Source organism: Mycobacterium kyogaense (assembly GCF_003254575.1).
Classification (GTDB): domain Bacteria; phylum Actinomycetota; class Actinomycetes; order Mycobacteriales; family Mycobacteriaceae; genus Mycobacterium; species Mycobacterium kyogaense.
Genome location: NZ_QJUA01000022.1, coordinates 1 through 91,095, shown reverse-complemented (window position 1 = coordinate 91,095; position 91,095 = coordinate 1). Strand labels below are relative to the sequence as shown.

General features: G+C 66.3%; 59 protein-coding genes and 1 pseudogene. 29 read left to right on the top strand and 31 right to left on the bottom strand.

What is annotated here, in order from left to right; genetic code table 11:
- From DMB80_RS16160 to DMB80_RS16145, 4 genes are all read right to left on the bottom strand, one after another.
- Window positions 1-19,403, bottom strand: a 19,403-nt coding sequence (locus DMB80_RS16160; protein ID WP_111510779.1) for a non-ribosomal peptide synthetase, incomplete at its 3' end; no start/stop codon positions are given.
- A 42-nt stretch (window positions 19,404-19,445) separates the two neighbouring features.
- Window positions 19,446-21,230, bottom strand: a complete 1,785-nt coding sequence (locus tag DMB80_RS16155) for an ABC transporter ATP-binding protein (RefSeq protein WP_111510778.1) — start codon at window positions 21,228-21,230, stop codon at window positions 19,446-19,448.
- Window positions 21,227-22,927 carry an ABC transporter ATP-binding protein gene (locus tag DMB80_RS16150; RefSeq protein ID WP_111510777.1) on the bottom strand — a complete coding sequence of 567 codons (1,701 nt, stop codon included), beginning with the start codon at window positions 22,925-22,927 and terminating at the stop codon, window positions 21,227-21,229. The genes DMB80_RS16155 and DMB80_RS16150 overlap by 4 nt, the downstream gene beginning before the upstream one ends.
- Window positions 22,924-23,163, bottom strand: coding sequence for an MbtH family protein (locus DMB80_RS16145; RefSeq protein ID WP_111510776.1), 240 nt, complete (start codon window positions 23,161-23,163; stop codon window positions 22,924-22,926). Before DMB80_RS16145 ends, DMB80_RS16150 begins: the two co-directional genes overlap by 4 nt.
- Window positions 23,164-23,304: 141 nt before the next feature.
- Between DMB80_RS16145 and DMB80_RS16140 the strand changes: the two genes are divergently transcribed.
- On the top strand, window positions 23,305-24,249 hold the full coding sequence (locus DMB80_RS16140) for a methionyl-tRNA formyltransferase (RefSeq protein ID WP_162938557.1): 945 nt from the start codon (window positions 23,305-23,307) through the stop codon (window positions 24,247-24,249).
- Here DMB80_RS16140 and DMB80_RS16135 read toward each other — a convergent pair.
- Genes DMB80_RS16135 through DMB80_RS16120 form a run of 4 tightly spaced genes read right to left on the bottom strand, consistent with a single transcriptional unit; the run spans window position 24,233 to window position 27,970 of the window.
- Window positions 24,233-25,039, bottom strand: a complete 807-nt coding sequence (locus DMB80_RS16135) for an ABC transporter ATP-binding protein (RefSeq protein WP_111510775.1) — start codon at window positions 25,037-25,039, stop codon at window positions 24,233-24,235. The two genes, DMB80_RS16140 and DMB80_RS16135, sit on opposite strands and share 17 nt — an antisense overlap.
- Window positions 25,040-25,042: 3 nt before the next feature.
- Complete coding sequence (locus DMB80_RS16130) at window positions 25,043-26,095, bottom strand: FecCD family ABC transporter permease (protein ID WP_111510774.1); 1,053 nt, start codon at window positions 26,093-26,095, stop codon at window positions 25,043-25,045.
- Window positions 26,092-27,153 (bottom strand): iron chelate uptake ABC transporter family permease subunit, encoded by a 1,062-nt coding sequence (locus tag DMB80_RS16125; RefSeq protein WP_111510773.1) that lies wholly within the window; start codon window positions 27,151-27,153, stop codon window positions 26,092-26,094. The genes DMB80_RS16130 and DMB80_RS16125 overlap by 4 nt, the downstream gene beginning before the upstream one ends.
- A gap of 4 nt (window positions 27,154-27,157) precedes the next feature.
- Window positions 27,158-27,970 (bottom strand): siderophore-interacting protein, encoded by an 813-nt coding sequence (locus DMB80_RS16120; protein ID WP_111510772.1) that lies wholly within the window; start codon window positions 27,968-27,970, stop codon window positions 27,158-27,160.
- Window positions 27,971-28,163: 193 nt separating this feature from the next.
- Between DMB80_RS16120 and DMB80_RS16115 the strand changes: the two genes are divergently transcribed.
- A complete protein-coding gene (locus DMB80_RS16115) occupies window positions 28,164-29,381 on the top strand; it encodes an ankyrin repeat domain-containing protein (RefSeq protein ID WP_111510771.1) in 1,218 nt (405 codons plus the stop codon).
- On the opposite strand, the gene DMB80_RS16110 is transcribed toward DMB80_RS16115, so the two are convergent.
- The 3 genes from DMB80_RS16110 to DMB80_RS16100 are packed head-to-tail and all read right to left on the bottom strand — an operon-like array spanning window position 29,359 to window position 32,863.
- Window positions 29,359-30,339, bottom strand: a complete 981-nt coding sequence (locus tag DMB80_RS16110) for an SIS domain-containing protein (RefSeq protein ID WP_111510770.1) — start codon at window positions 30,337-30,339, stop codon at window positions 29,359-29,361. The genes DMB80_RS16115 and DMB80_RS16110 overlap by 23 nt on opposite strands.
- Window positions 30,336-31,541: a glucosamine kinase gene (locus DMB80_RS16105; RefSeq protein ID WP_111510769.1), complete on the bottom strand. Its 1,206-nt coding sequence runs from the start codon at window positions 31,539-31,541 to the stop codon at window positions 30,336-30,338. The genes DMB80_RS16110 and DMB80_RS16105 overlap by 4 nt, the downstream gene beginning before the upstream one ends.
- Entirely contained in the window at window positions 31,538-32,863 is a 1,326-nt protein-coding gene (locus DMB80_RS16100; RefSeq protein WP_111510768.1) for a glycosyltransferase, read from the bottom strand. The genes DMB80_RS16105 and DMB80_RS16100 overlap by 4 nt, the downstream gene beginning before the upstream one ends.
- Window positions 32,864-33,033: 170 nt before the next feature.
- On the opposite strand from DMB80_RS16100, the gene DMB80_RS16095 reads away from it, so the two are divergent.
- Together DMB80_RS16095 and DMB80_RS16090 are read left to right on the top strand one after the other, a co-directional pair.
- On the top strand, window positions 33,034-33,858 hold the full coding sequence (locus tag DMB80_RS16095) for an alpha/beta fold hydrolase (RefSeq protein WP_111510767.1): 825 nt from the start codon (window positions 33,034-33,036) through the stop codon (window positions 33,856-33,858).
- Window positions 33,859-33,889: 31 nt separating this feature from the next.
- Window positions 33,890-34,606: an alpha/beta hydrolase gene (locus DMB80_RS16090; RefSeq protein WP_240431221.1), complete on the top strand. Its 717-nt coding sequence runs from the start codon at window positions 33,890-33,892 to the stop codon at window positions 34,604-34,606.
- Between the two features lie 4 nt (window positions 34,607-34,610).
- Here the strand turns inward: DMB80_RS16090 and DMB80_RS16085 are convergent, their stop codons facing one another.
- Genes DMB80_RS16085 through DMB80_RS16075 form a run of 3 tightly spaced genes read right to left on the bottom strand, consistent with a single transcriptional unit; the run spans window position 34,611 to window position 36,406 of the window.
- Window positions 34,611-35,435, bottom strand: a complete 825-nt coding sequence (locus tag DMB80_RS16085) for a PHP domain-containing protein (RefSeq protein WP_111510765.1) — start codon at window positions 35,433-35,435, stop codon at window positions 34,611-34,613.
- Window positions 35,435-35,854, bottom strand: coding sequence for a nuclear transport factor 2 family protein (locus tag DMB80_RS16080; protein ID WP_111510764.1), 420 nt, complete (start codon window positions 35,852-35,854; stop codon window positions 35,435-35,437). The genes DMB80_RS16085 and DMB80_RS16080 overlap by 1 nt, the downstream gene beginning before the upstream one ends.
- 39 nt (window positions 35,855-35,893) lie before the next feature.
- Complete coding sequence (locus tag DMB80_RS16075; RefSeq protein WP_162938556.1) at window positions 35,894-36,406, bottom strand: GAF domain-containing protein; 513 nt, start codon at window positions 36,404-36,406, stop codon at window positions 35,894-35,896.
- 200 nt (window positions 36,407-36,606) lie between these two features.
- On the opposite strand from DMB80_RS16075, the gene DMB80_RS16070 reads away from it, so the two are divergent.
- The 3 genes from DMB80_RS16070 (at window position 36,607) to DMB80_RS16060 (ending at window position 38,340) form a co-directional block, all read left to right on the top strand.
- Window positions 36,607-37,518: a manganese catalase gene (locus DMB80_RS16070; RefSeq protein WP_111510762.1), complete on the top strand. Its 912-nt coding sequence runs from the start codon at window positions 36,607-36,609 to the stop codon at window positions 37,516-37,518.
- Window positions 37,519-37,613: 95 nt separating this feature from the next.
- Window positions 37,614-38,003, top strand: a complete 390-nt coding sequence (locus tag DMB80_RS16065) for a hypothetical protein (protein WP_162938555.1) — start codon at window positions 37,614-37,616, stop codon at window positions 38,001-38,003.
- A gap of 10 nt (window positions 38,004-38,013) precedes the next feature.
- The gene (locus DMB80_RS16060; protein WP_111510761.1) at window positions 38,014-38,340 is read left to right on the top strand and encodes a DUF8129 domain-containing protein; all 327 of its coding nucleotides are present in this window, start codon (window positions 38,014-38,016) and stop codon (window positions 38,338-38,340) included.
- A gap of 95 nt (window positions 38,341-38,435) precedes the next feature.
- Here the strand turns inward: DMB80_RS16060 and DMB80_RS16055 are convergent, their stop codons facing one another.
- Window positions 38,436-40,043: a phytoene desaturase family protein gene (locus tag DMB80_RS16055; RefSeq protein WP_111510760.1), complete on the bottom strand. Its 1,608-nt coding sequence runs from the start codon at window positions 40,041-40,043 to the stop codon at window positions 38,436-38,438.
- The gene (locus DMB80_RS16050; protein ID WP_111510759.1) at window positions 40,033-40,512 is read right to left on the bottom strand and encodes an SRPBCC family protein; all 480 of its coding nucleotides are present in this window, start codon (window positions 40,510-40,512) and stop codon (window positions 40,033-40,035) included. Before DMB80_RS16050 ends, DMB80_RS16055 begins: the two co-directional genes overlap by 11 nt.
- Before the next feature lie 89 nt (window positions 40,513-40,601).
- Between DMB80_RS16050 and DMB80_RS16045 the strand changes: the two genes are divergently transcribed.
- The gene (locus tag DMB80_RS16045) at window positions 40,602-41,429 is read left to right on the top strand and encodes a peptidoglycan recognition protein family protein (protein ID WP_111510758.1); all 828 of its coding nucleotides are present in this window, start codon (window positions 40,602-40,604) and stop codon (window positions 41,427-41,429) included.
- Here the strand turns inward: DMB80_RS16045 and DMB80_RS16040 are convergent.
- Window positions 41,413-43,656 (bottom strand): annotated as a pseudogene (locus tag DMB80_RS16040) (molybdopterin-dependent oxidoreductase). The gene DMB80_RS16045 and the pseudogene DMB80_RS16040 sit on opposite strands and share 17 nt — an antisense overlap.
- Window positions 43,657-43,714: 58 nt before the next feature.
- On the opposite strand from DMB80_RS16040, the gene DMB80_RS16035 reads away from it, so the two are divergent.
- Window positions 43,715-44,317, top strand: a complete 603-nt coding sequence (locus tag DMB80_RS16035) for a TetR/AcrR family transcriptional regulator (protein WP_111510757.1) — start codon at window positions 43,715-43,717, stop codon at window positions 44,315-44,317.
- Here DMB80_RS16035 and DMB80_RS16030 read toward each other — a convergent pair.
- Window positions 44,299-45,288, bottom strand: coding sequence for an NAD-dependent epimerase/dehydratase family protein (locus DMB80_RS16030; protein ID WP_111510756.1), 990 nt, complete (start codon window positions 45,286-45,288; stop codon window positions 44,299-44,301). The two genes, DMB80_RS16035 and DMB80_RS16030, sit on opposite strands and share 19 nt — an antisense overlap.
- Before the next feature lie 161 nt (window positions 45,289-45,449).
- On the opposite strand from DMB80_RS16030, the gene DMB80_RS16025 reads away from it, so the two are divergent.
- A complete protein-coding gene (locus tag DMB80_RS16025) occupies window positions 45,450-47,429 on the top strand; it encodes a DUF7064 domain-containing protein (protein ID WP_111510788.1) in 1,980 nt (659 codons plus the stop codon).
- A 292-nt stretch (window positions 47,430-47,721) separates the two neighbouring features.
- On the opposite strand, the gene DMB80_RS16020 is transcribed toward DMB80_RS16025, so the two are convergent.
- The gene (locus tag DMB80_RS16020; RefSeq protein WP_111510755.1) at window positions 47,722-48,330 is read right to left on the bottom strand and encodes a TetR/AcrR family transcriptional regulator; all 609 of its coding nucleotides are present in this window, start codon (window positions 48,328-48,330) and stop codon (window positions 47,722-47,724) included.
- Between the two features lie 76 nt (window positions 48,331-48,406).
- Between DMB80_RS16020 and DMB80_RS16015 the strand changes: the two genes are divergently transcribed.
- From DMB80_RS16015 to DMB80_RS16005, 3 genes are all read left to right on the top strand, one after another.
- Complete coding sequence (locus DMB80_RS16015; RefSeq protein ID WP_111510787.1) at window positions 48,407-50,206, top strand: ABC transporter ATP-binding protein; 1,800 nt, start codon at window positions 48,407-48,409, stop codon at window positions 50,204-50,206.
- A gap of 101 nt (window positions 50,207-50,307) precedes the next feature.
- Window positions 50,308-50,775 (top strand): hypothetical protein, encoded by a 468-nt coding sequence (locus DMB80_RS16010; protein WP_111510754.1) that lies wholly within the window; start codon window positions 50,308-50,310, stop codon window positions 50,773-50,775.
- 55 nt (window positions 50,776-50,830) lie between these two features.
- Window positions 50,831-51,247 (top strand): DoxX family protein, encoded by a 417-nt coding sequence (locus DMB80_RS16005; RefSeq protein WP_240431220.1) that lies wholly within the window; start codon window positions 50,831-50,833, stop codon window positions 51,245-51,247.
- A gap of 1 nt (window position 51,248) precedes the next feature.
- Here the strand turns inward: DMB80_RS16005 and DMB80_RS16000 are convergent, their stop codons facing one another.
- Entirely contained in the window at window positions 51,249-51,872 is a 624-nt protein-coding gene (locus DMB80_RS16000) for a flavin reductase family protein (protein ID WP_111510752.1), read from the bottom strand.
- Window positions 51,873-52,148: 276 nt separating this feature from the next.
- Window positions 52,149-52,481, bottom strand: coding sequence for an MBL fold metallo-hydrolase (locus tag DMB80_RS15990; protein ID WP_111510751.1), 333 nt, complete (start codon window positions 52,479-52,481; stop codon window positions 52,149-52,151).
- Window positions 52,482-52,705: 224 nt separating this feature from the next.
- Here DMB80_RS15990 and DMB80_RS15985 point away from each other — a divergent pair, with 224 nt between their 5' ends.
- From DMB80_RS15985 to DMB80_RS15970, 4 genes are all read left to right on the top strand, one after another.
- Window positions 52,706-53,002: a hypothetical protein gene (locus DMB80_RS15985; RefSeq protein WP_111510750.1), complete on the top strand. Its 297-nt coding sequence runs from the start codon at window positions 52,706-52,708 to the stop codon at window positions 53,000-53,002.
- 95 nt (window positions 53,003-53,097) lie between these two features.
- Complete coding sequence (locus DMB80_RS15980; RefSeq protein WP_111510786.1) at window positions 53,098-55,629, top strand: excinuclease ABC subunit UvrA; 2,532 nt, start codon at window positions 53,098-53,100, stop codon at window positions 55,627-55,629.
- A gap of 210 nt (window positions 55,630-55,839) precedes the next feature.
- Window positions 55,840-56,292 (top strand): DUF1931 family protein, encoded by a 453-nt coding sequence (locus DMB80_RS15975; protein WP_111510749.1) that lies wholly within the window; start codon window positions 55,840-55,842, stop codon window positions 56,290-56,292.
- Between the two features lie 122 nt (window positions 56,293-56,414).
- Complete coding sequence (locus DMB80_RS15970) at window positions 56,415-56,789, top strand: DUF2267 domain-containing protein (protein WP_111510748.1); 375 nt, start codon at window positions 56,415-56,417, stop codon at window positions 56,787-56,789.
- Between the two features lie 552 nt (window positions 56,790-57,341).
- On the opposite strand, the gene DMB80_RS15965 is transcribed toward DMB80_RS15970, so the two are convergent.
- From DMB80_RS15965 to DMB80_RS15950, 3 genes are all read right to left on the bottom strand, one after another.
- On the bottom strand, window positions 57,342-60,524 hold the full coding sequence (locus DMB80_RS15965) for a DEAD/DEAH box helicase (protein WP_111510747.1): 3,183 nt from the start codon (window positions 60,522-60,524) through the stop codon (window positions 57,342-57,344).
- The gene (locus DMB80_RS15960; RefSeq protein WP_162938554.1) at window positions 60,514-63,297 is read right to left on the bottom strand and encodes an NACHT domain-containing protein; all 2,784 of its coding nucleotides are present in this window, start codon (window positions 63,295-63,297) and stop codon (window positions 60,514-60,516) included. The genes DMB80_RS15965 and DMB80_RS15960 overlap by 11 nt, the downstream gene beginning before the upstream one ends.
- A gap of 889 nt (window positions 63,298-64,186) precedes the next feature.
- Window positions 64,187-65,605, bottom strand: a complete 1,419-nt coding sequence (locus DMB80_RS15950) for an AbiJ-related protein (protein ID WP_111510744.1) — start codon at window positions 65,603-65,605, stop codon at window positions 64,187-64,189.
- A 432-nt stretch (window positions 65,606-66,037) separates the two neighbouring features.
- Here DMB80_RS15950 and DMB80_RS15945 point away from each other — a divergent pair, with 432 nt between their 5' ends.
- Complete coding sequence (locus DMB80_RS15945) at window positions 66,038-69,445, top strand: DEAD/DEAH box helicase (RefSeq protein ID WP_162938553.1); 3,408 nt, start codon at window positions 66,038-66,040, stop codon at window positions 69,443-69,445.
- A gap of 840 nt (window positions 69,446-70,285) precedes the next feature.
- Entirely contained in the window at window positions 70,286-71,335 is a 1,050-nt protein-coding gene (locus DMB80_RS15935; protein ID WP_162938552.1) for a hypothetical protein, read from the top strand.
- A 247-nt stretch (window positions 71,336-71,582) separates the two neighbouring features.
- Here the strand turns inward: DMB80_RS15935 and DMB80_RS15930 are convergent, their stop codons facing one another.
- The 5 genes from DMB80_RS15930 to DMB80_RS15910 form a co-directional block, all read right to left on the bottom strand.
- Window positions 71,583-71,999: a hypothetical protein gene (locus DMB80_RS15930; protein WP_240431219.1), complete on the bottom strand. Its 417-nt coding sequence runs from the start codon at window positions 71,997-71,999 to the stop codon at window positions 71,583-71,585.
- A 325-nt stretch (window positions 72,000-72,324) separates the two neighbouring features.
- Window positions 72,325-72,495 (bottom strand): type II toxin-antitoxin system Phd/YefM family antitoxin, encoded by a 171-nt coding sequence (locus tag DMB80_RS28930; RefSeq protein ID WP_162938551.1) that lies wholly within the window; start codon window positions 72,493-72,495, stop codon window positions 72,325-72,327.
- Window positions 72,496-73,790: 1,295 nt separating this feature from the next.
- Entirely contained in the window at window positions 73,791-74,711 is a 921-nt protein-coding gene (locus tag DMB80_RS15920) for a TniB family NTP-binding protein (protein WP_276131552.1), read from the bottom strand.
- 81 nt (window positions 74,712-74,792) lie between these two features.
- Window positions 74,793-76,856: a Mu transposase C-terminal domain-containing protein gene (locus tag DMB80_RS15915; protein WP_111510738.1), complete on the bottom strand. Its 2,064-nt coding sequence runs from the start codon at window positions 76,854-76,856 to the stop codon at window positions 74,793-74,795.
- Window positions 76,853-77,635 (bottom strand): TnsA-like heteromeric transposase endonuclease subunit, encoded by a 783-nt coding sequence (locus DMB80_RS15910; RefSeq protein WP_162938550.1) that lies wholly within the window; start codon window positions 77,633-77,635, stop codon window positions 76,853-76,855. The genes DMB80_RS15915 and DMB80_RS15910 overlap by 4 nt, the downstream gene beginning before the upstream one ends.
- Window positions 77,636-78,502: 867 nt before the next feature.
- Between DMB80_RS15910 and DMB80_RS28385 the strand changes: the two genes are divergently transcribed.
- A complete protein-coding gene (locus DMB80_RS28385; protein WP_205538721.1) occupies window positions 78,503-79,561 on the top strand; it encodes a hypothetical protein in 1,059 nt (352 codons plus the stop codon).
- Window positions 79,562-79,592: 31 nt separating this feature from the next.
- Here DMB80_RS28385 and DMB80_RS15900 read toward each other — a convergent pair whose 3' ends face one another.
- Together DMB80_RS15900 and DMB80_RS15895 are read right to left on the bottom strand one after the other, a co-directional pair.
- A complete protein-coding gene (locus tag DMB80_RS15900) occupies window positions 79,593-79,892 on the bottom strand; it encodes a hypothetical protein (protein WP_162938549.1) in 300 nt (99 codons plus the stop codon).
- Window positions 79,893-79,949: 57 nt separating this feature from the next.
- On the bottom strand, window positions 79,950-81,080 hold the full coding sequence (locus DMB80_RS15895) for a tyrosine-type recombinase/integrase (protein WP_111510735.1): 1,131 nt from the start codon (window positions 81,078-81,080) through the stop codon (window positions 79,950-79,952).
- A gap of 532 nt (window positions 81,081-81,612) precedes the next feature.
- Between DMB80_RS15895 and DMB80_RS15890 the strand changes: the two genes are divergently transcribed.
- The 9 genes from DMB80_RS15890 to DMB80_RS15850 form a co-directional block, all read left to right on the top strand.
- Window positions 81,613-82,062, top strand: a complete 450-nt coding sequence (locus DMB80_RS15890) for a VOC family protein (RefSeq protein ID WP_111510734.1) — start codon at window positions 81,613-81,615, stop codon at window positions 82,060-82,062.
- Between the two features lie 110 nt (window positions 82,063-82,172).
- Window positions 82,173-82,742: a P-loop NTPase family protein gene (locus DMB80_RS15885; protein WP_205538720.1), complete on the top strand. Its 570-nt coding sequence runs from the start codon at window positions 82,173-82,175 to the stop codon at window positions 82,740-82,742.
- A 680-nt stretch (window positions 82,743-83,422) separates the two neighbouring features.
- A complete protein-coding gene (locus DMB80_RS15880; protein WP_162938548.1) occupies window positions 83,423-84,061 on the top strand; it encodes a helix-turn-helix domain-containing protein in 639 nt (212 codons plus the stop codon).
- Entirely contained in the window at window positions 84,058-85,710 is a 1,653-nt protein-coding gene (locus DMB80_RS15875; protein WP_111510732.1) for an amidohydrolase, read from the top strand. Before DMB80_RS15880 ends, DMB80_RS15875 begins: the two co-directional genes overlap by 4 nt.
- Window positions 85,707-86,852, top strand: a complete 1,146-nt coding sequence (locus DMB80_RS15870; protein WP_240431218.1) for an ABC transporter ATP-binding protein — start codon at window positions 85,707-85,709, stop codon at window positions 86,850-86,852. The genes DMB80_RS15875 and DMB80_RS15870 overlap by 4 nt, the downstream gene beginning before the upstream one ends.
- Before the next feature lie 43 nt (window positions 86,853-86,895).
- Window positions 86,896-88,041, top strand: coding sequence for a polyamine ABC transporter substrate-binding protein (locus tag DMB80_RS15865; protein WP_111510731.1), 1,146 nt, complete (start codon window positions 86,896-86,898; stop codon window positions 88,039-88,041).
- A complete protein-coding gene (locus DMB80_RS15860) occupies window positions 88,038-88,994 on the top strand; it encodes an ABC transporter permease (RefSeq protein ID WP_205538719.1) in 957 nt (318 codons plus the stop codon). The genes DMB80_RS15865 and DMB80_RS15860 overlap by 4 nt, the downstream gene beginning before the upstream one ends.
- Complete coding sequence (locus DMB80_RS15855) at window positions 88,991-89,881, top strand: ABC transporter permease (RefSeq protein ID WP_205538718.1); 891 nt, start codon at window positions 88,991-88,993, stop codon at window positions 89,879-89,881. The genes DMB80_RS15860 and DMB80_RS15855 overlap by 4 nt, the downstream gene beginning before the upstream one ends.
- Window positions 89,878-91,095, top strand: a 1,218-nt coding sequence (locus DMB80_RS15850) for an NAD(P)/FAD-dependent oxidoreductase (protein WP_205538716.1), incomplete at its 3' end; no start/stop codon positions are given. The genes DMB80_RS15855 and DMB80_RS15850, both read left to right, overlap by 4 nt.

Below are 91,095 nucleotides of genomic sequence, written 5' to 3'. Positions count from 1 at the left end.
GTGCCTGATGGTGTTGTGGGGCGGGGTCGATCGGTGGGTAGGGGGGTTTCGTCGGGGGCGTCGCGCAGGGTGTGGGTCCAGAAGTGGAGGTGCTCGTCGGCGGTGTGGTCGAGCAGTGCGTGGTGCCACAGGGCGTAGTCGGCGTAGTGGACCGGTAGCGGTTTCCAGTGGGGTGGGTGGCCGGAGAGGCGTGCGGTGTAGGCGTGGTGGAGGTCGGTGAGCAGGGGTGCGTCGGACCATTCGTCGGTGGTGATGTGGTGCAGCAAAAGCACGACGGTGGTGGTGTGGTCGGGGTGGCGAATGATGGTGATGCGCAGTGGTGTGTCGTGGGTGAGGTCGAAGCGGTGTGCGGTCACCTGCTCGATCTGCTGGTCGAGGGGTGTGCCGTCGTCGTCGAGGATGTCGATGGGGGCGCTGGTGTCGGGGTCCAGGATGTGTTGGGCGAATCCTGTGTCGTGTTCGGTGAACACGGTGCGCAGCGTTTCGTGGCGGGCCACCACATCGGCCACCGCTGACCGCAACGCTGCGACATCCAGTCCCGCGCCGACCGTCACGATCAGCGGATAGTTGTAGACCGTCCCGGTCTCGGGAAGCCGGTCGACGATCAGCATGCGCTCCTGAGCCGCCGAGACCGGGATGAGTGCCGGCCGCTCGCGCACGACCAGGTCCGGGCGGGTCACCGACGGGGTCGAGGCGTCATCGACGAGGTCGGCCAGTCCTGCCACGGTGGGGTGGTCGAACACATCGCGCAGCGAGAGGTCGACGCCGAAGATCGATCGCACCCGGCTGATCAACCGGATACTCGACAACGAATGCCCGCCCAGGGCAAAGAAATCCGCGTCGACGCCGGTCACCGGGACTCCCAGCACGCCGGCGAAGACGTCACACAGGCTGCTTTCCGTCGGCGTGTCGGGCGCACGTCCGCAGTCGGCGTCGATGTCGACCTCGGGCAGCGCGCGTTTGTCCAGCTTTCCGTTGTCGGTCAGCGGCAGAGCATCCAGCACGGCGATGGCTGCGGGCACCATGTGCGCCGGCAGTGCGGATGTCAGGTGGCGCCGAAGGTCCGCGGGGACATCGGCGCCGCCGGTTGCCACGACGTAGGCCTGCAGCCTGTGTGAACCGGTCGGATCGGGAACGGCGATCACCGCGGCCTGCGTCACTGCGGGGTGATCGTGCAGTGCGGCCTCGATGTCCCCGAGTTCCACCCGGTGGCCACGGATCTTGACCTGGTCGTCGGATCTACCGAAATAGTCGATGTTGCCGTCCGGGCGCCGCCGGACGACGTCGCCGGTGCGGTACATCCGCTCACCGGACCGGAACGGGTTGGCGACGAAGCGCTGGGCCGTCAACCCCGCTCGGCCCCGGTACCCGTGCGCCAACCCGGCTCCGGAGATGTACAGCTCCCCGGTGACCTCGTCGGGCACCGGCCGCAACCAGGCGTCCAGGACGTACACGCGGGTGTTCCAGATCGGTGCGCCGACGGTGGGCGTCGCGCTGTCGTCGGTACCTGCGCCCAACGTGTTGATCGTGTACTCGGTGGGCCCGTACAGGTTGTATCCGTAGGTGGTGTCGCTCTCGCGCAGTCGATTCCACACACTCGATGACACCGCTTCGCCGCCCAGCAACACCAGGGTCGGAGGATGCGGGGGATCGAGGAGACCCTCCTCGAACAACACCGCGGCGTAGGTCGGCGTGACGTTGACGACGTCGATCTGGTGGTCCTGGCAGTAGGCCACCAACGCCACGGCGTCGCGGCGCAATTGCTCGTCGCAGATGTGCACCTCGTGACCTTCGATCAGCCACAACAGCTCTTCCCACGACATGTCGAAGGAGAACGACACGGTGTGCGCGATCCGCATGCGACGGCCACCGGCCCGCTCGATCGCGGGCCCGAAGATCGCCTCTCGGTGGTTGAGGTGCATGTTGGTCACGCCGCGGTGCGCTGTGGAGACACCTTTCGGGATGCCTGTGGAGCCCGACGTGTAGATCAGGTAGGCCGGCGCCTCGAGCGGCGGCGCATAGCCGTCCCATTCCGGCGGTGCGGCCGCAACCGTCGCAGCGACACCGGCATCGTCGAGGACCAGCGTGCGGCTGTCTCCCGACAGCGCGCCGATGCGCTCGGCGACGGCACTGGTGGTGAGCACGCACGCCGGTTGGGCATCGGCGAGCATCACCCGCAGCCGCTCGTCCGGATAGTCCAGTTCCAGCGGTAGGTACGCCGCACCGGCGCGCAACACGGCGAACAGGGCGACCACCGCGTCGATCGAGCGTGGAATGGCCAGCGCCACCGTCGCGCCTTCGCTGACACCGGTGTCGCGCAGGACCCAGGCCAGCCGGTTGATCGACCCCTGCAGGGTGGCGTAGTCGACACGTTGGTTTCCGCACACCAGTGCGGTCATCTCAGGTGAGAGCTGCGCGCGCTCGGCGAGCAGGTCGGTGACCGGCGCCGGTGACAGGGGCCGCTCTGTCGCGGTGTCGGCGGTTGCGAGTTGCCGGTGCTCGTCGGCCAGGGCGAGCGGGATGCTGCCCAGCAGGTCGGCCCCTCGTGCCAGCGCCATGAATTCCAGCACCTGCTGCAGTCGGTCGAGAAGGCGCTGCGCGCGGGCGCGATCGACGACGTCCGGGCGATATTCGAGCTTGACCCACAACCGTCGGCCCGGCGACGCGACCCAGGTCAGGGGATAGTGCGATGCATCCACGGAATCGTGGCCGACGATGCCGTGCTCGGTTTCCAAGTCGGTGAAGGTGTCGTCGTCGAGGAAGTTCTGCAACACGAACAGGCTGTCGAAAAGCGGTGCACCCGAAGGTATTCCGGTGTCATCCGCCAGTGCGCGCTGGATGTCGCCGAGTCCGAGGTACTCATGGTCCATCATGGCCAACCGATCTGACTGCACGGCGCGCGCGGTGTCGTCCAGACGGTGGGCCGGGGAGAGCCGCACCCGGGTGGGAACCGTGTTGAGGAACAAGCCGATGACATCGGCGATCCCGTCGATCTCTGTGGGCCTGCCGGCCACGGTCGATCCGAAGACCACGTCTGAGCCGGCTGTTTCGTAGCCGATCACCATCGCCAACGCGGTGCTGATGATCGCGTTGAGAGTGACACCGCACTCCCGGGCTCGTGCTCGCAGCGCGCTGGTCTGATCGGGCGAGAGCAGGAATTCCAGGCGCAGCGCAAGTGTCGGTTCGGTGCCGACCGCCGACGGTACGAGCAGCGTCGGACTCGCGAGCCCGGCCAGAGCTTCGGCCCAGCAGCGCGTGGATTCCGCGCGGTCGCGATCGGCGAGCCAGGTGAGGTAGTCGGTGAAGTCCGCGGTCGGCGCAGGAAGATCGACCGGTTCACCCTGGCGGGCAGCGGAATACGCGGTGAACAGCTCGCCCAGCAGCTGTTCGCGCGACCAGCCGTCGAGAAGCAGGAAGTGGTAGCTGAAAATCAGCCGGTCGCACCGCCCGGTGCGCACCACGGTGAAGCGTGCGAGCGGCGGCGACGCCAGGTCGAAGGTTCGCTCCCGGTCGGCGCGGGTGACGCGGTCGAGCTCCGCCTCGATCGCCCCCGCGTCGGCGAGGCCGGTGAGATCCACAGTCTTGACGATCACCGGCGGCTCGACGGCGATCGCGGCGACCGGTTCCGGTGTGCCGTCCGCCCAGAACGCCGATCGCAGAACGGGATTGCGTGCCATCACCACGGTGTAGGCGCTCTGCAGCGCTGCGACGTCGACAGGTTCGCTCATGTCGAACACGTTCTGCACGATGTACACGGCGGCCGGTGAGTATCGCGCCTGGAAGTACACACCCTGCTGCAGCGGTGAGAGCGGCCAGATCGTCTCGACCGGGACGGGTACGGCGGCCAGCACCGCATCGATCTGGCCCTGGTCGAGGGTGACCAGGGGGAGATCCGACGGGGTCATGCTGCGGTCGGCGGTTCCGGCCGCCGTCGCGAGTTCCTGCAGGACATTCACCCAGTGGCCGGCGATGTCGGTGGCGTCGGGTTCGGAGAATTCTCCGTCGGCATAGGTGAACACCGCGCGCAACCGCGGGCCGTCCGCGGTGTCGTCGCAGGCGGCGTTGACCTCCAACAGGTACGGCGTACCGAGGTCGGGGTCGGGGTCGGTGCGCAGCGGTTCCGGCGCCGGCTGCCAGTCCGCGTCCCCGGCAGACCACCGCCCGAGATAGTTGAACAGCAGCTGCGGTGCCGGCAGCCGGCCGAGCGCCCCGGCGGTTCGTGGATTGCAGTAGCGCAACAGCCCGAACCCGATCCCGCCGTCAGCGCCGGCCCGCACGGCTTCCTTGACTGCACGCAGCGCCGTCACCAGATCGGCGTCGTCGCAGGGCAGTCGTACCGGGGAGATGGCGGTGAACCACCCGACGGTGCGGGACAGGTCGACGTCCTCGCCCCACCGGTCACGTCCGTGCCGTTCGATGTCGACGACCAGTGGGGCGTCAGCGGCCCGGCCGGCGCCGCGGCGCCACCGGTTCACCGCGATGCTCAGAGCGGTCAGCAGTGTCTCGGTGACGTCGGCGTTGGCCAGCGCGGGGACCGTGGTGAGCAGCGCCGCGGTGTCGGCCACGTCGAGGATCACTTCGTGGTCGCGCGTCGCACCCACGGTCAGCCCCACCGTGAGCGCATCCGGGTCGAGTTCCCCGCCGGGTGCCAACGTGGCAGACCAGTGCTCGAACTCCGCGAGCCGGGAGGCCCGCTGCGCCTCCTCGTTCACCGCGCGCGCGTATTCGCGGTACGAGGTCGGAACCGGTTGCAGCACAGCTGAACCGGCACCGCGTTCGATCTGGCGGCACGCGTCGGCGAGATCCTCGATCAGGATGTGCCAGGACACCGCGTCGACCGCGAGGTGGTGGATCACCAGGATCAGCCGACCCTGCGCCTCGGGGCCACGGTCGAACCAGACCGCCTGCAGCACCTCCTGCGATTCGGGGTCCAACCGGCCCGCCGCGGCGTCCGACTCGACGGCAATCGCCTCGGCCAGCTCGTCGTCGGTCAGGTCGGCTGCGTCGATGCGGGTGAGCGGCGCCGCCCCGGCGGTGACGGTTTCCAATGTCCACAGCGTCGGCACCGGACGCAGGAGGCGCATCCGGAGCGCGTCGTGGCGCTCGACGACGGCCCGCACCGCTGATTCGAGGACGTCGACGGTGAGTCCCGGCGGCGTGCGCAGTATCTCGCTCTGGTTGAACCGTGTGATGGTGCCGCCGAGTTCGGCCTGGCGCGAGACGATCGGCGGTAGAGGAACTTCGCCGGCGGCGGCGGCCGCGTCGACGACTGTCGTGGACACCGCATCCGCATCGGCCACGTCGGCGAGTGCGGCAGGCGTGCGAGCGGTGAACACCTGCTGCGGTGTGATCCGCAGCCCGGCGCGCCGGGCGAGGTTGACGAGCTGGATGGCCACGATGCTGTCGCCGCCCATCGTGAAGAAGTCGTCGTCCACCTCGACGGGGACGTGCAGGATCTGGCTGCACAGTTCTGCGATCCGTGCGGCGGCACCGCCCGGCTCCGGATCGGCGATCGCGGTGGCGCGGTAGGGCGCAGGCAGCGCGGCCCGGTCGAGCTTGCCGTTGACCGTCAAGGGTAGTTCCTCCAGTAGCACAAAGGTCGCCGGCACCATGTAGGCCGGGATACGTTCTGTCAGTGCATGTTTGATGTCCGCGGTGGCAGGGGGCCGGCTGGTGACCAGGTATCCGACCAGCGTGACGCGTCCAGCGTCGTCGGTGTGCGCCGCGGCGGCGGCGTTGCGGACGTCGGGCAGGGCCGCCAACGCCGCTTCGACCTCACCGAGTTCGATGCGATAACCGCGGACCTTGACCTGGTGATCGGAACGGCCGACATAGATCAGATCCCCGGTGGCGGTCCACATCGCGGTGTCTCCGCTGCGGTAGAGCCGGCGTCCACCCGCGTCGTTCGGGTCGGCGACGAATCGGCCGGCGGTCAGCCCGGGCTTGCCGATGTAGCCGCGGGCGACCTGGCCACCCGAGACATAGATCTCGCCCACGACACCCACGGGTACGGGCCGCAGCCGCTCGTCGAGCACGTGCACGGTGAGACCGGGCAGCGCGCCCCCGATCACGCCTCGCTCGCCGGCGTCCCGCGAAGACAGCGGGCGGTGGGAGACGTGCACGCAGGTTTCGGTGATGCCGTACATGTTGACCAGCTGTGGGCCGGCAGGTCCGCGGTCGAGCCAGCCGTCGAGTCGCGACGCATCGAGCGCCTCCCCGCCGAAGATCACATAGCGCAGCGACAGCTCGGGACGCAGTCGGGCATCGGCGTCGACGAGCGGGTAGAACGCCGACGGTGTCTGGTTCAGCACGGTCACCCGCTGTGCGGCCAGCAGTCGCAGGAATCGTTCGGGGTCCCGCGCGTCGGCGCCGCCGACGAGCACCAGGCGCGCACCGTGCAGCAGTGCCCCCCACATCTCCCAGACGGAGAAGTCGAACGCCGCGGAGTGGAACATCGTCCAGGTGTCGTCGGCGGTGAAGGAGAAACGTTGTGCCGCAGCGGCGAACAGAGCCGCGACGTTGCGGTGGCTGACCGCCACCCCCTTGGGCACCCCGGTCGATCCGGAGGTGTAGATCACGTAGGCCGTGTGGTCGGCCAGCGCGGGTTGCGCGCTCGTGCCATGCGGAGATGCGTCGTTCTCGGCGTCGGCGAGCGCGACGACGGGCACGTCGACGTCGGGCAGCCGATGCTGCCGATCGGCCAACACGCACACTGGCGCGGCGTCGGTCAGGATGTGGCGTAGCCGTGCCTCCGGGGAGTCCGGATCCAGCGGAACGTAGGCGCCGCCGGCCTTGACCACACCCACGATCGCGACGATCAGATCGAGCGAGCGGGGCAACGCCACCGCCACACGTGATTCGGGGCGTACACCCATGGCTCTGAGGGCGTCCGCGACCCTGGTCGCCCGTGCGTCCAATTGGGTGTAGGTCAGCGAGCCATCGTCGCCGGTGACGGCGACGGCCTCACCGTGCCGCGCGACCACATCGGAAAATGCCTGTGCGAGAGTCTTTTCTGTCGATGCGACCGGTATGACCGCTGCGTCGCCCGCGACCCCGAAGTCCAGCGCGCCGATCGTGGTGTCGGAGTCGGTGGCCAACGCGGTGAGGATGTGCTCGAGATGCTCGGCGTAGCGGTCGGCCTGTCGGCGGTCGACCACCGTGGCGTCGTAGGAGATCTCGATGACGAGTTCATCGCCCAGGTAGGCGATGACGGACACCGGATAGTGCGGGGCGTCGGTGCCGACGAAGCCGTCGAAGGACAGAAGGTCCGGACGCCGCTCCGAGGACGTGGTGGGGAAGTTCTCGACGACGACGAGGGTGTCGAACAGTTCGCGAGTCCCGGCGAGACGGGAGAGCTCGGTCAGGCCGAGGTGGTGGGCGTCCAGCACACCGCTCTGTCGGTCCTGCAGTTCGGTCAGCGCCGCGCCGAGCGTGGTGTCGTGCTGCCAGGACATCGCGACGGGGATGGTGTTGATCAGTAACCCGACCACGCTCTCGACGCCGGGCAGGTCGCCGTCGCGCCCCGATACAGTGGACCCGAACACCACCTCGCGGCGGTCGAGCAGGCGGCCCAGCAGGATTCCCCAGGCGCCGTGCACGATGGCCGACATCGTCAGGCCGCGGTCGCGACCGACACCTGTCAGCGCGGAGGTCAGTTCGGTGGACAGTCGCCGGGTACTGCTGCGATGTTCACCGGCCGCCGCTGCGGCGCGGTCACCGTGCAGAAGCGTGGGTGTCGCGTCACGGAGTGCTTCACTCCACACGGCGATCGCCGCGTCGTGGTCGCGGGCGAGTACCGACTCGACGTGATCGCGCAGCGTCGCGGGCACCGGGGCGAGCTCGGCACGGCGACCGACGGCGGCGTTGTACGCGGCCACGATGTCGGTGAAGATGACCGGGTAGGACCAGCCGTCGGCGATGATGTGGTGCATCGTCTGGATCAGCCGGTGATCATCCTGTGCCAGTGACACCAGGGTGTAGCGCACCAGCGGCGGCCGTGACAGATCGAACGGGCGGGCCAGCTCCCGGCGCGCGATCTGGTCCAGATCGGTTGTCTGCGAAGCAGTCTCGAAGCGGATGTCGACCTCGACCTCGGACCAGATCACCTGTGCGAGGCGGCCGTCCTGCAGTTCGGTGAAACTCGCCCGCAGCGCCTGGTGCCGGTCGACCACGCTCTGCACCGCGCGCGTCGCGGCGGCCGAATCGAGCGGTCCGGACAGGGTCGCGATCTGCTGGATGCGATAGGTGTCGGTGAAGGTCTGGGCACCCCCGCCGAACATCGCGTGGAAGTACATGCCCTGCTGCAGGGGGAGGAGCGGGAGAACCTCCTCCACCCTGCCGGTCCGCTCCAGGATGTCCACATCGGCCTGGCTGAGCTGCACCAACGGAAAGTCGGACGGGGTGCGGCCGTTCAGCGCCGCGCAGCGAGCGACCGCCTCCAGCGCCGCGCGCCAGAGGTCGGCCAGCTCGCCGACCGCGTCGGCGTCGAGCAGTTCCTGCGGGAAAGCGAGCGTGATGCCCAGTGTCGGGCCGGCGCTGGACTCCTCGGCGAGCGCAGTGATTTCGAGCGCCACCGCGGGGTTCGCGGGGTCCACACCCTCTCGTAGCGCACCGATGGTCGGCACGGGGTCCCAGTCGCGTCCGGTACCGCCGGCGAACCGGCCCAGGTAGTTGAACAGGATCTGCGGGGTCGCCGCGGTGAGAGCCGGGTCGACGGCGAGGTGCCGCAGCACGCCGTAGCCGATGCCCCGGTCCGGCACCGTCCGCAGTTGCTCCTTGACCCTCTTCACCGCGGCGGCCAGTCGGTCACCGGCAGCCAGCACATCGGCCCAGGGCAGACCGCCCGGATCCAGGCGCACCGGATAGATCGAGGTGAACCAGCCGACGGTGCGGGACAGATCCAGCGGGAGGCCGACGGTGTCGGCTTCGCGGCCGTGTCCTTCGACGTTGACGACAGTCGCCGTCCCGGTCGCGCGGCCGCGGGTGCGGCGCCATTGGTGCAGCGCCATCGCCAGCGTCGCGAGCAACGCGTCGTCGGCTCTGCCGTGGAATGCCGCCGGGATGGCGGACAGGACCGCGGCGCTGGTGTCCGGGGACAACGCGAAAGACCGTGTCGTAACGGTGCTCGCGAGGTCCACGGCCGGATCGAGCGGACGCGCGCCCAGATCGGGGTCGGGCGTCGCGAGGACATCCGCCCAGTACGGCGTCTGATCCGCGAAACGTGCTGAGGCGCGCAGCGCGTCAGACCAGACGCGGAACGGGACTGGTTCGGCCTCGAGGTGCGGATGAGAACCGGAACTCACCTGCGCCCACGCCCGTCGCAGATCGTCGGCGAGGACCCGCCAGGACACGCCGTCGATCACGAGGTGGTGGATGACGATGAGGAGTTGCCCCGGTGCGTGCGGTGCGCTCCACCACACCGCGTGCACCATCACGCCGTCGGCGGGGGACAGCCGGGTTGCGGCCTCCGCCGTCGCCGCCGCGACCGTGTGTTCGTCGAGTTCGGCGGTGGCCCGGGTGAGGATCGAGGCCGCATCAGGCCCACGGTCGGGGATGGTCAGCTGCCAGCCGTCGGCACCGCTGTCGAGTCGGGCCCGCAGCATGCCGTGCGCGTCCAGTAGCGAGGCGAGCATGTCGCGCACGTTCGTTTCGGTGAGCGCCGCCGGCGTCGTCAGCACCATCGCCTGATAGAAGTTCGTCAACGGTGTCTGTGCCGCAGCGGTTTCGGCGAGCATCGGGGTCTGCGCGACATCACCTGTGTCTGCGACGTCGAGTGCACCGAGGGGGTCGACGGCCCGCGGCGCCGATTCGGCGAGTGCGGCCAGCGCCGCGACGGTGCGGCGCCGGAACACATCGCGCGGGGTGATGTGCAGTCCCGCCGAGCGGGCCCGTCCGCACAGCGCGATCGACGAGATGCTGTCACCGCCCAGGGTGAAGAAGTCGTCCTCCGGGCCGATGGCGTCGAGATCCAATACGGCCGAGACGATGTCGAGCAGCTGCGCCTCCCGCTCGGTGCGCGGCGCCCTGGTCTGTGTCCGGGTGGGGGCGACCGGCTCGGGCAGGGCCGACACATCCAGTTTGCCGTTGACCGTGAGAGGCAGCGTGTCGACCACCCCGTAGCGGGTCGGCACCATGTACGCGGGCAGCGTCGAGGAGAGCTGCTCGTGCAGGCGTCCCGCGAGTTCGGTCGCGGTGCTCGGAGCAGAGGTCGGAATCACGTACGCCGCCAGTGACTTCACCGGCGGATCACCGGCGAGGGTACGGACCACGACCGCGCACCGGCTGACATCCGGCAGTGCGGCCAATGCGGCCTCGATCTCACCCGGTTCGATGCGGTAACCGCGGATCTTCACCTGGTCGTCGGCGCGGCCCAGATAATCGAGCAGTCCGCTGTCGGGACGGCGTCGCACCAGGTCGCCGGTGCGGTACATCCGCCCACCGGGGACGAACGGGTCGGCCGGCATCGTGGCAGACGTCAGCGCCGGGCGACGGTGATAGCCACGCGCCAAACCGGTTCCCGCGATGTAGAGCTCGCCGACAGTGCCGTCGGGAACCGGCCGCAGCGCCCGGTCCAGGACATAGGCCCGGGTGTTCCAGATCGGCCTGCCGACAGTCGGGGTCGTGCTCTCGTCGGTTCCGCCGCCCAGGGTGTTGATGGTGTACTCGGTCGGACCGTAGAGGTTGTAACCCGCTGTGGCGGGGTGGTCGCGCAGTGCCGACCAGACATGCTCGCTGACGGCCTCGCCGCCGAGCAGCACCAGTGCCGGGGCGCGCGTGTCGAGCAGCCCGGCATCGAACAGGTGGTGGGCGTAGGTGGGCGTGACATTGACGACGTCCACGGCGTGGTCGCGGCAGTAGGCGACCAGTGCGGGCGCATCGCGGCGCAGATCCTCGTCGCAGATGTGCACCCGGTGCCCGTCGACGAGCCAGAACAGCTCCTCCCACGACATGTCGAAGGAGAACGAGACGGTGTGGGCGACGTCGAGCCGGTCCCTGCCGGCGCGGCGAACGGTCGGGGCGAAGATCGCCTCACGATGGTTGAAGTACATGTTCGTCAGGCCCGCGTACCCGGTGATCACGCCCTTGGGGGTGCCGGTGGACCCCGACGTGTAGATCAGGTAGGCCGGATGCTGCAAACGGTCGGCGCCGGCGGCGAAGTCGCCCAGTTCGGCACTGGTCAGCGGGTCCGTGGCGGTGGCGGCGAGCTCGTCACCGAATGTCTCGGCGTCGACGACGATGACGTCGGCGCCGTGCTCGCGACCGCACTCTGCCAGCTCGTACTGGGACGAGGTGGTGAGCAGCAGGGTGGGCCGGGCGTCGCTGATGATGGTGCGCAGCCTGCTCAGCGGCAGGTCGAGTTCCAGTGGCAGATACGCCGCGCCTGCGCGCAGCACCGCGAACAACGCGACAACCATGTCGATCGACCGCGGAAGCGCCAGCGCGACAAAGGTTTCGGTGCTGGCACCATGCCGGCGCAGCACACGCGCCAGCTGATTGACTCTCTCGTCGAACGCGCGGTAGGTCAGCTCGACGTTGCCGAAGACGAGCGCGACGTCGTCGGGGCGACGGTTGGCCTGCTGCGTCAGCAGTTCGGCGATCGTGACCGGTTCGACGTCCCGCGGCTCGTCATGGTGCGGCGGTGCGGTCGTCACCGGTACTGCGCCGAGCACGGTGGCCGGTGAGTCCGCGAGAGTCTGCAACACCGCCAGCAGACAGGTCACCATCTCCTGGGCGCGCTCGTCGCCGACCACGCGATGCTCGAGTTTGACGGTCAGGCGACGCCCCGGCGTGAGCACCCAGGTCAGCGGGAAATGGGTGGTGTCGTGGTAGTCGACGTCGACGATGCCGTGCGCGGCGTCCAGATCGGCGAAAGTGCCCTCGCCCAGGAAGTTCTGCAGCACGACCAGCGAATCGAACAGGGCGGCACCGGATTGGCCTGCGGCACGCTGGATCTGCCCCAGCCCGAGGTGGTCGTGGGGCATCATCGCCAGCCGCTGCTGCGCGACAGCGCCGACCACGTTGGCCAGTGACGTCGCCGGTGGCAGGTCGACCCGGACCGGCACGGTGTTGAGGAACAGCCCGATCGTCTCGTCGATCCCGGCGAGCTCACCCGGGCGTCCCGCCACCGTGATGCCGACGACGGTGTCGGTGGTGCCGGCATACAGCCCGGTCACGACGGACACCGCCGTCGTGACGACAGCGTTGAGGGTGACCCCGAGCGCCGCGGCGGTATCGCCGAGGCGTGCGGTGGTCGGCTCGTCGACCGCGACGACGATGCGGCCGGGTTCGGTGTCGACGGGCGCCTCGGTGGGCCGGTGTCCGCTCGCCGAGGTGGGTCCGTCGAGCCCGGCGAGCAGGTCGGTCCAGGCGGCGAGCGCGTCGGCCTCGCCGGTGCGTTCGATCCAGCGCAGGTAGTCGGTGACCACGCCCGGCCGCGGCACGAGCGCACCCTGCTGGCCGCCAGAGGCGTAGAGCGCGAACAGCTCTCGCAGAACAAACTCGCGTGACCATCCGTCGAACAGCAGGAAGTGGTAGGTGAGCAGCATCCGGTCGCGGCCCTCGGGGAGCCGGACCACGGTGAGCCGCAGCAGCGGCGGCGCAGCGAGATCGAAGGGTGTGGTCCGGTCGTCGTCGACGACGGCCTGTAGCGCCGCGGCGGCCTCGTCCGCGGGACGATCGGAGAAGTCCAGCACCGTGATCGACGACGGCGGTGCGGTGAGCACCACCTGGACGACCGCGCTGGCGTCGGCGGCCGGGTGGGGCTCGGCGTGCTCGACACTGCGGAACCCGGCACGCAACTGGGGGTGGCGAGCGAGCAGCGCGGTGAACGCGGCCTGCATCGCCGCGGCGTCGACGCGACCGTCGACCGTGAACACGTTCTGGGCGATGTAGGTGGTCGTGGGGGCGTCGCCGAGCGTGCACTGGTAGTAGACGCCGTGTTGGAGCGGTGAGAGTCCCCAGATGTCGTCGAGCGCCTCTGCGGTGGTCAGCCGCTGCAGCGTCGCCGGCGACAGCCGCACCGTCCCGAACTGGGACACCGACTCCTGCTGGACCGTCGGGTCGTCGCCGGCCAGCGCGGCGATCCCGATGGCGGTCCGCCCGCGGAACACGTCCTCGGTGGTGACCGACAAGCCCCGGCGGGCGAGTCTGCTCGTCAGCCGGATCGCGGCGATGCTGTCGCCGCCTGTGGCGAAGAAGTCGGTGTCCGCTCCGATCTGACCCGGCTCGGCGCCGAGGACGGCGGCGATCGTCTCGACGATCACCTGCTGCCGATGGTCGCCTGCGGCGGCCTGCGCGACCGTCCGCGATGGCGCCACCGCTGCCCGGATCGCCGCGGTGTCACGTTTACCGTTGGGCAGCAACGGGATCGACGGTGTGATGGTGATCGTCGCCGGCACCAGGTGGGCGGGCAGCTCACGGCGCAGCGCCCCGCGCAGGTCCTCGGGGCTCGGCGCTCCCGCATCTCCCGAGTCCGCTGGGTCCGCCGGCTCCGCGGGGTCCACCACGACCACTGCGGCCAGGGTGGCGTCGAAGCCGACGACCGCCGCGTCGACCACGCCGGGCTGTCGGATCAGTGCGGTCTCGATCTCGCCGGGTTCGACCCGATGGCCGTTGACCGTCAGCTGGTCGTCCGTGCGACCGGCGAACACCACGGTGCCGTCGGACTGCCAGGCACCCAGGTCGCCGGTGCGGTACATCCGTGCACCACCCGGCGCGGCGACGAACCGAGCCGCGGTCTGTGCCGGCCTGTCCAGGTAGCCGCGGGCCAATTGCGGTCCACTGACGTAGATCTCGCCGATCGCTGCGGTGGGCAGCTCACCCAGGTGCCGATCGAGGATCCGGACGTGGGCGCCGGGGACGGGCGCACCGAGAGTGACTGTGGTGTCTTGCTGTGGCCCGGCGAGGACGTCACCGGTCACCTCGGAGCTGCCATAGGAGTTCACGACCGCCGCACCGCGCTCGCGCAGCGTGGCCAGGTCAGCCGGGGTCAGCGGCGCACCGCTGACGATCCAGCGGCGCACCGTGGCGACGTCGTCGCGGTACTCGTCGGCCAGGGCGGCCGCCAGAGACGGAACAGCGAGCACCTGGTCGACGCCGTGGTCGGCGATCAGGTCAGCCAGGGCTCGCCCGTCGCGGCTGGCGCGGTCGTCGGCGAGCACGGTGCACGCGCCGGCCGCCAATCCGGCGAGCAGCTCGGTGGTGCCGTCGATGAACGACAGCGAGCTCTTGGCCAGCCGGCGGCCCGCCGGCCAGGCGGTCAGTGCCCACCGCAGCCGGTTGGCCAGCGCCCCGTGGGTGCCGATGACCGCCTTGGGTTCCCCGGTGGAGCCCGAGGTGTACAGCACCGACACGGCGTCGTCCGGGCCGACCGGCACGGGCGTGACGTCGCGGTCGGTCGCGGCGCCGACCTCGACCAGCGCGGTCTGCTCGGGCAGCGCGGGCTGGACGACTGTGCGGCCTGCGGCGTCGACCAGCGCGACGCGGGGTCGGGCGTGGCCGAGCATGAAGGCGATTCGCGCTGCGGGGTAGCCGAGGTCGACGGGAAGGTACGCCGCGCCGGTGAGCGTGATCGCCCACAGGCTCGCGACCAGGTCAGTGGATCGCGACATCGCCAGCGCCACCACGTCACCCCGCTGCACGCCTGCATCGAGCAGCTGTGCGGCGATGGCGCCGGCACGCTCGCGCAGCGCACCGAACGTCACCGCCTCGTGTCCGGCGCGTACCGCGATGTCCGTGCGATGCGTATGGGCGGCGGCCTCGAGGATCTCCGTGAGGGTGCCGGCGTCGAATCCGGGTCGCGGGTCGGCGGAATCGGCGATCGGGATGCGGGCACAGAGCACATCGAGATCGGTTGCCAGCGCCGACAGCACGTCGGCGAACACGCCTGCCACGGTGTCGGCGAAGGCGTCGGAGACGTGGTTGCGTGCGTTCGTGATCGTCAGCGACAGCTCGTCGCGCACGGTGACCATGACGGTCAGCGCGTAGTGCGGGGCTTCCACGACCCGGATGTCGCCGAAGCGGAGATCCCCGGCGGAAACGTTCGCAGGACCCAGGTTCTCGATGACGACGAGGGTGTCGAACAGCTCGTCGAGGCCGGCGATGCGATGCGCCTCGGGCAGAGGCAGATGATGGTGGCCGAGCAGATCCGCTTCGCGCCGGCCGAGTCGGGCGGCGACTGTCCGTGCCGGCTCGTCGGGTGACCAGGGGACCCGCACGGTCACGGTGTTGACCAGCAGCCCCACCATCTGCTCGATGCCGTGCACCTCGCCGTCGCGGCCCGACACCACCGAGCCGAACGTGACGTCGGTGCGCCCGGTGAGCCGCCCGACGGCCAGTGCCCACGCCGTGTGCAGCAACGTGCTGACAGTGACGCCGGCAGCCGCGGCTGCGGCCGCCACGGCCCCGCGATCGGCGAGCCTTCGTTCCCGGCGGCCGAATCCCGCTCTGCCATCGACCCCAGCGCCATCGACCCCGGCGCCGTCGACCGCTGCGAGTCGGGTCGGTGCGTCGATGCCAGCCAGAACCGGCGCCCACACGGCACGGTCGGCGACGGTGTCGCGTGTGCCCAGCCACTCGAGGAAATCGCCGAAAGACACCGCTGGCTCTTCGAATTCGCCCACGGTGTAGGCGGTCAGAAGGTCCTGCAGCACCACGGGCACCGACCAGCCGTCGGCCACGAGGTGGTGCACGGTCTGCACCATCGTGGTCCGTTCTCCGTCGCGGCGCACCAGCGTGTACCGACTCAGCGGAGGGCGAGTCAGATCGAAGCCGCGACGCCGGTCGTCGGCCGCGCAGCGCTCGACGACAGCCTCGGCGTCTGCGCCGTCTCCAGCGTCGATCACGCGGAAATCCGGCGCGGGGGCGGGCGCGTGGACTGCGACGGGCGTGCCGTCGGCCACGGTGACGAATGCGGCGGTCAGCGCGAGATGGCGTGCGGTGACCATGTCGGTGGCCCGCTGGAAGCGCTCGACGTCGAGCGGACCGTGGATGTCGACGATCTGCTGCACGATGTAGGGGTCGGCGTGTCGGCGGAACGTCGAATGGAAGTAGATGCCCTGCTGGACGGGGGTCAACGGCAGCACCTCGTGGAGACCGGGATAGCGCTGCTCCACGTCGACGACGTCGCCGTCGCTCAACGAGACCCGGTCGAAGTCGGAAACGCTGTGTCCGCGAACGTCATCGCTGTCGGCGATCAGCTCCAGCAGGCTGATCCACCGGGCGGCCAGAGCAGCCACGTCGGCGGTGGGCAGGAGGTTGCCCGGCCAGCTGAACGTGGCCCGCAGCACCGGTCCGTCCCCGGTGTCGGCCGCTTCGGCGTTGATCTCGAGCAGCCGCGGCAGCGGCATCGCGGGGTCGCGGCCTTCCAGCACCCCGTCGAATGCCCACGGCCGGTCTGTCGCGTCGAAGCGACCGAGATAGTTGAACAGCACCTGCGGCGCGACAGCGAGCTCGGTGTCACCCCGGAGATGGCGTAGCACCCCGTAACTGAGGCCGTGCGAGGGCACGGTGCGCAGTTGATCTTTGATCGAGCGTACGACCGCACCGAGATCGGGGCCGCCGGCCAGCGCTTCGCGCCAATCGATCCCGTTGTCGCGCAGCAACACCGGGTACAGCGTGGTGAACCAGCCCACGATGTCGGAGAGGTCGACGATGGTGGAAAGGTCACCGTCGGCGACCCAGCCGGTCTCGCGGCCGTGCCCTTCCATCTCGATCGTCAGCGCCTCGCTGTCGGTGACTCCGCGGGCGGCGAGCCACTCCCGCAGCGCGAGGTACAGCGCGGCCACCAGCGCGTCGTTGACATGGCCGTGGATGCGCTCGGGCACCGCGGACAGCACCGCGTCGGTGGCGGCGGCCGACAGCGCGACCGTGAGGCTGGACTGGGTGGCCACGGTGTCGCGGTGCGGATCGAGAGAGGCGGCGAGACGGCATGTTTCGGTCATGGCAACATCACGCCAGTACGCGCGATCGTCGTCGAACGCCCCGTGCCCGGCGGCGTCGGCGAGCTGCGTCGCCCAGGAACGGAACGCGGAGCGGGTGGGCGCGAGGGCGAGCCCGGCCCCACAGGACAGTTGCCGGTAGCCTTCGGAGAAGTCGTCGGCCAGGACGCGCAGCGAGATCCCGTCGACGACGACGTGGTGGGCGACGACGACGAGCCGTCCCGTCGCGGTGCCGCCGGTCAGCCACCCGACGGCCACCATGATCCCGGCCGCGGGGTCGAGAAGCGCGACCAGGCGGTCGCGCATCGCCGGAACACCCTCGGACAGAGGCGAGATCAGGAACGGAGTGCGCGGCGGCGCGGCGGGAATGTGCAGCTGCGCAGCGGGCCCCGGTGTGGAGGCCCACAGCACGGGGTGCCGGGCCACCACCGCGTCGACGAGCTGTCGGAGCGTGGGCTCGTCGAGGTCGGGCGGGGTGACCAAGGACATGCCCTGGTAGAACCCGCGCATCCCCGATGTTGCGGACCCGCCGGTGTCGGCCACCTCGTCGAGCCACTGCAGGATCGGCGTCGCGGGCACCGGTCCGGTCGGGTCGACCATCTCCTGGTCGGCAGGCACCGGTGCGGCGTCGACGAGAAGCGGTGCGAGTGCGGCGACCGTCCGGTGGGCGAACATGTCGCGGGGCCGCAGCGAGAAGCCCAGCGCCCGCACGCGACCGACGACACGGATCGCGACGATGCTGTCCCCGCCGAGGCCGAAGAAGTCGTCATCGATGCCGAGATCCGCCTCGTCGAGCTCCAGGGCCTCGGCGAACGCTCGGCACAGCACCTGCTCGCGCGGGTTCCGGGGTGTCCTCCGCCGATGGCCGCCTCGGGGTGCCGGTGGTGCGGGCAACGCCGCGCGATCGGTTTTCCCGTTCGCAGTCAACGGAATCGAGTCGAGCGCGACGAAGTCGGTGGGCACCATGTAGTCGGGGAGCCGGGACGCCGACCAGCGGCGGACCTCGTCGTGGAATGTCGCGTCGTTGACCACACCTGGCGCGGCGAGAAGGTACCCGATGAGCCGGTCCGCGGTGCCCTGTCGGTGCACCGTGACGACGGCCCGCCGGACCTCGGGATGGTCGGCGAGCTGCGCCTCGATCTCCTCGAGTTCGATGCGACGACCGCGGATCTTGACCTGGTTGTCGGCACGCCCGAGGAATTCCAGCGTGCCGTCGTCGGTCCACCGGGCCAGGTCGCCGGTGCGGTACATGCGAGTTCCATTGGCGTCGAACGGGTTCGCGATGAAACGTGACGCGGTCATCGCAGGCGCTTTGACGTATCCGCGGCCCAGCAGGAAGCCCGCGGCATACAGCTCACCGCCGATGCCGGGCGGGACAGGTCGCAACGCGTGGTCCAGCACGTAGAGCTGGGTGTGGGGGTTGGGGAGCCCGATCGAGGTCGCGATCCGCTCGGCCGTGTCGCGATAGATCACGTGGGAGACCCCGATGGTCGCCTCGGCGGGTCCGTACCCGTGATAGAGCGTGGTGTCGAGCTGGCGCCGGAATCGGGCGAACAGACCGGGGGTGAGAACCTCACCGCCGCACCACACGTGACGCAGCGACGTCAGCGCGCCGGCAGCGCCGTCGGCGATGGCGATCCGGTCGAGTTCGAGAAGCGTGTCCAGCATCGAGGACACCAGGTAGACGAACGTGACGCGCTCGGTGGCGATGGTGTCGAGCAGATAGTCCGGATCTTTCTCGGCGTCCGGGGCAGCCACGACGACGCGTCCGCCGCTGATCAGCGGTAGCAGGATCTCGTTGACCGAGATGTCAAAGGACAAGGGTGCTTTGAACAGGGCGGCGTCGTCGCGGTCGAAGCCCAGGATGTGGTCCCGCTGCCAGAGCAGACGTTCGGCGATGGCCTCGTGACGGATCATGGCCCCCTTGGGCGTTCCCGTCGATCCCGAGGTGAAGATCACGTAGGCGAGCGCGCCGGGCGCAATCGTCACCTCCGGCACGGTGGTGGGCTCGGTGTCCAGGCGCCAGTCGTCGAGGTCGACCGCGACGGTGTCGACGGCCCAGTCGCTGTCGTCGGTGGGTGTGACGATCGCGCACCGCACGCCCGCGTCGGCGAGCACCTGACGGCGGCGGTGCACCGGCCACGTGGGGTCGACGGGGACGAACGCGGTGCCGGCCACCATCGAGGCGAGCACGCAGACCACCATCTCTGCCGAACGCGGAAGACCGACGGCGACAACGTCTTCAGCGCCCATGCCGCGAGCGAGCAGGCTGTGCGCCAATTGTGCGGTGCGGGCTTCGAGCTCGCGGTAGGTGAATCGCCGGGGACCGTCGACGACCGCGATGGCATCGGGGGTCCGCCCCCACTGTGCAGTCAGTATCGCGGGCACCGTCGTGCGCCGATCCGGCGTCGAGTGGTTGTTCCACTGGTCGAGCAGATCGACGACGTCCAGCGACTCGGCGGTCACGAGGGGAACCTCTTCTTGTGTCGGTGATGCGGGCGGGATGGTCTAGCTGTGTGCTCGCCAGGCGCGCCAGAGCCGGGCGTAGCGGCCGTCCTGTAGATCGGCACGGTCCAGCAGTTCGGCATGGGTACCGCGCTCGACGATGCGTCCGCCCTCCATCACCAGGATCTGGTCGGCGGTGGCAGCCTGGGAAAGGCGATGCGCGACAACGAGGGTGGTGCGACCCTCGGTGGCGGCCAGTGCGGCTGCGTCGAGCTCGCCGGCGGCGGTGCTGCCGGCTTCGGCGGTGGCTTCGTCGAGTACGACGACGCGCGGGTCGGCCAGCACCAATCGCGCGAGCGCCAGATGCTGCGCCTGCGCTGCGGTCAGGTCGATGCCGTGTTCTCCGACCAGGGTGTCCAATCCGTCGGCGAGACCGGTGACCCAGTCTCGAGCGCCGACTCGCGCCAGGGCGTCGAGAAGGTGGTCGCGGGACGCCTGGGGGGCGGCCAGGCGCAGGTCGTCTCCGACGGTGCCCGAGAACACGTGAACCTCCTGGGTGACCGTGGCCACCCAGTGCCGGAGCCGATCCTCGGCGATGTCGGCGACGCACACTCCACCGATGAGGGTCTGCCCCTGATTCGGCACGAACAGCCCTGCGATGACAGCGGCCAGGGTGCTCTTCCCCGCACCTGTGGTGCCCACCAGCGCGCATCGCGTGCCCGCTGGGATGGAGAGCGAAACATCCTGCAGCACAAGCGGGCCGGACCCGTACCGGAACGACGCGTTGCGCACCTCGACGTCGGCCGAGGCGGGTTCGGCAGTCGGGGGCGGCGGTCCGTCTGTCGGCGCGGGCCGCAGGTCGAGCACGCCGACGAGACGGGCGAGGCACGCGGCGCCGGCCTGGATCTCGTCGAAGTTGTACATCATCATCCCGATCGGGTTGAACAGGCGATGGAACATCAGCGCCGCGGCGGTCGTCTGTCCGACCGTGACGGCGCCGCTGCGGACCAGGAGGAAGCCGACGACCAGGGTCGCGGCCAGACCGATGAACTCGGCCCGGTTGACCCGGCCGACGAACCGGGTGAACAGACCGAAGACCGTGATCTCACAGTCGCGGGCCCGTGCCGACGCGTTCTCGATGCCGCGCAGGTGCTCGGCATGCACCTCGTAGGCGTCGATGGTGCGTGCGCCCTGGATGGACTCGACGGTGGCCTGCGCACGTTCGGCGAGCGCGACGCGCTGTCGCGCGTACAGCGGCGCCGATCGGGGCAGGTACCACAGCAATCCGGCGACATAGGCCGGGATGCACAGCGCGCCGGCGAGTCCCAGCCGCCAGTCGATGCCCGCCATCCCCACCACGGTGACGATGCCGAGGAAGAATGCGTTGAGCATGTCGGGCAGTACCTGGGACACGGCTTTGGCGACCGCTGCGACATCGGCGCCGACGCGCGACAGGAGATCGCCGCGGCCGCTCTCCTCGATCGTCGTCGCCGGCAGATCCAGGGCATGGCGCAGTACGTCCTCGCGGAGGTCCGCGACCGCGGACTCACCGAGACGGGCGATCAGGAACGCCGACAGTCCCGTGCCGAGCCCGCCGATCACCGCGCTCACGCCGATCACCACAGCCAGCCCGACCAGCCCGGCCGAGCGGCCGTCGTCGATGCGATCGACCAGCGAGCCGAGCAGGTAGATCGGCACGGTGGCCGCCGCCGCGGCGGCCAACCCGACCACGAGCGCTGTGGCACTGGCCATTCTGCGGCGGCGCGCTTCGCCGGTTAGCCACCGCCACGTCCGCCTCATCGAGGCGACGGGCAGCACGGGTGGTGTCGTCGACGTGCTGATCGTCATCGCTGCACCAGCTCCCGGTATCCGTCATCGGAGGTGACGAGGTCGTCGTGGGTGCCTTCCCCGCGGACCCGACCGTCGTCGACGACGATCACGCGGTCGGCGGCGGCGAGCAGCGCCGGGCTGCTGGTGAACACGATCGTGGTGCGACCGCGCGCGACCCGCATGCTGCGAATGCCCTCGGCGATCGCTTGTTCGGTGACGGCGTCGACGGCGGTGGTCGGGTCGTGCAACACCAGAACGTGCGGATCGGCGGCCAGTGCGCGGGCCAGCGTCCACCGCTGGCGTTGTCCACCGGACAGACTGGCGCCGCGCTCGATGACCCGGTGCTCGAGTCCGTCGGCGTGCTGTTCGACCACGTCGAGCGCACATGACGCGATCAGCGCTGCGGCGATCGCGTCGGACTCGGCGCCCGACATCGAGAGATTGGATTCCAGGGTGCCGCTGAACAGGTCTCCGCGGTGGGCCTCGACGATCAGGGCCTGACGGCGTCGCCCGTACGGGATGTCACGCAGCGCCAGGCCGCCGATGCGCACGCTCAGGCCGGCGTCGTGGTCGCGGTCGGCCAGTGCCTCCATCAATGTCGTCGCGTCCCGGGGGTCGGCGGTCAGCACCGCCACCATCTCGCCGGGGTGGGCGCAGAACATCAGGTGGCCTGACGCGTCGAGGACATCGAGTGAGGGTGCCGAGGGTGCGGCCGAGGCGTTCGACACCGGGTCGTCAGAGCGACGCGCGGGCGCCGACAGCACGTCGGCGACGCGGTTCGCCGAGGCGCGCGCTTCGGCCACCGAGCTGGGCAGGGTCGCGAGCACGGTGAAGGGCTCGGCGAGGAACTGGGCGAGGCCGATCACGGTGATCAGCTGGCCGAGGGTGAGGTCACCGGCGAGAGCGAAGTACGCGGCTGCCACCGCGACCGCCATCGCGCTGAGCGCGCCCGCGGCGGCGGCCGCCCCGGCGTGGGCGCTCTCCATCCGTGACGCGTGCAGCGTCGCGGCCAGGGAGCGCCGGCTCGCGACCCGGTAACGATCCGCGGCATGGCGCTGCGCGCCGATGCCCTGCAGTGGCCGCTGCCCACTGATGAGGTCGGTGGCCAGCGCGGTGGCGCGACCGATCTGCGACTGCTGCTCCTCGACACGGCGCGCGATGACGGGCGCGGTGAGCTGCAGGCCAATCATGACCACCGGCACGCCGACGAGGACCATGATGCCCAGGGGTGCGTCGATGTGGAGCAGGACCGCACCGCACGCGACGGTGGCCACCGCCGCGCCGACCATCCGGGGGACGTAGTCGAGCAGATAGGCGGTTTCCTCGGCGTCGGTGGAGGAAATCGACAGCAGTTCTCCCGCTTGGTAAGTGGTGACCATGCCGCGGGGGTCGAGAATCCGCCGGCACAACTCGACCCGCAGCAGGTGGCCCTCCTCGGCGATGGCAGCCATCAGCATGCGGGCCCCGAAGCGATAGACGATCGTCAGGACCACGAACAGGGCGGCCAGGGCGCAGATCCAGGTGGCCATGGCGGTGATCGAGCCGGTGGCCACTGCGCGATCGACGATGACGCCGATCAGGATCGGGACGGCGACCTCGCAGAGCTGGTGGGCGGCGATGAGGACAGAGCCGCCGGCGAGCCGGGTGCGCTGTCGTGCGACGGCGCGGCGCAGCACCGCCGTCCCGGACCAGCCGTCACGCGACGGCGTACTCACGCCTGCGCGGATGCGGCGGTGTCCATCTGCTCCCGCAACGATTTCGGCCGCATGTCGGTCCAGTTCTCCTCGACGTAGCGCAATGCGCTGTCGCGGTCGGTGCCGTCGGGTCCGCCGAACACCGTGCGCCACCCGGCCGGCACCTCGGCGAACGTCGGCCAGAGCGAATACTGCTCCTCGTCGTTGATCAACACCACGAATCGGCCGTTCGGATCGTCGAAAGGATTGGTGGACAACGTGTTCTCTCTCTCTGCGAAGATCCCGTGAGCGTCGGTCCCCCCGCGACAGGGTGCGGGAGCGGACCGTGGGGATGCTATCAAAGGTTAGGCTAACCACAGGCGGCTACAGTGGGCCGGCCGGGATACTGGAGGTTCTTCGTGCGCGTGGTCATGTTCGGATACCAGACGTGGGGCCATCGCACCCTGCAGGCGCTGCTGAAGTCGCGTCATGACGTCGATCTGGTGGTGACGCATCCGGCCAGTGAGCATGCCTACGAATCGATTTGGGCCGACTCGGTGGAGGATCTGGCCCGCAGCGAGGGGATCGAGGTGTACCTGGCCAAACGTCCCGACGCCCAGCTGATCGACCGGGTCCGTGCGGTGGCCCCGGACGTGATGGTCGCCAACAACTGGCGGACCAAGCTGCCGCGTGAGCTGTTCGCCGTTCCCCGGTTGGGCACCGTGAACCTGCACGATTCGCTGCTGCCGAAGTTCACCGGCTTCTCGCCGGTCATCTGGTCGCTGATCAGCGGTGCCACGCACACCGGTCTCACCGCGCATTTGATGGACGACGAATTGGACACCGGCGCGGTGCTGGTGCAGCGCGCCGTGGAGATCAGCCCGTCGAGCACCGGCACCAGCCTGGTCTACGACACCCTCGACCTCGTGCCCGACGTCCTCGAGGCCGCGCTCGACGGACTGGAGCACCAGACGCTGGAACCGGTGCCCCAGAACCTCGCCGATCGCACCTTCTTCCACAAGCGATCCGAGCAGGACAGCCTCATCGACTGGCAGTGGCCGGCAGCCGACATCGAGCGCCTCGTCAGGGCACTCTCCGACCCGTATCCCAACGCCTACACCTACTTTCGCGGTGAGCGACTGCGCGTGATCTCGTCGCACGTGTCGCGCTGCATCTACGGCGGCACTCCGGGACGGGTCTTCATCGAGGAGGACGGCGGCATGGTCGTCGTCGCCGGTGCCGATGCCCACCGGGGGCAGTCGCATGGTCTGGTGCTCGATGTGGTGCGAACCGACGACGGCGTGAATCACGCCGCGCTGGACTTCTTCGGTAGGGGCGGGGGATATCTCACCTGCCTGCCGTGAGGTAGGGGGAGGCGCGCGGCACGATGAGTGGCGTGCCGGTCTCGGGATCGTCGATGATCTGACAGGAGAGCCCGTACACGTCGGCGAGCAACTCCGCCGTCACCACCGTGCCCGGTTCGCCGTGCTCGACGATCCGGCCCGCCTTCATGACGACGATCTCGTCGGCGTACCGGCAGGCGTGGTTCAGGTCGTGCAGCACGGCAACCACCGTGTGGCCGTGCGATCTGTTGAGCATCGCGAACAGATCGAGCAACTCCACTTGGTGGGCGATGTCGAGATAGGTCGTCGGTTCGTCCAGGAGCAGGACCGGTGTCTGCTGCGCGAGGACCATCGCGACCCAGACGCGTTGCCGTTGCCCGCCGGACAACTCGTCGACGAGTCGGTCGGCCAGCTCGCTCACCCCGGTCAGGGTCATTGCCTCGGTGACGGCCTTCTCGTCGGCAACGGACCACTGCCGCAACAGTTTCTGGTGGGGGAAGCGACCTCGGGCCACCAGATCGGCGACCGTGATGCCCTCCGGTGCGATCGACGTCTGGGGGAGCAAGCCCAGGCGGCGGGCGACCTCCTTCGTGTGCAGACCGGAGATATCGGCGCCGTCGAGGACGACCCGGCCGGCCCGGGGGCGCAGAAGCCGTGCCAGTCCTCGCAGCAGTGTGGACTTGCCGCAAGCATTGGGGCCGACGATCATCGTGATGCGCCCGTCCGGGATCGCGAGGGTCAGATCGGCGACGATCGCGGTGTCGCCGTACCCCAGCGACAGGAGTTCGGCGCCCAATCGGCTGTCAGTCATGCTTCATCGCTTTCGTGCCTGCGTGGCGAGGAGGTAGATGAGATAGCAGCCGCCCAGTGAGACGGTGACCACGCCCACCGGTAACTCGTTGTCCGAGAACAACTGCTGGGCGATGACGTCACTGACCAACAGCAGCGCCGCACCCATGACTGCGGCGGGCAACAGCGCCACGCCTGGACTGGCCGTCAACCGACGGGCCAGTTGCGGCGCCGCCAGCGCGACGAAGGTGATCGGCCCGGCCGCCGCGCACGCCACGGCGACCAGCCCGACGCCGACGACGAGATACGCGGCCCGCGCCCGGTCGGGTCGCACCCCGAGGGCGCCGGCGGCGTCGTCGCCGAGCTGCAGAACCGGTAGCTGCGGGCCCAGAGCGACGAGCGCCGAGACCAACAGCGCCACACAGACGGTCATCGGAACCACCTGCGTCCACGTCAGCCCGCTCAACGTGCCTTGCTGCCAGACGGCTGCGGTGACCGCGGTGTGGTGATCGAGTTTGATGACGATCCACTGGTTGACGGAATTCAGCACAGCCCCGACCGCGATACCCACGACGATCAACCGATAGCCGGCGACGCCGCGGTGAAACGACAGTGCGTAGACCACCACCGCCGTCACCAGTCCGCCCACCAACGCGCCGGCAGCCACCGCGTAGTAGCCGCTTCCGAGGGTGGCGAGGACGGCGAGTGCGCCGGTGTAGGCGCCGAAGTTGACACCCACGATCTCCGGGCTGCCGAGCGGATTACCCGTGATCGCCTGGAAGATGGCTCCCGACAGCCCGAGTGCCGCACCGACCAACAGCGCCATCAGCATGCGGGGCAGCCGCCATTCGAGAACCACCACGCGGTCGAACGACGTGTTGGAACCGGTCAGCACCGACACCACGTCCAGCGGTGCGACGTGGTACTTGCCCAGACCCACGGCCAGTAGTGCGGTCAGCAGCATCCCGGCCAGCATGAGAGCCACGACGACCACGGCCCGTCGAGAAGTGCGCACCGCGATGCCGCCCACGCGCAGCACATGGCGGCGCCGCCGCACCGGGCTCGTCGTCGCCGTCATGCCCCGACCGCCCGTCGGCGGATCAACCAGATCAGTACGGGCGCCCCGACGAAGGCGGTCACGATGCCGGCCGGCAACTCCGACGGCGCGATCACCTTGCGACCGACGATGTCTGCGGCCAACAGCACCGCCGGTGCGACGACGACGGCATAGGCCAGGATCCAGCGCCAATCGGGTCCGGTGAACCGGCGCACCGCATGTGGCACCATCAAGCCCACGAAACCGATCGGTCCCGCGCCGGCCGTGGCGGCGCCGGCCAGCAGCGTCACCGCGACGAGGCTGAGCACCTGGGTACGAACGACGTTGCCGCCCAGGCTGGTTGCCAGATCGTCTCCGACAGCGGTGACGTTCAGCGAGCGGGAGACGACCAGGCACAGGACCGCGCCGAGGGCGACGAACGGGCTGATCGCTGCAGCGACCTCGAGTGGGCGGCCGTCGAGCGCGCCGGCGTCCCAGAACCGCATGTTGTCGAACGCCCGCGGATAGCGCAGACGGACCGCGAACCCGAGACCGTCCATGACGGCGCCGATCGCGACGCCGGCGAGCAGCACGCGCACCGGCGTCGCGGACGCGCGGCCGGCCATCCCGATCAGGTAGACCAGGAGCATCGCGAACAGGGCACCGGCGAATCCGAACCAGATGTAGGTCCAGATACCCTGCAGGCCGAGCAGTGCGATCGCGGTGACGATGAAAAGCCCTGCGCCCGCGTTGATCCCGAGCACCTCGGTATCGGCCAGCGGATTCCGTCCCACGCCCTGGATGAGGGTGCCGGACAGCCCGAGCGCGACACCGACGACGACGGCCAGCACCGTGCGCGGGATGCGCAGGTCGCGCACGATCCACTCGTCGCCGGTCGCGGAGCCGGCCCCCGAGACGGAGGTGGTCAGCGCCTGCCACACCGTCGACAGGGACACGTGCTGGGTGCCGATCGCGAGGCTCGCCACGCACAACGCGGCCAGCAGCGCGGTCGCGGCGACGAGCCCGACGGTGTTGCGCCGTACCGAGGTTCGGCGCGGGAACGACGGAGGCGCGGGGCGCGCCGGGACATCGACGACCACGCGGCTAGAGCCCGATCCGTTCGCAGATGTCGTCGAATTCTTCGAAGGCGAGCTTCTCGTCTTTTCCCGCCGCCAGCGCACGCTCGTAGACGACCATCGCCTCCTCGCCGGTCTCGGCGAACCGCGCGTCCCAGGCCTCGGAGTCGACCCGCCAATAACCGGTGATGTCATAGCGGTCGCGATGCCATCCCCGCGCGCGCAGGTCTTTGCGTACTGCCCGGGACTCTGCGGCTTCGCCGGCGAACCAGCAGTATCCCGGCCCGGCCGGCATCGAGATGTCACGTACCGCGGCCGCCAGCGCGCTGGGGCACGTGCCGTTGCCGGTGCCGATGAGCGGCAGGACGGAGACATCGTCGCGCCGGGGCAGGTAGTCGAGATCGTCTGCCGCCGGCACCTCGGCGATGACGATCGCCGCTCCACCGGTGGGCATTTCCTCGATGATGCGAGCCGCCGCCGGAAGTCCGGACAGGTCGGTGACCACGAGCTGCCACCGAGTGCCCGTCGGCGGCCGGTACCACGCCCTGGCGTGATCGAGAACGACGCGATGGCCGGGAGCTGCGGTCTTGGCCCACGATGAGCCGGGGCCCTGACGGTGCAGGGCGATGTCGAGAGTCAGTAGGGCACCGTCTCGGTGGCGAACGGAGTAGTTGCGTCCTTCACCGTGAGGGTGGTCTCCCGGGGAGAAGTAGACCCCGACCGCGGAGTCGGCGTCGGGCCTGACATCGAGGGCGTCGGGATCGTCGACGTGCAGCACGACGCGCCGCAGCCGGCTGCTCAGCGTCCGCGTGTCGACGACGGAAGCGTAGGAATGCGACACATAAGTGAGGCTAACCTATGTTTGGCGCCCGGTGGTGATCCGGTGTACGGCAGCGGTAGGCTGACGCCGGGCGCGCAGGACCGCCCGGTGTCCGCCCGAAGAGGCTCAGCCTCCCTGCAGAACGACCAGTTTCGGCCCACCTCTTCTCTGTGCCCGACCTCGCGGACGCCGGGCCTCTCGAGAGGAGGCTGCCATGGCCAGCGCACTGCCCGACAATCCCTCGTTGCCCCGGCTGCGCTCGGACGCCCGCGACCTGCAACGGCGCGCCCGCGCGGGCGATGCTGACGCCGAGGCGTTCATCCGCCGTCACCATCCGCGTCCCGACGTGGTGTTGCCGCATGTGGCGCTGCACGACGCGCAGGTGGCGCTGGCCCGCCGGTACGGATTCCCCGGATGGCCGGACCTCGTCCACTACCTCGAGGCGGCCGGCGCCTTGGGTGTCGATCCCAGCGGCGTCGACGACAGCTCTCTCGATGCGGCTGACAGATTCTGCGCCATGGCGGTGCTGGTGTACACCGGCGACGATGCTCCGCCCCGGTGGGCGCAGGCGGCCGACATTCTCGCAGCGGCGCCCGCGATGCCGGCCCAGCATGTGTGGGCCGCGGCGGCGGCAGCAGACTGCGACGCGGTGCGACGCCACTTGCGCGCCGATGCCGCTGCGGCGCGCGAGGCCGGGGGGCCGTTGCGCTGGACGCCACTGATGTACCTGTGTTACTCCCGACTCCCGGTGGACCGGACCCGCGAGGAGATCCTCGCTGCCGCAACGCTGTTGCTCGATGCAGGCGCGGACCCGAACACCGGCTACCTGTGGCGGGGAATAGCGCCGCCGTTCACCGCGCTCACCGGCGTCTTCGGGGAAGGGGAGCAGGGGCCGCGACGGCAACCGCGTCACCGGTACGCCACCGCGCTCGCCACGCTGCTGCTGGATCGTGGCGCCCATCCTGCTGATCAGCAGGCGTTGTACAACAGGATGTTCCGGCCCGACGACTCGCATCTGGAGGTGCTGTTCGATCACGGCCTGGCCACCTCGGGTCCGAGTCCCTGGGAGCGTCGGCTCGGGGTCGCCATGGAGTCGCGAGAGCAGATGTGGCGCCGCCAGGTGCACTGGGCGGCCGACCACGGCTTCGCCGACAGGCTGGCACTTCTCGAGCGTCACGGCATCGACGTGTCCGGCGTCGAGATAGCCGACCAGCAGTTTCCCGATGATCCGAACGAGCGCGACGAGTCCGGAGCCACACCGCTGCACCACGCCGCCTGGGAGGGGAATCTCGCACTCATCGAGCGGCTACTCGCCGCCGGCGCGGACCCGTCCGCAGTCGACGACCGCTTCGGGACCACGCCGCTGCAGTGGGCGGAGCACGCGTATCAGTCGGAGGCTGTGGCTCTTCTCAGTCAACGGTCTCCTGAGTGATCTGTTGCCACCGACGGCCCGCGACCATCTCGGGCACCAGTACTTCGGTGAGCAGAGCGACGTCGTCGTCAGAGTCGCCCGGGTAGCGGAGCACATACTGTGCGCCGGGGACGTCCCCACCGACCGCGACCACGGTGCTGCCCCGCGCGGTGGTCCACTCGGCCAGCTGCGCCTCCCACGGGGAACCGGCGAAGATCAGCAGCCGGTAGTCGGTGGTCTTGGTGAGGTAGACGTCGACGTGGCTCCAGTCGCCGGTCTCGCACGCCGCGGCGGGCAGACGCGGTCCTTCGCGCACCATCAGGGCGCCCTGCTGGGCCGAGCACAAGCGGTGCGCGGGCGCGGCGAGGTGACTACCCGACGGGCCGAGGAGCAGCTCGGAAACCTCGGGAAGCCAGGAAGATTCGCTGTCCAGGAGGTAGGTGCTCGCGGCGGCGGCACTGTCGATCGTGGCCGCGAGCGCAGTGGTGTCGGTGCCGAGCAGGTGACATTCGAGGGCCATCAGCACGGCCAGGGTGTGCTGATAGCTGCGGCATGCCACTCCACCGCGCTCGACATCGGCCTCGAGCGTGACGACCGCATCGCAGCGCTCGGTGAGTGGGGAGCCCGGTGTGTTCGTCAGCGCCACGGTGGCGGCACCTCCGGGTAGGCGTGTCAAGGCATCCAACGTCTCGGCGGATCCGCCGCTTGCTGACGTCGCGACGACCAGCGTCCGCGGGCCCCAGTCGGGCAACAGTGCCGACGATGCGAGTTCGGCGACCGCAGTGATGCCGCGCGCTCGCAACCGGGCCGCGGCCACCGCGCCCGCATAGTTCGACGAACCCATGCCGATGAACACGACCCGTTCGGTATCGGCGGGGACCACGCGCTCCCACGGGTTCCCTTCCGCCAGCATCGGGGCCAGGCGCGCCAGGACCTCGGGCTTGCGCGTCAGATCGGTCATGAAGGCATCGGGTTTCACAGTCGCTCCTCGTCGTCGAGCAGGGCGGGCAGGGCGGCATCGGGGACATACATCCAGCGTGGAAGATGCTGTGCCGCATAGATCATGTCCCGCATGACCTGCACCAGGCGCAGCGCGCGCAGCGGGCGCGGGTCGAAAAGATCTCCGTGCCCGCCGGCGGTCAGTCGGGTGGTGTAGGCCTGCACGAAGACGCGTCGTGTCGCCGCTTCCACCGCGTGCAGCGCGCCGGGGTCCAGCGTGGTGTATCGACGGGCCACGATGGCGACGTGGGCCAGCGACTGCACCATTCCTGCGACGTCGACGACCGCCGGAATGGGGTACATCCGCTCCGCGGCGGTGAGCACAGGGTTGCCGTCGAAATCGGTGACGAACAGCTTCTCTTCGCTGCGCAGCACCTGGCCGACGTGGAGATCGCCGTGCCCGTCCAGTACCGCCGCGCCCGTCAGTGACGCGAGCAGCGCGAGTTCTTCGGCCACCTGCGCTCGATGTGCTCGCAGCACCTCAGCACTCGCCGATCCGGTTATGGCACAGGCCGTTTCGAGCGTCGCGGTGGCGGCCATGTGCCACCGGTGCGCATCGGCGGAGGTGGCGGTCGATGCGGTGACGGCGAGCGCGGAATGCATGTCGGCGACGAGCACGCCGAGCTGACGTGCGGTCGCCGCAGTCGCGCCGGGCTCGGCGTCACGTGTCGCGGCGGTCATCATCTCCACCGCCCAGGTCCATCCGTCCACCGCACCGGGCAGGTACTCGTCGACGTACGCGGTCACCGTCTCCTCCCCGTCGGGAGCCTGCCAGGTGATCACGCCCCACGGCTGCGGTATTCCCGTGAAGCCGGCGTCCCGCAGTGTGGTGATGCGCTGGGGCGCCGGATGTGGGCCATCCTGCAGATGCACCGCCCACTTCACCACAGCCTGGTCGCCGACGATCACGGACTCGTTCGTCTGGTCCACGTTCATCGCGCGTTCGCCCTCGAGTGTGCGAGCCGCCCACGACCGGACGTGGAAACGTCCGATCTGACGGTCTCCCGGTTGTGCGGCAAGCACTCTCAGCAACGCCGTAGACGCGCCCTCGCCGGGGCGCGCGCGGTGCCAACCGCCACGCCGGGCCATCGGGAGCGCCGAGCGGGCGGACCCGGCAGCCACGATGGCGAGTCGATGCCCGTCCGACAGGTCCAACCAGTCCACCGGCGGCGCAGATGTCATCGAACGGGTGGGTGCGTGCTACCCACCCGTGCCCCCACTCTCTCGATGGCATCCGCGCCGACCCGCAACCCGTCCCGCTGCCGAATCGCGGCGCCGAGCCCGGCGAGGCGCTCCCGCAGCGCCGTGTTGTCGAGAAGGCGCTCCACGGCGTCGGTGAGCTCGTCGTCGGCGAAGCCGTAGGTGTCCAGTCGGACACCCCAGCCGAGTTCGTCTATGCGCTGGGCGTTCTCGTACTGGTCCCAGAACAGGGGAAGCACGATCAGCGGCTTGCCGAAGTGCAGCGTCTCTGTCACGGTGTTGTTCCCGCCGTGTGAGATGACGAGGTCGACCTGGGGGATGACCTTGGTCTGCGGCAGCATCTGCGCACCGACCATGTTGTCGGCCAAAGCTATTCGATCAGCCTGCGGGCCCTTGCTGACGATGTAGCGGTGGCGGGTGGTGCCGAGGACGTCCACGAGCCGCTGCATGAGGGCGACATCAGCACCGCCGAGAGACCCCAGGGACAGGTAGATCAGTGCGCTGTCGGCCGGCCGGTCGGCCACCTCGGCAGGCACCGCGTAGGCCTCGTCGGTTTTGCGGACGCTGGAGTCCATGCGTGTCCAGGTATCACCCAGCGGGCGCAGATCCACGTAGTCGGCTTCGGCCGGATAGACGTACAGGTTGGCCGCGTTGTCGCGTGGCATGAACTCCAGGTCGGGCAGGGCCGCGGCGCCCTGTTCCCGTACCCAGGCGTCGAAGTCGGCCCACATCGGGCGCAGCGTCCTCTCGAATTCCTCACGGTAGGAACGCCATTGCGCGGGATCGCCGCTGGGCAGCCCCGAGAAGGGGGGCGGTACATCGGGGCCGGGAACCTCCAACGGGCTGCACGACACGACCCGGACGAACGGAACGCCCGCGGTGGCCAGCGCCGGGAAGAGCACGACGTTGTCCTCGACGATGACGTCGGGACGGTGCGCGGCGATGATCTCGCGCAATCGTGGTTCGCAGTACCGGGCGCCGTCGATGAGGGCCTGGAACGTGGGCTGGATGAAAGTGGCGAGCTGTTCGATCGTCGGCTTGCGGAACTCGGGCGCAGTCTCGGCGATGAACTGGGTCCAGAAGGCGCCGGCGTCGTCCTCGGCCGCATCAGACGAGGGCTCGGCCAGGTCGACGAGCTCCTCTACGAAGCCGAACGGCGCGATCTTTCCGGCCCACGACGATTCGGCGGCGAAGACGATCCGGTGGCCGCGATCGCGCAGGATCGATGCCAGGCCGATGCACTGATTTGTCGGTCCGTAGGCCGACTCCGGCCAGAACATGATCGTCAACGGGTGCGATGCCATGTCAGAGAAGGTACTCGGGGTGACCGCCGAAGGTGGGTGAGGTGATCCTGCGGTCATAGTTCGCCGTCGTGGTTCCCATAGGAATCGTCAATGACGGGCTCGCAGCGTGCCGAACTCAGAAAGGGTTTAATGCAGAAAGGCCATCGACCACACCGACGAAATGGACGTCAATGCCGATCATCACCACATCCGATGGAGTCGACATCTTCTACAAGGATTGGGGGTCGGGGCAGCCGATCGTGTTCAGTCACGGTTGGCCACTGTCGGCGGACGACTGGGACGCCCAGATGATGTTCTTCCTCGGCCACGGTTGCCGCGTCATCGCACACGACCGCCGTGGGCACGGCCGCTCGAGCCAAGTCGGCGACGGTCACGACATGGACCACTACGCCGACGATCTCGCGGCTGTCGTACAGCATCTCGACCTGCGCGACGCAATCCACGTCGGGCATTCCACCGGCGGTGGCGAAGTGGTGCGCTTCCTGGCCCGCCATGGTCAGGACCGCGCGGCGAAGGCGGCGCTGATCGCCGCGGTCCCGCCGCTGATGGTGCAGACCGAGGCCAACCCCGGCGGGTTGCCCAAGTCGGTGTTCGATGATTTCCAGACGCAGGTCGCGACCAACCGGTCCGCGTTCTACCGGGCAGTGCCCGAAGGCCCGTTCTACGGGTTCAATCGCGATGGAGTGGAACCGATCGAAGCGGTGATCGCCAACTGGTGGCGACAGGGCATGATGGGCGGCGCGATCGCGCACTACGACGGCGTGGTCGCCTTCTCCCAGACCGACTTCACCGAGGATCTGCGGCAGATCACACTGCCCGTACTGGTCATGCACGGCGATGACGACCAGGTGGTGCCCTACGCCGACGCGGGGCCGCTCTCGGCCGAGCTCCTGCCCAACGGAACCCTGAAGACCTACGCGGGGTATCCACACGGTATGCCGACCACCCATGCCGACGTCATCAACGCCGATCTGCTGGACTTCATCCGGTCCTGATCGCGCACGTCCTCGATCCCAGGAGGTTCGGTTGTCCACTCCCACAGTCGTTCTCGTCCACGGCGCATTCGCCGACGCATCGAGCTACTCGCCTGTCACGAGCGCTCTGCTCGCGAGGGGTCTGCCGGTTCTCGCGGTGGCAGTGCCCAACCGCAGCCTGCTCGGTGACGCGGTGTCGGTTCGGGCCGTGATCGAGAGCATCGACGGCCCAGTGCTTCTGGTCGGTCATTCCTACGGTGGTGCGGTCATCACGGTGGCCGGTGACGCCGAGAACGTGGTCGGACTGCTGTATCTGGCGGGCTACGCCCTGGAGGAAGGGGAGAGCCTCGCACAGATGCAGGGCGGCTTCCCGGATTCCGACCTGCCGTCGGCGCTGGTGCAGCGGCCCTTTCCGGCAACGGGGGACAGCTCCGACGGAATCGATGTCACGGTCGACCCGGACCGATTCGCGGCGGTGGTCGGTGCGGACGTCGATCCGAAGCTGATGGCGGTGCTCGCTGTCTCCCAGCGTCCGCTGGCCGCGGTGGCATTCAGCGAGCCCGCGCCGGTGGCCGCGTGGCGGTCACGGCCCACCTGGGCGGTGGTCTGCACATCGGACACCGCGATCAATCCCGACGTGCAACGGTTCGGTTATCAGCGGGCAGGCGCGACGGTCACCGAGATCGACTCCTCCCATCTGGTGATGCTGTCGCGTCCCGACGACGTCGTCGACCTGATCGAGAGCATCGTCGCCGCGCTGACACGCTGACCGGTCAGCGCCGCCAGAAGTCGAAAGGGTCGCGTCCTGGCCGGAATCCGGCTGCCTCCACGATGTCGACCGCGACGTCGAAGCGATTGCCCACGTGCGCGGGTTGATGGGCGTCGCTGCCGAACGACACCGCGTCGCCGCCTTCCTGCCACCACCACCGCACGAGATCGACGGACGCCAAGGGCGACTTGGTGTTGATCTCCAGCGCGCGGCCGGTGCCGGCGAGGGTACGAAAGACGGTCCGGTAGTGCTCTTCGAAATCCTTCTCGCGGTAGGCGCCGACCCGGTCGGCGGGCCAGTAACGGCGCGGATAGTCGCAGTGGGCGAGCACGGTGAACACATCTGAGCGCTCGATCAACGTGACCATGTCGGCGAAGTAACGTCGCACCAGTTCGTGAGGGTCGTGCTCGGCGAACAACCGTCTGGTGATCCCCTCGAGGCGCCCAGCCACCGGGATCCCGTGCAGACTTCCCAGCACCCGATCGAATCGACCGGCGGCGAGGACAGCGGCGACACTGCCGGAAAACCAATGCGGCTCACCAGCTTCGATCCCCGACAGGATCCGCAGATCGGGAAACATCTCGCGGCACCCCGCGATGTCGGCGAGATATCCGTCGATGTCGAGCGGCGCGACGCGGGGTCGGTCACCGACCGCCATCCCCGGGGTCGCGGCGTCGTCATCGCCCCACGCGGTGAAATCCACGTGCTCGGTGAACGCCACCGCGGGCAGGCCCAGCTCGACCGCTCGGCGGCAGGTGGCCTCCATCGTCGAGGTGCCGGCAGTGTCCCAGGACCACCGGGTGTGCACGTGATTGTCGGAGGGCAGCATCAGTCCGTGTGGATCGCGGGATCGGAGTGAGCCTCGGCTGCCTCGCGTTGGATGCGGTCGAACTGTGCACCCATCGCTTCGGCCAGCGCGGTGGCGCCCGAGAGTGGTCGCACCATCACCATCAGATCGTCGATCAGACCGTTCTCGTCGACGTGGAGGAAATCGCAGCCGGTGATCTTCTTGCCGTCGACCGTGGCCTCGAACAGGAGCGCATGATCAGAGCTGGTGGCGTCGCCGATCTCCCTGATGTAGCGGAAGTCGACGAACACCCGCATCACCGCGCGCAGGATCGCTGCGGTGATCGGCTTGCCGGGGTAGGGCTTGAACGCGACTGGGCTGGTGAAGACGACGTCGTCGGCGAGCAGCGCCTCGATGGCGGCCGCGTCGCGTGCCTCTACGGCCTGGCGGAAGGGATGCATACCTTCAGACGGTAGCCAACGCGCGATACGCGACAACGGTCACCCGGTCCCGCTCTGCTCGCTCTGACAATGGTCGATGCCGATTGCGATCGCCTCGGCGAACGCCGCGAGTGCCCCGTCGTGCTCGCGGCGGAAGGTGTTCCTGGTCGTCGAGTACAACAGCACGGTCCCCAGCCGGCGATCCGCAACGCAGAGTGGCGCGGTGACGACCGAGCGCACCCCGCGCCGTCGGGCGTGCGCCATCCACCCGGCCCACGCGGCGCGGGTCACGGAGCTCTGCGCCCGTCGCACACACCGGTGGGCCCACGCGCTGGCGCTGGGGTTGTTCGGGTGCTGGTCGTGAAGTGAGGTGAGGCGCTCGGCGACGTGGTCGCTGCCCGCCGAGGTGATCCGTCGTCCGTCGCTCGCCATCAGGGTGATGCCGCAGCCTGTGGTTCCGGGAATGAGCTGTGCGCCGTCGCGAGCCACCGCCTGCAACAGTGACATCACCGGGGAGATCATCGGCACCACGGTCGGTGCAGGCGTCCGGGGACGCATCAGCGTGGTTCTCATGGGGCCACCTCGGGTCGACATCATCGTCGGTCCGCTACCCGAGCGACTGCCGCGCAAACGTCTGGCATCGGCTGCAGGAATGGCTGCGGGAATTCGGTTTAGCGCCTTCACCACGGGTATCTGGCCCCCACCGCCGGCGCAGCGCCGCCCTCTCGCCGGCAGGCCACGCTCACCCGACCTTTTGATGTGGAGTCGATTCGATGTTCCGACATACCGATTACCTGCAATTCGACGTCAAGCCCGAGAAGCCGGACCCGGTCTACGCACGCAGGCTGCAAGAACTGCTCGGTGGCGCCTTCGGCGAGATGACCGTGACGATGCAGTACCTGATGCAGGGTTGGAACTGCCGCATGAAGGGCAAATACAAAGACCTGATCATGGACGTGGCGACAGAGGAGATCGGCCATGTCGAGATGATCGCGACGATGTGTGCCCGGCTGCTCGAAGGCGCACCGGCCACCGACGCCACCGAGAACGCTCTCGGCGATCCGGTGGTCGCGGCCGTGATGGGTGGAATGGACCCGCAGCAGGCCATCATGTCCGGTGGCGCACCGACGCTGTCGGACAGCCAAGGGTCGCCCTGGAACGGGAAATTCATTGTGGCGTCAGGAAATCTGCTGGCTGACTTCTACGCCAACGTCGCCGCCGAGGCGCAGGGCCGGGTGCAGACCGCGCGGCTGTGGCACATGACGAACGATCCCGGTGTCAAGGCGATGTTGAAGTTCAATCTGGCGCGCGACACCTACCACCAGAACATGTGGCTGGCTGCCATCGAAGAGTTGCAGGCTGACGGTTTGGAGGGCGTCGTGGCACCCAACGACCTGTTCGACGAGGAGTTCGAGGAGCACGCCAGCACCCTGTGGCACCTGTCCGACGGCGCGGACGCCGACAAGGGCCGGTGGGCGCACGGGCCGCTGCCGGACGGCCGTCACACCGGCAAGTTCCTCGCTGATCCGCAACCTCTGGGCGACATGCAGTCCGGTCCGCCACCGGACCCGAAGCTGTACTGCACCTATGACGGGGCGATGGGGGAGCCGCGCACGCCCGCGTTCGGCACGGAGAAGGGTGTGATGGGCAAGCTCAAGGACGCCATCGACCCGGACAAGACGTAGCGCTGACGTGCGCGCCTGGCGCTGAGCTGCAACCGGTTTCGGGAGTGCGCTTCCCGGCTATGGCTGGGGGACACGACAGCGAGAGGAGATCAGTGGTGAGCACTGACGACGCCACAGAGACCACAGCCAACGACCTGGGCGGTAGTGACGATCTGCTCAGCCCGATGGAGGGTACCGATTCCGACGACGTGCGCAACGCCGACGGAGACGAGGTCGTGGACCCGCCTGACGACTGGAGCGGCGTCGACAAGTTCGGTATGTCGGCCGAGGAGCAACGTCAGGGCGAAAGCCTGGACCAGCGCCTCGCCGAGGAGGTGCCTGACGTCGACGAATCAGACATCGATCTGCGCGATGCAGCAGATGGTGTCGGTGGTGATGAGCCATTGCTCGGGAGCGATGCTGCGCCCGTCGAGCCCGGTGAGCACGACGGGCAGATCGACGGGGCCCCGGAAGATGGCGACTCTCTGTTCCCCGTTGTCGAGTAGGAGTGAGCCGATGACCGACCTGCCGTTCCCGGATTTCGATCAGATGCCGTTGGGCGATGTCCGGCATCGTATCCGCGCCTTGGACAAAGATGCGTTGGAAACGTTGCTCACGCACGAAGCAGGCCATGCCGCGCGCGTCCCGGTGCTGGAGATACTGGAGGCTCGAATGCGAGAACTCGATGACGGCGCACAACCGTCGTCGGGCGATCCGGGTAACGCGCCGGCAATCGATGCCACGCCAGGTGGCTCGCCGGTTCAGCTTTCGACCGCCGCCGAGGCGGGCACCCCGCTGCGCCACGGCGTCGCCAACCAAACGCCGAAGCGCGGCCGCCCCTAACCCGCGGAATTGGGGGCACCTCCCGCTTGTGGGGGACGTTCCAGGCTGTGAAATCGGCGATTTCACAGCCGTGGCTTCTCACTGGCGGGTGGGCTTCAGCCGAGCAGGAGCCCGCTCACTGCCCGGTTGAGACGCCGGCGTGGCCAGCCCTTGGCCCCGTCGGCGGCCAGGGCCGCCCGCGCGGCATTGCGGCCGCAGACGCCGTGCACGCCACCACCGGGCGGAGCGCCCGCGCTGCCGAGGAAGACGTTGTCCATCGGCGTGGTCGGCCCGCCCTGCCCGGGAATGGGCCGAAAAACCAACTGCTGGAACAGCTGTGACGTGCCGCCGTTGACCGCCCCGGCATGGAGGTTCTCGTCGCTGTGTTCCAGATCCGATGGCCGCTGGATCACTTTCCCGACGACTCGGTCGGTGAAGCCGGGGGCGTGCCGTTCCAGGACAGCGTCGACGGCCTCGGCCAACTGTTCGGCGCTGCGGTCGTCGCTGCGGCCCCGAGGCAGATGGGTGTAGGCCCAGGAGCTCTCGGTGCCCGCGGGAGATCGGGTGGGATCAGCGGTCGTCATCTGACCGAACAGCATGAACGGCTGGGTCGGCACGGTCGAGGTGTTCAAGTCGGCCATCCAGCGGATGAGACCGTCGTGGTCGGCGCCGAGGTGGACCGTGCCCGCGCCCGCGAGGCTGCGTGATCGCCACGGGATCGGCGCGTCGAGAGCGTAGTTGATCTTCAGAACCGGGGTGTCCCAGACGAAGCGATCCAATTGGCGTTGCGGCCCGAGCGGCAGGACGTCCGCCGGGAGGAGGCGCCGATACAGTTGCGGCGCTGAGGTGTTCGCGATGACGGCGCGACGGCAGCGGATGAAACCACCGTCGACGAGGTTCACCGCGGTCGCGCGATGACCGCGCACGTCGATGCTGTCGACTTCGCGACCGCAGTACACGCGCGCTCCTGCTGACACGGCCCGCCGCACCAGTGCCTCGGTCAGCTGACCCGCGCCGCCGACCGGCACGGGGAACCCGCCGTCCTGGGCCAGCATCAACAGGAGGTATCCCATCACGCCGCTGGCGGGCGCATCGACGGGCACGTCGGCGTGCATCGCGTTGCCCAGCAAGAGCAGCTGGGCCGCCTCGCCGTCGAACAGCTGTCGCGCCATCTCACCCGCGGGCAACAGCAGCAGGTGCAACAGCCGTAGCGCCTCGGCGGTGCCGAGCCGGCGCAGCAGCCCAGCGGGCCCGCGCACCGGCGGAAACGGTGCGAACAACGTGTCCAGAAGCGGCTTCTTGATGCGCTGGTACTGCTCGCAGGCGGCGATCCAGCGGTCCCCGTCTCCACGATGATGCCGTTCGAATTCCGCTGCCGTACGGTCGATGTCGCGATAGAGCACCGGGGCGTCGTCATCGTCGGCGCTGCGTGCGTGGCCCACGACGGCCGGCGCGTGACTCCAGCGCAGGCCGTGATCTTCGAGAGCGAGGTCAGCGAGTGCGGGGGAGGCGACGGACAGCGGATAGAAGGCGCTGTAGAGATCGCTGATGTACCCCGGGGTCAACTCGGCGCTTTTCACGGCGCCGCCGGGCCGGTCCTGCGCCTCGAGGACGATGACGTCCCAACCCGCGTCAGCGAGCATGGCGGCGGCGACGAGCCCGTTGTGTCCTGAGCCGATGACTACGGCGTCGGCGGACTCCGATCGCGAGAGTTCAGCGCTCATCGCGGGTGCGGCGCTCGGCCATCGCAGCCAGCCGCCAGGTGGTTTCTCGGTTCCGGGGGAATGCCGCGGTCAGTGCCACCTGTTTGGGCAGCCAGCTCAGCGGCGGCGATACCGGTACCTCGGCCATCTCGATGCGGCAGCCACCGCCGTCTATATCCGCCAGGCGTAGGGTGATCCGCGCCTTACCGAACGGACGTCCGTTGGCGATCAGCACGAGTTCCCTTTCGGGCTCGCATGATTCGACGACGGTGCTGTCGTTGAGCACGACAGGCCAGATGCCGATGGAGTGGTGGATGGTGCTGCCCGGCGCAGGCCAGTTGGCGTCGACGGCGCGCATGCGGCTGTTACCGACCACCCATTGTGAATACGTCCACCCGTCGGCGATCACCGCCCACACCTCGTGGCGGGATGCCGAGGTGTCACGCGCGACGACCGGCGTGCTCTCGATGTCTTCGGGTTCTGTCGTCACCGAGTCGAACTACCCGCGCCCTCTCCGGCCAAACGTGGGACGTCTGGTTGCATAGGGGCGCTGTCGACAGGGAAGGGGAGGTGCCGCCGATGCCCGCGGTGTGGAGCGGTGATCCGCTGTGGCTCGCCGACGTGTTGCGAGCCGAAGGCCTCGACGTACGCGAGTTGCCTGGCTGGCGCGACCGCGGTCACGGCGATTTCGCCGACATCCGCGGGGTGATGGTGCACCACACGGGGTCCGACGGTGCCACCGCGGAGTCCATCGCACGCGGTAGGCCCGATCTGCCGGGTCCGCTGTCCGCATTGCACATCGCGCGTAGCGGAGCGGTGACAGTCGTGGCGGCGGGCGTCTCCTGGCACGCCGGCGAGGGCTCCTATCCCTGGTTGCCCGTCAACGGTGCGAACCGGCACATGATCGGCATCGAGTGTGCCAACAGCGGCACGAGCCCGTCGGCGCCGCATCGCACGCACTGGCCGGACGCGCAGTACGTCGCCCTGGTACGAAGCTGCGCCGCGATCTGTCGGCGACTGGGTCGATCGGCCGACAGGGTCATCGGGCACAAGGAGTACGCCGGCCGCGCCCAAGGCAAGTGGGATCCCGGCGCCATCGACATGGACATCCTGCGCCGAGACGTCGCCGAGGATCGCGGCGTACCAGAACCGCCCGACGACGAGTATTCAGACATACTGCTGAAGCGTGGATCTCGCGGCCCGCAGGTGGCCGAACTACAGCGGCGTCTGAAGGCGGCCTATGCGAGCTACGCGGGCAACCTCGTGGTCGACGGTGTCTTCGGCCCCGACACCGAGGCGGCTGTCAGGGAATTCCAGCGCCGCACACCCGGTGTGGTGGTCGATGGGATCGTCGGACCTGCGACTGCGCGGGCCCTTCGGCTGCGTAGGGTCAGCGCGCGAGCCTGACCTCCACCGGAATCCCATTGAGGGCGCCGTTACCCGACGGCTCGTCCAAGAAGTCCACGGGTGAGAGCACATTGGTGTTCACGCCGGGGGAGTCGTTGGCCACGCCGAGCCGGGTGCCCGTTTTGCCGTGACCCCAGCCGTGCGGCATCGAGACCACACCGCGTTTGATGTCGTCGGTGAGCTCCGCAGGCGCGTTGATGGTGCCGCCGGTGGAGGTCACGGTGACGATGTCGCCGGCGGCAATGCCTCGCAGATCCGCGTCGTCGCGGTGGATCAGTAGCGTGCAGCGATCGCGGCCCTTCATCAGCGGTGCCACGTTGTGCAACCACGAGTTGTTGGAGCGCAGGTGGCGACGGCTCACCAAAACAAGTTCATCCGGCGCGCGGGTCAGCCGGCGGGCGAGTCGTGGCAGGTCCTCCACCAGGTAGGGGGGTGCCAGCCGGATCTTTCGGTCGCTGGTTCCGAGGACGTCGGGAACGCGGGGCACCATCGGGCCGAAGTTGATCCCGTCCGGGTGTTGTCTCAGCGTCTCCAAGGTGAGCCCGCCGGGATTCTCGCCATAGCGGTCGCCGAACGGGCCCGTGCGCAGGGTGAGGTCCAGGATTCGCTCGGGTCCACCGTGCTCGTACTGCGCCCGCACCGTGGCGCCGTCGAGGCCCTGGGTGAAGCACAGGTAGTCGAAGAAACCGTCGTCGATCGCGCCGACGTCGACGTCCTCGGCCGGTGTGCCGGTGCACAGGCCCGTCAAACGGATCAGGATCTCCCATTCGTCGGGTGCCTGCGGATCCGGTTTGGCGAACACCGGCGGCGAGTAATTGGCGACGCTGTTGACGGCGAAGTGCAGGATGAGATCGTCGTGGTGGGGCTGCTCCAGGGGAGACGGGCCGGGCAGGATCACATCGGCGTGGCGAGTTGTCTCGTTGAGCCACAGGTCGATCGAGATCATCGCGTCGAGCAGCGGGAGAGCGTCGTCGAGGCGATCTCCCGCCGGGGTGGACAGGACGGGATTGCCGGCGACGGTGATCAGCGCCTTGATCTGGCCCTCGCCTGGCGTGGCGATCTCCTCGGCCAGACACGACACCGGAACCTGGCCCAACACCTCCTTGGCGCCGCGCACTCGCGTGCGATAGCGCCCGAATTCGGCGGCACCGTCCTCGAGGCCGGGGATGGGTTGCACCGTCACCGACCAGGCCGCCGCGGTGGGGAACATGGCCCCGCCCGGGATGTCGAAATGTCCGGTGAGGATGTTGACGACGTCGACGAGCCAGCTCGCCAGGCTGCCGAATTCCTGGTTGCAGGTTCCGATTCGGCCGTAGACCACCGCGCGGGGTGTGGTGCCGAGTTGGCGAGCGAGCTCGCGGATGCGGTCGGCGCTGATCCCGGTCACCGCGGCTACCCGCTCGGGGGGCCAGTCGGCCGCGAGGGTTCGCAGCGTATCGACTCCGTCCAGGTGCGGTTCGAGCGCGCCGAGTGTCACCAGATCCTCGGCGAACAACGTGTGCATCACGGCCAGCAGCAGCGCGGCGTCGGTACCCGGGGTGATGGGCAGCCATTCGTCGGCGCGTTCGGCGGTGCGGGTGCGGACGGGGTCGATGACGATCACCGTGCCGCGACGGCGCACCGCCTCGACGAGACCCATGACGTCAGGCGCGGCCAGCAGCGAACCCTGCGACGCGGCGGGGTTGGCGCCCATCACGACCAGGAGGTCGGTGCGCTCGATGTCGGGCACGGGGAAGCTCCACCAGCCGCCGTACATCAGATGCGAGGACAGGTTTTTCGGCCACTGGTCGACCGTGCCGGGCGAGTAGGTCAGTGGCATGCCCGAAAGTCCGAGCAGCACTCCGGCGTAGCGCGCCAGCGAGAACGAATGGGCCAATGGGTTGCCCGTGTAGGCCGTGACGGCCCCGATTCCGTGTTCGGCGATGACAGGTGCGAGCAGTTCGGTGCAGCGCGCGAACGCAGTCGGCCAATCCACCTCGTACCACAGCCCGTCGACCTTGATCATGGGCGCGCGGATCCGGTCGGGATCATCGTGCACCGCGCCCAGCGAGGCACCCTTGGGGCAGATGTGCCCGCGGCTCTAGACATCGTCGCGGTTGGGTCGGACTTCGCTGACACGTCCCTGTGCGACCTGAATCTTCAAGCCGCACATGGCTTCACACAGGGGGCATGTGTAGAGATGAAGTCCGTCCTCGCCGACGCCCGCGAGTTGTCCAGTGTCCGTCATCGAACCCCCTGAGTCGTGACACACTGTATCGACAATTGGCGACAAAGAAGGGGTTTTCGTGAACGGAGCGGCGTCCGGTGCACGGCGACACCATGGGTCACGCCGCGACCCGGCGATCGACGCGTCCGTTCTCGAGGCCGCTCGCGCACTGTTGGTGACGCGCGGTTACGCGGCGACATCCATCGACCTGATCGCGGCAACCGCCAAGGTGAGCCGGCCGGCCATCTACCGCCGCTGGCGCACCAAGGCGCACCTCATTCACGAGGCGGCGTTTCCGGATCTCGGCGCGGCACCCCAAGAGGATGACCTGGCGGCGGAGATCACCCGGCTGTGCCGAGGCGCGCTCGTCATGTATGCCGATCCTGTTGTGCGCGAGGCTGTTCCGGGCTTACTTCAGGATCTGAGGCTGGAGCCGGCGATGCGCAGACTGATCAACGACCGGCTGGAAGCTGCGGCTCGCCGCAACCTCGCCGAACAACTGGTGCGGTCCGAAGCCGCTCGACCCGGCGTCGACGCCGACACGGTCATGGACGTCATCGCCGGAGCGGCCTGGTACGCGGTGTGTGTGCGCAAGGTGACCGCCCTCGACGACGCAGCCGCGAAGCTCGCGGACCTGGTGCTCGGCGGGGTGCTCGACTCCCCTCAGAGCCGCCCGACCTGACGCAGCCCTTCGGCGGTGTCGGCGATCGTCTCGGCCGGATCGCGCCAGTGCAGTCCGAAATCGCGCGTGCTCGGTGCGTCGTCGGAGGCCGGCATCTGTGTGTAGTACTGCATGGCTGCGGAATTGATCGGCGTCTCGAACGGCAGAAACGGTCCGACGACGTCGAAGATGCGGCCCGCGCTGCGCAGCGCGACATCGGGCACCGGGACCACCGCGAGTGTGCGGTTGGTGGCGCGGCCGATCATCTGTGCGAGTTGGTCCACCGAGACCCGCTGACCGCCGGCCATGTAGCGGCGCGGTCCGCGGCCCGGTTCGAGGAGCGCGACGTGCAGGTCGGCCAGGTCGCGCACGTCGATCACGATCCAGCCGGCGCCGCGACCCGGCACGGCGTGCATCTTGGCCGACGCCTCGACCCCTTCGGCCGCCTCGCCGAACTGATCACCTGCGGGCGGACCCAGCACCATGCCGGGGTAGGTGATGTTCACCGGCGCGCCGGCGTCCTGCAGGCCCCGCGCGTACGCCTCGACGGCTGCCTTCGAGCGGCCGTAGCCGTCGCTGCCGCCGACCACCGGGAGGTCGGCGTGCAACACGTCGAGGTCGGGGCGGAACAGTGCCGTGAAGCTCGAGACGTGCACGATCGGATCGATCCCCGCGGCCGCCGCGCCACCGAGGACGTTGCGCGCGCCTTCGAGGTTGGTGTGCAGCATCTCGTCAGCCCGGCTGGGGTCGGTCGAGACCATGGCCGCGCAGTGGATCACGGCGTCGCATCCCTCGAGGGCCGCCGCGGTGCTCTCGCCATCGGCGATGTCACCGAGCACGTGATCGTCGATGTCGACGCCGATCTTTCCCGCGCTGGTGGCCAGCCGGCCTGCGTTGCGCACCAGGAAGCGCACCTGATGCCCGGCATCTTGCGCCGCCTTCGCCGTCCACGCACCGACGAAGCCGGTGCCGCCGGTGATCAATACCTTCATCTGCCCTCCGGTTCCACGACGCGCCCTATACCCGTTTTCGGCCCGCGCGCCCCGGGCGATCATGATCAGGTTGCCACAGCTTCCCGTCATCGAGTTGACGGCCGTCAATTTGTTTGTCGGATGTGCTCTTCGCGACGGCCCCGCTGCTATACGTTGGCCGGGTGTCAACGTCGCAACCGCTCGTGGAAAGCCCTGCCGATCTGACCGTCGACTGGCTCAGCGCCGTCCTCGGGCGTGACGTGTCGAGCTTTTCGGTCGCCCGCATCGGCACCGGGCAGATGAGTGAGTGCTACCGACTGCAGTTGGAGTACGCCGACGGTGAGCACGGGCCGCGGTCGGTGGTCCTGAAGGTCGCCGCCGCCGACCCGAGTAGCCGCCAGACCGGCCTGGCGATGGGGCTCTACGAACGTGAGGTGCGCTTCTACACCGACGTCGCACCGGGCCTGGGCGGCCCGGTCGCATCCTGCCATCACGCGGCCTATGACGGCGCGACGGGCGTGTTCGATCTGCTGCTCGACGACGCCGCTCCGGCAACTGTGGGGGACGAGATCCAGGGTGCCACTGCGGATCAGGCGGAGCTGGCGATGCGACAACTCGGTCTGGTGCACGGTCCGCTGTTGGGTGACGAGGCGCTCGCCGACGCGGCATGGCTCAACCGGGAATCACCCGTGAATCAGGGCCTGATGAGCGCGCTGTACGCGGGCTTCATCGACCGCTATGCCGACCAGGTGGCGCCAGAACATCGCGAGGTCTGCGAGCGCTTCATCGCGGCATTCGATGCGTTCATGGCCGGCGAGGGTGCAAGCGGTCGGCGCGGGCTGGTGCACGGTGACTACCGGCTCGACAACATGCTTTTCGGCGAACCGGGCGCAGATCGGCCGTTGACCGTCGTCGACTGGCAGACGGTGACCTGGGGGCCCGCGTTCACCGACGTCGCCTACTTCCTCGGCTGTGCGCTGCCCGTCGAGGAGCGTCGCGCGCGCTACGACGGGCTGCTCGCCGCATACCACGATGCCCTCGGCACATCCTCCGGCGTCTCGCTGGACGATGTGCGCGAGGGGGTGCGGCGGCAGAGCTTCTTCGGGGTTCTGATGGCCATCGTGTCACCGATGCTGGTGGAACGAACCGCCCGTGGTGACGAGATGTTCATGGCCATGATCGCCCGGCACTGTCAGCACGTGATCGACACCGATGCGCTCTCCCTGCTGCCACCGCCGTCGACGCCGGAACCATTGCAGCCGAATGCATCCGACGAAGACCGGCACACGCCGACAGATGAGCCGTTGTGGAGCGAGAGCTGGTACTTCGACTTCGCCGATGCGGACCAGAACGCAGGTGGCTGGTTCCGGCTCGGCCTCATCCCCAATCAGGGCCACGCCTGGGTCAACGGTCTGCTGTGCGGCCCGGGCCGGCCGACCATCGCCGTGCTCGACTTCGAGGCGCCGCTGCCCAACAGTCACACCCGGGTCGCTGCCGACGGTGCGCAGCTCACGATGGAGATCGCTGAACCGCTGGTCCGCTTTCGTGTTTCGCTCCAGGGCCGCGGACAGGCCCACGACGATCCGGCAGCGCTGCTGCGCGGCGAGGCCGGTCGAACCGTCGATGTCGCCGTGGACCTGGAATGGACCAGCGACGGAACGCCCTTTCAATACCGGGTGTCGCCGCGGTACGAGATCCCGTGCCGGGTATCGGGCACGGTCACCGCCGATGGGCACTCCTACACCATCACCGACGTCGCCGGACAGCGCGACCATTCGTGGGCGTCACGCGACTGGTGGGGGATGGACTGGGTGTGGAGCGCGATCCATCTCGACGACGGCACCCACCTTCACGGAGTGGACATACGCATCCCCGGCGCTCCTGCGTTGTCGGTGGGATATCGGCAGCATGCCGGGGAGGCGTTGGTCGAGCTCACCAAAGTCGAAGCGCGCGAGACGGTCTGGGATGACGAACTCCCTGTCTCTGCGGTGGTGGACTACGACGGGCTGATCGCGACGATCACTCCGGCCGGCCACGCGCCGGTGTTGCTGACCTCTCCCGACGGGAGGCTGAGCCGGTTCCCGCGGTCGTGGGGACCGGTCATGACCGACGACGGCCGCAGCGGTATCGGGTGGATCGAATGGAACCGCAGCCAGGGATGAGCTGATATGCGCGCGCCCTGTCAATCGGCATCGACGCGCCACTGACCGATCGCGAAGATCGGCCACCCGTCGGTGGGGCAACCACGCGAACCCGGGTTGCAAGAGCGTCCCGCTCGCCAACGCGGTGATGGTCGACGTCACCACGGCGGTGGTCATGTCGGCCACTACGCACCGTTCGTGCGCAGCAGGCGTCCCGCGCCCCGATCAAGGCCGGTCCGGTGATGATGAGAAGCGCGGCGGTCACGGTGCAGGACTCAATGCGTGGCCACTTCGCCCGACAAGTCACACGCGCTCAAACGCTGGTCGTCAAACCTCGGGAAGCAATATCGCTGCTGCGCGAACGTTTCTCAGCGATTTTGGCCAGCGCGCGACGGCACTGGTCGCGGGTTTCGGCGCGGGATTGCTTGCCGCGTCGCACGTCGTAATGTGCTGCGGTGAGCAGCGACCAGGTGGCCCCGACCATGAAGGTCGGCGTGAAAAGGGGGTCGATCGTGCCGTCGTCGTGGCCGCGCTGAATGACGGCGATGATGCCTTGATCTGCCTCGCAGTCGAATTCATCGAGGTCGTAGTCCTCGTTTCCGCGCATCCACCAGCCGAGGCTGTCGAGTCGTTCGAGCATCTCGTCGACGATCCGAAGGTAGGCCGCCAAGCCCACGCCGTCCGAAGTGCGAGCTTCCCGAACGGCCTCCTCGTACTGGGACTCGACATACGCCTCTATTCCCTCGATCAGCGCCGCGCGGTCGGGGAAGTAGCGATTGAGAGTGCTTCGCGCGACGCCGGCCGCCGTGGCGATCTCGCCCATCGACGCTGCCACGTTGTCGGTCAGCACCTCGATGGCCGCCGACATCAGCGCCGCTCGGGTGCGGTCGCGAACACGCAGGGGACGTGCGGTCGAGCTCATACCGACAATGATCCCCGTCGGCCGGCCAATCGGACATCATTTGACGAAAATCGGACAACTATGTCCTAATATGTGGATGATCGACACCGGCATCGCTGACGCGCGCGCTCAGTCTCAGCCCACGAGACTGTCGGTGCTGTGGGAGTTCGCGCGCCCTCACCGAGGCAAGCTTGCCGTCGCCCTGTTATTGGGCCTCGGGGTGTCGGCCGCCGAGCTGGCGACCCCACTCGTCACGCGGAGGGTGTTGGACGCAATCGGCAAGAGCGCAGAGGCTTTCACCACTCCGGCACTGCTGCTCGCCGGTGTGATCGTGGTGGGCACCCTCCTGAGCTGGCGGCAATGGGTCCTCCTCGGGACGCTGGCCGAGGACGTCGTGTTCGACGCCAGGCAGGGCATGATCCAGCGGTTCTTGCGGGCGCGCGTGTTACCGCTACAGAAGCGGTCCAACGGCGAGTTGGTGACGAGGGTGACGAGCGACACGGTGCTCCTGCGTGAGGCGACCTCGTCGAGTGCGGTCGGACTCGTCAACGGCGTCATCACCGTGGTCGGAACGCTGGCCCTGATGGTGTACCTCAGCCCGGTGCTGGCCTCGGTCACGGTCGTCACGATCGTGCTGATTGCCGCGTTCTTCGCGGTGCTCATGCCCGCGATCGGTCAGGCGCAGGAGGATGCGCAGCGGTCACTGGGCGACCTCGGCGGTCATCTCGAGACGACACTGCGGGCCGTCAAAACCGTCAAGGTGGCCGGAGCCGAGGATCGGCAATCGAACAGTCTCGTCGAAATCGCCCAACAGTCGAGACGACACAGCTTGCGCGCCGTCCGGCGCGAAGCGTTGACGTGGAGCGTCGCGTTCTCCGGGATTCAGGCCGCCACCCTCGTGATCGTCTGTGGCGGTGCATATCTCGTGGCCACGAACCGGCTCGATATGCCGACACTGGTGGCTTTCCTGCTGTACGCGGTGGGCCTGCTCGGCCCGACGATGGAACTGAGCCACCATCTGACCACGCTGCAGGCAGGTGTCGCCGCCGCGGGTCGGATACGGGACGTCCGGTCGTTGGCGCTCGAGCAGTCGTCTGTCGACGCGCGCGCCACCTCGCAGAGCGGTGATGCGCCGGCGATCGCGCTGGACAGGGTCACTGCCCGCTATACGAGGGGCGGTCCGGTGGTCCTTCGCGACGCGAGTCTCGTGGTACCGCAGCGGGGTCACACGGCCGTCGTCGGCCCATCCGGCGCAGGAAAGACGACGCTGTTCGCGCTCATGCTCGGATTCATCACACCCGAATCCGGCGAGCTGCGGATGGGCGCAACCGCCTACTCGGATCTGGGCGTCGCCTCGGTCCGCTCGCGGCTCGGCTATGTCGAACAGGACAGTCCGTTACTGCCCGGCACCCTTCGCGACAATCTCATCTTCGCGAATCCGCAGGCGTCGCAATCGGATATCGACGATGTCGTGCAGCAGCTGCTCCTCACGGACCTGGTGGACAGTCTCGACAACGGGCTGGACACCGACGTCGCGGCGGTGACCATCTCAGGCGGGCAACGTCAGCGCGTCGCGCTGGCAAGAGCGCTCCTGGCCGAACCCGACGTGCTGCTCCTCGACGAAGTGACCGCTCAGATCGACGGGCTCTCTGAGGCCGCAGTCCATGCTGTCATTCGCGATTACGCGAGTCGGCGGGCAGTCGTCACCATCGCCCATCGCCTGTCGACCGTGATCGACGCCGACAGCATCGTCGTCATGGATCGCGGACACATCGTCGATCGCGGGAGACACCGCGACCTGATCGAGCGCTGCTCTCTGTATCGGCGCCTCGTCGAGTCGCTGCACCTCGACACCGGACACGTGTATGCCGCTAACCAGGACGGAATGACCTCGTGACCGCTGTCCACACCGATCACGCAAACGGTCCCGCCACATCAACCCAGCCCGAACGCAATTCGGTATCGCGGTCGTTGACGTCGAATGATGTCTACGGAGGCGTGATCGGGACGGTCTTCGCCAGTGCCACGCTTGCCGCGATCCCCACCGGGCAGTCCGCCGGTTACTCCGCCGCGTGGGTGGCCGCCAGCGTCGGCATCGCCGCGGTCACCCGCAGCTACGGGCTCCACGTGTCGGCGCACCAGGTCAGCGCGACAACGGGTTTCTGGAAAGACCTGCGCTCGTTCATGATGGCCGGCGTCCCCATGGTCCTCGCATCGGTTCCCACGCTGCTGGTGCTGTGGGCCGCCCACCTGACGGGCTGGCGCGACGACGTCGTGAACGCAGATGGTTCCCTGTCGATCGGCTACACCTCCACCGCACTGCTCGTGAATGCGGCGTTGCTCTTCGGCTGGGGTGTGGTGGCCGGCCGAATCAGCGGTTACTCGCGCTGGGGAGCCTGTGTCGTAGGACTCGGGAACACCGCGCTGGGCGTGGCGGTCATCCTCATCAATCTCGCGATCAAGTGAACGCTGTGCACGTTGCTCTCCAGCCGACCACAACGACAACAGTGAAGGAATCATGGTGACTTTCTCGGCCATCGACCGCGCGCTCGACACCCGGTTGAGCCCCCTCACGTCATACGCGCTCGCGGTCTTCCGCATCGTTTTCGCCTTGCTCCTGATCTGCCACGGCACCACCGCGCTCTTCGGTTGGCCCGCGGGCGAGGCTGCTCAATTCGGCGTCTGGCCTTACTGGTATGCCGGAGTGATCGAACTGGTGTGTGGCGTTCTGATGGCCGTGGGTGCGCTCACCCGGCCGGCGGCATTCCTTGCCTCCGGCACCATGGCCTTCGCCTACTTCATGGGCCACGCCGGTATCAGCTTCTGGCCCGCAGTGAACCAGGGCGAGCCGGCGGTGATGAATTGCTTTGCGTTCCTGCTGCTTGTCTTCACCGGACCGGGCGCGCTCGCCATCGACACGGGCCGCAGCATCCGGTAGATCAGCCGGGGCGGGTCATCTCGAATCGGGCGTCGGCGGGCACGTCGAAGTAGGCTGCCGGTCCGCCGGCGCGCAGGATGGGGCGAGCGGCGGCGGTGTCGTAGACGCCGTCGACCAGGTACTGACGGTCGATGTGGACGGCGACGACCTGACCCAGCACCATCCAGCTGTCGAGCAACCCGCCGGCTCGGTCCTGAAGCTGGATCAATTGCGTCAGTACGCATTCGAAGTTGACCGGGCTTTCCGCGACCCGCGGTGGTGCGACGTCGACGGAGTCCACCGGAGTGAGGCCGCCGAGAGTGAACTCATCGACGTCCGGGTCCGCGCTGGCCGCGGTTTCGTTCATGGCCTCGGCGATCGGCCGGGTGGCGAGATTCCAGACGAACTCGCCGGTGGCCTCGATGTTGGCGACGCTGTCCTTCCATCCGATCGACGCGAAACCGATCACCGGCGGGTGGTAGTTGAAGCCGTTGAAGAAGCTGTAAGGAGCCAGGTTTCGCGTGCCGTCGGCGCTCACGGTGGAGATCCAGCCGATCGGACGCGGCCCGACGATGGCGTTGAACGGGTCGTGGGGGAGCCCCGTGCCGTCGGAGGGCCGATAGAAATGCGCGTCAGACGTGGCCATCGCAGCAGTCAATCACACGATGGCAGTCATCGTGCTGATGGCTGTGACGGGCGGCGGCCGCCGCGATGGACGAATGACTCGATCACCATCGGCTCAGACCGACACCCGCTACGTCGACGGACCGAGCGCACGCTTCGCCTATCGGCGGTGCGGCATGGAGGGCGGGACACCGCTGGTCCTCGCCCTGCGCTTCCGGGGCACGATGGATCACTGGGACCCGGCGTTCCTGGACCGCCTGGCTGCGGAACTCGAGGTGATCATCTTCGACAATGTCGGTCACGGATTGACGAGCGGAGAGGCGATCGCGTCGAGCGCAAGCAGCTCTGCGTCCGGGAATGCCTGCAGGAGCGGGCCGGCTCCGAAGAAGTGGTCACAGTGTCCGTGGGTGACCAGGATGTTCGTCAGAGCCCGCCCACTCGCAATGACCCAGTCGCGCAGCATTTTTCCCTGCTCGATCGTCATCAGTGCATCCACGAGGATCGCGTCGCGTCCGCCGGCGATGAGGGTGGCGGTGGATGCTGGCCAGGTAGCGGGGACTTCCGAGTCCCAGCCGGGACCTGGATCAACAGGCAGGTAGTCGCTGGTGAAAGCCTTCACGGCAAGCGTCATGGCACCACCGTAGGGTCGGCGGTCCCGCACACACCATCAGGAAGATGACTGGACTCGTTCCCAGCCGACCTGCGCCACCTACACACTGATCTACACCTCGATGCGAAAAGAGGGGAGGCGCGGTGCACTCCCTCTCTGTCAGGAGTCGGCCATCGCCGGCGGATGACGTAGATGGCGAGCAATTCTCGTCCCACAGGCCAGTTCAAGGGAGCTAGCGTGAAATCATGCCATCACTCAAAGTGATCCTGCCGGATCAGACCATCGCCGAGGAACTCGAGTCGGACATCCTTTCGACCGTCTACCAGGAACTTCAGCGCTACAACTACGAGGCAGTCGCGGCGGGCGATGCGACGGGTGAGTACACCCCGTTGAATCCCCGCGGGCGCGTCCACCTCGAATCGAAACAGAACACGCGCGTCGTACGGGTAAGCGGTACTGACATCGATACGCACGATCTCTACACCGCTGTGCTGGCGGATCTGGAGCAGCGCCACGTGGGACTGACAGGCGAGATCGACTAGGAGCGCTGCGCGCGACGCAGCGGTGGCGAGGTGTCGCGTGACATAAAGCCGGAAATGATGGGCAGTCATACACAATGGGTGAGATGGACGGCGCTATGGGGACCGGCTTGGATGGGCCGGATCCGTACATCCGTGTCCGCGCATCCCGGGTGCACAACTTGAAAACCGTAGACGTCGCTGCACCACGGGACTCGTTCGTCGCGTTCACCGGCGTGTCCGGCTCGGGCAAGTCGTCGTTGGCATTCGGCACCATCTATGCGGAGGCCCAGCGCCGCTACTTCGAGTCGGTGGCACCCTATGCGCGCCGACTGCTACTCCCTCAGGATGCACCGAAGGTCGACGACATCACAGGACTGCCGCCTGCGGTCGCCCTGCAGCAGCGACGCGGATCGGCGACGTCCCGCTCGACCGTCGGCACCATCACCACGCTGTCGAATCTGCTGCGCATGTTGTACTCCCGCGCAGGGAGCTACCCGCCGGGAGCCACTGAGCGGCTCGACTCCGATGCGTTCTCTCCGAACACCACGATCGGCGCGTGCCCGACATGCCACGGCCTCGGCCGCATCCACGAGGTCACCGAACAGACACTGGTGCCCGACCCGTCGCTGACCGTCCGGGAAGGCGCGGTGGCGGCGTGGCCCGGAGCGTGGCAGGGACAGAATCTGCGCGACATCCTCATCACGCTCGGCTACGACATCGACAAACCGTGGCGCAAACTTCCCAAGCGCCAACGGGAATGGATCTTGTTCACCGAGGAGCAACCCACCGTCGAGATCGATCCGAGCCAGCATCCGGTCACCGCGGACTATTACTACAACGGGACATTCTCCAGCGCGGAGCGTCACGTCCGTCACACGCTTGCCAACTCGCAGAGCGCGGCGATGCGACGGCGGGTTCTGCACTTCGTGCACAGCACTGATTGCCCAGTCTGCGGCGGCTCCGGGCTGCGACCCGAAGCGCTCGCGGTGACGTTCGCCGGCCGCACCATCGCCGAGCTCGCGGCCCTGCCGCTCACGACGCTCACCGACGTTCTCTCGCCGGCGGCGATCAGGACGGAGTTCGCCGCGGCCTACGAATCGACCGAATCGGGTGAATTCACCGAAGTGGCGACCATGATCGCGGCTGATCTGGTGGCGCGGATATCCGTACTCGTCGACCTGGGGCTCGGATACCTGAGCCTCAACCGTCGCACACCTACCGTGTCACCCGGCGAATTGCAGCGCTTGCGCCTGGCTACCCAACTACGGGCCGGATTGTTCGGTGTCCTGTACGTCCTCGACGAGCCGTCGGCAGGGCTGCACCCGGCCGACGCCGAGCCTCTTCTCGACGTGCTGGACCGGCTCCGCCGCGCCGGCAATTCGTTGTTCGTGGTCGAGCACGATATGGATGTGGTGCGCCGCGCCGACTGGATCGTCGATGTCGGACCTGGCGCCGGCGAACTAGGCGGCGAGGTGCTGTACAGCGGACCGGTGGCCGGCCTCGCCGACGTCGCCCCGTCGGTCACCCGGCGTTTTTTGTTCCGCGACGGCCAGGTCGCCCGGCGACCCACGCGCGCACCGGTCGGTGTGATGCGGTTGCGTAACATCACATTTCACAACTTGCGCGGTATCGACGTCGATATTCCTCTGGGTGTGTTCGTCGCGGTCACCGGTGTGTCAGGATCGGGGAAGTCGACACTGGTCTGCAAAGTGCTCGGTGACGTGATGGCCAGGCAACTGGGTAGGCAGATCGAACTCGTCGCCGACGCCGATGACAGCGATGCCGAGCTCCTCGATATCGACATCGATTCGAGTGTGGGGGTGTCCGTCGAAGGTGCCGAGGTGCTCGGCCGCCTCGTCACCGTGGATCAGCGACCCATCGGCCGCACCCCTCGTTCGAACCTCGCGACGTATACCGGCCTCTTCGACGCGGTCCGCAAGGCATTCGCCGATACCCCCGAAGCGCGGCGACGCGGGTGGAGCGCGGGCCGGTTCTCGTTCAACGTCGCCGAAGGCCGCTGCGACACCTGTCGCGGCGAAGGGTTTGTCGCGGTCGAACTGTTGTTCTTGCCCGGCACTTACGCGAGGTGTCCGGCGTGTGGGGGAGCGCGCTATTCCGACGAGACGCTCGAGATCAGGTATCGAGGCAAAACCATTGCCGACGTACTCGCTCAGACTGTTGACGAAGCCGCCGATTTCCTGGCTGACTTGCCCTCTGCGTCAAGGAGTTTGGCAGCGTTGTGCGATGTGGGTCTGGGTTACCTGCGACTCGGACAACCGGCCACAGAACTCTCCGGTGGCGAGGCGCAACGCATCAAACTCGCATCGGAGTTGCAACGGGCCAAGAGGGGTCACACGCTCTATGTGCTCGACGAGCCCACGACGGGGCTGCATCCTGCCGACGTCGAGTTGTTGGAACGTCAGCTGCACGGCCTCGTCGACGCCGGAAACACCGTCGTGGTGGCCGAGCACGACATGTCCGTCGTAGCAAGCGCGGATCACGTCATAGACCTCGGACCCGGTGGCGGCGAGGACGGAGGAAGCGTCGTCGTGGCCGGTGCACCGGCGGTGGTCGCCGCCGATACGGTGAGCCGGACCGCGCCGTACCTTGCCGCGTTCGTGGGTGACGGGTCAGAGCCGCGACGCTGATCGAATCTAAGGATGCGCGGGTAGTTAGGTTGTGGTCGACAGCGCACGGGTAGGTCCGTCGACCTGGTTTCGATGGTTTTCCTCGGCCTGGCGGGTCCAAAGGAGCGGGCCAGATTGCACCTGCTGGTCCGGTTCACTCCCACCGGGATGAGTGCGAATGTAGAACCTCGGCACGCTTTCGCAGCGTGAATTGCGAGATGGAGGTTCTACGTGACACATCCGTCGGGTATTCCGGTGTTCGAGCGCTTCTTTCGTGCCGTCGCGAGCGTCGATATCGACAAGAACGACATCCGTCGCTTCCAGAGTTTCATCGATGAGTTGGTAGACGACTTGGCCATCAGCGGGCGCAACTCGGCGAAAATGAACGAGCGCGACGTCATTGCAGCCCAAGACCTTCCGATAACCAAGGGCCTTCAAGAGCGAATGCGCGAATTCGACAAGCTTGACGAAGCTGAGGAGATCCGAGAGCTGCTTCGCCAGGTGGTGCGACAGCCACCCGCCGATGTCACTTTCGCGGAGGACGCGGAGCAGCTCTTGCCAGAAGTGTTCGGCGGTCTGGCCGTGGCGCTGGCCCGCACGTTACGCCAGGTGGACGCGACGGTGTCGAATCCGTCCAGCGAGCACTGGAACCGAGTGTTCACCATGTTCCGACTTGTCTTCTGACGTTGACAATTCGTCTGCTGGTGTTGACTTCTGGTACGCGAATTCGACCCCGCAGATGGAGGCGCGACAATTGCGAATTCACCATCATGGCAACGGAACACGAAAAATGACAAGGAGAAACAATGCAATACGACGAATTCATCACCCGCGTAGCCATGTCTGCTGACCTGCCAGAGGAGCAAGCAGTAAGTCTGACTCGCGCCACGTTGGCCACTCTGGCGGACCGCATCAGCGGCGGCGAGGCGCAGGACCTCGCAGCTCAGTTGCCGGCGCCCCTGCAGTCGGCTTTGGTCGGTACCCAGGAAAACGCCCAGGCGTTCGGCTTCGAGGAATTCGTTGGGCGTGTGGCCGAGGCGGCTGACACAGACAGAGATGTTGCCGAACGGGGCGTCGACGCCGTGTTCATCACTCTGAGAGAGGCAGTGACGCCTGGGGAGTTCGACGATGTGCTCAGTCAGCTGCCCTCGGACTTCCTGCGGCTGGGTACGCGACCGTAAGAGCATCAGAAGACGCCGGCGGCCGGACCAGTTGAACGTCACAGTGACGAATTGGGCGTGGAGGGCGGGGATCTCGAGGCCGTGGGGCGTCCGCCGGTGTCGGGTAGTTCTAGGTCGATAATCGTCCGGTTAGGCGCGCTGCCGGGTGGTCCCGGGGATCAATGTGCGCGTCGGCGAACGTGCGCCGCCAGGCGCACGGGCGGAGACCTTGGGTTAGCGTTGTCAGATCGTTCTCGAGCAGGTGACGTTGACGTCCGATTGAGCTCAGCTTTCTGGGATTGCTCTGAACGGGGTTTGGATCGGACACTGACTGTCCGATCCGGAACTTCCTGAGAGCGCGGGGGAGCGCTGACCAGCGCGCTCTCATCTCGTTGCGGAGGGGATCAGGCCAGGCAATCCGCGATAACGTGAGAGTGCCGGATAAATTCCAGAACGACTTGAGAGCGCCGGATAAATTCCAGAACGACTTGAGAGCGCCGGAGGGGCGACTTCATCTGATTGTTTCAGGTGGGTTTGGCTTGGAGGGCGCGGCAACGGGGCAGTCCGGATCGGTCAGGTGGAGCAGTAGACGCCGAACGTCCCCTTGGTCACCGCCCTGACGTAGGACTCGGCGCCCGCGAGCAGGCGCATCTGCTCGTTCGTGCTGGCCGCGATGCTTAGGCCTGGTTGGGCGATAATGGTCGCGAATCGGATGAACAGCAGCGGTGCGCGTTCCTGAATGCGCAGGAGCGCTTCTCGATCACCGACTTCGTAGGCGGTTTGTCCTGTTCGCAACGCGTAGTTGCGTGCGCGGCGATCGATGTGGTTGATCAGCGGGATCGCTCCATGGTCTCGCCAGCGGGCCCCGCGGGTGGCCTGACCGCATACCTCGTAGAGGTCGGCGAGCCGGCCGCCGGGGGTGGATTGCGATGAGTATTTGCAGTGCACCAGCGTGACAACCAAATCGCTGCCGTCGATCCGTAGGCCTACCAGATCAGCTGCCTCGCCCGCGCGGTCGTCGTCGATGAGGACATCGAATGCCTGATGCTGCTGCAGGTGTCGAGACATGTAGGCCTGCACGGAGTCTTGGCGCCGGTTGGTACCTTGGGACTCCACCGTGATGTCAACTCCGTCAGCAGCCCACGGCAGCGACGATAGGTTGGCGCGGTCGTAGGGCGGCAGTTCAGTGCGCGGCTCGAGCAAGCGATCATCGCCGGTGATGAGTCGGTCGCCGCTGAGGAACAGGGTCGGCTTGTGGTTGTTGAACCATGTCGACAGCGGGACCGCCGATCCGCGGCTCTCGACCTCGACTTCGGCGTTGACGGCTCGGTAATGCAGACCCGTATCACCCACCACCGCCGTATACGCAACCTCCCACAGAGTCGTCACTACCGAGAACCGGAATGGTCCCTCGCCTGAGTAATCGTCGATGCGGAAGTCGACATCGGTGAGTAGGAATCTCTTGCCGTCGTAGACCGCGTGTTGAGCGGTACCGGTGCCGAGGTAGAGGTTCCACGGCCATTCCACGGCCAGCAGTGGGTGCTGCGGCCGCTTTGTTACCGCCATCGGAATGATCATCTCTCGGAACAAGGAACGCAAATCAACTGATGTATCAAGCAATTTGACGCCTTGGCGCCGACACCAGTCCCGCCACTGAGATAGGCCCGGTGCGGTACGCATCGACCAGAAGCGGCCCGACAGCGCGGCAGCGATAGTCACCCGTTCGCCGTCCTCGAACGCTTTCGCGGCGATATGGGTGTTGGTTTTGTGGTTGCGTTCGGCCTCATTCAGTGCGGTTTCCACATCGCTGCCGACGTGCATGGAGAAGCGCTTGTCGCGGTCGCGTGAATCGAGCAACCCGACATTTGTCGGTATGAGGCGATCGACTCGTGCAAAGACACGGAACGTGTCCATCCCGCGGACCATCGCCGGCTCTTCGGCGAGCACGGCCTGGGCCAACTCGTCGTACTTGCGATCAGTATCGGAGCCGTGGATGAATAGCAAACCGAGACTGTTGTCGAAGTACATCGCGACCAAGTCGTATGACACGGCCTGTAATCCAGGTACGTCACCCCATCTGAGGTCACCGACCGACTCGATCACGAACCACGCGACGTTGTCGGCCGAGCTCACGCTGATGACGCCTTCCAGTATGGATTCACCGTAAACATCCAGCGCTGCATCAGGATTCCACTCGGTCGCGTAGGTCCGGTAGGCCACGGCGCTCATTTTCGGCTCCACCAAACCGACGGGCACCTCCGACGGTGTCGTTGTAAAGGACTGATCGAACTCGCTGACCTTTTCGGCTCTTGCGATCGCGCGGTCGGTGACGTCGCTGAGTACTTTGTCCCAGTCGGGATCTTCCCTCAGCAGTTTCCGCAGTGGCGAGAATTGAGTCGCGGGGTCTCGGGAGACGAATACGCTCGCTGGACCAATAGATGTCGTAGATTGGGTTCTCGCCAGCCGACCGACGAGCTGTATCACCGGCCCGAGGGACCTGCGGTTGTCGTGGAAGGCAGCGATTTTCAGGTTGGGCAGGTCGAATCCCTCGCCGAGCATGTCGACGCAGACGATCAGATGGCATCGGCGATCGGAGAGCGCAGTGAGCGCTTCTGCCTTTCGGCGTGGGCTGAGGCCGTCATGCAGCAGCTGTGGTTCAGCTTCGGGTGCCATCGACTGGTACATGGCGAATATCTCTTCGGCGCGCGCTTTTGTCGCGGCGCGCGCCAGCAAGATGTGCTCGAATCCTGCCTCGCGGTCCCTCGTCAGTCGGGCGATCGCTGCAGCGGCGAGGTCGCGGTCGGGGTCCCCGATAGCGACAATGGAGGCGAATTCGATGCGACTGAAGTAGCCGTCGTTCTGGGCCTCGCGCAGTGGGAACCGCGAAATGACGCGCCCCGGTAATGAACGTCCGTCCGTGCGGAATGGTGTCGCGGTGAACAGCAATACTGGACGTGTATCGAACTGGCGGATGATAGATGTCCACGTCGTCGCGGGCGCATGGTGCGCTTCGTCGACCACAAGGTGGGTGAAGCGGGCCAGCAGCAGGGCACGCGCGTCAGGATCGCCAGCATGTAGGGCATTGGGGGTTGCTACCACCACGTTGCATCGTTGAACGAAGATCGCAGCGTCACCGGGGTCGGTGAATCCGTGCTCGAGTCGGCCGACGCATGGCCGCTGTGCCATCGGCGACACGATGCCTTCGCGCTGGAGAATCCCCAGCGATTCGAACTTCGCTGCGATCTGATTGCGCAGTGCGGTGGAGGGCACGATTACCAACAGTTTGGCCGGGCGGGTGGCCACCATCCACGCGAGCATCGTCTCGGTTTTTCCGGTGCCGGTGGGCATTACGACAGTGGCGGGCTCGTGCAAGCCTGAGGACTGGTATCCGACGATTGAGTGCAAAGCGGCGATCTGTGGACGGCGCAAGCTGCCAGGTTCGTCGTGAGGAGTGAAACCGATTGCTTCCCTGAAAGTCTCAAGCACCGCATCGGGATCCAGGAGCTTGCGATTGCCGCTCCAGCTGACGCGAAACGTTGACCGATTGACGGTCGGAAGGATCGCGACGAGATGCTCTTTAGCGTCACCGCCCGCGCCACGGATGGCCGACCATTGACCGTAACAGCCATGCACACTGATGTCACCAGCGTCCTCGGAGACGGCCAGCTCCCCGCATGCGGGAACGAGCAGCTGACGAATTGTGTTGCCGCCGATGTCGAACTGTTCGGCCCAGACATTGGCTGTACTAATCGCCATGCAAACCCCCCGGCTGCGCAGTCGATCCTAGACTGTACGGCGCAGGGACCAGGAGTAGGTGGGCGACGCTGTCGTGCTCAATGGCTTCGGCCAGCGATGCGCGCAATTTAGACCGCAGAGAGTAACCGTCCTGACAGCCGTCGACGACGATTTCCCTGGCCTGGCGAAGCCAGAGGTCGGCATCGCTTCCGTCGGTACTCCTTCCGGCGATCGTGTGTAGCAGTCGGGGATCATCGTGATCACCAGGTATTAGTCCAGCGGCAATGAGGTTGGCCCGGATTCGCTGTTCGTCTGAGCGATGATCTGAATTCTCGCCGACAGTATTTGAAGGGTGCCGCTCGGTGTACTCAGTCAGCCGGTTGTTCGCCCGAAGTGCGATCGACTCGTAATCGGTGAGGGTCGATAGGTGGCTGAGGAACGCGCGGGTCGCCCCGGGGCTGTGGTCGGCCAGTAACGCCTCGATCTCACGCCACACTGTTTGTTCCAGCAGGGGTAACCGCTGCATGAACGGCGCGAGCGCGTCGCCAAGCAACATAATGTGGCTGCCGATGGGTCCTTTCAGTAGCCGCAGTGCCGCGACGACTAGGTCCTGCTCAAATCGGGGAGCCGTGGCGGCGAATCCATCATCGAGTGCTTCGATCGCCAGAACTGATCCCGGCATGACCAGTCGATTTACCGCGCTGACGTGATCGGCTGCGAGTAGTCGGCTCATGACCGCGTCGCGCAGCTCGCGTCGTTGTGCGAATATCTGGCCGGCGGCCAGCAGCCAGGTATGCCTCCAATGCGCTGATGGGACAAGAACTTCGAGGTTGGTGGCGGCGTCTTCGGTTGCCATCAGACAGCGTGCCGCAAAGAACTCAGCAAGGCTGCGGATTTCGAAAGCGACACCGGCCATCCGGGGAACGAGAAGCACCAAGCGTTGTTGAGCAAGGCGGAGGACCTGCGGGATGAGAGAGTCGGTGTCTGTTTCTGGGTATCCTTCGGCTTGAAGGATGCCGCGCGCCGTCTGCTCGAGATCTGCTAACGGAAGCACCGATTCGGCTGCGCCGGCTTGCTCGGCACGCGCATGAATGGCGAGTCCGCATTGCTCGTGGAGTTGGTCGAACTGCGACCGGTACATTTCGAGGACGTCACCAATGCCCTCCGGCTTATTGCATTCACGTGCATAAATCGTGTCGTAGTAGCTGCTGAATAGCCCGTAGCGGCTTGCCGGTGCTACGCGGCGCTGTTCGAGCAACAGGGTCAAGATCGTCACCTGTAGTGGCGAAGTCATCAACCGCACGGTGTCGACTGTTCGCGTTGCCTCCTGCAGCCGCTGGAGCGTCTGCTCCTTGCGGTCCGGGTTGGTGGCGAATTTGCAGCTCAGTAGTCGCGACGCGTAGTGCATCGCGTCGTCGGTGGTCAGCGGGGATAGGTGCAGTTCTTCGTAGTTGATGTCGCTGTCGAGTTCAAATCCGACGGGCCGAGAGGTGCACACGGTGAGGACGTCGCTGCCGATGGCCGCCATCTCGATGAGGAAGTCTGACACTCGCGACGACACTTCGCGGCGATTCTCTGCCGATGCCACTTCGTCCATCCCATCGAGAACGACCAGAAGGGGCCATGCCGTGATGAGCCGCTTCGCTTCGGCAACGGTGATGGGATCGGAGCTGCGCTCATTGATCACTTCGACGATGTGCTGAAGGAGCGTCAAGGTCCTGGACCTAGTGACCGCGTCGGCGAATTTGCTTAGGACGACTCGGACGGGAAGTCGATGAAGGGTGGGGTGGGGTAGACCCTCATTGTCGAACTCGCTGCGGATCTGATCGGCTTGAGTTGCCACCTGGGGTAGTACTCGCCCGCTTGTAGGCGGGTGATGCACCAACGCCACGCGATACAACTGGCACAGTAATTTTGACAACGTCGACTTTCCGGATCCCGGCCCGCCGAGAACCACGATCCGGTCCCGGCTGGCCGGTCGAAGGGCAGGAGATAACACCTGGTCACCTCGTTCAACCAAGGTCTTCAGTGCTAGCGATGGTGTTTCCTTGCGCGGTGAAAACGATGCTGGGAGGTCCACCGCGATTTCGGCCAAGGGCAGGGGAGTGTTGTTGCTGTCGCCGGACTCACCGAGTTCGACGGCGGTGTCGTTTCTCAGGGTGCGTGATACGTGAGTGATCCAAGCGTGCGCCACCCGTTGGTCGGACTCCGCGACTTGCTCGTACAGGCGGGAGATCACGTCACCGGGCAGAATTAGGTCAGCGTAGGTGGTCCGAATGTCACTGTTTCCATCCAGCAGGCGATTCAAATGGTCGGCATGCCAGACGTGGTAGCCGCGCAAACCGGGGAGCCCGATCTTGCGATGGCTGCCGTCGGGCTTCTTTTCTTTGAGGTCTCTGTAATAGGTGAAAAGAGCGTCAATGCGGTCCAATCCGCCTGAGTGCGCGACCGCGGAGAGGGTGACGTTGGTGACGATGAGTAGGTATTCGGGTTTGCGGCGACGTTTGGACTTGGGATGAACCCAAGCATCCAGTTCGGCGGTGACCTGCTGAAAGAACCAGGACTGATCACTCGCCGTAGCGGCCAGCTGTTCTTTGTACTTGGCTTGAACGACCCCGTAGCCGTCCCAGTCGCCGCTGCCTTCCATGCTCACAGGGCCGTCGAAGGTTGCCTCGCGTCCGCCGTCTGGGCCAGAGCCAAAGATCGTGACACCCGCACCGAGGTTGGCGATCGCCAGCGCTTGAGCGAGGTGCTCGAATCGCTTACTACCCAGGCGGGTGAGGTCGTAGATCACCCCCTGAAAGTACGTGCGCCTCGACACAATGTGTGCGAACAGCGCGCGGTGCGCCTCCTCGCCGGATCCGGCAGACCAAGAGGGCTGCGCGTGTCCGATCGCCAGAACGGTGCCCCGGTGGGGGCGGACGGTGCGGACACAGCTCGATACTGGGGCCGGGCGTCGCGGCACTGGACCCAAGGAACTTCTGCCGGATCGTCCTCGACCTGTGCACGGGCTCAACCTGCAGTTCGGCACGCTCCGACCGAACCGGGGGCCCACGAGGCGAGGCCGCTGCTGGCGAGAAATCACCAGGCCGATGCGGCGGGCGGCCGGTGCGCACGGCGTGGCAGCGGTGATCAATGCAGCGCTGGGGCCACCGCTATCGAGGCGTCGACACAGCTGATGAGCAGTGACAGGCGGGTTGAGATCACGCTGAGACGGATGCGGGTTTGATGGCGGGGCCTCGATACGCTCAGAGGGGGCACGCCGAAGCCGCAACACGTCGAGGAGTTTGGCAGCCCAGTCGGGATTGTGCGGCGGGGGCAGCACGAGTATCTGCAGACCGGCGTAATGGCCGTGACCGGCGACGTCTTTGCAAGCCGCGTCAAGGCAGCTACGCAGTGCGCCGCAGGCTTGGTCGTAGGCTTCGGCGGGCACCTCCAAGGTCACCTCGTATTGGCCGCCGTCGAAGTTGTCGACGAGGTCACTGCGATAGCGCAACAGGGCCACGATTCCGGCGGCCAGGCGTTTACCGCGGGCGGTGAGCAGTCTGGCCGCACTGTGGTGGGGGTCGTAGGTGGTTCCAGGCGGGGGAGGGGATGTTCGACATCGCGTCTTCCTTGAAAGATTTGTAGCGGTCGTGCGTGCTGGGGCCACGATGGCACATCGCTCTGACACGTCGACGTGCTCATTCTTCGGTCCTGGTGACGCCGTGCCGGTCAAAAAGCGTTTGAAAGAAGTCAGTGAGCATCGGCATGGCGCGGACGGGGTCGCGCAAGTCCTCGGCGCCGAAGCGGAACACCTCGTATCCGCTGAGACGCAGATCGCGGTCGGCGCTCATCATGGCCGCATACCGGACGGGGTCGCGGCGGCCGTCCGGGTGAGCGTAATGGTGTGCGCCGTCGACCTCGATGACGATGCGCTCGGGGCCGGCGAGCATTAGGAAGTCCATCCGGAAGCGCAGTAGCGCATCGGCGCCGCGTTGTTGGATGGTCTTGGGGTCCCAGTGCAGCCACACTTCGGGTAGCAGCGCCGGAAGGGCGGGGATAGCTTCGCCGAAGATCTTGTGATAGGCGGTGAAGAGCAGTTGCTGTGGCGGGGATTCCCTCGGGATGGCACGCAGAAGCCGTTGGTAGAGCATGCTTTTGGCTTGCTTCGGGGTGTTTTCGGGCTGCACGTCTTGCCACCAGGCTTGCAGGTCGCGCCACCGAAGTCCGCCCGGTCCGATCGGGCGGTCATAGACAAGGACGTCGTCGGCGCCGGTGAGGATCTCGATGTCGTTGTCGAGGGCGTCGGTGAGCCGCAGGTCGGGCTTGCGTGGGGAGGCGAAGATCAAGTTCTTGGGACGGCGCATCCCTCCGGCTGCGTGCCGGGCCACGGTGAAGACGGGGTAGCCGTCGCGGATATCAGTTTCGGCCAAATGGAGTCCACATTGGCGTAGGGAGGGGTTGATCGTGTCGACGATTGCGCGTTGGTTGGGTTCGTGGAGAACCACGTCGGCTGAGGTGATCGCTTCGAGGAACAGGCCGAAACGACGGTCGGCGGCCTCGAACGCTCCCAGATGCTCGAAGAGGTCCTCGGTCGACCAGTCGCCGCGGTTTCGATAGACGTGTTGATAGATCAGGGCGCGCAGATCGGGTGGACCCCACAGCGCTGGACGGGCTGGGCCGGTCCCGAGCAGGGCGTCGAATGGGTTGGGCGGTTCCAGCGGCCACAGCGATTCCAACATTGTGGTGAAGCGGCGCTCGTCGACGACCAAGTCCTCGAGCTCCAGTGCAGCAGCGATCTCGCGGCGGGTGCGTTTCGGAATTCGTGGCGCGCCCGACGGCGCCCACAGGATGTCTTCGATGGCGACACGCTCGACCGGCCGTGCCGCGACGGTGCTCAGGACTCGGCCGGCCACGCTCAGGAGATCACCGTCAGGCAGTCCTGCCGCAACCGCCTGCACACGTTGGGCGCGGCTGCGCGACGGACCCTGCGTCTGAGGCGGCTCCACCAGGCCGAGCTCGGCGAACCGGATGTCGAGTTCTCGATGAGTGCACGAACATAAGCCTTCGATCAGCGGGATCAGCAATCCACGCAATGCGGTGAAATCGACGTCAGCCATGGCCCTTCATCTCGCAGAACAGACCGACAACTCGGCGTTGCCGCCGCCGTTTCCCGCCAACGCCACGGCCCCGCCCAGCCACGCTGGCCGTCGTCAATGCCGGCGCAGTGAACCGCTGGGTGATGTCTCGCGAGTATGCATCGACCCGCAGCCACCTACCCCGGCGGCGATGCTTCGTCATCGACAACACCCAACGGCGAGAGACTGCGCCAGTGGCTGAGCGTCGGTTGAGCTCGCAGCCAGGTGCGGCCGACCTGACCCATTGATCCGTGAGCCGCCAGTTTGGCGGTGCCCGGGGTGGTGCGGCTTCGTCGCAGCACTGCGGACAAGACCGGCTGGGGATGAACCGCGAAAGAACACAATCGGGGTTGGTTTGCTCAGGATCGAACTACGATGGCCCGTCGTCCAGATCGTTCATGGGGGGAACTTCGCATGACATCACGAACTCCGTTGAAGAAGCTTCGCTACCGCGAACGCTTCCGCCCCTATCAGATGGCGGCCATCACGATGGCACGCCGCTATCGCCAAGACTTCTACGCCGTGCCCGCAGAGGAGATGGCCCTGCTCGGGGCTGCGCTCGTGTGCCATCCAACCGGCACAGGCAAGACCGCGGTGATCGCGGGCCTAGCCCAGTGTGCGCCCGAAGTGGGCAATGTCCTTGTGCTGACGACTCGAGATCCTATTCGCGACCAACTGGTGCGCGAGGTCGGGGCGAACCTGTTCATCAACCCGGAAAAGTTTGATCTCGGACTCGACATACGGTTGCCCAAGATGTGTTACGCCGTTCGAAAGAGTGCGGATCTGAGCTCGATGGGCGCGTTGTACCGCTCCACGCGGACGATCCTCAGCGACGAGCTGGCAACCTTCGTCGAACGTCAATCGGGTCGCCTTGCGCAGCATCCACCCGAGACCGATTTTGGGAAGTTTCTGTCTGAGACCGATTCGGTACTGGTGATGACCGTGCAGATGCTGGTGGAGTTGCAGCGTGGTCGGGGACCGGTTCAGCAATCAGCTTACGCAGCACTGTGTTCCAGCATCGATCTGGTTCTGTTCGACGAAGGACATTATGAGCCGGCGGCTAAGTGGAGCGAGGCCGTGCGCAACCTCGACAAGCCGGTCGTGCTGCTCTCCGCTACCCCATTTCGCAACGACCTTAAAGCATTTCGGATCAGCGCCGGCAATATTCATCTCTTCAAGTTGCATGAGGCGGTCGCCGATGAGGTTATCCGCGACGTGCACGTACAGCGACGTGAGCCGGCGCTGACCGAGGCGCTGTTCTGTGACGACGTCATCGACTACTGCGCAGGGTTGTGGGGTTCTGACACGTCGCGATGGACGCAGCGGATCATCATCCACTGTGACGACATGGCCAGAATCACCCGCCTGGGCGATGCGTTCATCGCCCGCGGATTCTCGGGCAGGGTAGTCGGGATCCATGACCGTTATCCGTCGGGCCCCCCGACCGATGGATGGAAGCGCCGTTCGGTGCCCGCACCCGGGCAGTGTGACGCGGTGATTTGGATTCACCAGTACAAACTGCTGGAAGGAATCGACGACCACCGATTCCAGGTGTTGGCGTTCTTCGACATGCTCGGCAATGTCCGCTCGATCGTCCAACAAATTGGGCGGGTCATTCGAAAGGGTGACAATGACACCGGCCAGGCCTGGGTGCTCGACCATTTCCGCGGCCGAATCGATAAGTACTGGCAGCTGTACAAAGATTTCGACCAGACGGTGACCGCCGAGGATCTCGCCCGCGCCATGTCGAAGGTGCTTGTCACAGACTTCACCAAGGTGCAGCCACCGGTGCTCTACATCGACAAAAAGTTCCGCAGTGTGCTGCAGATCCAAGCCGAGGACGGCGGGCAGCCACCGATGACACCCGAAGAGGTGGCCGACGAAGTGCTCTTCGAGCGTCGGGTCACGCTCCGGCGGGTCACCCGATCCGCCACGTTGGACCAGTTGACAAATCTCGTCGAAGCAGACCTTATCGAAAACGATTTCGAGTTCACCCGCTACGACGTGTCGGCCGTCTCGCCGAACACCGTGGTCTATATCTGCGCGAAGGTCGACAACGTCGGCTTTCTGAACAACCGTTACTTCGCGCTGCCGGTGGTCGAGGCGCGGATGGTGATGCTCTTGCCCACCCGTGGTGTGGTCGCGACGGCAAGTACGGGGTCGGGCAGCGGGACCGATGCGTTGTCCCATCTACCGTCCGTGGGCCCCGGCGAGTTGGAGCGCGTCGTCATGCCAGGCGCCCAGGGCCGCATCTCGCTGATCGGATCGCGCAACACCAATCTCAGTAACCGGGTGGTGCGCCGGCGGACGATCTCGGCGCCGTCGATCGCCGATGTTCCACCGATCCTCGACGAGTACGGCCACGTGGTGTCCACCGTCACCGGCTACAACGGAACGACTCCCCAAATCCTCGACGACATCGACTACCAGGAGATGATCGACGAGAACTTCGACATCACCGTCCGGCCGGCGATGCCGTCGTCTAACGCGACCGGGGTGCATCTGTTGCGCCGCTACGTCGGGCTGAGCACTGGCCGGGTCTCCGAACAAGGTCCGCCACTGCGGGTGCGCGCCTACCGGCGTTGGGTGGAATCCCTTCTACGGCAGATGCGTTCGCAACAACGATATCCCGAGGTCTACGGGCGCTATGCCGCGCCGGCACGCAAGGGCGTCACAAAGTATGCGCCAGCCAACCTGTTGCTGGACTTGACCGAGTTGTCCCGCGACTACGTGCTGCGCAACAGCGATGACGACTATCTGCGCAGCGATGAGCTGTGTGTCGATCGATCAACCACATCGGTGACCGGTTCGGGCGCGACGTCGGGCTTCAAGGTCACCCTCAACGACAGGGTCTATGACCTCGATGTGACATTCCATGCCGCCAAGGGCAGGTACAAAATTGAATCACGGCTTCTTGACGAGGATTTTGTCCCGGTAGGGGACCGCAGGGTGCCGCTGACCAGGGCGCTCAACGAGCGGCAGGCGTTCAACATCATCCCCGACGACCCCGAAGTCATCTACGTGCACGGTGCGTTTTACGCGCCGGGACTGAAGTTCGGGCAGCGCTTCACCGCTGAAGAGTTCTTCGTCGGGTACTGCCTGTATCCCTCGACCCAGTTCGAGGCGAGAATGATGGAAAAAGGTGCGCTGACAGTTGGCAACGGCGACGGCTACGACCCCGCCAGCTTGTTCGGGCTCATTGACAGCTGGGCCCAAACCGGATTCAACACAGACTCACTCGCGCTCGACCAAGGATGGACGCAGCGATACCAGCCAGAGGCAGTGACCTTCACTCCGACGTTGGGTATCTGCGGCGACATGGGCCAGGAAACCGCCGACTTCATCCTCGCCGACGAGGGCGAGAATCGGCGCGTGGTTCTGGTCCACGCCAAGGCGTCAGAGAGCTACAAGAAGTTCTCGGCATCGGCGGTTCAGGAGGTGTGCGCGCAGGCGCAGAAGAACACCGGCCTGTTTTCCACCTATTCACTTCGTGAGCCGAACTTGGCCCAGTGGGATCAACCGCACAACTTCACCGGTAAGGGCAAAATCGCGTTGGCAGTCAACAACCGATTTCGGGTCTCGAAGTGGCCCGACGCGCGGTCGGCATGGGAGGGCGGCTTGTCCCCGCTGCTTCGTAATCCGCTGACCTCCAAAGAAATCTGGCTGGTGTTGGGCAACATGCTCTCGGCCAACGCCCTCTACAACGAGTTGACCAAGCCCGAACCGCGGCGAGAGTCCCTCCAACTCAACCATCTGCTGCAGACCACGATCGCCGCCGCGGCCAGTGTGTCGGCAAAGACCCGGATCTTCTGCGCACCATAAGGGATGGGCGCTGTGTCACGACGAATGCGGCGGAGGACCAAACGGCCCGATCGTGGCCAGTGGTCGCCACGAGTGTGGGAGATCAGGTGAGAGGCGCTACACATCGATAGGACGGTCGATTTCGGTTTATCGTGCGCCTCGCCGCCGGACTGTGTCATGCCCGCGGACCACGATCCGCCCCGTGGGCGTGGGCCAGGCACGGGTTCGCGCCCAGGCAGGTGGTTCCGGATCCAGGGGCGTGGTGCCAGGTCAGGCTGGGGTCCTCCACGTCTTGTCGCTCTTGGGGGTGTCGGGTCCGACGCTGGCGTAGTCGGTCTGTTGGTCGAGGCGGTGCACATACTCTGGAAGTCGATCACTACCGCTGTGCGGGCAGTGAGGTTGGCCAGCTGCTCGAAGCAGGCGCGGGGGAGGTCGTGTCGTCGACTGCGAATCGCCGAACGACCGCCCCCTGCCTCGCGTTACTTCTCAAACAGCTGCCACACGTCTAAGGCAGTGCGCACGACCGCGACGACGAACGCGAGTGCGGGCCAGATAGACGGGCGCGTGTCGCGGGCGGGGTGCTGCGGGTGGTCCATAGCGTTTCTCCTTTCGTGAGAGTTCCTGCAGTTGATGACCCCGGGCCCGAGGTTGGTCGTCGCCACTTGTTCCCGATACGCGGAGACGTTGAGCAACAACAACCAGACAAGCGTGGCTTTGGCCGGCTGTCGAGTACACTCGGTCACGATGGCGCGACGGATTGTCACGCCTATTGGACATTGACCATTTCAGACAACTAAGAGAGTCACATAGGCGTGACAATCCGTTTTCTGCGAAAAGTAAATATTTGCGTACGGTGGTGGTGTGGAATTCACTGATCAGCCCCCCGATCCGAAGCCGCGGCGCGATGTGTTGCAGCAACGGATAAACAGACTGGAGACGCTGCGCGCGGGGCGGTACCCGGTTGACGCCGGGGTACGCGCCAATCTCACGAGGTGGGCCAAAGAGTCGGCTACACAGCTGACTGACATCCCAATCCGGGTCGGGTTCGTACGACGTGTCCCATCTCTCGTCGAAGAGGAGTACGACACGGCAAAGCTGGTCGACCGGCCAAAATCAGCCCTGCCACGTCAGCCACCGCTGGCGGCGTTGGCCTCGCTGACCAAAGGGGTGGGCTTGCCACTAGGACTCACGCTCATGTACCTGGCACAGACCGGTGACGCTTTGGGGAGAGACGCCCGCCTGAAGCTCACGATCGACGGCGACGACGACGCGCTCGGGCTGATCGACCTGATCGCCATTGCGGCCTCTCACAATCCATCGCCGAACGCTGCGTTCGCGAGCAATTCCCGGAACAACCGTAAGCGGCAGATTCGCGATGCCCTCGTCCAGCTGAGCAAGCTCGGACTCGCCGAGGTGCCCCCTGGTGGCAGAAAGGGCGAACCGAGATTTGATGACCAGGTGCATCTCAACCGGGAGAACGGGCCCACCGCGGCCGGCACCAAGCGTTACCAACGGCCGGGCGCGAAAGTCAAGACCCTCGATATCCCGGCCACGTTCTTCACCAACGGATGGGTTCATGCCCTCAGTAAGTCCGAGACCGCGATGTGGTTGATGTTGCGCGATCTGAAGCACCTCGGCAATGCTCCGGTGGACCGCCTAACCGTTCGCGGCCGCGACCGACTCCTCGAGTATGACCTGTCACGAGCGATGTGGGACACGCACGCCACGCTGGAGGCCTACGGGCTCATCGTGGTTCACCGAGATCCAAACCGCCGACGCAACGGCACCACCACCGCCGGTGAAAGAGCGGAACCGCACCGCTTTGAACTACGCGATGAAGGTTTGCACGAAAACGGCCTTTCGACGGTGATCTCGACGCTCACCGAGATTCGTTCCCGCAAAGGCGGTTAACGTGCCGAATTGCTCGACCTCACGCTCGCCTATGACGGTTCCAAGTGCGCCCTCCCGCTGAGGAAGGCAACATGGTGAGCGACTTGTGGGCAGCGAGTTCTCAAACCGAGGACCAAGTCCGGGTTAGCCAACCCCGTCCGAGTCCTTCGAACAGTCGATGTGTTTGGCACGCCTGCTGGTCAGGCGACAGTGCCTCCGTCCACAACCCACCGGTGCTCGAAGGGAATCATCACTGCGGCGCCGACGGTCACCCGCCCGCGAGGGCCTGACCGAACGCGACCGCGAACTCCTTCTGTCGCCCAGACGAAGGGAAGGGGATCCGCATCTGGCTGACCGGAAGGCCGGCGGCCGCCAACGCGGGAGATGCCACGCGGAACACGTCGGCCTTGATCAGGATGATGCGTTCGGGTTCCAGCTCGGCAATCCGGTCAAGGAACGCGGGCACGTAGGGCGACAGGTCGGACCCGTCGACGGGATCGGGCTTGAGGTCGATCAGGAATATGCCGCGGTCGCGCAGCTGCGCCAGCAGGGACGCTTTGTTGGTCCGGGTCGGCTCGACGTGAGGCAGGATTGCCCGCGCGACCGCCCGGAACAGCCAGTCGTGCTGCGCCACGTCGGGAAAGTAGAAGTACCGGTCGTCGGCGTCAGGCGGCGCTTGGGCCACCAGCAGAAGCCGAACCCTGCTGGGCTGGTACTGCTTGGCGGCCGCTGCACGGCGTCGGCGTACCTCGGCAGGACCGATGTCGTCTTGCGGGGTCTGCGGCGGCGACGCCGCAGCGACTGGTCGGCCAATTGCACGCGCGCGGCTGGCCGGACCATGAGTGCGGCACCACTGGCGCCCGGGCTTCGTAGGTGGGTGCAGACCGTCGCGGTAGCAGGGACTGTGGTCGAAGTTCGTTCGGAATGTTGGGTGTTGCATGACTCCAATACTGCTCGTGGTCCTCTTTTGGTAGGCGGGCACTCCTTCGGACGTGAGGACGACGTATACGTCACTGATGCAGATCTTCGTCGGCGAAGCGCCCGGCAGGGACGAGCAAGGCAACCTCGCGTCCCTGCCGGGTGATCACGAAAGTCCGCCCTTGTTCGGCTTCGCTGATGAACCGGCTGAAATGTCGGCGTAGTTCGGTGATGCTGATGCGCGGCAGCGAAGGATCGATCAACGTTCGGCACCAGGATCGGCGACGGCACCGAACATCTCGATCCAACTTTCGAGTTGAGCGGCGGACTCGGTGAGGACGAGCGCGAGAGCCCGCGCGTTTGCAATGGTGAGTCCAGAATCAGGGTGGAACTCGAGGTAGATGTGGGGAACGTCGGCAGCAGTCTCAAAGCTGCCGTCTTCGACCTGAATCGCGCTGATGCGGACTCCAGCCGTGCATCCGGCGGGGAACCGGTCGGGTGTGTAGACGACGCGGGATGCGACGCCTTGGTCCAACTCCCATTCAGTGCAGAGCGATCCGATTGGGGTAGCGGGCTCCTCACAGCTTCGGCTTGACATTGCCACCATCGTCCTTCCTGTACCGCTGGGATTCGCGTGATTGGTTGCTCGGTCCGACTTCGACTTCGTCTGGGGGAGTGTGCAGTTCACCCAACACTGCCTGCCGGAAGGGATCAGACGCGCCACTCGGCGATAGGCCGGGAACGATGTTTTGCAGTCGAACGAGGCCCTCTGCAATGACGGTCGCGGCGGCGGATGTTCGTCCCTCCGCCGCTTTGTGCCGTAGCGAGATAATGACGTCGGTCAGCGCGACCGCATTGGGGTACCAGGTCGCGGCTTGTCGTGGAAGCATGGACGGTGCTTCCTCGGGTACAGCGAGCCGTCGCCTGCGTTGCTGGATATCAGGTGCACGGAAGACAGCCGGCCAGCCTGACCACAGGGAGAAGCAGGTGACGGCGGCGGTAAAGCCGGAGTATGTGGGGCCGCGCCCCCAGCGTCGAATGAGGCGGCGGTGCTGGCGGTGTGCGCGTTCGATGTCGGGACAGAGTCGGACTGAAAATTGTTGCTGAGCATCGCATCTCAGTGCAGAACTTCCTGTCCATTGCTGGTGTATGGCGCAGAGCACCTGTTCATGGCTGGCAAAGACAGTCACTGCTTGGCTTCGGCTTCGAGTTTGCGCGGCGGCGCAGTGTCTGCATGCGGATCGGATCCCCGCCTGCTTCGAGACGTGGCCGACCAGATGCGGCCATCGCTTGATTGCATGCGGAGTTCGGAGTTCCGGAAGCGCCGCTACCAACCCTCGCTCCGTCAAACCGGTGAGCTCGACCAGGTCCGCAACGAAGTGGGGCTGTCGGGCGAGCTGGGACAGCCAGCTGGGTCGCAAGAGGTTCTGCTCCGTCACCCGGCGGAGGTAGCTGTTCAGCGTCTCCGAACACATCGGAGAGACTGGCACGGGAAGTCGTTGACGGCCGCGGCGGACGCCCTCCGGGACTGTCGATGACTGATCGGCACGAAGCGGCATCAGCGGGCCACTCCAGGATCGACGTCGTCGATCGCAATCGAGTCGAGCAGGTCCAACGTGATGGCTTCGGTACCGAAGTCGATGGCGTCCGTGGCTGCATCGATGATCAGATCGCTCAAGGATGCGATTGAGCCGCCGGCGCGGTGGTAGAGGTAGTCCGCATGGCGCTCGAGCATTCCGTGTTCGTGCAGGGGGAGAGGAAGAATGCGTTCGATGGATGCGACGAGCTGCACCCACTCCTTATGGTCGGCGTCGTTCGAGAGTGAGTAGTTGCTCAGGTTGATGGGCCGGGTCCGTTTGCGCCACTGCTCTCCGTTCTCGCCGCTGAACAGGGGAGCGGTCTCCAACGAAATTCCTGCGAAGAGCATTGTTGCATCGAGGTTTTCGGCGAAAGTCTTTATGTTGTCGGCGACTTCGGCTCCTGCGGCACGGTCGGTGTTGAGGCGTTGGACGTCATCGAGGATGACGAACTTGGTGCCGAGGCTCTTCAGCAGTCGCGCCAGGTCCACGAGTCGCTCGTCGGCATTGCTACCTCGCAGCTCGCGTGCACCGACGAAGTCGGCGAGGCGCACCCAGAGTTTGTTCGTCGTTGTAGCCGTAGCGATCGTGGTGTAGACGACGGGCAGGAAGGACAAGTCGTTTTCCCTGCCGCAGGTTCGTCGTATTTCCGCGTCCAGTCGCTTGCCGGCGGCCATCACATCGGTGGTTTTGCCGGTCCTGGGTTCCCCGGATACTCGGATACCGGGTCTGGCTACGAACTTCTTGGCTCGTGATCGGCGAAGCAGTCGTCGTGCGTGGTTGAGGATGCGGGTGAGGTCCCGGGTGGGAAACACGCGTTCCTCGTTCAGGTAGTCGATGCGGCGTTCGTTGTAGGCCGATCGTTCGACGGTGCCGAGAGCCTTGATCTCGTCCGCACTCAACGAGGGTCGCTGCGAGTCCGGGGTGGGCTCGTAGGTGCAGTATTCACGCCACTCTTCGCGGGTTGTCGGTGATGCCAAGGTTCACCACCCTTCCGACAGGCGCATCGGCCGCATGGGCTCGACCATTCCGACCGTAGGCTGAACAACCGGCACGACCGGAGTGTCGTCGCTTCGTCCGGGCGCAACGACCTCAGCAGGAGGGCCGCCGCTGAGCTCTTGTCGCGCGAGGTTGGCGCGCCCGGCCGACGCTTCGGCACGGGAAAGCGGTCGCGGCTTCGGTTCCGATGGGCCGCCGAGCAATTGACGATGAATCTGCTCCGCGCGCCTGAGCACTTCTTTGTCGGTTGGCTTCTTACTCATGTCCCGACGGATCGCTTTGACCATGTCGATTCCGAATGGAATGGTTGCATAGTCGGCCAGAACCCAGCGGCACTCGATCCAGCCATTGTCTTCGACTTTTCGCTGACCCTGCGAGTCGAAGAGTAGGGATTCGTCTCGCACCCAGATCTGCATCAGGTTGGTGGGGTCGTAGCGCACCTCCCACCTGCCATTCTGTTTGGAATTAAACGATTTCGTTCGTCGCATCTGGTGAAAGCGCGGCGAGTCGGAGTTGTACACGAGGTTCTCCAGGTTGACGCCATAGCGGTTGATACGACGAAACTGGTGTGGTTTAAGCGAGATCCAATCGTCGCGTGTCATCGTCCGTACTGGAGTTGGTGCCATCTCCGACATCGCTCGATACATGGCATTGGGAGAGAGCTGCATCCGAGGGGCCGCCGTCAGGTGAAGCCCTGAGTGGGGACGGTTCTGATACACCGTGATGACCCATTCGTCGAGCAGCGCCTGAAGTACAAACAGCGGCCACACAATGTCCTTCTCCGGGTTTCGGCCCCGGTGGCTGACCGAGCGTCCTTTGTATCCCGGGATCCATCGGACAAAGTCGTCTCCGATGGTCTTGAGCAAGCGTTCGATATGAGGCTTGGCGGTGGGCTGGTGCGGAGCAGCGACCCGAGGGTGAACTCCCCGAAGTTCGGTTGCCTTTTCGAAGGCTTTCGAGACGAAGATCTTGCCACGGTCGACCACGACACCTCGCACGTCGATAATGGGCTTGTTTTCGAGTGCCCTGTCGAGATCGATCTGGGGGGATAGCTTGTCCGACAGGTAGCTTCGTGCGACCGTCATATTCTCAATCCATCCTGGCAACATCTGTTGCGGAATACAGGAATTGGCCCAGAGTTCAATAGCATCCACGGTTTTGCAGGCGTTCGGGCGGAGAATTGCCGCGGTGATGCTCAGTGTCGCGACGTCGATGCCGGCAGCCAGATCGATTCGGCATGGTTGACCATCGGGCAGTAAGGCCATTGCGTCAAGTGGTGTTGAGTCGAGCTGCACTTCTTCGCCTGGATACAAGGCGACGATCTTCGAGAACGCTCGGTCGGGGCTGTTCGCGTGACTGCGGCGCGACGTCGCATCGCCCGTGGTGTGCTCACCGCGGTCAAGTGCAGCCAGTAAGGCGTACATCGACGACCTGCACGGCACCGGCACGTTGTCGTCACGAAGGCGACGCTCCGCGATTTCGATGATCTGTTTCTTGGTAGGCGTCGACTTGTCTACGTAGTGCGCTTTCACCATCTCCAGTGTGACGATCACGCGCTCGTGCACCCCGGACAGACGGACATGACCCGGCATGCCGCGCTGATCGATACATCCGAGCAGGCCGGCATTGTTGAAGCGTTGCCACTTACGCCACATAGTAGTCATGGAGACCGGCCGCCCCAGAGTTCGTAGCTCGGATCGTTTATCTGAAAGTCGTTCTTGTACAGTCGCGATCGGGGTACCCGAGGAGGCTTGTCCTTGAGCCGGCTGTTCCATGGCGTGTTTGATGCCGGAGAGGTGCTCATACCAGAACTGGGCATCTCGTCGCTGTTCGTCGGTGGCGAGGTCGAGCAGCCGCTGATCGGCGATACTTGGTCCAGAGGCGTCGGGACCGACGAAGGAATCGTCGCAGAGCAACATCGCTACCGGCAAGGTCAGGTCGCTGCCGTCATCGAGACACTTGAGTCGAAGTGCCAGTCCGTCGCTGTCGCGGATATGCCAGCTCTGGCCACGGAATTCGATGATGTCGCCGATATGCAGTTCGATCACGAGGTGATCACCGTGGTCCAGGTCAGCGGGCGGGCCAGGTCGACGTGAATCTCTCTGTTCCAGATCATGTGGTACGTGCTGCAGATGAGATGGCTTTCGTCGAATTCAGACCTGTCCGAGGCGTTGTCGATCAGCTCGCCGAATTGCACGCCGTTTCGCCCCGATCGATTCACGCAGATCGTGATAGCGGATCGTGCTTCTGCTGACGGTGCAAACCGCGGATGGTGGTAGGCGCATAGCAGCCGTAGGTTGCGTTCTGCAGTCTTGTCGATCGTTGTGAATTCTTCGTACTCCCAGTTCAACTCGCGACATACATCGCGGGTGCGTTGATGCTGGAGCCGATCCTTCTCGCGGAGACGATCTGCCGGCTTGACGTCGACAACGAGAGCCGATCCGTCGCGTCGTCGGATGAAAAAGTCCGGGGCGTGCCGGTGGTGCGTCTGGCCCTTCGGCCACAGCAGCCAGAACGGGTTGGAGCTGACCGCGATTGCGTCACCCCGAAAGTCGACCGTCATCAGGGCAGTCATCTCGAACCGCGACTCAAAGCTGACATGGCCTTGTGAACGCGAGAACCAGTACTTGCCTTGATGGGAACGGCGACCACGGTAGGCCGGGAAACTCCGGATAGGCCTGCATAGCTCAAATGACGTTCGCGAAACCTCAGGTGTGAGACGGGTTCGTACGCGCTGCCCGGTCTTCGGATCTTGATAAAGCACCATCGTGTAGGGCGCGTCATTGACGGGCAACGTCGTTTTCCTGGGGGCTGGCGGCTCGGTCACGCCCGTGTCCGCCAGCCGCTCGGACGTGCAGCTCTCGAAGAGATCGGGGGCCAGGATTCGAAGCGGGGGTTGACATCATGCTGAAAGCGCGCTGAAATGAACATGCCTCCCTCTCAGGGGGTGAGTAAGTTTGAGCGGCGCAGTGCCGCACCGAAGAAGCCGGGATACCAGCTCGGCTTTTTCAGCGTCTGGGGACCATCGAAGCCCCGTTAGCGGAAAACATTTGAGTCGCTTGTGCCGTGCCACCTCCTCGTTGACCTGGACGTTGACTGCTTCCGATGGGCGCACTCATTGAGCCCCGTGCGTTTATGCGGAGACTAAAGAGCTTGCCTCCTCACCGGAATTAGCAACGTCAGTTGAGCACAAAGTGACAGAACCGCACAAGGGTTGCAGCAACTACTACTTCGAGCACGTTTGCCGAGACGAGCGAAACTCTCGGGCAATCTTTCGTGGGCTGATTGTGAACGCCAATGGCTCGTGGAACTGAGGAACATAGAGAAGAGATCTGCCTGTATTCCACTGCTACACAGAAAATTAGGGCGTTTATTGAGGTAGAGGCCGTTTGGCTCACGTCCCAGCGTCAGCGTGTAGTTGGCCGACGCGGGTTCGTATGTTGCCTATAGGCAACACCCGTGAACTCGACCTTCCAGCAAATTGGTGTTCACTAAGGCCCCTGCATGCTGTTAGTATTGGAATCGCCTTGGCACCCCGGAGTTTGCTGATAGATCCGCGGCCAACTGCATCTAGGACGCCACCAATATCGACCGTGACACCAGACTCGCACCGTCACGGTCTCTGAATCTGAGCTGGCTGGTTCGGCCCTGATTTCGCCCGAGGCCTGTCGGTGCGCCGCGCTATCTTGACCCGATGCGCTGGTTTGCCCGTCCTGATAATCGCTCGCTCGAGCTGAGGGTCGCCCCGCGGCTCGCATCGTGGAATAAGGCTGACGATTCGGATCAGATCGGATTGCAGGAGTACCTCGACGATACGGAGGCTTTGATCGCTGGCGCACGGATCAGCGGCGCGTGGGCGCTGCGCCTCGACGTCGGTTTACCGAGTTCACGAGACCTGCTCGATGCCAGCGACCTGGATAATTACGCGTATCCGCTCGCATCGCGCCTGCGCGATGCCGACTTGGTGTCGGTGTGGTGCACGAAGCACCACGGCGAACAGTCGTCTGTGCAGATCTGTGCCGCCAAAGAAGTTCCTGCACCCAACGCCGCCGGCGTGGTCGTCGCGACCACTGCGGCTTCTTCCTCGAGCGTCGCCTACAAGGAGGCAATCCACGCCGCCGTCTCTGGCGCCGCCGTCCTACCGGATGGACCAGTTCGGCTCGAACTATCCTTCGTGGTCGGCCCACGTCGCAATTGGCTGAACCTCTGGAAGCAGACGATCGACGCGCTTGACCCCCTGCTGGGTCGTACCCGGCCAGATCGGGCATGGCATCCCCGCGACGGCAGAATCACCGAACTCGGCCTGCACTGCACCGTGGACCCATTCGCCGGCAACACGGTCGTGGTGGGCATCTACGCATCGGCCGAATCCGCCAGTGTTAGCGAGACTAGCTCGGTCGACGTCCCACATAGTCCAGCTGGGGAGTTCATCGACGTCGTGCCAGCCGATGTACTCGCCGGGGTGGATCACCGCACCCGCGCACACGAGTTCCGGGACGACGACGCTGGCTATCTGGCTTGGCTGGCCGCCAACCCGAAAGGCTTCGTCGTGAACATCGCCCGTAACTACAGCGTGTCTACCGCGCGGGTGCATCACGCCACGTGCCGCACCATCAGCGGTCAGAATCCGCACAACGGACCGTGGACTGGTGCCTACGTCAAGGTGTGCGCCATTCATTCGGCGGACGCCGAAGAGTGGGCCGCAAACACCGTGCGAAAGCCCATCCCGCCGTGCGGGACTTGCCGGCGCTAATACGTGTGATCGCCGCGGGGCGCAAGCGGGCTCATCTGAGCTCGTCGGTCTGGGACGCAGAACGACCCCGTGCGGCCAGTCGCTCGAATTTTGTTGATGCGCTATTGAACTCGGACGCAAGCTGGGCGTAGCCAGCATCCAGGATTTGTTCGTGCATAGCCTCTGCGCCCACCCGAAGCAGAATCCGCAGTACAGCGGCATCCGAGCTGATGTCACCCGAGGCATAGTCATTGTGGTGTGCCCACTGTCGCAGGACCTCGAAAGCTGGCGAGCCCCGATGGAGGAAGGAAGCGAGCATCGCCTCGTCTGCGTCGCGGAGAATCAGGCTCACTCGCTTACTCATTGCGGGGCCTTCCTTCGTCGTTGGGGAACATGGATCGCTTCGTTCTCAGCTCGTCCCATCGTCCTCCCGTTTTTCGGTCAGTAGGGAGTAGAGCTGATTTTGCGCTGCCGCACTACGTGTTTCAATCCCTGCCGCCGTTACGTAACGCTGCGATGTTGTCATCGACTCATGCCCAAGGAGTTTCATCAGTGTGTAGACGCTGACATTCGAGGTCGCGAGCTCAGTTGCATAGGTATGGCGAAGTCCGTGCACCAGGGCGCCGGGTATGGGGCGCGCGTCCGGCCCTGCGCGTTTGAACGCGCGCTTGATACGTGACTGTAGAGTGCCACGCGTCATCCGTTCACCGTCCCGACCGACGAATAGCGGGGCGGAATGTGGCCAGCCCGACAATGGCGTGCTCTTCGGTGACGATGTGCGCTTCTTGCCCTGAGGAAACCGTCCGACACGACTGTCCATATACGTACCGATCACCTCCAGCAGGGCTGCCTCGATGGGGACATTGCGTTCTTTCCCGCCTTTGCCTTTCACATTGATCACTGCGGAGCCGTCGTCGAGCGTACGTATGTCGCCAACATCGACCAGGCGGAGTTCTTCAGCCCGCAGGCCCGCGAGGAGTCCAGTGAGGATGAGCGCGAGATCCCTTTCTTTCCAATCTGTCCGGCGACTATAGGACTCCTGCGTGACGGCAGAGAGCAATGCTTCCACAGCGGTTCGGGGGAGCGCTTTCGGCAGCGGCTTCTTCAACTTTGGTCGTCCAACGAGCTGCATGGGGTTGGCCGCCAATAGTTCGTTGGTATAGAGGAAGGTGCACAACACATTCCAGGTCGACCAGCAGCGTCGGATGGATGTCGCCTCATGGTCGGCTACAAACGCCGCGAACGCAGTACGCATCGAATCGCGAGTTATGTCAGCTGGACTGAGGCGAACCGGCTCACCACCGGTCAGCAGATTGGCAATGGCGACGAAGTCGCGGCGATAAGCCTTCATCGTGTGCGCCGAGGGTTTACTTGCCTGCCGGTGATCCGAGAATTGCTGAAACCACTCAGGGAACTCACCGACGGCCGGCACGACGGCAGCAGCTTCAACAACGCCGTCGGTGACGGAGTAGCCGGGATCGGTCTCATGCGGCACACGTTCAGCCTCGCAGATAAAAAATGGATAATTAACATTATCCATATTATTGAGTGTCGCGTGGCTCCAGCCTGGGGGAATAGAGGCCGCTGCAACACCTGCGTAACGTCACAGTGACGAATCATATGGTTCGCGCTGGACCTAGAAGGCGCGGAGTGTCCGCCGCTGTCAGGTAGTTCTGGACTGTCGGTCGTCCTGTCCGGCGCTGTCAGATGGTCACGGATTCAGACTTAGCACCATCGTTACGCCGGCCGAAGATCCGCAGGTGCGTGGGCAGGGACCTGGGCGGGTGTCACTGTCAGATAGTTCTGGAACGGAGGGCGAAAATTCGGACAGCTACCAGGTTTTCCCGGATTACTCCCAACTAGTTCCGGATCGGACACTGACGTCCGATGCAGGTGGCGCGATCTGGCCTGGCGCCGGGAACTTCTACCGATAAGCCACATTATGTCAACTAACCTACGCCGCGTTCATCCGATGGATCAACGCCTGACCGTTGCCAGCCACCACTACCCGGGAAATGACACCTCGGCGGCCACGGGCGCGGTGGTCACGCGCTGACGCCTAGGCTTCACGCATGGCTTCGGCGCGTGCGGTGGCACATACGGGGATAACGGTCCGTGATCTCGATTCCTCCGTTGGCTTCTGGTGCTCGGTGCTGGGCGCCCAGGTCGAGCGACGGTTCACCTTGAGCGGGGCATTCGCGGCGGCGGTGACCGGCGTGCCACACGCGCGAATCAGAGCTGCGGTCGTGAACCTCGCCGGACATCACCTCGAACTCTTGCAGTATGAGGGTCCGGTCGACCGCGTAACGGTACGTCCGCGCCCCTGCGACGTGGGTTCATGGCATCTTGCGGTGGAGGTGAGCGATATCCACGCCGTTGTCGGCGAATGTGAGCGGCATGGCTGGCATGTTGCGAACAGCGTGCAGACGATGCCCGACGGGCCGCGGCAAGGGACCAGATTCGCTTACCTGCACGATGCCGACGGTGCGACGCTGGAGCTTATCGCCCCGCCATCAGACTGACCGGGCGACCACACACGTCGGCCTCGCCGACGAATGTCGCCTCGTCTCACTTCTGGAGAGTGAAGAGGGCTCAGATCCTCTCGGATTGCGCTGGCGCTACGCTCAGGTACGTGTTGACGGTGGCCCATCCAGTCACCTGGCAACCGCAACGCATCGCTATCGCTGGTGTGACGGGATCTGGCAAGTCGACTCTGGCCCAACGAATTTCGCGCCGACTGGATCTGACCTACATTGAAATCGGCAGCCTGTTCCACAGTCCAAACTGGGAACCGCGACGCGACTTCGTCCGCGACGTGGAGGCGGTCATTTCCGGAGATTCATGGGTGGTCGAGTGGCAGTACTCCGCGGTCCGCACAGAAATCCTCGAACGCGCTGACACGCTTATTTGGCTGGACCTCCCTACGCCGCTGACCCTGCATCAACTCACGCGCCGCACAGTTCACAGACGGTTGCGGAAGGTCGAGCTGTGGAACGGCAAATACGAGGGGCCACTCCTTAATTTCTTCACCGATCCTGATCACATTATGCGCTGGGGTATCCGTACCCGAAACAAGCTCCGCGACCGGATGCCTGCTGTCACCGAGCTGCATCCGAGTCTGCGTGTAGTGAGACTCGGGTCCAGGGGGGACATAGAGTTCTGGGTCAGTCGGCTTCCGACTCATTTCACCTCGTGGTCGTGAGCGAAGCGCTCAGCGGTGTTCCTCCGTGTCGTTTCTAGAAAACTGAGACGCGTCATACACGCCGCTCCCCCGTCGCGAAACCCCAGGCGAGTTCGTCTCATCCAGTCTCGAACTGCTTTCCGCGCGCGAGTCGCTTGCGGGTATACAGCCGACCATAACCGCTAATTCAGATGAGACGGACCCGCGGGATCGCGTCTCGGTCAAGCTGGCGGTTCCTGCGGCGAACCGCCAAGCTGACTGGGAACGGACAACCGAGACGCACACGGAGTCAGCGAGTCCGTCGTCGCGGCCAGTCCAAAGAAAGCGATGCGAGTCATGCGTCGGGGACGCCGCCGGGGGCACACCGACACTGGCCTATGGCCAGACGGTGGCGCTGGGGCGTCGCGATGCTGTTCGGCGCGGACCGGCGTTAACGTGCACGGCGGCGCAGGGGCGCAGGTTCACCATCTCGACGGGCGGCGTCGCCACCGTCGGCTGATGCCGGTCGACGCGAAGTGTGCGTCGAGAGTCGTTGATTCTCAACGACTCCGATCAAACCGACGGATCCGTCACGGCCGCGGGGCGTTTCGTAGAAGTTAATAGTTGGGCCGAAACATGCCGTTCTGTTGCGAGAACCCTGTGAGAGCCCTAGCGTTCCGCGGTAAGCAAAGCGTTAAGTGATTCTTAACGAAAAGAGGTATGTGATTTCTGAGCCCGTGACGGCCACCCCAACAACCGACGCCGCCGTACGCGCCACGCTGGGCATCCGAATGCGCGACGCCCGCGAACGCGCGCGGCTGTCCACCCGCGACTTGGCAGGCCGCGCCGGGGTGAGCGCAGGCTTCATCAGTCAACTGGAGAACGGCAAGTGCGGGGTGTCGGTCAGCGTGCTCAAGCGCATCGCGGCCGCGGTCGGCGTCTCGGTCGCCGACCTGCTCAGCGACGAAGCCCCCGTCTCCCGACCGATCCTCCGGGCCCACGAGCGACCCGTGTTCTCCAGCGAAGGCGGACTGCAGAAGCTGCTCCTGTCGCGGCCGCCGATCCGCCAACTCGAGGTCTACGAGGGCACTTTCGACGTCGGCGGTTCGACGGGCCCGGAGCCCTACGCCCACGACGACGCCCAGGAACTGTTCTACGTGTTGACCGGCCACATGGAGATCTCGATCGGCACCGAGACACACGTCCTGGGCCCTCGCGACAGCGTCGAGTACCTCTCCTCGATTCCCCACCGCGCCGTGAACGTCGGGGCCACCCCGGCCCAGGCCATGTGGATCACCTCCCACCTCACCCCGCCCATCGACGCCAACCCGATCACCCCACCTCGAGGAATGACACCATGACCACACCGCACCGACTCCTGATCACCGGTGGCCACGTCTTCACGCCCGCAGGCATCGTCGAAGAGCCGCTCCTCGTCGAAGACGGTGTCATCACCGCGATCGGCGCAGGCGCGCTCGAAGCGTCCGGCGCTGTGGAGATCGACGCGGCGGGAGGCCTCGTGTCCCCCGGTTTCCAGGACTGTCACATCCACCCGTACCACGCCGGCCTGGACATGATCGCCTGCGACCTCACGCCGTATGACACCGCCGAGGGCTACCTCACCCGCATTGCCGAGTACGCCGCCGACAATCCGGACGTGCCGTGGGTCAGTGGTGGCGGCTGGTCGATGGACTCGTTCCCCGGCGGCCTGCCGACGGCCGCTGCCCTCGACGCCGTCGTCCCCGACCGCCCTGCGTTCTTCCCCAACCGCGACGGACACGGCGCCTGGGTCAACTCCAAGGCCCTGGAGATCGCCGGCATCGACGACTCCACGCCCGACCCCTTCGACGGACGCATCGAACGCGACGCCGACGGCCACGCGATCGGCACCCTGCAAGAGGGAGCCATGGGTCTGGTCGCCCGCCACATCCCCCTGGCGACCCAGGACGACCTCGACGAGGCCCTGAGGGTCGCCCAGCGCCAACTCCTCGAGTGGGGCGTCACCGCCTGGCATGACGCCATCGTCGGCGCCACCAACGACACCCCCGACATCCTCGACTCCTACCTGCGGGTCACCGCATCCGGCGAGCTGAAGGCGCACGTGGTCGGTGCCCTCTGGTGGGACCGCAATCGCGGCCTCGAGCAGATACCCGAGCTCGCCGAGAAGCGCGAACGTGCGCTGGCGGCCGGATTCCAGGCCACCACCGTCAAGATCATGCAAGACGGCGTCGCCGAGAACTTCACCGCCGGGATGCTCGAGCCCTACCTCGACTCGTGTGGCTGCCCCGGCGAAAACACCGGCAAGAGCTTCGTGGATCCGACCACCCTCATCGAAATCGCCACTCAACTCGACGCACTGGGCTTCCAACTGCACTTCCACGCCCTCGGCGACCGAGCCGTCCGCGAATCACTCGACGCCGTCGAAGCGGCCAGGAAGGCCAACGGCGACAAAGACCTTCGGCACACCCTGGCCCACATTCAAGTGGTGCACCCCGACGACGTCCCCCGCTTCGCCGAACTGGGCGTGGTGGCCAACATGCAGCCGCTGTGGGCCCGACACGAACCACAGATGGACGTCCTCACGATCCCCTTCCTCGGCACCCGCCGCGCCGCCTGGCAGTACCCCTTCGGATCGCTGCATCGGGCGGGCGCGCCCCTGGCGTCGGGCAGCGACTGGCCGGTCAGCACGGGCAACCCGATCCACATCATCCACACCGCCGTCAACCGCGCGCCGGTGGGCGCCACGGGGTCCGCGGTGATGCCATTCCTCGGCGAGCAAGCGCTGTCGCTCGCCGACGCGTTGATCGCCCACACTCTCGGTACCGCCTACCTCAACCACGACGAAGGACGTTCGGGCAGCATCGAACTCGGCAAGGCGGGCGACATCGTCATCCTCGACCGCGACATCTTCGCCGCCCCCGTCGCCGAAATCGGTTCGGCCACGGTGGCCTACACGATCATCGGCGGCGACGTCGTCTATGACGCGAGCGCGACGCTGGTGTCGGCGTGAGCACCGTGGACATGACCGCCCCGACCAAGACCGAGCCGAGTTCGGCGGCTGGCTCGGTCGAACTGCGCAATCTGACCAAGACCTACGCCTCGGCCGTCGCGGTCGACGATCTCAGCCTCCACGTGCGCCCCGGAGAATTCCTCAGCCTGCTGGGCCCCAGCGGCTGCGGCAAGACCACCACCCTGCGGATGATCGGCGGATTCGAATTTCCCGACGACGGGTCGATCCAAATCTCCGGACAGAACGTCGAAAACCTTCCGCCGCACAAGCGCCCGGTGAACACAGTCTTCCAGGCCTACGCCCTGTTCCCCCACATGAAGGTCGCCGACAACGTCGCCTACGGACTTCGCCGCTCGGGCGTGCCGAAATCCGAGATGGCCGACCGCGTGAGCCGTGCCCTGGGCATGGTCAGGATGACCGCCTTCGCCGACAGGAAGCCGGCGCAACTGTCCGGCGGCCAGCAGCAGCGCGTCGCGCTGGCCCGGGCACTGGTCAACCGGCCCGCCGTCCTGCTGCTCGACGAACCGATGAGCGCGCTGGATCGCAAGCTCCGCGAGGAGATGCAAGTCGAGCTCAAACTGCTTCAGCACGAGCTGGGCACCACGTTCATCTTCGTCACCCACGATCAGGAGGAGGCGCTGTCGATGAGCGATCGCGTCGCGGTGATGAAGGACGGCCGCGTCGAGCAAATCGGCACCGCCTCAGGGGTATACGACGCACCCGAATCGGCGTTCGTGGCGGGGTTCATCGGTCGTCAGAACTCCTTCGCGGGCACCATCACCTCCTTCGACGGCGACGGCGTGACCGTCCGTACCAACGGCCTCTCGCTGTACTCCTCACGCCCCACCAAGGGCGACGTCCCCGCCGCCAGCGGCGCCGAGGTCAGTGCCGCCGTCCGACCGGAATCGGTGGTGGTGACCGCCGCCGGACCGGAGTCGAGAACGGACACCGCGGTCAACACCGTCGCCGGCACTCTGCTCGGCGTCTCAGAACTCGGCCACAGCCTTCAGCTGGTCGTCCACACCCGCGAGGACGACCAGGTCCTCGCCCGACTGCCCCGTGCCGCCAACCCGCCCACCGAGCTCGGATCGCCCGTGCTGTGCTCCTGGTCGGCGGACGCCGTCCGGATCTTCACCTCGTAACCACCACACCCGTCACCCGACACGCCGATCCGGAGAACTCACCATGAATCAGCCAGACAACGTCCGCGCCCTCGTCCCCCATGCGCTCAAGCGCTCGCTGTCGCGCCGCGCCTTCCTCGGTGGCACCGCCGCACTGGGGGCCGGCGCCTTCCTGGCCGCTTGCTCCAGCTCCTCGGGTGGGGGCGGCAATTCCTCGGACGGTCTGAACATCTACACGTGGGGTGAGTACGACGACCCTGCGGTGCTCACCGACTTCACCGCGGCCAAGGGGCCGAAGATCACCGTGGATTCCTACGGCTCCAACCCCGAGATGATCGCCAAACTCAGTGCGGCCAAGGGCACTACGGGTTACGACATCTGCGTTCCCACCCATTCCTCGGTTCAGCAGATGGCGACGGGCGGGCTGCTCACCGAGCTCGACCACGCCAAGCTGCCCAACATGAAGAACCTCACTCCCAAGGTCGTCAACACCACGTTCGACCCCGGCAACAAGTACAGCGTCTGCAAGGACTGGGGTTCGACGGGTTACGTCTACGACACCACGGTGGTCAAGCGGGATCTGAAGTCCTGGGCCGACTTCCTCGACTGTGCGCAGAAGGAGGCGTCGGGCAGCATGTCGCTGCTGGAGGACCAGGGCGAGGTCGCGTTCACCTACTTCTGGGCCAACGGAATCGACGAGAACACCACCGACCCCGGTCACATCGCGGCCTATCGCTCCTTCATCCTCGACAAGATCGCGCCCCACGTGCAGGCCTTCGAGTCGTCGACCAACGCGTCCATCTCCTCGTCCGCGCGCGCCCTCATCCACTGCTGGAACGGCGACGCCCGCCTCGGCATCCTCGCCAACTCCGAGCCGGAGCGGTACAAGTGGGTCTGGCCGTCGGAGGGTGCGAACCTCTGGCAGGACAACTGGGCGATCGTCAAGGGGGCGCCCCACGAAGACGCCGCCTACGAGTTCATCAACTACGTCCTCGACCCGACTGTGTCGCTCAAAGAACTGACCTACATCGGGTACAACACGGGGATTCAAGGCATCGAGGAGGCCGCCACCAAGGCCGGTATCCAGCGTCCCGACTTGGTCTTCATCAACGACGCGGTGATGAGCAAGCTGGTCTACAGCGAGATGACGTCCGCGGACGGCACCATCATCGGCATCTACGACGAGCTCAAGGCCGCGGCGGGCAAGTGACCGCCCTCGAAGGTGTGACGGCGCCCCCCGGTGTTGCCGACGTGGCGCCTCCCGGTCGCCGGCTGCCCATGCCGAAAGGGCTTGGAGCGCTGCCGATCAGCATCTGGATCCTGCTGTTCTTCATCCTGCCGTTCGGCTTGGTGGTCTGGTACAGCTTCGGCTACAAGCCGGGCATCTACGTCACCCACGCCAACGACGTGCTGTCCCTGGATCGCTACGGCCAGGCCGCCTCGCCGGCCTTCCTCGCCATCTTCGTCCGCACACTCAAGATCGCCGTCACCGGAACGGTGCTCTGCCTGCTCATCGCCTTCCCGATGGCCTACTGGATGGCGGTCAAACTCGCCCCCAAGTGGCGCGGTGTCGTGTTGGCGCTCGTGCTCATCCCCTACTGGACCAACTTCCTGGTGCGCACCATCGGATGGCAGATATCGCTAGCCCCAGAGGGTTTCGTCTCCAAAGTCCTGCAGTGGGCGCACCTGACCGAGGGCTCTCTGCACGTGCTCTACACCTCGGGGGCCGTCCAGCTCGGCGTGGTCTACAACTACCTGCCGCTGATGATTCTGCCGCTCTACGTGGCCCTGGAACGTCTCGATCCGAAGCTGCTCGAGGCGAGCCGCGACCTCGGCGGCACGGCGTGGAGCACGTTCTGGCACGTCACCGTCCCCCTGGCGCTGCCCGGAGTGACCGCCGGAATGATGCTCGTGTTCGTGCCGCTGATGGGCGACTACATCACCCCCACCGTGCTCGGTGGGGCCAGCGGCAGCATGGTCGGACAGATGGTGGCCGCCCAGTTCCAAAGCGCCCAGAACTGGGCGCTCGGCTCTGCGATGGCCGTCCTGCTGATGCTGGCGATCTTCGGCACCAGCGCCGTGGTCGGGGCGGCGCTCAAGATCGTCGGCGTCGTCGTCAACGCGGCGACGTCGTTGAAACTACCGTCGAAGGAGGCTGCGTGACCACCGTCGAGTCCCCCGCTAAACCCGTTCGCCGACAACGGATTCGACCCGGTGACGTCATCCTGAACGCGTGGGGCGTCCTGGGGCTGGTGTTCCTGTTCTTCCCCATCGTGGTGATCGTCGTGTTCTCGTTCAACAACGGTCGCACCCTGCAGACGTTCGACGGGTTCGGCGTCGACGCCTACCTCTCGGCCCTGTCCAACCCGGCGATCACCAACGCCATCACCGTCTCGCTCATCACCGCTACCGGAACGGCCGTGGTCGCCACCGTGCTGGGCACCTTCGCCGGGGTCGCGCTGACCCGTCGCCCGGGCTGGTGGGCTCCGGGGCTGCTCGTCCTCCTGGGGCTGGTCCTGGTCACCCCGGAGATCGTGTCCGCGATCTCCCTGCTCCCCTGGTTCGTCACCCTCGGCGTCGACTGGGGGCTGCCCGCCTTCAACGTCGGCCAGGTGCGCCTGATCATCGCAAACTCGTTGTTCGCCAGTGCCGTCGTCACATTCATCGTGCGGGCCAGAATGACCGGTATGAACGAGTTCCTCGAGGAGGCCGCCGCCGACCTCTACGCCACACCGGTCCGGCGCTTCACCGACATCACGCTGCCACTGATCCGCCCGGCGGTGCTGTCGGGTGCCCTGCTCGCCTTCACCCTCAGCTTGGACAACACGGTCGTGTCGTCCTTCGTCTCGGTGGCCGGTTCGACACCGTGGCCGGTGTACATCTTCGCCTCGCTCAAGGCGTCGCTGCGGCCCGACATTGCCGCGATGTCGACGATGATGCTTGTACTGACCCTGATCGCACTGGGCGTCGCCGCAATCATCCTGCGACGGGACCCAACGGGATCCGGCGGTGGCGCCGCCGGCCTGACGAGTGCGATGGTGGGCAAGTGAGCACCACCCTTACCAACGGCAAGGTGTCGTTCTGGTGGAACAGCATGGGGGCCAACCCCCCGCGCCCGCCGCTGCCCGGCTCCGCCCAGGCCGACGTCTGCATCGTCGGAGCCGGATACACCGGGCTGTGGACCGCGTACTACCTGAAGAAGGCGGCACCGCACCTGCGCATCGTCATGCTGGAGCAACGCTTCGCAGGCTTTGGGGCATCGGGACGCAACGGCGGCTGGCTCACTAACGAGATCACCGGCGGTCGCGGGCAATACTTGAAGTCACACGGACGCGAGGCCGTGGCCCGCCAGCAGACCGCCATGAACGAGACGGTCGACGAGGTCATCCGCGTCACGCGCGACGAGGGCGTCGACTGTGACGTCGTCAAGGGCGGTGAGTTCACCGTCGCCACCAACGCCGCCCAGCAGGCCCGCCTGCTACACGCGGTGGAGGAGGCCCGCACCTGGCCGATGACCGACGTCGAATTGCTGAGTGCGGCCGAGGCGACCGCGCGGATCAACGTGCGCGGCACGACCGGGGCGATGTGGCATCCGCATTGCGCGCGACTGCATCCGGCGAAACTGGCCGCCGGGTTGGCCAGGGTGGTCGAATCGCTGGGCGTGGAGATTTTCGAGCAGACCAGGGTCACCGAGATTCGTCCCCATCAGGCGGTGACCGAAGCAGGCACCGTCACGGCAGGGACCGTGGTGCGGGCCACCGAGGGATTTACGGCGCAGATCGAAGGTTTGCGACGGACCTGGCTGCCGATGAATTCCTCGCTGATCGTCACCGAGCCCCTCTCGGCCGACGTGTGGGACGACATCGGCTGGGCCGGCTACGAGACGCTCGGTGACCAGGCCCACGCCTACATGTACGCCCAACGCACCGCCGACGACCGCATCGCGATCGGCGGCCGCGGTGCGCCGTACCGCTATGGTTCGGGCACCGACGTCGACGGTTCGACTGACCCGAGAACCGTTGGGCTGCTTCGCGACATCCTGGTGCGCTTCTTCCCGTCGACCGCCAGGGCCGCGATCGAACACGTGTGGTCGGGCGTGTTGGGGGTGCCGCGGGACTGGTCGGCGACGGTGGGGCTCGACCGCGCCAGCGGTGTGGGCTGGGCGGGTGGGTACGGCGGCACCGGCTGCACCTCCACCCACCTCGCCGGGTCCCACCCGCCCGCCCTCATCATCCACCACTCCACCCCGCTCACCCCGCTGCCA

Bases quoted from the DNA above. Each gene is read 5' to 3' on its own strand.
- DMB80_RS16155 (WP_111510778.1), bottom strand. From the start codon at position 21,230: ATGACGATCAGCACGTCGACGACACCACCCGTGCTGCCCGTCGCCTCG.
- DMB80_RS16135 (WP_111510775.1), bottom strand. From the start codon at position 25,039: ATGACTGACAGCCGATTGGGCGCCGAACTCCTGTCGCTGGGGTACGGC.
- DMB80_RS16130 (WP_111510774.1), bottom strand. From the start codon at position 26,095: ATGACGGCGACGACGAGCCCGGTGCGGCGGCGCCGCCATGTGCTGCGC.
- DMB80_RS16115 (WP_111510771.1), top strand. From the start codon at position 28,164: ATGGCCAGCGCACTGCCCGACAATCCCTCGTTGCCCCGGCTGCGCTCG.
- DMB80_RS16105 (WP_111510769.1), bottom strand. From the start codon at position 31,541: ATGACATCTGCGCCGCCGGTGGACTGGTTGGACCTGTCGGACGGGCAT.
- DMB80_RS16100 (WP_111510768.1), bottom strand. From the start codon at position 32,863: ATGGCATCGCACCCGTTGACGATCATGTTCTGGCCGGAGTCGGCCTAC.
- DMB80_RS16095 (WP_111510767.1), top strand. From the start codon at position 33,034: ATGCCGATCATCACCACATCCGATGGAGTCGACATCTTCTACAAGGAT.
- DMB80_RS16085 (WP_111510765.1), bottom strand. From the start codon at position 35,435: ATGCTGCCCTCCGACAATCACGTGCACACCCGGTGGTCCTGGGACACT.
- DMB80_RS16080 (WP_111510764.1), bottom strand. From the start codon at position 35,854: ATGCATCCCTTCCGCCAGGCCGTAGAGGCACGCGACGCGGCCGCCATC.
- DMB80_RS16075 (WP_162938556.1), bottom strand. From the start codon at position 36,406: ATGAGAACCACGCTGATGCGTCCCCGGACGCCTGCACCGACCGTGGTG.
- DMB80_RS16070 (WP_111510762.1), top strand. From the start codon at position 36,607: ATGTTCCGACATACCGATTACCTGCAATTCGACGTCAAGCCCGAGAAG.
- DMB80_RS16060 (WP_111510761.1), top strand. From the start codon at position 38,014: ATGACCGACCTGCCGTTCCCGGATTTCGATCAGATGCCGTTGGGCGAT.
- DMB80_RS16055 (WP_111510760.1), bottom strand. From the start codon at position 40,043: ATGAGCGCTGAACTCTCGCGATCGGAGTCCGCCGACGCCGTAGTCATC.
- DMB80_RS16045 (WP_111510758.1), top strand. From the start codon at position 40,602: ATGCCCGCGGTGTGGAGCGGTGATCCGCTGTGGCTCGCCGACGTGTTG.
- DMB80_RS16030 (WP_111510756.1), bottom strand. From the start codon at position 45,288: ATGAAGGTATTGATCACCGGCGGCACCGGCTTCGTCGGTGCGTGGACG.
- DMB80_RS16020 (WP_111510755.1), bottom strand. From the start codon at position 48,330: ATGAGCTCGACCGCACGTCCCCTGCGTGTTCGCGACCGCACCCGAGCG.
- DMB80_RS16015 (WP_111510787.1), top strand. From the start codon at position 48,407: ATGATCGACACCGGCATCGCTGACGCGCGCGCTCAGTCTCAGCCCACG.
- DMB80_RS16000 (WP_111510752.1), bottom strand. From the start codon at position 51,872: ATGGCCACGTCTGACGCGCATTTCTATCGGCCCTCCGACGGCACGGGG.
- DMB80_RS15990 (WP_111510751.1), bottom strand. From the start codon at position 52,481: ATGACGCTTGCCGTGAAGGCTTTCACCAGCGACTACCTGCCTGTTGAT.
- DMB80_RS15985 (WP_111510750.1), top strand. From the start codon at position 52,706: ATGCCATCACTCAAAGTGATCCTGCCGGATCAGACCATCGCCGAGGAA.
- DMB80_RS15980 (WP_111510786.1), top strand. From the start codon at position 53,098: ATGGGGACCGGCTTGGATGGGCCGGATCCGTACATCCGTGTCCGCGCA.
- DMB80_RS15970 (WP_111510748.1), top strand. From the start codon at position 56,415: ATGCAATACGACGAATTCATCACCCGCGTAGCCATGTCTGCTGACCTG.
- DMB80_RS15965 (WP_111510747.1), bottom strand. From the start codon at position 60,524: ATGGCGATTAGTACAGCCAATGTCTGGGCCGAACAGTTCGACATCGGC.
- DMB80_RS15950 (WP_111510744.1), bottom strand. From the start codon at position 65,605: ATGGCTGACGTCGATTTCACCGCATTGCGTGGATTGCTGATCCCGCTG.
- DMB80_RS15945 (WP_162938553.1), top strand. From the start codon at position 66,038: ATGACATCACGAACTCCGTTGAAGAAGCTTCGCTACCGCGAACGCTTC.
- DMB80_RS28385 (WP_205538721.1), top strand. From the start codon at position 78,503: ATGCGCTGGTTTGCCCGTCCTGATAATCGCTCGCTCGAGCTGAGGGTC.
- DMB80_RS15895 (WP_111510735.1), bottom strand. From the start codon at position 81,080: ATGGATAATGTTAATTATCCATTTTTTATCTGCGAGGCTGAACGTGTG.
- DMB80_RS15890 (WP_111510734.1), top strand. From the start codon at position 81,613: ATGGCTTCGGCGCGTGCGGTGGCACATACGGGGATAACGGTCCGTGAT.
- DMB80_RS15875 (WP_111510732.1), top strand. From the start codon at position 84,058: ATGACCACACCGCACCGACTCCTGATCACCGGTGGCCACGTCTTCACG.
- DMB80_RS15865 (WP_111510731.1), top strand. From the start codon at position 86,896: ATGAATCAGCCAGACAACGTCCGCGCCCTCGTCCCCCATGCGCTCAAG.